General features: G+C 44.1%; 76 protein-coding genes (1 of these 76 only partly in view). 41 read left to right on the top strand and 35 right to left on the bottom strand.

Features of this window, described 5'->3' with window-relative positions; genetic code table 11:
• Together L3V37_RS13170 and L3V37_RS13165 are read left to right on the top strand one after the other, a co-directional pair.
• On the top strand, positions 1-943 hold a 943-nt coding region (locus L3V37_RS13170; protein WP_237306443.1), incomplete at its 5' end, for a flagellin.
• Positions 944-1,059: 116 nt separating this feature from the next.
• On the top strand, positions 1,060-2,184 hold the full coding sequence (locus tag L3V37_RS13165; protein ID WP_237306442.1) for a flagellin: 1,125 nt from the start codon (positions 1,060-1,062) through the stop codon (positions 2,182-2,184).
• Positions 2,185-2,278: 94 nt separating this feature from the next.
• Here L3V37_RS13165 and crr read toward each other — a convergent pair whose 3' ends face one another.
• From crr to cysZ, 5 genes are all read right to left on the bottom strand, one after another.
• A complete protein-coding gene (gene crr / locus L3V37_RS13160) occupies positions 2,279-2,788 on the bottom strand; it encodes a PTS glucose transporter subunit IIA (RefSeq protein ID WP_005382041.1) in 510 nt (169 codons plus the stop codon).
• Between the two features lie 121 nt (positions 2,789-2,909).
• Positions 2,910-4,634 (bottom strand): phosphoenolpyruvate-protein phosphotransferase PtsI, encoded by a 1,725-nt coding sequence (ptsI, locus tag L3V37_RS13155; RefSeq protein ID WP_005389298.1) that lies wholly within the window; start codon positions 4,632-4,634, stop codon positions 2,910-2,912.
• A gap of 140 nt (positions 4,635-4,774) precedes the next feature.
• Positions 4,775-5,032, bottom strand: a complete 258-nt coding sequence (locus L3V37_RS13150; RefSeq protein ID WP_005382043.1) for an HPr family phosphocarrier protein — start codon at positions 5,030-5,032, stop codon at positions 4,775-4,777.
• Positions 5,033-5,332: 300 nt separating this feature from the next.
• Positions 5,333-6,301 carry a cysteine synthase A gene (gene cysK / locus L3V37_RS13145; protein ID WP_005382045.1) on the bottom strand — a complete coding sequence of 323 codons (969 nt, stop codon included), beginning with the start codon at positions 6,299-6,301 and terminating at the stop codon, positions 5,333-5,335.
• A gap of 164 nt (positions 6,302-6,465) precedes the next feature.
• The gene (cysZ, locus tag L3V37_RS13140) at positions 6,466-7,209 is read right to left on the bottom strand and encodes a sulfate transporter CysZ (protein ID WP_025998633.1); all 744 of its coding nucleotides are present in this window, start codon (positions 7,207-7,209) and stop codon (positions 6,466-6,468) included.
• Between the two features lie 251 nt (positions 7,210-7,460).
• Here cysZ and zipA point away from each other — a divergent pair, with 251 nt between their 5' ends.
• The 3 genes from zipA (at position 7,461) to L3V37_RS13125 (ending at position 12,440) form a co-directional block, all read left to right on the top strand.
• On the top strand, positions 7,461-8,417 hold the full coding sequence (gene zipA, locus L3V37_RS13135; protein WP_065274252.1) for a cell division protein ZipA: 957 nt from the start codon (positions 7,461-7,463) through the stop codon (positions 8,415-8,417).
• Between the two features lie 90 nt (positions 8,418-8,507).
• Positions 8,508-10,520 (top strand): NAD-dependent DNA ligase LigA, encoded by a 2,013-nt coding sequence (gene ligA, locus L3V37_RS13130; RefSeq protein WP_065274253.1) that lies wholly within the window; start codon positions 8,508-8,510, stop codon positions 10,518-10,520.
• Between the two features lie 510 nt (positions 10,521-11,030).
• Positions 11,031-12,440: a hypothetical protein gene (locus L3V37_RS13125; protein WP_005382055.1), complete on the top strand. Its 1,410-nt coding sequence runs from the start codon at positions 11,031-11,033 to the stop codon at positions 12,438-12,440.
• Positions 12,441-12,480: 40 nt separating this feature from the next.
• On the opposite strand, the gene L3V37_RS13120 is transcribed toward L3V37_RS13125, so the two are convergent.
• From L3V37_RS13120 to L3V37_RS13090, 7 genes are all read right to left on the bottom strand, one after another.
• Positions 12,481-12,663, bottom strand: a complete 183-nt coding sequence (locus L3V37_RS13120) for a hypothetical protein (protein WP_021707681.1) — start codon at positions 12,661-12,663, stop codon at positions 12,481-12,483.
• 113 nt (positions 12,664-12,776) lie between these two features.
• Entirely contained in the window at positions 12,777-12,956 is a 180-nt protein-coding gene (locus tag L3V37_RS13115; protein ID WP_086046573.1) for a hypothetical protein, read from the bottom strand.
• Between the two features lie 324 nt (positions 12,957-13,280).
• Complete coding sequence (locus tag L3V37_RS13110) at positions 13,281-13,742, bottom strand: NfeD family protein (protein ID WP_237306441.1); 462 nt, start codon at positions 13,740-13,742, stop codon at positions 13,281-13,283.
• A 3-nt stretch (positions 13,743-13,745) separates the two neighbouring features.
• Positions 13,746-14,663, bottom strand: a complete 918-nt coding sequence (locus L3V37_RS13105; RefSeq protein ID WP_005382060.1) for an SPFH domain-containing protein — start codon at positions 14,661-14,663, stop codon at positions 13,746-13,748.
• Positions 14,664-14,822: 159 nt separating this feature from the next.
• The gene (locus tag L3V37_RS13100) at positions 14,823-15,677 is read right to left on the bottom strand and encodes a co-chaperone YbbN (RefSeq protein WP_005388628.1); all 855 of its coding nucleotides are present in this window, start codon (positions 15,675-15,677) and stop codon (positions 14,823-14,825) included.
• A gap of 472 nt (positions 15,678-16,149) precedes the next feature.
• Entirely contained in the window at positions 16,150-16,977 is an 828-nt protein-coding gene (locus tag L3V37_RS13095; protein ID WP_025766996.1) for an SDR family oxidoreductase, read from the bottom strand.
• Between the two features lie 44 nt (positions 16,978-17,021).
• Positions 17,022-17,936, bottom strand: coding sequence for a TIGR01777 family oxidoreductase (locus L3V37_RS13090; RefSeq protein ID WP_237306440.1), 915 nt, complete (start codon positions 17,934-17,936; stop codon positions 17,022-17,024).
• A 255-nt stretch (positions 17,937-18,191) separates the two neighbouring features.
• Here L3V37_RS13090 and L3V37_RS13085 point away from each other — a divergent pair, with 255 nt between their 5' ends.
• From L3V37_RS13085 to yfcE, 6 genes are all read left to right on the top strand, one after another.
• On the top strand, positions 18,192-18,926 hold the full coding sequence (locus L3V37_RS13085; RefSeq protein ID WP_237306439.1) for a DUF1538 domain-containing protein: 735 nt from the start codon (positions 18,192-18,194) through the stop codon (positions 18,924-18,926).
• Entirely contained in the window at positions 18,923-19,714 is a 792-nt protein-coding gene (locus L3V37_RS13080) for a DUF1538 domain-containing protein (protein WP_005382078.1), read from the top strand. Before L3V37_RS13085 ends, L3V37_RS13080 begins: the two co-directional genes overlap by 4 nt.
• A complete protein-coding gene (locus tag L3V37_RS13075) occupies positions 19,704-20,054 on the top strand; it encodes a P-II family nitrogen regulator (RefSeq protein WP_005382084.1) in 351 nt (116 codons plus the stop codon). The genes L3V37_RS13080 and L3V37_RS13075 overlap by 11 nt, the downstream gene beginning before the upstream one ends.
• Positions 20,051-20,458 (top strand): CBS domain-containing protein, encoded by a 408-nt coding sequence (locus L3V37_RS13070; protein WP_005382085.1) that lies wholly within the window; start codon positions 20,051-20,053, stop codon positions 20,456-20,458. Before L3V37_RS13075 ends, L3V37_RS13070 begins: the two co-directional genes overlap by 4 nt.
• 149 nt (positions 20,459-20,607) lie before the next feature.
• Entirely contained in the window at positions 20,608-20,817 is a 210-nt protein-coding gene (locus L3V37_RS13065) for a hypothetical protein (RefSeq protein WP_005382086.1), read from the top strand.
• Positions 20,818-20,892: 75 nt separating this feature from the next.
• Complete coding sequence (gene yfcE, locus L3V37_RS13060) at positions 20,893-21,438, top strand: phosphodiesterase (RefSeq protein WP_047102892.1); 546 nt, start codon at positions 20,893-20,895, stop codon at positions 21,436-21,438.
• Between the two features lie 38 nt (positions 21,439-21,476).
• On the opposite strand, the gene L3V37_RS13055 is transcribed toward yfcE, so the two are convergent.
• The 4 genes from L3V37_RS13055 to L3V37_RS13040 are packed head-to-tail and all read right to left on the bottom strand — an operon-like array spanning position 21,477 to position 23,984.
• Positions 21,477-21,755 (bottom strand): SelT/SelW/SelH family protein, encoded by a 279-nt coding sequence (locus tag L3V37_RS13055; RefSeq protein WP_005382088.1) that lies wholly within the window; start codon positions 21,753-21,755, stop codon positions 21,477-21,479.
• 21 nt (positions 21,756-21,776) lie between these two features.
• Positions 21,777-22,532 carry a sulfite exporter TauE/SafE family protein gene (locus L3V37_RS13050; protein ID WP_237306438.1) on the bottom strand — a complete coding sequence of 252 codons (756 nt, stop codon included), beginning with the start codon at positions 22,530-22,532 and terminating at the stop codon, positions 21,777-21,779.
• Between the two features lie 46 nt (positions 22,533-22,578).
• A complete protein-coding gene (toxS, locus tag L3V37_RS13045) occupies positions 22,579-23,094 on the bottom strand; it encodes a transmembrane regulator ToxS (protein ID WP_005382091.1) in 516 nt (171 codons plus the stop codon).
• Between the two features lie 11 nt (positions 23,095-23,105).
• On the bottom strand, positions 23,106-23,984 hold the full coding sequence (locus tag L3V37_RS13040; protein WP_213905421.1) for a transcriptional regulator: 879 nt from the start codon (positions 23,982-23,984) through the stop codon (positions 23,106-23,108).
• A 271-nt stretch (positions 23,985-24,255) separates the two neighbouring features.
• On the opposite strand from L3V37_RS13040, the gene htpG reads away from it, so the two are divergent.
• The 3 genes from htpG (at position 24,256) to hemH (ending at position 28,255) form a co-directional block, all read left to right on the top strand.
• Positions 24,256-26,160, top strand: a complete 1,905-nt coding sequence (gene htpG / locus L3V37_RS13035) for a molecular chaperone HtpG (protein WP_017819957.1) — start codon at positions 24,256-24,258, stop codon at positions 26,158-26,160.
• A 320-nt stretch (positions 26,161-26,480) separates the two neighbouring features.
• On the top strand, positions 26,481-27,125 hold the full coding sequence (gene adk, locus L3V37_RS13030; RefSeq protein WP_005382094.1) for an adenylate kinase: 645 nt from the start codon (positions 26,481-26,483) through the stop codon (positions 27,123-27,125).
• 167 nt (positions 27,126-27,292) lie between these two features.
• Positions 27,293-28,255 (top strand): ferrochelatase, encoded by a 963-nt coding sequence (hemH, locus tag L3V37_RS13025; protein WP_237306437.1) that lies wholly within the window; start codon positions 27,293-27,295, stop codon positions 28,253-28,255.
• Positions 28,256-28,304: 49 nt separating this feature from the next.
• Here the strand turns inward: hemH and L3V37_RS13020 are convergent, their stop codons facing one another.
• Positions 28,305-29,693 carry a peptide MFS transporter gene (locus L3V37_RS13020; RefSeq protein WP_005382097.1) on the bottom strand — a complete coding sequence of 463 codons (1,389 nt, stop codon included), beginning with the start codon at positions 29,691-29,693 and terminating at the stop codon, positions 28,305-28,307.
• A gap of 334 nt (positions 29,694-30,027) precedes the next feature.
• Here L3V37_RS13020 and rfaH point away from each other — a divergent pair, with 334 nt between their 5' ends.
• The gene (gene rfaH, locus L3V37_RS13015; RefSeq protein ID WP_237306436.1) at positions 30,028-30,528 is read left to right on the top strand and encodes a transcription/translation regulatory transformer protein RfaH; all 501 of its coding nucleotides are present in this window, start codon (positions 30,028-30,030) and stop codon (positions 30,526-30,528) included.
• A gap of 129 nt (positions 30,529-30,657) precedes the next feature.
• Here the strand turns inward: rfaH and asnB are convergent, their stop codons facing one another.
• From asnB to nagA, 4 genes are all read right to left on the bottom strand, one after another.
• Positions 30,658-32,322 carry an asparagine synthase B gene (asnB, locus tag L3V37_RS13010; protein WP_237306435.1) on the bottom strand — a complete coding sequence of 555 codons (1,665 nt, stop codon included), beginning with the start codon at positions 32,320-32,322 and terminating at the stop codon, positions 30,658-30,660.
• A gap of 230 nt (positions 32,323-32,552) precedes the next feature.
• On the bottom strand, positions 32,553-34,142 hold the full coding sequence (locus L3V37_RS13005; protein ID WP_005384981.1) for a cation:proton antiporter family protein: 1,590 nt from the start codon (positions 34,140-34,142) through the stop codon (positions 32,553-32,555).
• 81 nt (positions 34,143-34,223) lie between these two features.
• On the bottom strand, positions 34,224-35,438 hold the full coding sequence (locus L3V37_RS13000; RefSeq protein WP_005382105.1) for an ROK family protein: 1,215 nt from the start codon (positions 35,436-35,438) through the stop codon (positions 34,224-34,226).
• A 2-nt stretch (positions 35,439-35,440) separates the two neighbouring features.
• Positions 35,441-36,577, bottom strand: a complete 1,137-nt coding sequence (gene nagA / locus L3V37_RS12995; RefSeq protein WP_130546541.1) for an N-acetylglucosamine-6-phosphate deacetylase — start codon at positions 36,575-36,577, stop codon at positions 35,441-35,443.
• A gap of 490 nt (positions 36,578-37,067) precedes the next feature.
• Here nagA and nagE point away from each other — a divergent pair, with 490 nt between their 5' ends.
• Entirely contained in the window at positions 37,068-38,561 is a 1,494-nt protein-coding gene (nagE, locus tag L3V37_RS12990) for an N-acetylglucosamine-specific PTS transporter subunit IIBC (protein WP_005384985.1), read from the top strand.
• A 276-nt stretch (positions 38,562-38,837) separates the two neighbouring features.
• Positions 38,838-40,508: a glutamine--tRNA ligase gene (gene glnS, locus L3V37_RS12985; protein WP_005382124.1), complete on the top strand. Its 1,671-nt coding sequence runs from the start codon at positions 38,838-38,840 to the stop codon at positions 40,506-40,508.
• Positions 40,509-40,730: 222 nt separating this feature from the next.
• On the opposite strand, the gene fcrX is transcribed toward glnS, so the two are convergent.
• Positions 40,731-41,180, bottom strand: coding sequence for a ferric iron uptake transcriptional regulator FcrX (gene fcrX / locus L3V37_RS12980; protein ID WP_005382141.1), 450 nt, complete (start codon positions 41,178-41,180; stop codon positions 40,731-40,733).
• Positions 41,181-41,380: 200 nt separating this feature from the next.
• Here fcrX and L3V37_RS12975 point away from each other — a divergent pair, with 200 nt between their 5' ends.
• Positions 41,381-41,884 (top strand): DUF4442 domain-containing protein, encoded by a 504-nt coding sequence (locus tag L3V37_RS12975; RefSeq protein WP_005382144.1) that lies wholly within the window; start codon positions 41,381-41,383, stop codon positions 41,882-41,884.
• Positions 41,885-41,936: 52 nt separating this feature from the next.
• Here L3V37_RS12975 and fldA read toward each other — a convergent pair whose 3' ends face one another.
• From fldA to L3V37_RS12960, 3 genes are all read right to left on the bottom strand, one after another.
• Complete coding sequence (gene fldA / locus L3V37_RS12970; RefSeq protein WP_005382146.1) at positions 41,937-42,470, bottom strand: flavodoxin FldA; 534 nt, start codon at positions 42,468-42,470, stop codon at positions 41,937-41,939.
• 48 nt (positions 42,471-42,518) lie between these two features.
• On the bottom strand, positions 42,519-42,740 hold the full coding sequence (locus L3V37_RS12965; RefSeq protein WP_005393038.1) for a DUF2788 domain-containing protein: 222 nt from the start codon (positions 42,738-42,740) through the stop codon (positions 42,519-42,521).
• A 112-nt stretch (positions 42,741-42,852) separates the two neighbouring features.
• Complete coding sequence (locus L3V37_RS12960; RefSeq protein ID WP_130546542.1) at positions 42,853-43,620, bottom strand: alpha/beta fold hydrolase; 768 nt, start codon at positions 43,618-43,620, stop codon at positions 42,853-42,855.
• Between the two features lie 92 nt (positions 43,621-43,712).
• Here L3V37_RS12960 and seqA point away from each other — a divergent pair, with 92 nt between their 5' ends.
• Both seqA and pgm read left to right on the top strand, forming a co-directional pair.
• Complete coding sequence (gene seqA, locus L3V37_RS12955) at positions 43,713-44,255, top strand: replication initiation negative regulator SeqA (RefSeq protein WP_005382149.1); 543 nt, start codon at positions 43,713-43,715, stop codon at positions 44,253-44,255.
• A 92-nt stretch (positions 44,256-44,347) separates the two neighbouring features.
• Positions 44,348-45,994 (top strand): phosphoglucomutase (alpha-D-glucose-1,6-bisphosphate-dependent), encoded by a 1,647-nt coding sequence (gene pgm / locus L3V37_RS12950; RefSeq protein ID WP_130546543.1) that lies wholly within the window; start codon positions 44,348-44,350, stop codon positions 45,992-45,994.
• A gap of 61 nt (positions 45,995-46,055) precedes the next feature.
• Here pgm and L3V37_RS12945 read toward each other — a convergent pair whose 3' ends face one another.
• On the bottom strand, positions 46,056-46,829 hold the full coding sequence (locus tag L3V37_RS12945; RefSeq protein ID WP_130546544.1) for a DUF1853 family protein: 774 nt from the start codon (positions 46,827-46,829) through the stop codon (positions 46,056-46,058).
• 231 nt (positions 46,830-47,060) lie between these two features.
• On the opposite strand from L3V37_RS12945, the gene L3V37_RS12940 reads away from it, so the two are divergent.
• Positions 47,061-47,819 (top strand): Nif3-like dinuclear metal center hexameric protein, encoded by a 759-nt coding sequence (locus L3V37_RS12940; RefSeq protein WP_130546545.1) that lies wholly within the window; start codon positions 47,061-47,063, stop codon positions 47,817-47,819.
• Positions 47,820-47,911: 92 nt separating this feature from the next.
• On the opposite strand, the gene L3V37_RS12935 is transcribed toward L3V37_RS12940, so the two are convergent.
• A complete protein-coding gene (locus L3V37_RS12935; RefSeq protein WP_005382163.1) occupies positions 47,912-49,201 on the bottom strand; it encodes a citrate synthase in 1,290 nt (429 codons plus the stop codon).
• 396 nt (positions 49,202-49,597) lie between these two features.
• Here L3V37_RS12935 and sdhC point away from each other — a divergent pair, with 396 nt between their 5' ends.
• From sdhC to sucD, 8 genes are all read left to right on the top strand, one after another.
• A complete protein-coding gene (gene sdhC / locus L3V37_RS12930; protein ID WP_017634811.1) occupies positions 49,598-49,990 on the top strand; it encodes a succinate dehydrogenase cytochrome b556 subunit in 393 nt (130 codons plus the stop codon).
• Positions 49,984-50,328 carry a succinate dehydrogenase, hydrophobic membrane anchor protein gene (gene sdhD / locus L3V37_RS12925; protein ID WP_005382169.1) on the top strand — a complete coding sequence of 115 codons (345 nt, stop codon included), beginning with the start codon at positions 49,984-49,986 and terminating at the stop codon, positions 50,326-50,328. Before sdhC ends, sdhD begins: the two co-directional genes overlap by 7 nt.
• The gene (gene sdhA / locus L3V37_RS12920) at positions 50,329-52,095 is read left to right on the top strand and encodes a succinate dehydrogenase flavoprotein subunit (protein ID WP_237306434.1); all 1,767 of its coding nucleotides are present in this window, start codon (positions 50,329-50,331) and stop codon (positions 52,093-52,095) included.
• Positions 52,096-52,110: 15 nt separating this feature from the next.
• Positions 52,111-52,821 (top strand): succinate dehydrogenase iron-sulfur subunit, encoded by a 711-nt coding sequence (locus L3V37_RS12915; RefSeq protein ID WP_005382174.1) that lies wholly within the window; start codon positions 52,111-52,113, stop codon positions 52,819-52,821.
• A 171-nt stretch (positions 52,822-52,992) separates the two neighbouring features.
• The gene (gene sucA, locus L3V37_RS12910; protein ID WP_237306433.1) at positions 52,993-55,818 is read left to right on the top strand and encodes a 2-oxoglutarate dehydrogenase E1 component; all 2,826 of its coding nucleotides are present in this window, start codon (positions 52,993-52,995) and stop codon (positions 55,816-55,818) included.
• 28 nt (positions 55,819-55,846) lie between these two features.
• Positions 55,847-57,055, top strand: coding sequence for a 2-oxoglutarate dehydrogenase complex dihydrolipoyllysine-residue succinyltransferase (gene odhB, locus L3V37_RS12905; RefSeq protein WP_005382177.1), 1,209 nt, complete (start codon positions 55,847-55,849; stop codon positions 57,053-57,055).
• Between the two features lie 213 nt (positions 57,056-57,268).
• Positions 57,269-58,435 carry an ADP-forming succinate--CoA ligase subunit beta gene (sucC, locus tag L3V37_RS12900; protein WP_005382179.1) on the top strand — a complete coding sequence of 389 codons (1,167 nt, stop codon included), beginning with the start codon at positions 57,269-57,271 and terminating at the stop codon, positions 58,433-58,435.
• Positions 58,435-59,307 (top strand): succinate--CoA ligase subunit alpha, encoded by an 873-nt coding sequence (gene sucD, locus L3V37_RS12895; protein WP_005382181.1) that lies wholly within the window; start codon positions 58,435-58,437, stop codon positions 59,305-59,307. Before sucC ends, sucD begins: the two co-directional genes overlap by 1 nt.
• A 119-nt stretch (positions 59,308-59,426) precedes the next feature.
• Here sucD and znuB read toward each other — a convergent pair whose 3' ends face one another.
• Positions 59,427-60,212, bottom strand: a complete 786-nt coding sequence (gene znuB / locus L3V37_RS12890; RefSeq protein ID WP_005382183.1) for a zinc ABC transporter permease subunit ZnuB — start codon at positions 60,210-60,212, stop codon at positions 59,427-59,429.
• Positions 60,205-60,993 carry a zinc ABC transporter ATP-binding protein ZnuC gene (gene znuC / locus L3V37_RS12885; protein WP_005382185.1) on the bottom strand — a complete coding sequence of 263 codons (789 nt, stop codon included), beginning with the start codon at positions 60,991-60,993 and terminating at the stop codon, positions 60,205-60,207. The genes znuB and znuC overlap by 8 nt, the downstream gene beginning before the upstream one ends.
• Positions 60,994-61,071: 78 nt before the next feature.
• Between znuC and znuA the strand changes: the two genes are divergently transcribed.
• The 5 genes from znuA (at position 61,072) to L3V37_RS12860 (ending at position 69,103) form a co-directional block, all read left to right on the top strand.
• The gene (gene znuA, locus L3V37_RS12880; protein ID WP_065274261.1) at positions 61,072-61,959 is read left to right on the top strand and encodes a zinc ABC transporter substrate-binding protein ZnuA; all 888 of its coding nucleotides are present in this window, start codon (positions 61,072-61,074) and stop codon (positions 61,957-61,959) included.
• 202 nt (positions 61,960-62,161) lie between these two features.
• A complete protein-coding gene (locus L3V37_RS12875) occupies positions 62,162-65,539 on the top strand; it encodes an AraC family transcriptional regulator (protein ID WP_237306432.1) in 3,378 nt (1,125 codons plus the stop codon).
• Positions 65,540-66,372: 833 nt separating this feature from the next.
• On the top strand, positions 66,373-66,600 hold the full coding sequence (locus tag L3V37_RS12870) for a FeoA family protein (RefSeq protein WP_005382190.1): 228 nt from the start codon (positions 66,373-66,375) through the stop codon (positions 66,598-66,600).
• Positions 66,600-68,876, top strand: coding sequence for a Fe(2+) transporter permease subunit FeoB (gene feoB, locus L3V37_RS12865; protein WP_132936498.1), 2,277 nt, complete (start codon positions 66,600-66,602; stop codon positions 68,874-68,876). Before L3V37_RS12870 ends, feoB begins: the two co-directional genes overlap by 1 nt.
• Entirely contained in the window at positions 68,873-69,103 is a 231-nt protein-coding gene (locus tag L3V37_RS12860; protein WP_005382192.1) for a FeoC-like transcriptional regulator, read from the top strand. Before feoB ends, L3V37_RS12860 begins: the two co-directional genes overlap by 4 nt.
• Before the next feature lie 108 nt (positions 69,104-69,211).
• Here L3V37_RS12860 and L3V37_RS12855 read toward each other — a convergent pair whose 3' ends face one another.
• The 3 genes from L3V37_RS12855 to argS all read right to left on the bottom strand — a co-directional run bounded on the left by L3V37_RS12855 (position 69,212) and on the right by argS (position 72,150).
• The gene (locus tag L3V37_RS12855) at positions 69,212-69,733 is read right to left on the bottom strand and encodes a YqhA family protein (protein WP_042523163.1); all 522 of its coding nucleotides are present in this window, start codon (positions 69,731-69,733) and stop codon (positions 69,212-69,214) included.
• Between the two features lie 150 nt (positions 69,734-69,883).
• Positions 69,884-70,312: an HIT domain-containing protein gene (locus L3V37_RS12850; protein ID WP_005382194.1), complete on the bottom strand. Its 429-nt coding sequence runs from the start codon at positions 70,310-70,312 to the stop codon at positions 69,884-69,886.
• Between the two features lie 104 nt (positions 70,313-70,416).
• Positions 70,417-72,150, bottom strand: a complete 1,734-nt coding sequence (gene argS, locus L3V37_RS12845; RefSeq protein WP_005388349.1) for an arginine--tRNA ligase — start codon at positions 72,148-72,150, stop codon at positions 70,417-70,419.
• A 220-nt stretch (positions 72,151-72,370) separates the two neighbouring features.
• Here argS and L3V37_RS12840 point away from each other — a divergent pair, with 220 nt between their 5' ends.
• Positions 72,371-72,967 (top strand): VOC family protein, encoded by a 597-nt coding sequence (locus L3V37_RS12840; RefSeq protein WP_104974367.1) that lies wholly within the window; start codon positions 72,371-72,373, stop codon positions 72,965-72,967.
• A 71-nt stretch (positions 72,968-73,038) separates the two neighbouring features.
• On the opposite strand, the gene L3V37_RS12835 is transcribed toward L3V37_RS12840, so the two are convergent.
• The 3 genes from L3V37_RS12835 to purU all read right to left on the bottom strand — a co-directional run bounded on the left by L3V37_RS12835 (position 73,039) and on the right by purU (position 76,065).
• Complete coding sequence (locus L3V37_RS12835; RefSeq protein WP_237306431.1) at positions 73,039-73,407, bottom strand: hypothetical protein; 369 nt, start codon at positions 73,405-73,407, stop codon at positions 73,039-73,041.
• Position 73,408: 1 nt separating this feature from the next.
• Positions 73,409-75,025 carry a trypsin-like serine protease gene (locus L3V37_RS12830; RefSeq protein ID WP_237306430.1) on the bottom strand — a complete coding sequence of 539 codons (1,617 nt, stop codon included), beginning with the start codon at positions 75,023-75,025 and terminating at the stop codon, positions 73,409-73,411.
• Between the two features lie 206 nt (positions 75,026-75,231).
• The gene (gene purU, locus L3V37_RS12825; RefSeq protein WP_005382206.1) at positions 75,232-76,065 is read right to left on the bottom strand and encodes a formyltetrahydrofolate deformylase; all 834 of its coding nucleotides are present in this window, start codon (positions 76,063-76,065) and stop codon (positions 75,232-75,234) included.
• Between the two features lie 218 nt (positions 76,066-76,283).
• Here purU and L3V37_RS12820 point away from each other — a divergent pair, with 218 nt between their 5' ends.
• From L3V37_RS12820 to fadD, 6 genes are all read left to right on the top strand, one after another.
• Positions 76,284-78,224: an ATP-dependent DNA helicase gene (locus tag L3V37_RS12820; protein WP_213915652.1), complete on the top strand. Its 1,941-nt coding sequence runs from the start codon at positions 76,284-76,286 to the stop codon at positions 78,222-78,224.
• Positions 78,225-78,253: 29 nt separating this feature from the next.
• Positions 78,254-78,955 (top strand): tRNA (adenosine(37)-N6)-threonylcarbamoyltransferase complex dimerization subunit type 1 TsaB, encoded by a 702-nt coding sequence (gene tsaB, locus L3V37_RS12815; protein WP_237306429.1) that lies wholly within the window; start codon positions 78,254-78,256, stop codon positions 78,953-78,955.
• Between the two features lie 60 nt (positions 78,956-79,015).
• Positions 79,016-79,321: a chromosome partitioning protein ParA gene (locus L3V37_RS12810; protein WP_237306428.1), complete on the top strand. Its 306-nt coding sequence runs from the start codon at positions 79,016-79,018 to the stop codon at positions 79,319-79,321.
• Between the two features lie 41 nt (positions 79,322-79,362).
• Entirely contained in the window at positions 79,363-79,920 is a 558-nt protein-coding gene (locus L3V37_RS12805; protein WP_205460858.1) for a Slp family lipoprotein, read from the top strand.
• Positions 79,921-79,926: 6 nt separating this feature from the next.
• Positions 79,927-80,781: an alpha/beta fold hydrolase gene (locus L3V37_RS12800; protein WP_005382215.1), complete on the top strand. Its 855-nt coding sequence runs from the start codon at positions 79,927-79,929 to the stop codon at positions 80,779-80,781.
• 106 nt (positions 80,782-80,887) lie between these two features.
• Positions 80,888-81,358: the 5' end (the start) of a long-chain-fatty-acid--CoA ligase FadD gene (gene fadD / locus L3V37_RS12795; RefSeq protein WP_005382216.1), read on the top strand. The gene runs 1,221 nt beyond the window's last position; the window shows 471 of its 1,692 coding nt (coding positions 1-471); its start codon is at positions 80,888-80,890; its stop codon lies beyond the right edge, outside the window.

The following is an 81,358-nucleotide window of genomic DNA, read 5'->3' as shown; positions in this document are numbered from 1 at the left end:
GGTTCGCAACGCGAACGACGGTATCTCGATTGCACAAACTGCTGAAGGTGCAATGAACGAGACCACTAACATTCTTCAACGTATGCGTGATTTGTCTCTACAATCAGCAAACGGCTCAAACTCGAAATCAGAGCGTGTGGCGATTCAAGAAGAAGTGACCGCGCTCAACGACGAACTAAACCGTATCGCAGAAACCACTTCTTTCGGTGGTAACAAGCTACTAAACGGCACACACGGTGCGAAATCGTTCCAAATCGGTGCGGATAACGGTGAAGCAGTGATGCTTGAGCTAAAAGACATGCGCTCAGACAACAAAATGATGGGCGGTGTGAGCTACCAAGCTGAAAGTGGTAAAGGTAAAGACTGGAACGTTGCTGAAGGTAAGAACGACCTAAAAATCAACCTAACGGACAGCTACGGCCAAGAGCAAGAAATCAACATCAGCGCAAAGGCGGGTGACGATATCGAAGAGCTTGCGACTTACATTAACGGCCAAACTGACCTAGTGAAAGCCTCAGTAGACCAAGACGGTAAACTGCAAATCTTCGCTGGCAACAACAAAGTTGAGGGCGAGGTCGAGTTTTCAGGCGGTCTATCTGGTGAACTAGGCTTAGGCGAAGGCAAAAAAGTAACAGTAGATACTATCGACGTAACCTCAGTTGGTGGCGCACAAGAATCTGTTGCTATCATCGATGCGGCACTGAAATACGTAGACAGCCACCGCGCAGAGCTAGGTGCATTCCAGAACCGTTTCAACCACGCAATCAGCAACTTGGACAACATTAACGAGAACGTGAATGCGTCGAAGAGCCGTATCAAAGATACAGATTTCGCGAAAGAAACGACGGCAATGACCAAATCACAAATTCTATCGCAAGCGTCAAGCTCAATCCTTGCGCAAGCGAAACAAGCGCCTAACTCAGCGCTAAGTCTGCTAGGTTAATCAATTTAACAAAGCAAGAAACCAAAGCCAGGCTCATCCCTGGCTTTTTGCTTATTGGCTATAACGATTCAGATGTGTCCTGACAGTATGTTCGATAAGGCATTCATATCGATTAGATGATCTCTTTAAATTCCAATGTTTCTGCGATGGTGGCGCAGAGACACCTGAGTCAAGCAGCTGCGCAAAATGTTGAGTCACAACGCAACCTAACTTCGGGGTTTCGAATCAACTCGGCGAGCGATGATGCGGCAGGTTTACAGATATCGAATACTCTCCATGTACAAACGAGAGGGCTTGATGTCGCCTTAAGAAATGCGCACGACGCTTTTTCTGTTGCTCAAACAGCGGAGGGAGCATTGCACGAAAGCAGTGACATATTGCAACGCTTACGCTCTCTGGGGCTTCAAGCAGCAAACGGCAGTTATGACTCAAGTGATCGGCAAAGTATTCAATATGAGGTCGTAGCGCTGCAAGATGAGCTTGATCGTGTCGCGATTACGACAACATTTGGGGATAAAAACCTGTTTGATGGATCTTACGGTTCACAAAGTTTCCATATTGGCGCGAACGCTAATTCAATCTCTTTGACGTTACGTAACATGCGTAGCCACATCCCAGAGATGGGAGGGCAGCATTATGTTGGTGATGCGGTCGATAAAGATTGGCGAGTCACTAAAGATAACCAAACTCTCAAAGTCGAATACCAAGACAGTAAAGGGCAAACCCAAACGGAATCCATTGGACTCAAATTGGGTGACCGTATAGAACAGGTCGCCACTTACATCAATGCTCAACAATCGATAGTGAATGCTTCAGTAACGGAAAGCAACGAACTGCAATTCTTCGCTTCTACGATGAAGGCGCCAGAGGGTGTGGTTCTCGATGGGAGTTTAGCGGATGAGCTTGATGTGAGCGCTGGTCAATTAGTCACAATGGATGACATCGATATGTCGACGGCAGGTAAGGCGCAGCTTTCAATTGGGGTGATTGATGCAGCAATTAAGTATGTTGATTCGCACCGGAGTGAAATTGGCAGCTTTCAGAACCGTGTAAACGGCTCGATGGATAACTTAAATACTGTGAATCGGAGTGTTACAGAATCCAAGAGTCGAATAAGAGATACAGACTTCGCAAGAGAATCTACGGAAATGGTGCGTTCTCAAGTGCTCCAAGATGCGACAACTGCATTACTCGCTCAAGCGAAGCAAAGGCCGAGCTCAGCACTAGGCTTGCTCAGTTGAACGTGTTTCAGCGATGCACATCGCTCAGAAAAAAGTCAGATAATAAAAAACGCTGCCATTGGCAGCGTTTTTTTCGTGTTCGATTAAGTAAAAATTACTTAGTTACACGTAGAACTGGAGTTTCACCAACAGTTACAGAACCAGAAAGCTTGTTTAGCTCTTTGATTTCGTCCATGTTAGAGATAACAACTGGAGTTAGCGTTGACTTCGCTTTCTCTTCTAGAAGAGCTAGATCGAATTCAATTACAGTGTCGCCAGCTTTAACAGTTTGACCTTCTTCAGCGATACGCGTGAAGCCTTCGCCTTTTAGTTCAACTGTGTCGATACCGAAGTGAACGAAAAGCTCAACACCGTCGTCAGACTCGATAGAGAACGCGTGGTTAGTTTCGAAGATCTTACCGATAGTACCGTTTACAGGAGCTACCATTTTGTTGCCTGCTGGCTTGATAGCAATACCGTCACCAACGATTTTCTCAGCGAAAACAACATCTGGCACGTCTTCGATGTTTACAATCTCACCAGAAAGTGGCGCGATGATTTCGATAGCACCAGCGTCAGCGCTGTCATCAGATACAAGCTTCTTAAGTTTGTCAAACAGACCCATTGTGTCATGCTCCTAAGGTTTGGTTTTATTCTGTCGAATTATAGTATACCAATATAGCTCATTAGACGACTTTTTTCGCCGTCTAATGGCCATTAAGTATTGAATTACTTGGTACTACCGATTACTGAGCTTTCTCAGCAATAAACTTTTCTACCACGGCTTCGATTTCTTCTGCTGTCGGTAGAGAAAGGGCTTCTTCAGCCATTGCTTTCACTTCTGCGAAGTTAGAGTTACGAACTACTTTCTTCACTTTAGGGATTGAAATGCCGCTCATTGAGAACTCGTCCAGACCCATACCTAGAAGTAGAAGTGTTGCACGCTCGTCACCTGCAAGTTCACCACACATACCAGTCCATTTACCTTCTGCGTGAGAAGCGTCGATAACTTGCTTGATCACAGTAAGTACAGCTGGTGATAGTGGGTTGTATAGGTGAGAAATCATCTCGTTACCACGGTCAACCGCTAGCGTGTACTGAGTTAGGTCGTTTGTACCGATAGAGAAGAAAGACACTTCCTTCGCTAAGTGGTGTGCGATCGCAGCAGCAGCAGGAGTTTCAACCATAACACCGATTTCGATGTTTTCGTCGAACGCGTGGCCTTCAGCGCGTAGCTCTTCTTTGTACTCTTCGATCGCTTTCTTAAGCTCACGGATTTCTTCGACAGAGATGATCATTGGGAACATGATACGCAGTTTGCCGTGTGCAGAAGCACGTAGAATGCCACGTAGCTGATCACGAAGGATTTCACGACGATCTAGACTGATACGTACAGCGCGCCAGCCTAGGAATGGGTTCATCTCTTTTGGAAGATCCATGTATGGGAGATCTTTATCGCCGCCGATATCCATAGTACGGATGATCACAGCTTGACCGTTCATTGCTTCCGCAACTTCTTTGTACGCTTGGTACTGTTCTTCTTCAGTTGGTAGCGCAGTACGGTCCATAAATAGGAATTCAGTACGGTACAGACCAACACCTTCACCGCCGTTACGAAGGATACCGTCACAGTCTTTCACTGTACCGATGTTACCGCAAACTTCTACACGGTGACCGTCAGTCGTTTCTGCGTGTAGGTCTTTCAGTTTCGCTAGCTCTTCTTTTTCAGCTAGGAATGCTGCTTTAACCGCTTTCGCTTCTTCTAGCTCAGCTTCTGATGGGTTAACAACAATCTTGTTGTTCATTGCGTCAAGAATCAGCATGTCGCCATTCTTAACTTTCTTCGTGATGTCGTTAGTACCAACGATAGCTGGAAGCTCAAGTGAGCGAGCCATGATTGAAGTGTGAGATGTACGACCACCAATGTCACAAGCAAAACCAAGCACGTAGTCTAGGTTAATTTGTGCAGTTTCAGATGGCGTTAGGTCGTAAGCAACAAGAATTACTTCTTCGTTGATATCGCTAAGCGAAACAATGTTGATGCCTAGTGCGTTCTTAACAAAACGAGAACCGATATCGCGGATGTCAGTTGCACGCTCTTTTAAGTATTCGTCGTCTAGAGACTCAAGAGCACATGCTTGCTCTTCGATCACTGAGTGGATAGCGTGATCAGCAGTCATCTTGTCGTTTTTGATAAGTGCTAGGATTTCCTCTTCTAGCTCTTCGTCTTCAAGAAGCATGATGTGACCTTCAAAGATCGCTTCTTTTTCTTCGCCAAACGTTTCAAGCGCTTTTTGCTTGATAGTTTCTAGCTGAGCTGCAGATTTGTTACGAGCGTCAAAGAAACGCTGAACTTCAGCTTCTACTTGATCGTCAGAAATAGTGTTTGTGTTTAGGACAATTTCATCTTCTTGAAGTAGTAGTGCTTTACCGATTGCAATACCAGGAGATGCTAGGATGCCTGAAATCATAGCCTTACCTTAAGTTTGGTCAACTTTATAAAACGGGAGAATAATGGGTGCGCTAACGAATAGTTTTAGCTTAGTTTTGAGCCTATTTCCAACGAAGCCATTTTGCTTTCACAAAATGGCTTCTGGAGTAGGAGACCGGATTAGTGTAGTTGGTCCATTAGAGCAACTAGGTGGTCAACTGCTTGCTGAGCTTGTGGGCCTTCAGCAGAAATAGTAACTTGAGTACCTTTTACTAGGCCTAGTGTTTGTAGTTTGAACAGGCTCTTAGCGCTAGCGCTTTTACCGTTAGAAGTCACAGTGATGTCTGCGTCGAATGCTTTTGCTTCTTTAACAAACTGTGCAGCTGGACGAGTGTGAAGGCCGTTTTCTGCTGTGATTTCTACTTGCTTCTCGTACATGTGATATACCCCAATAAATGTATTTTTTTGTTAGTTTGTGACCAGATTTTAGCTTAACTGCTTTACATCTTGTGCGCTAGCACGGGAAGAGTTCAAAGCGCGTCAGTTCTGATACTAGTCAAAAGTTTGGTAACTACGCAACTGTTTGCGTGCGTAATCACTTTGAAACCTTTTTGTGTTCTGCTTCTTTATTTTGAAGCTAGAAATAAAACACCCTGATATTACCAAAGGTAGGGCAGGGATCAACAAAAAAGCCCCTAAACGGGGCTTTTTTAAACTAAAAATTGATTTGAACACATATTATTGTTGGTTCTCTTTTTCGGTAAAGATACCTGCAAAGAGTGCTGTACTTAGGTAACGCTCACCGGAACTTGGCAAGACAGTTACAATTGTTTTTCCTTCAAATTCAGGTAGTTCCGCAAGTCGGTTCGCTGCAACAACCGCTGCGCCAGATGAGATACCAGCTAGGATACCTTCCTCTTCCATTAGGCGACGAGCCATCTCAATCGCTTCTTCTGAGGTAACTTGCTCAACACGGTCAATAATGTCTAAATCGAGGTTACCAGGGATGAAACCAGCACCGATACCTTGAATTTTGTGTGGGGCAGGTTGGATTTCTTCGCCAGCAAGTGCTTGTGCAATAACCGGAGACTCTGCTGGCTCAACTGCAACAGAAGTGATGGCTTTGCCTTTTTCACCTTTGATGTAACGGCTAGTACCTGTAATAGTACCGCCCGTACCAACACCAGCAACGAATACGTCGATTTCACCGTCTGTCGCTTCCCAAATCTCAGGGCCCGTAGTCTTTTCGTGGATTTCTGGGTTCGCTGGGTTGTCAAATTGTTGAAGAAGTAGGTACTTCTCAGGGTTGCTTGCTACGATTTCTTCTGCTTTAGCAATCGCCCCTTTCATGCCTTTCGCCGCTTCAGTCAGCTCAAGGTTCGCGCCTAGTGCTTTTAGTAGCTTACGGCGTTCTAGGCTCATTGATTCAGGCATGGTCAATGTTAGCTTGTAACCGCGAGCAGCCGCTACGAATGCTAGAGCAACACCAGTGTTACCACTGGTAGGTTCTACAAGCTCTACACCTGGCTTAAGAAGGCCCGCTTTCTCTGCTTCCCAAATCATGTTTGCACCGATACGGCACTTAACACTGAAGCTAGGGTTACGCGCTTCAATTTTTGCGAGAACTTTGCCTTTACTTACTTTGTTTAGACGAACGAGAGGTGTATTACCAATAGTAAGAGAGTTATCTTCGTAGATTTTGCTCATAGTGATGTTCCTTCATTACACGTTGTGTGAATATGGATAGAAGAATATGCGGTATGAAAAAAAGGGAAAAGGATTAAAAAGTTATATCTTATTAGGTTGGCCCAGAACTTGATAAAAGAAAAGGGAAAAGCTGGCGCTGATCCCTTTCCTTAATCTCTAATCGACTATCGTTGGTGCTTAAACTCCGCGACCCACATCGCGGTTGCACCACATATTGCTACAGGCATGACAATGAGGTTCAAAATTGGAATCGTTGTAAATACTGAAACCAACACACCAAAGCCATAGGCTTTACCTTGCTTTTGTTTCAATTTGTAACGCATGTCGTTAAATGGGATTTTATGGTTATCAAACGGGTAATCACAATATTGAATCGCGAGCATCCAGGCGGTAAAGATAAACCATAAAAATGGGCCTACTGTTTGTCCAAGGGCAGGGATGAGCAATAATAGGAATAGGCCTATTGCTTTAGGTAATATGTAAAGGAGCTTTCTCCACTCACGAGCTAAAACGCGAGGAACATCTTTCAGGACGGCAGTGAAACCATCATCATTTACTTTTTGTCCCGTTAAGTACTCTTCCACTTTTTCAGCCAAGAGGCCATTGAATGGCGCGGCGATAAAGTTCGCGAGCGTGCTGAAAAAATAGGAGAAGGTAGCGAGTATCGTCAGAGCGAGTAAAGGCCAAAGAATGTAAGTTAACCAGGATAAAAACTCAGGCAGCTGCCCAATCCAGCCTTCTATCCATATATTAAGGTTTGAAAATAGATAGAAGATGGCACCACCTACAAGCAAGATATTTGCAAGTAGAGGTAAGATGACAAAGCGCCTGATTTTAGGGGCAAGTGCCAATTGTATCCCGTATAGAAAATAACCGAACCCGGTTCTCTGCTGATTGTTTTGCTTCATGTCTATTTTGGCTTCGTGTAAATGAAAACTCATTGTACCTGTGAGGACTTTTCTTTCAATGCCCTGACAAATGACGTCTTGTTAAGTGGAATCGTGGCAAGAATCACAACAAAAAACGGAACTTCTTGCATTAAGTTGTTCTAAATCTACATATAGTTTTGGTAAAGTAAACGTATCATTCAGATTTATTGCACTTGGGTTGCTGCTCAAGGAACTGCGAGTAGTAAAAACAAGTATATTGAGAGTAAATAATGCAGGAATTGCGATTCGTACTCATTGTTGTTGGCGCATTAGCCATCGCGGCATTACTGTTTCATGGTTTATGGAGCAGTAAAAAAGAAGGCAAAGCAAAGTTTGGTAACAAGCCACTTGGTAAGCTGGATGTTGACCAAGAAGACAAAAATGATCTTGTTGAGAAAGAACGAGACTTCGCTCCCGCTCCTGAAGATGACTTTGAGATCATTCGCAAAGATCGCAAAGAACCAGATTTTGGGATGGCGAATTCTTTCGACAACAAGTTTGAATCTGACCCGTTATTCGGTGGCCCATCTGAAGTCAAACAGACGCAGCAGGAGCCGGATGACATCCCTTCATTTGTTGCAGAAAAAGATAAAGAAGAGGACGTTGAGCCTGTTGTTCAAGCAACAGTAGCTGAAGAGCCATTCCAGCCCGCTGTGGAAGAAGACGCTATTCCCGCCGCGTTTGATATTACGGAGAAAGAACAGCAAGTCGAAACGGTTAGTGAGCCTGTCGTTGCAGAGCCTAAGGAAGAGCCAAAGCCAGAACCTGAAATGCAAGTGATTGTATTGAATGTGCACTGTGCTGGTGAAGAGCCATTTGTTGGTACTGCTTTATTTGAAAGTATGCAACAAAACGGTCTAATTTATGGCGAGATGGATATTTTCCACCGTCATGTCGACTTGTCCGGTAACGGCAAAGTGCTGTTTAGCGTCGCTAATATGATGCACCCTGGTACGTTTGAACATGCTGATCCTGCTGAGTTTACAACGAAGGGTATTTCATTCTTCATGACATTGCCTTGTTATGGCGAGGCTGAACAGAACTTCAACTTAATGCTCCGAACTGCGCAGCAAATTGCTGATGATTTAGGTGGTAACGTACTTGATGACCAGCGCAACTTAATGACGCCAGATCGTTTAGCATCTTATCGACGTCAAATAGTTGAGTTTAATGCCGCTAACGCATAATCTTAACAGCAAATAATAATAGGGCTCCGGATGGAGCCCTTTTTCTTGGATTTCCCAACCTCACCGATTGAAAATACACGGGGCTTTACTATGTCTGAATCAGTACTTCAGCGACTAGAAGAACTAAAAGAGTCGTTGCATTACCACGCTGTGCGTTACTACGTGGAAGATAACCCAGAGATCCCTGATGCCGAGTACGACCGTTTAATGCGAGAGTTACTGGATATTGAATCTGAGAACCCTGACTTAATAACCGTAGACTCGCCAAGCCAACGTGTCGGTGGACAGCCTCTCTCTGCGTTTAGCCAAGTGACACATGAAGTACCGATGCTTTCGCTTGATAACGCGTTTGATGATAGTGAACTCGATAGTTTCCACAAGCGCGCACAAGAGCGCGTGGGCAGCCAGAGTGTGAAAGAATACTGTTGTGAGCCTAAATTGGATGGACTCGCCGTAAGTTTGTTATATGAGAATGGCGTGTTAGTTCAGGCGGCCACTCGAGGCGATGGTACTACGGGTGAAAACATCACAGAGAATGTGCGTACGATTAAAGCTATTCCTTTAAAACTCAGGGGTAATGACTGGCCAAATCGTCTTGAAGTTCGTGGTGAAGTCTTTATGCCGAAAGCTGGGTTTGAAAAGCTCAATGAATTAGCAAGGAAGAAAGGCGAGAAAATCTTTGTGAATCCACGTAACGCTGCGGCAGGTAGCTTACGACAATTGGATTCACGTATTACGGCTTCTCGTCCGCTTAGCTTCTATGCATACAGTGTAGGCGTGGTGCAAGGCGCAGAATTGGCAGCAAGTCATTACGAACGCTTTTTGCAAATCAAATCTTGGGGACTGCCAATGTGTCCGGAAACTAAGCGAGTTGAAAGCTTGGCGGATGTAAAAGCTTACTACCAAGATATATTGCAGCGTCGTGATGCCCTCCCTTATGAGATCGATGGTGTCGTTATTAAAATTGACGATATTGCCGTGCAAGAGCGTCTGGGGTTTGTTGCTCGCGCTCCACGTTGGGCGATTGCCTACAAATTTCCAGCACAGGAAGAAATGACGACACTGAATGAAGTGGAGTTCCAAGTCGGTCGCACTGGTGCGATTACACCTGTTGCTAAGCTAGAGCCTGTATTTGTTGGCGGGGTAACGGTAAGTAATGCGACGCTTCATAACGCAGATGAGATAGAACGTCTGCAGGTCAAGATTGGTGATCACGTTGTGATCCGCCGTGCTGGCGATGTTATTCCGCAAGTCGTATCTGTCATCAAAGAGCGTCGACCAGAAACAGCTCGAGATATTGTTTTCCCAACTCAGTGTCCTGTTTGTGGTTCGCATGTTGAGCGGATCGAAGGAGAAGCGGTAACACGTTGTATGGGGGGCTTAGTTTGCCAAGCCCAACGCAAACAAGCGCTAAAACACTTTGTTTCTCGTAAAGCGTTAGACGTTGACGGTTTAGGCGATAAAGTGATCGAGCAGCTTGTTGATCGTGAGATGGTGAAAACTCCTGCTGACTTATTTAAGTTATCAGCGGGGATTTTAACCGTACTAGATCGCATGGGGCCAAAGTCTGCGCAGAATATTGTGAATGCGTTAGAAAAATCCAAAGAAACAACTTTACCTCGGTTTTTGTATTCACTGGGGATCCGTGAAGTTGGCGAGGCAACCGCAGCAAACTTAGCAATGCACTTTAAAACGTTGGGAGCGATCCAAAATGCTACCGAAGAGCAGTTGATTGAAGTGCAAGACATCGGTGCTGTGGTTGCTCAACATATTACGACTTTCTTTAGTGAAGAACAGAACCAAGCGGTGGTTAAAGATTTGCTTGAACAAGGAATTCATTGGCCAGAGATTAATACTACTGAGCAGGTGGGGGAATTACCATTAGAAGGTAAAACAGTAGTATTAACGGGAACACTTTCTCAACTGGGGCGTACAGAAGCCAAAGAAGCCCTCCAAGCACTGGGGGCTAAAGTGACGGGTAGTGTTTCTAAGAAAACCGATATTTTGTTTGCTGGTGAAAATGCAGGTTCGAAGCTCGCAAAGGCACAAGAACTGGGTATCGAAATTAAAACAGAACAAGACTTACTCGAACTGATGAATTAAGTCTTCTCAAAAAAGCTAAAAAATAACTAAAAGCCCCGTATGGTAAGCATGCGGGGCTTTTTCTTGTTCACAATTAAGTGTTTTTTTATTGAGTAATTGATGCCTTTGTTCTTTTCAGTGATCAAGATCGAACCTTGGGTTATTGGTTTTTTTGGCTTTTTTAGTCTGCGAGTGACTTCAAGTTGATACTTTTAAGTTCAATTTAAGTGTTTGATTTTAAATAATAATTTATTGTGTTGTGTTGATGTTGTTAAAAATAAGATCTGGATCAATAAGTTATATGGAACTTTGGAGTGGCTCATATTTTTTTAGAAAAAAAATAAGTTCCATTTGGATGTTTTTAGCTGCGAAGTTAGTCTTAATCACGTGGATACACGGTGTGTATGCAGGAACTAAAAAAAGCCAAATTAGAAATAATGAGGTTTGATCAGGAATTTACTTCTCTCCTTCGGCGGCCAACTAAAGGTGAGATAGAAAAATACAGCTATATCCATTTTTAGGAGTTTTTCCATGGACAAATTTTTTAAGGTTTCAGCGTTAACCGCAGCAATGTTTGGTGTTGTTGCTGTCGCTCCAGCTACAGCGTCTACTGAAAGTGCAGCAGGTGGCGAGTACGTAGAGAAAGTGAACGAATTTATGCAAGACTCAAGTCTGAATGCATTATTCATAGTTGATACTCGTTCACGAACTCGTACAACAGGTAAGCCCGGCGGTGAAAATGGTGACCGTTGGAGTCGTCTAAACTACTCTTCTTACAACGCAATTTTAGACTTCACTTCTGGCTACCACGATGGTTGGGTGGGCGCAGATGTTGCGGCTTACTACTCTGGCGATCTTTACAACGATAGTCTTTACAATTCAAACGAAGGCTACCTATGTAACGAAATCTCAACTTGTAACAACCTAGACTGGGGTGCAGGTGATGGTCAGCAGCTTAAAGTTTACAAAGCAGCGCTGAAATTCAAAGCAAACGAAAACTTTAATGCTCGTTTCGGTATGTTACAGGCTGGTGGTAACGGTACAATCGGTAACGTTTGGAGCTTTGTACCTGGTACTTACCGTGGTTTCGAACTGAACGCTAAACTTGGTGATTTCAACCTAAGCTACTTTGGCGCAGACCAATTTACAGCACCTTGGCTGCTTCACGAAGATGATTACGCACCAGCGCTTTGGTCTGACACGTCATGGAGCTACCTACACTCTCTAGGTCTAAATGGTAACCTAACTGACAGCCTGTTTATGCAACTTGGTTTGGGTCAAGCTACTGGCGTTCAATATGCAAATGGTGTTGACTGGGGTGCAGGTCAAGTAACTAGCTACCACAACGAAACTGACAACACTTCTTACAAGGCTTACTTGAAGTACACTGTTAGTGACCGTACAACTCTAGCATTTGATTTCTACGGTGTTGACGATGATGTGAAATACGATGGTCTAGGTTTCCACACTGGTCTATCTTTGAATCAATCTTTCGGCAAGCTAGCTTGGATGTCTGAGTTGCGCTACACAGACACAGATAACCGTGCGGACTTCGTTCCTCGTACTATTCATACATATGGTATGAACAATGGTACTTGGTCTCAGTGGTGGGACGCGCTGTCTGACTGGAACAAAGCGGGTGAGCTAGCATGGTACAACCGTCTATCTTACAACCAAGGTAACGGCTGGAACTACTACTTAGGCTTTGGTTACGGTACTGGCGCTGACTCTGCAGCAAGCGGAGCATCAGGTGACTGGGATTACGAAAGCGAATACGCAGTTAACGCAACAGTATCTTACTCACTACAGAGTGGCGCGCTTAAAGGTTCTACCATTCGTTTACACGGTACAATCCTAGAACGTGATGAGTACGCAGGTGCTGGCGATGCGGATGAAACAGACTTACGTCTACAAGTTCTTATCCCTTACAGCTTCCACTAATACTTAATGAGATAATAAAAGGAGCCGCTAGGCTCCTTTTCTATTTCACTTCTCGGCCGTCGTATATTTTGCAATATAACGGTGGCAACATATGTACATTACCGTTTGGCAACTCACACTTTATCTCTGGGCCTAACGTACGACCACCGGATGCACCATTAGCATGAGTGGTTAACGGAATTATGGCAAAAGATATTACTAATAGACCAGATAAAAATCTCATAATCATCACCTTAATATAAACTTTAAATATCTACGTACTTGTATAAACCGTGACTACGCAGAAAGGCAAGGTTGAATAGGGCTCTTATATCAAACTAAGCTCTTACTTCTTTACTATTCCCATTCCCCACCTCTAAATCGACACATTTCACTTGGAATATTCGTAACGTCGCCACTTGGCATCTTACATTCGACTATAGGTCCCAAATTAGTTGTACCGCCGTTTCCGTTGTTGTAGGCAAAGGAAGAAAAAGAAAAAATACCGCACATCATTAAAAAGAGAAGCTTATTCATAGTACATCCTCTTACTTACCAAATAAAAAGCACTCAACTTAAATGCTTATGCGTTAAGTATGTATCCGAGGATAAAAAGATCAAAAAATAATTCAATAAAGTTTTATTTTTTAAAATAAATTTAGATCGATAATTTACCTAGATATGTTTCTATCTTATTGATTGTCGTGTGTTGAATAATTAAATAATAGGAAATGGTAGGTAGGGTATTAATAATATTACTAATACTTATTTTTTTCTCGATTTTAATTAAGGTAATGAAATGAAAGCAGTTGTTTAGATTAAAGTAATGGAGCATGATTTGCCCCATTACTTTGGCATAAATTAATTAGAATCAGGCTCAATGATTAAAATAATACCTTCAACATCGGTGATTCTTACGCGGGTACCGGCTGGAAGTGCTTGATCCGATTGTGCGGACCATGTGGTATCGGCTACCTTGATGCGATTGAGTCCGACGGAAAAGTCTTCTTCAAGGATAAGAGTACGCCCAATTAACTGCTTGTACTTTTGGTTCAGATCTCTTTCTTGGTCTTCTTGCTTGTCTTTAGACCATTGTCGTCGCCACCAAAGCCAGGTGGTGATTAAGCTGAAGCTTGCAAAGCAAAGCCATTGCAATTGCCAGCTCATTGGCAAAACGGTCATGATGGCTCCAACGATAAGTGCAGACATCCCGAGCCAGAGAAAATACCCTGCGGTACCAAGTAGCTCAACTGCTAAAAGAGCAAAGCCAAACGCTAGCCAATGCCAGAAAGAGATACCTTCCAACAAACTAAAAAAGCCCATAAATTATTCTTTATCTTGCTGTTTAAACATTTCTGCTATCCCTGCAACCGAGCCCATTAGTCCGGTTGCTTCTAATGGAAGCATAATGATTTTACCATTTTCGGCTTGACCAATGCTCTTGATCGCTTCGGTATAACCCTGTGCAATGAAGTAATTGACGGCTTGCATGTCACCTTTTGCAATGGCTTCGGAAACCATGTAAGTCGCTTTTGCTTCTGCTTGCGCGGCACGCTCACGTGCTTCTGCATGGAGAATAGCAGACTGCTTTTCGCCTTCAGCTTTTAATATCTCTGATTGTTTATGACCTTCGGCCTTTAATATCTCAGCTTGGCGAACCCCTTCTGCTTCAAGAATTTCCGCACGCTTATTACGCTCGGCTTTCATTTGCGCATTCATTGCAGCGGTCAGATCGGCTGGTGGCTGGACATCTTTAATCTCAATTCGTGTGACTTTTACGCCCCAAGGGTTTGTTGCTTGGTCAACAATCGCCAACAGCTTAGAGTTGATCATGTCGCGTTGGCTCAGCATTTCGTCCAGTTCCATTGAACCTAAAACGGTACGAATGTTGGTAAGGGTCAAGTTTCTAATAGCGTGTTCTAAATCGTTGACTTCATAAGCCGCTTTGGCAGCATCGATCACTTGAACAAATCCGACAGCGTCAATAACCACGTTAGCGTTATCTTTTGAAATGACCTCTTGCGCAGGAATATCGAGAACGCGCTCCATCATATTTACTTTTTGACCAACTTTATCAACGAATGGAATGATCAAGTTTAAACCCGGCTTTAATGTGTGGGTGTAGCGTCCGAAGCGTTCAACTGTCCAGTTGTTTCCTTGCGGAACCGTTTTAATGGCTGAAGATAAGATAACAACAGCAAGAACGACGAAAATACCGATGGTGATCAGTGAATCAATTGGCATGAGTTATTCCCTTAAGTGCATAATGTTCGATCCATTTTTACCTATTTATAGACAATAGACAATTGAAGTTCTGAGACCTTTGAGAGGTTATTGGTTTTTTATATGACAAAGGCCGGAAATCCCGGCCTTTGTTGTCTTATTCCTAGAAGAATGCGGCGCTTAGTACAAAATTGAGTAAAGCTGGCGACGATATTTGCTTGCTAATGCGTTACCTTGACCTAGCGCACTGAGAATATCCATAAAAGTCTTCTTCACGTCACCGTCTTGGGCGCCCAAGTCTTTTTTAAGAATATTCCACAGCAGTTCCAACGCTTCTTCATCCCGACCAACTTGGTTGTATTGTACCGCCAATTCACAAGCGAGTTCGAAGTTTGCCATGTCTGCTGCGTATGCTTGTTCTAGTCGCTGTAACTCAGGGCTATCTGCAGCCTGCAAATGCAGCTCGAGCTTGGCTATTAGGCTCTTGTAGTAGTTATCTTGATACTCGAGAGGGATAGCGTTCAGTAGTTCTTGGGCAATATCAAATTGTTTGGTTTCTAGCAAACAATCAGCCATCGCGAGTTTCACATCACCACGCTCTTGCAGCTCTGGCGGCAAAGTGTGGATGATGCTCAAAGCCTGAGCATGCTCACCTTGCTGAAGAAGTTCACTGACTTGTTTTAATAGTTGTTCATCTGGGCTTGGCAAATGCTTTTGTAGCATGGTAGCAATGGCATCAATTGGTTGGGGGCCTCCCAGACCATCGACGGCTTGACCATTTATAAACAGCGCGATAGTTGGCAATACTTGCACGCCAAATTGAGACGCTAAAGCGGGCTGATCTTCACAATTTAGTAGAGCAAGCGTAAATGCACCGTTGTACTGTTGAGCAAGAGATTGCAACTCAGGGAGTATCTGTGCGCTTTCTGGCTGAGCGTTGGCCCAAAAGTGGATCAAAACGGGCGTGTTCATTGATCCTTCAAGCGTTTCGCGAAAGTTCTGTTCTGTTATCTCAACGATAAATGGGGATTGCATCAGAGTATCCTTGCCTTGTGTCTTGTCGTTGATATTAGATATGGAGTTGATTTAGGTGAAATTCAAGCGACATTCACCATCAATAATGAATCATTCTATTTTGAGAAAACGTGAGGTAATAGAGTGAGGTTATTGCTGCTCAGGTGTTAGATAAAAAGAAAACGCTGCCGAAGCAGCGCAATTCTAATGCTATTTGTTAGTGCGGTATCAAAATAGGATGAACATGGTCAACACTACACCCACACTAAGCCAGTTAAGCTGATTTAATGTCATTGTTGCCTCGCAGTAGTATAAACATTGCTACAAAACGTAATGGGTGGCGATACCAAATCTAAGCAACTCAATCACTTTGGGCGAAAGAATCCCCGCTGAATTGCGTAGAAATTGATTCGTTTAGTTGAGGTTTTTTTAACCTACATGTTCATAATGACATCACATTGTTACGGTGAAATTACATTTCGACAAAACTTTTTTATGCAGCCTGTCGCAAAATTTTATCAAGTACACGGGTTGGTAATAGTCTTTTCAAGACTGCGAATAATTTAGTCGGTGTAGTAATTCGATAACGAATTTTCGGTGAAACGCTAGTTAATGCATGAAGAACTGGTGCGATGCAAGACTCTGCAGGCAAAACAAATCGATTATTAGACTTGTCGTTGTTGAGTCGCTCTCTTTGTCCTTCATAAGCATGACGATGGGGGCTAGATTCAATATCAACCCACTTCTCAAAGGCTCGTAATGCATTGTTTCTAAATTGAGTTTCGATCGGTCCTGGTTCTATCAATGCCACTTTGATATTCGTATCCGCAAGCTCTAGCCTGAGCGTATCTGTCCAGCCTTCTAAGGCAAATTTTGATGCATTATAGGCACCACGGTATTTCATTGCGGCAAAACCAAGAACAGAGCTGTTTTGTATGATGCGTCCTTCGCCTTGCTGGCGCATATGGGGAAGCACTTCTCTGACCAACTGGTGCCAACCAAAAAAGTTGGTCTGAAATTGATCTTGAAGAGCCTCGGTGGGTAAGTCTTCCAGTGCTCCGGGCTGACCATAGGCACCATTATTGAACACTGCGTAAAGCTTACCTTCTGCTAACTCTAGCGCTTGCTTCACGCCCGAAGAAATGCTTTCTGGGCTATTTAGGTCTAGATTGATGCAGGTTAGCCCTTCATTAATTAGGCGCTGGACATCTTGTTCTTTCCTACAAGATGCAATGACATTAAATCCCTTGTTTTGTAGGGCGTGAGCGCACACGTAACCGATGCCGGTTGAACAACCCGTAATAAGAATCGACTTTTTCATAATTTAATTTAAGACTCAGAAACCTTGATTAGAGCCATCATTCATCAGCTCCGTTCATGAAGCAAGTGCTTGAGTGCTGGCTCTATTCTGGAGTAGCTAAATTTAAAGCCCAGTTCGGTGAGTTTTTTGGGTTTGGCTCTCATGCTATCGAACAATAAGCAGGAAGATTCTCCCATTAGGAGTTCCATCGCCCATTTAGGCGTGAACAAGATATGCGGACGTTTTAGCGTTTTAGCTAGTGTGCCGCTGAATATACGATTAGTCACAGGATGGGGGGCGCACATATTGAATGCACCGTGGGCATGTGGTGTTTCAAGCAAGTACATGATGGCGCGGACCATATCTAGGATGTGAATCCAAGGCATGTACTGATTACCGTTCCCAAGTGGGCCGCCTACGCCAAGCTTGTAAGGTAATAGCATCTTTGCCAACGCACCACCATTAAGGCCGAGTACCACGCCAGTTCTCATTAGACAAACCCGAGTTTGCTCCGACTCTGCGCGCTTGGCTATTTGCTCCCACTTTGCACAAACCTCGTGAGGAAAGTCGCCGCTATTAACATGTAAGCACTCATCAAACGGATGGTCTTGTTGATCACCATAGTAGCCAACTGCCGAGCCACTAATAAAAACAGAGGGAGGTTCGGTACTTGCGTGGATCAGCTCAACAATTTGCTCGGTAATTTTCCAACGACTTTTGCAGATTTTTTCTTTTTGCTCGCTGGTCCACCTTTTATCCGCAATAGGCTCACCTGCAAGATTAATGACGGCATCAACGTGATTGAGATCGGCGAACGACTCGAGCGAGTCAAGGTATTCGATATTACCCAGATCAGCATGCTGTAGGCGTTGTTTTGCTCGTTCTGGAGAGCGTGTAAGTAGCATAACTTGGTGAGTTGATAGCAGCTTGAGCAACTCCGAGCCAATAAACCCAGTGCCACCTGTGAGTAATATCTTCATGTTATCTCTTTGAATGTACACGTATTAGAACATTATAGTCGTTTTGTGCTTAGCTTGATCATCTCAACACCATTATTTCTGGGATAGTGACAAGCTGGCAGAGATACTATTAACTTCACATATTAGAAAATATGTAACTAAATGTTATAGATGGCGCTAGTGCATTCACGGTAGAAGAGTGAAATCTATGCCAGACTAGAAGTTATCGCTCATTGGAACGAGCGTAATCAGTTTGCACAATCAAGGAGGATAGGCATGGAAGCATTTGTTGCGCTTTTTCGAGCGCTCCTCAATAGTGCTCGTGACTTATTACCCATCATCATTGTTATCACTTTTTTCCAATTAGTCGTTTTGCAAGAGCCGCTGCCCAACCTGGTCTCCATTCTTTTTGGCTTGTTGCTTGTCGTTTTAGGATTAACCTTTTTTATCTTTGGCCTAGAACTTGGTCTTTTTCCTATCGGAGAGAGTATGGCTCAAGCTTTTGCAAAAAAAGGCAGCGTGTTTTGGTTATTAGTCTTTGCGTTTTGTTTGGGGTTTGGCACCACGATAGCTGAACCTGCATTAACCGCGGTAGCGGAAGAAGCCTCAGAAGTTGCGGCAGAGGGCGGAATGATCGCTAACTCAGAGCAGTCCATGCAGGATTACGGAGAAGGACTTCGAGTAACAGTAGCTCTCTCAGTGGGGATAGCCATCGTTATCGGCGTTTTGCGTATCTTAAAAGGGTGGCCGATTCATTACATGATCATTGGTGGCTATGTAGGCGTTGTAATACTGACGTGGTTTGCACCTGAAGCCATTATTGGCGTCGCTTACGATTCCGGAGGTGTAACCACGTCCACCATAACAGTACCTTTGGTCACTGCACTGGGCGTCGGCTTAGCGTCTGCTATTAAAGGGCGTAACCCTATGGTGGATGGCTTTGGTCTAATCGCTTTTGCCTCGCTGTTACCGATGATGTTTGTGATGGTTTACGGAATGGTCGTAACATGATTTCAATTGATCATTTCCTAGATACTTTATTATCGACCGTTAGAGACGTCGTTCCCATCGCCAGCATTATTTTTGGTTTTCAGTTAGCCGTGTTAAGGCGTCCTGTTAGCAACCTTAAGAAAGTTTTGCTTGGGTTCGTTTATGTGATTTTCGGGCTAGCTCTTTTTTTACTTGGATTAGAAATGGCGTTGTTTCCACTTGGGGAGACGATGGCTGTGCAATTAACGGCGCCGGAGTTTTTACAAGAGTTCAAAGTATCTGTAGGGAAAGCCTTAATGTGGGTCGACTATTATTGGGTTTACACCTTCGCCTTTTTTATAGGCTTTAGTACCACGATTGCAGAGCCTTCTTTAATCGCTGTAGCGATAAAAGCAAACCAAGTCTCTGGAGGCAGTATCAGTATTAACGGCTTGCGCGTAGCCGTTGCGTTTGGGGTGGCAATTGGTATTGCATTAGGGAGTTACCGGATTGTCGTGGGCGATCCCATTCATTATTACATCATCGCGGGTTACATCGTCGTTGTGATTCAAACGTTTTACGCTCCTAAGCTTATTGTTCCACTCGCCTACGATTCTGGAGGCGTAACAACTTCTACCGTCACTGTCCCACTTGTAACTGCATTAGGGTTAGGGCTTGCTTCGACCGTCCCTGGAAGAAACCCAATGATTGATGGCTTTGGCTTGATCGCGTTTGCCAGTCTATTTCCTATGATCTCTGTGATGGGCTATGCGCAAATAACCCAGTGGCTGAATAAAAACGTCTCGGAGGAAGAAGAAAATGCGCTTTAAATTGATACTTGCGTTTGTTGAAGACAGCAAAACAGACAAGGTGTTGGACGCTGCACGCGATGCTGGTGCGACCGGTGCAACAGTGATTAACAATGCTCGCGGGCAAGGTTTAAATCAAAAGCGAACGTTTTTTGGTTTAACGCTAGAAGTGCAAAAAGATGTGCTGCTGTTTGTGGTCGAGGAACATCTCTCTCGACACATATTAGAAACCATTAATGAGGTTGGTGAATTCGACAGAGAGTCGGGGCAGGGGATTGCTATTCAGATCGATATTGAAGATGCAGTCGGTGTCGCGCATCAAGTCGAGACATTGACCAAAGTAGTCGAGGATGAATTATGAGTGATCAAACGATAATTAGAGTTCGAGATGTTATGGCGGCAACGTATGTGATGGTTGATGGACTGATGACCGTATACGAAGGCATAACGCTAGCGAAAAAATACCAAGTCAAAGCGCTGGTGGTGAAAAAGCGAGATGATAATGATGAATATGGCATTGTGTTGATGAATGATATCGCCAAAAAGGTGCTGGCGAATAATCGTTCTCCTCAGCGCACAAATATTTATGAAATCATGACCAAGCCCGCTTTGTGTGTCGAACCAGATATGAACGTAAAATATTGTGCCCGTTTGTTTGAGCGATTTGGCATAAGCAGAGCGCCGGTCATTGAAAGTGGCGAAGTCATTGGGATGGTGAGTTATAACAATATTGTCATCAATGGTATGGTGCGAGAAGAAGTGTAATAGGTTGATATAAATGAAAAATCAACGAATTTTTTCTCAAGTCAGCGACTGTTACAAAGAACTAAAATATTTAATATATGTTAGGTTGCATATGTGTTGATTCACCATTATTCTTTGCGCCCTAAGCCTAATGTCGAGGAATCTGTATCATGCCTTTAGTCTCTTGCCCCGTGTGTGAGAAACAAATCTCAAAACGCGCTCATGCATGTCCAGGATGCGGAGAGCCCGATCCGCTGCACCATCTAGCCAAATCAAAATTTATGTCGATGGTGTTTTGGATACTGGTGTTGGTTGGAACAGCGTATGCAGCATGGTTCTATGTTTTGCCTATGGTCATTGAATCATTGCGCTATCAGTAGTATTCAAACCGTCGTAGGTTGAGCTGCTAAAAAAATGCCGTAGAATGACCTCATACTTTTTGAGGAGACGATGTCGTGAAACTATTTTTTGCCTCAGACCTGCATGGCTCTTTGCCAGCAACTAAAGAAACCATTGATCTATTTTTGGCCTCTGGTGCGCACCACCTGATTTTGCTAGGAGATACGCTAAACCATGGGCCGCGAAACCCTATTCCAGAAGGCTACAACCCTCCACAGGTAGCAGACTTATTGAACCAATACAGTGATCAAATTATTTCTGTACGTGGCAACTGTGATAGTGAAGTGGACCAAATGCTATTGAAGTTTCCAATGATGATGGATTACTCATGGGTGCTACTTGAATCTGGCAAGAGAATCTTTTTGACTCATGGCCACTTGTACAACTCTGAAAAACGGCCGCCACTACGTGAAGGTGATATCATCGCCCACGGTCATACACATGTTCCCGTCGCAGAGATGCAAGATGGAGCCATTATATTCAACCCAGGCTCGATGACATTCCCACGTAATGGCTTACCGAGAAGCTTTGGTACTCTAGAAGGCAATAAGCTAACGGTAAAAACACCAGAAGGCGAAGTATTAGCACAAACCATGATTTAACGGTTTTACTAAGTAAAAAATAGGGAGCGAATTGCTCCCTATTTTGTGTCTGAATGTCCTAAATCGCGTTCTGGGTCGATAATGTCTCTAACGCGCTGTTTTAGCACCTTGGCTTCAGGAAAGCCGCTGTCTTTTTTCCGTTCCCAAATTTGCTGGCCATTACAGAAAATTTCGAAGCGACCACCTGTGTCTGGGTGTAAGCTGATTGTTTCTATTTCTTCACTAAAAGTATGCAGTAATTCTTGCGATAGCCAAGTTGAACGCAACATCCAGTTGCACTGGCGGCAGTAATAAATATCAATGATTGCTTTATCCATGAAACTTTCCTTTTAATCTTTTTAAACCAGCAACTTGATGCCCACCGCAAACGTGAGAATTTCGAATGCAACTTTAATCACTCTGTTACTGTATCGAGTCGCGGCCCATGCGCCTAAACTGCCGCCTAGAAAAGAGCTTAACAATAAAACAGGTAACCAAGCCCAGTGAATAGGCGCCCCTGCCTGTACGACGGCAATGCCTCCAATGCCATTCCAAAACAGGCCGACACAAATCATGGTGTAAGCAACGGCTTGTTTGTAGTCGTAACCAAACCAGCGCACCAAAAATAGTGTCACGAGCAAACCAGAACCTGCGGTAAGAGATCCGTTAATGATGCCGATAAACAGTAAGCCAATTCCACCAATAACCCAACCAATAGGATGACGGTTGCGTATTACTTCAGCTTGGCCTAGCGATGTCTTAAGTCGCGAGTAGATACCCAGCGCTAGGATCATCGTACCGAGCATCTTTTCCGCGATACCATCAGGGATCTGTACAATTAAGTTAGCCCCTAAAATCACGCCAATACTACCGGACAAGATAAGGTAGAGCGCGATTTTCCATTTAATAGTGCCTGATCTTAAATGCGTGCTTGCTGCGCCTAAGCCTAAAGCGACCGAAGCCACTTTATGTGTGCCTAGCGCAACGGAGAACGGCAAGCCGAGAAAGATGAGTAAAGGGAATTGAAGCAAGCCTGCTCCGCCACCAGAAAGTGAAGCCAGCGTGTTGGCGATTAGTGAACCGAAAAAGAGAGTAGTGGTATCTAGCCAATCCATAAGTAAAACAAAGGGGGCGTCTTGCCCCCTTATCATCCAATCAAAATTAGTTTTTAAACAGTACCGAAGAACCGTGGTTCAAGCTAGTGAGCAATAGTGTTTTTTCGTTCACGACGTCAATACGACGACTTTGCTCCGCATCTAGCTTAAAAATTTGAGTAATCAAACGTAGCTGTGCTTCGGAAAAGTCTTTTGATTGAGAAGATGAAATATCTTTAAACTCCGAAGGCGAGACCAACAAATAGTTGTCACTTACTTCCCAGCGGCCTTTTTCCGAGATATTTATCGTTGATTCTGCGGTTGAACCTTGAGCGAATAGTTTTATATTTGCTACGCGAATATAGTCACCATTAGGGAGATATTTCACGTTTGATTCAACATTAACTCGGCGTAGTGGGCCGACAGTATCGTCAGGCAAGCTGTCTGTAATGACTGTCACCATGGTCGACTGCCATTCGTTTGCTGTGAGGAGCTGCTCCACTTTTAGGTCACTTCCCCAATACAACCAACTACTGAAAAGAACGGATACGGCCAAAACCGCAGATGCTAATTTAATCTTCATATTGGCCTCCTTTATTTGCAGATGTCTGTTGGATCGTTTTGACCTGCGAAAATACGCAGTGTTACGTTCTCGTAAGAGTGGTTACTGTCATGAATGTAGTTCAGAATCAGCTGGTTATTTTGTCCACCAGTGGCAATCACTTCCACTGGCAACGAGTCTTCTGCATGGTGCTTCACGTAGCGCTCAATGCATTGCTCTATTGAGGGCAACCAGTTGTTGATTTGAGGGTGATTTACAGGTGTCATCACCGGTACATTTTGATACTCACCAATCTGACGGAATTGTGATTCCGCTGGGTTCGTGAATAACAATACGCAAACAGGAAGCAGCAGAGACAAAAAGATAATGATACGCGGTAGCCAGTTAATCGTGTTAGATGCTGGCTTCGGCTGAGTTTTAGTCGGCTCTACTTGAGGCTCAAGATCAGCAGTAGTATCGGTCACTACCTCTGTTGGTGGTATATCGCTCGCTTCTAACTCCACTGCTGGCGCTTCGTGTTCAGAAGCGGTTTCTTCAACGTCAGTGTTAGAGTCAGTAGAAAATGGGCTCAAGCGTTCCACTGAACAAATGAGTTGGTAGCCACGTTTAGGTACCGTTTTAACAAACTCTGGAGATTTTGTTGAATCCTTCAACATCTTACGCAGAGTAGAAATCGCTTGAGTCAGGCTTGAGTCATCCACCTCAAAACCTTGCTCACGCCAAACAAACTCGTGAAGCTCGTTACGGGTTAAAACTTCGTTTGGTCTCTCTGCCAACATCAGAAGTATACGGCTTTCGTTGCTTCCTAATCGTACAACGTCGTTGCCGTTTTGTTGGTCAGCGAGCGAATTACTATTTGGATCAAAGGTGAACCTTTGAGCAAGTAGAAATTTGGTGCCAATGTTAGTCATTTAGTTCTTCTTAGATGGATGATGTTGTAATTATGGTGATTTATGTCACAAAATTACCGGGGCGCTTGGAGTGCGCACGACATTTTAGATGCTTTTAGACGGGTAGGATAATTAAAATTTTCTAAAAAAACACCGTTTTTAGCAATATTGACCTTGAATTTACATTTGTCAGCCACATGTTAAATGACATCTCGGTAAGGTGATTTCAAGGGGAAAGTCACAAACTTGTCCCTATGAAAAAGCCAATTAGTTTAGATGTTATGGAGCACACATGAGCGAAACCGTATCTCAAAATAAAGAAACTCGTGGTTTTCAATCAGAAGTAAAACAACTACTGCATTTAATGATCCATTCTCTTTATTCAAATAAAGAGATCTTTTTGCGCGAGCTGATCTCTAACGCATCAGATGCATCAGACAAACTGCGCTTTCAGGCGTTATCTAACCCAGATCTATACGAAGGTAATGCAGACCTTTGCGTGAAACTGTCGTTTGATGAAAGCGCAAATACCTTAACCATTTCTGATAACGGTATCGGTATGAGCCGTGATGATGTGATTGAGCACTTAGGAACAATCGCAAAATCTGGAACAGCCGAGTTTTTCTCAAAGCTATCTGAAGAGCAGAGCAAAGACTCTCAGCTTATTGGTCAGTTTGGTGTTGGTTTCTACTCGGCATTTATCGTTGCTGACGCCGTTACCGTGCGCACTCGCGCTGCGGGTCTAGCCGCTGATGAAGCGGTACAATGGCACTCAGCGGGTGAAGGTGAGTACACCATCGAAAACATTACCAAAGAGTCACGTGGTACCGACATCATTCTTCATATGCGTGAAGAGGGTAAAGAGTTTTTGAATGAGTGGCGTCTACGTGACGTTATCAGTAAGTACTCTGATCACATCGGCATTCCTGTTTCAATCCAAACTGTCGTTCGTGATGACGAAGGCAAGGAAACAGATGAGAAAAAGTGGGAGCAAATCAACAAAGCCCAAGCACTGTGGACGCGTAACAAATCTGATATTTCAGAAGAAGAGTATCAAGAGTTCTACAAGCACGTATCACATGACTTTGCCGATCCCTTGGTCTGGAGTCATAACCGTGTAGAAGGTAAAAACGACTACACGAGCTTACTATACATCCCATCGAAAGCACCTTGGGATATGATGAACCGCGACCACAAATCAGGCTTGAAACTGTACGTACAGCGCGTATTCATTATGGACGATGCAGAGCAATTTATGCCGTCATACTTACGCTTCGTACGTGGTTTAATAGACTCAAACGATTTACCGCTAAACGTATCGCGTGAGATTTTACAAGACAATAAAGTGACTCAGTCTCTACGTAATGCTTGTACTAAGCGCGTGCTAACGATGCTCGAGCGTATGGCCAAGAATGACGAAGAGAAATACCAATCATTCTGGAAAGAGTTTGGTCTTGTGATGAAAGAGGGCCCTGCGGAGGACTTTGCAAACAAAGAGAAAGTTGCAGGTTTATTGCGCTTTGCTTCAACTGAAGTGGATTCTTCTGAGCAAACTGTGGGCTTGGCGTCTTACGTTGAGCGCATGAAAGAAGGTCAAGATAAGATCTACTACTTGACGGCAGACAGCTATGCAGCTGCGAAAAACAGCCCTCACTTAGAACAGTTCAAAGCGAAAGGCATTGAAGTTATCTTGATGTACGACCGCATTGATGAGTGGCTGATGAACTACTTAACTGAGTTTGATGGTAAACAGTTCCAGTCAATCACTAAGGCTGGGCTTGATCTAAGTCAGTTTGAAGATGAAGCAGAAAAAGAGAAGCAAAAAGAAACCGAAGAAGAGTTTAAGTCGGTTGTAGAGCGCACGAAGTCTTACCTAGGCGATCGTGTGAAAGAAGTTCGTACGACCTTCAAACTCGCATCCACGCCTGCTGTTGTGGTAACGGACGATTACGAAATGGGCACTCAAATGGCGAAGCTTCTTGCGGCAGCTGGTCAAGCTGTGCCGGAAGTGAAATACATCTTTGAGCTAAACCCTGAGCACGAATTGGTTAAGCGTATGGCTGACGAAGCCGATGAAGAAGCGTTTGGTCGCTGGGTTGAAGTTCTGCTTGGTCAGGCAATGCTAGCGGAGCGAGGCTCTATTGAGGATCCAACAGAGTTCTTAGGAGCCGTTAATCAACTTTTGACTAAGGTGTAATAACCTCTGCAAATCAAAAAGCTCGCATTTCGCGAGCTTTTTGTTTGTTGTCGCAAAATTTTGCATCTCAAGTGCTGAGTTAATAATCAATAGGGCGTGAAAGAGGGTACTGTTAACATTCTTTAGTCTTAATACACTCTTTGCTCAGAGAACCTGTGATAGAATCTGCGACTTGAATGTGAGTAATAAGGCGTGTATTTTTGCTCGCCTATATACGTTATACCGAAACTTATCGTTGCAGGTGCTTCTCAGGTTTGATGTCTAAGAGGTCAGCTATTGTGAGCTTCGGTATAAATCTTAAATATTAAAGAGGATAAATCATGCGCATCATTCTTCTAGGTGCTCCAGGTGCAGGTAAAGGCACACAAGCAAACTTCATCATGGAAAAATACGGTATTCCACAAATCTCTACTGGTGATATGCTTCGTGCTGCTATCAAAGCAGGTACAGAGCTTGGTAAACAAGCTAAAGCTGTTATTGACGCTGGTCAGCTAGTTTCTGATGAAATCATCCTTGGTCTTATCAAAGAGCGTATCGCTCAAGAAGACTGTGCAAACGGTTTCCTACTAGATGGTTTCCCACGTACTATCCCTCAAGCTGACGGCCTAAAAGAAATGGGCGTAGACGTAGACTACGTTATCGAATTTGACGTTGCAGACGATGTGATTGTTGAGCGTATGGCTGGTCGTCGTGCTCACCTTCCTTCTGGTCGTACTTACCACGTGGTTTACAACCCGCCTAAAGTGGAAGGTAAAGATGATGTAACTGGTGAAGATCTTGTTGTTCGTGATGACGACAAAGAAGAAACAGTACGTGCTCGTCTAGGTGTTTACCACGAGCAAACTGCACCGCTAATCAACTACTACGGCAAAGAAGCTGAAGCAGGCAAGACTAAGTACCTTAAGTTTGATGGTACTAAGCAAGTAGCTGAAGTTAGTGCGGATATCGAGAAAGCACTATCTTAATTTGCTGAAGTCAAAAATTTAATATTTTGATATATTGAAAGCGGCCCAAGTGGTCGCTTTTTTTAGTTGACTCGTAAACATATATCTAATTAACTTCAGCTCGGCTATTCGTTACTTCGAGGTTACTTAAATATATGAACCAAGCCGTTTACCATGAATAGGATGTTATGAAAGAGAATAATAAACAGGGTGTACTCCTAGTTAACCTGGGAACTCCTGACGCACCAACCGCTCCTGCCGTAAAGCGCTTTTTAAGTCAGTTTCTTCATGATCACCGAGTGGTAGACATGACTCGATGGCTTTGGTGTCCACTATTGCATGGCGTTATCCTTCCTATCCGAGCTCCTAAAGTTGCCAAACTCTATCAATCAGTATGGATGGAAGAGGGCTCGCCGTTGATGGTGTACTCTAAACGCCAAACTGAAAAGTTAGCACAAAAGCTTGATATACCTGTAGAGCTTGGTATGACGTATGGTAACCCAAGTTTACAATCAGGCTTTGAAGCCCTATTGGCGCAAGGCGTTGATGAAGTCATTGTTTTACCGTTGTATCCGCAATACTCGGGCACAACAACGGCAGCGGTTTCTGACGGAATCACTAAAGCATTTAAAAACCTGCCTGTGATGCCAGGCTTTAGCTTTATTCGTGATTATTACAATCACCCGAAATATATTGAAGCGTTAGCGCATTCAGTTCGTGAACATTGGCAAAAGAATGGTCAGGGAGATTACCTGCTGTGTTCTTATCATGGTATTCCAAAACGCTATGCTGACAATGGTGATGTTTACCCACAGCATTGTGAAGAGACGACTCGCTTGCTTGGGGAAGCGTTAGGTTTAAGCGAACAACAAATTGGCATGACGTATCAGTCCCGATTTGGGAGAGAAGAGTGGCTTCAACCTTATACCGATAAGACCCTAGAAGCACTTCCTGCAAAGGGTGTGAAAAATATTAATGTTGTGACCCCTGCATTTTCGTCAGATTGTTTAGAGACGTTGGAAGAGATCTCGGAAGAGTGTAAAGAGATTTTCCTTGAAGCTGGTGGCGAAAACTTTATCTACATCCCTTGTTTGAACGATAGTGAACTTCATATCGAGATGATGGTTGAGTTAGTTCAATCTAAACTTTAGATACAAAAAAGGGTCGCAATAGCGACCCTTTCTACGTTTAGTTGAGCGATCAAGCAACTTGTACTTGCTGCTCTTCTACTTGCTCTGCCGTACTGTGCGTATTTTCAGCGCCATGCATCCAGCGAACGAGTGTATTAGAGAATAGGAGCAAAATTACGCCACTTACGGTTGCGCTGACCGCAATACCACTAAAGATAGCCATAGCGCCTAACTCGCCTACGTGAGAGCCCACATAGCCCGCAACATAGTTAGCAATCGCATTACAGCCAAACCATGCACCCATCATAAGTGAAGCTAAGCGAAGCGGTGCTAATTTAGTCACCAATGAAAGACCAATTGGTGATAAACACAGCTCGCCTAATGTGTGGAAGAAGAAAGCGCCGACCAACCATAACATCGATGTTTTTACTGTTGTATCTCCACCTTGTTCTAGCACTGCGCCAACCATACAAAGGAAACCAATCGCCAAGAAAAATAGTGCCATCGCAAATTTCACTGGCGAAGTAGGTTCACGTTTACCCAGTTTTACCCAAAGGACAGCCAGAACTGGCGCTAGAGTAATAATGAAAAATGGGTTTAGTGATTGGAACCACGCAGCAGGAACTTCGAAACCACCAATCATGCGATCAGTATATTGTTGAGTGTAGATGTTCATCAGACCACCAGCTTGTTCAAAGCCTGCCCAGAAGACAATAGTGAATAAGCTCATGACCAGAATTACTTTTAGTCGATTCACTTCTTCTTTGGTGAGTGGTTGCTTCGTGGTGGCGTTTTTGTTGTTTAGATCTCGTTTCGCCGCCGGTTCGCGGCCAATATCACCAAGCCATGATTGAGCCAGTACCATTTGCATCACTAGGCTAACCAGCATACCCACACCAGCGGCAACAAAGCCTGCTTTCCAACCGTAAGAGGTTGTCACAGAGCCAGAAACGACGCCGGCAAGTAATGCACCTAAGTTGATACCCATATAAAAGATAGTGAATGCGCCATCACGACGGTTGTCACCTTCTTGATAAAGGTCGCCAACCATGGTTGAGATATTTGGCTTAAAGAGACCGTTACCAGTGATAAGTAGGCCAAGACCTAAATAGAAACTGTGTAGCGAACCAATACCTAAAGCATCAGCAGGAAGTGCAAGAGTAAACTGGCCGATGGCCATTAACGCGCCACCAAGCAAAATTGAGCGACGTTGACCTAAATAGTTATCTGCTAGGTAACCACCGATAAGAGGCGTGATATACACAAGCCCTGTGTATATGCCGTATAGGTCTAATGCGTCTTTGGTTGACCAGCCAAGGCCACCATTCATTGTTGTATCAGTAAGGTAAAGCACGAGAATGGCACGCATTGCGTAGTAAGAAAAGCGTTCCCACAGTTCAGTGCCGAACAATAAGAACAGGCCACGTGGATGACCAAAATATTGATGTTGGTTTGACATAAGCTCTTCTAATAATAGTTATTACATTTTTTAACGACTTCTACGTATACAATGCAATTCAACGAGTGACAAATAATAAAATTTTGCCATTCGACTATTTTTGTTTGTTAAGTGGCTGTTTTTGATTGAATTTGCAGATTATATGATGGTGTATTGGTTGTGTTACAAACTTAATTTCCATTTTTGCATATGGACTTCTTTATCGTAAGTTGCTGAAAAAATGTCGTTAATGCGAGCGATGTATAATCATACTTTTATAGATAAACTGAATATCAATGACTCAACTTTGGCTTAATGCTAGGATAAAAACAAAATAGAATTGGCTAGTAAAAAGATGAAACGTTGGTATCTACTTTATTGTAAACGTGGGGAGCAGGTTAGGGCGAAACAACACCTTAAAAATCAAGGTGTAGAGTGCTTTTATCCAACTGTAGAAGTTGAGAAGATTTTGCGCGGGAAAAGACAAAAAGTCGAGGAACCGCTGTTTCCTTGTTACGTATTCGCTTACTTTGATTATGAGCAAGGGCCAAACTTCACCTCAGTCCGCTCTACTCGAGGTGTTGTTGACTTTGTGCGTTTTGGTGCTCAACCGAAAGAAGTTCAAGGTGACTTGGTCTTCGAATTGATGCAGCTAGAAAAGTGTTGTAATGACAATACCGTTTCTGAATGCATGCCAAAACCAGGCGATCAAATTAGAGTTAAAAGCGGTCAATTTGCGGGCATAGATGCCATCTTCCAAGAACAAGATGGTGAGAAACGCTCAATTATGCTAGTTCAGATGATCACCAAGCGTGTGCCTGTCAGCATAGACAATAGTGATTTAGATTTAAAATAGCCTAATTCCATCAAACATAAAAAGAGGTGCAAAAGCACCTCTTTTTGATCGTATCTAATTGATCGTATCTAATTTTTTGTCTGTTTTAAAAGGGTTGGACGAACCAACCCTTATCTTTATCGTAGAGAATTAGTATGAATCGTTGTGAACGGTCTGTACTGCACGACCTGATGGGTCAACACAGTTTTGGAACGATTCATCCCATTCAATCGCCTTCGCTGAAGAACACGCTACTGAAGGGCCTCCTGGTACACACTCTGCTGCTGATGGAAGTGGGAATAATTCTTCAAAGATTTCACGGTACACGTAGCCTTCTTTTGTCGTTGGCGTGTTGTATGGGAATCGATATTGAGCTGTTTCCATCTGCTGGTCTGTCACTTTCTGTTCCGCTACTTCTTTCAGCGTATCGATCCAGCTGTAGCCAACGCCATCAGAGAATTGCTCTTTTTGACGCCATGCGATCGATTCTGGCAGGTAGTGCTCGAAGCACTCACGAAGGATGTGTTTCTCCATTTTACCGTTGCCACACATCTTGTCTGCTGGGTTCAAGCGCATTGCTACATCTATGAACTCTTTATCTAGGAAAGGTACGCGTCCTTCAACTCCCCATGCTGCCAGCGACTTGTTAGCACGAGCACAGTCGAACATGTTCAGAGCAAGCAGTTTACGCACTGTCTCCTCGTGGAACTCTTTCGCGTTTGGCGCTTTGTGGAAGTAAAGGTAGCCACCAAAGATTTCGTCAGCGCCCTCACCAGACAATACCATCTTGATACCCATCGCTTTGATCTTACGACCCATTAAGAACATAGGTGTTGATGCGCGGATAGTCGTCACGTCATACGTTTCAATGTGGTAAATCACGTCACGAATCGCGTCTAAACCTTCTTGAATCGTGTACGTCATTTCGTGGTGAACGGTACCAATTTGGTCGGCAACTTCGCGAGCTGCTTTCAGGTCAGGCGCGCCTTCTAGGCCAACAGCAAAAGAGTGCAGTTGAGGCCACCAAGCTTCAGACTTTTCATCATCTTCAATACGCATCGCTGCAAAGCGTTTTGCTACCGCAGATGTAATAGAAGAATCTAGACCACCTGAAAGAAGCACACCGTAAGGCACGTCAGTCATTAGTTGGCGTTTAACAGCTGCTTCTAGCGATTCAGTCAATTCTTCTTTGCTAGTGCTGTTACCTTGTACTGCTGCGTACTCGTTCCAGTCACGAACATAGTAACGTGTTGGCTCAGTATCTTTAGAGCTGTAGTAGCTACCAGGAGGGAATTCACTTACTGTTTTACATACTGGAACAAGAGCCTTCATCTCTGATGCCACATAGTAGTTGCCATGCTCATCGTGACCTTGATAAAGAGGGATAATACCAATATGGTCACGGCCGACTAAATACTCATCTTTTTCTTCGTCGTAGAGCACAAAAGCGAAAATACCGTTTAGTTCTTCAAGGAGATCTGCACCCATATCTTGGTAAAGTGCAAGAATGACTTCACAGTCTGAATCGGTTTGAAATTCGTACTTTCCTTCGTAACGAGCACGAATTTCTTTATGGTTGTAGATTTCACCATTGACGGCAAGGATGAGCTTCTTATCAGGGCTGTATAGCGGCTGTGCACCACTATTTAGACCAACAATCGCCAAGCGCTCGTGCGCTAAAATAGCACGCTCTGAAGAGTAAATCCCAGACCAGTCTGGGCCACGGTGACGAAGTTTTTTCGACATCTCTAATGCGATAGGGCGCAATGCGGCTGCATCGCTTTTAATGTCTAAAATGCCAAATACTGAACACATACTACATCCTTACTAAACTAAACAATTTCTAATCGGTATGGTTTAAATTTGCCATTACTAATAAAAAAAGCAACGTTTTGTGATTAAAAAAATGATAAAAGGCCTTGTTGTATGGAAAATATTTAACTCAACCGTTGTTTTGGTGAATGAGATCAAGGTTTGGTATAAAAACTATACAAAAAAGGCTTTCTATCAATAGAAAGCCTTCCGAAAAATATCAGTGCTGTTGCTTATTTAATTGGTGTGAATTTAGGTTGAAGTTGTTTACAGACGTGTCGAGCAAAACCGCTACCAGCTTCACTATAAATATTGAATGCTGCGTCAACGCCATTTTCAAGTAAGCCTTCCAATTGATCTGGGTATTCGGCGATAGCGGCAATTTGCCCCTTATATTTTCTGCGTTTAAGCTGCTCAAGTGCTGTTTGGTTACCTTGATGATGTGGCATTGCAAGCAGAACCAGTTTTACATGACCTGTATCTAAAATTCGCTCCCAGAAATCCGGGTCGGTGGCATCACCAGAAATCACATTTCTTCCTTCTGAACGATGATGATGTGCAGCGTCTTCACGAATTTCTATACCCAATGAAATTTTGCCATAGCGTGAACGTAGCTCATCATAAGCGCCCGTTCCAATACGCCCCATACCTAAGATCAATACTTGGGCATGACCTGGGTTGATGAGTTGGTCGCGTTGATTGAGCTTTTCTACCGCTGTCTCTTGCAGCCACTTACCTGAATGTTGATAAATTTTATGGCTAAGGCGGTTAAGTGGCGCGGAAATTACAAAGGATACCGACACCGCAACCGCAATCGCAGCAAGCATATCACTTGGCATCCAGCCCATTTTATAGGCCAACCCAGCAACAATAAGACCAAACTCACTGTAGTTAAATAGTGATAAAGAGGCGAGCAAAGAGGTACGTACTCGAAACTTAAAATGATTAATAGTGACGAAGTACAAGAGTCCTTTGATTGGTAGCAGTAAGATAAATAGCAGGGCGAGAACGACGCCATTCACGCTCAATGAGGCGGATAAACCAATGTTCAAAAAGAAGCAGACTAAAAAGAGCTCCTTCATATTGAATAATGACTTGGATAGTTCTGAGGCTTTTGGGTGACCTGCGAGTAGCATGCCTAAAATTAGCGCGCCCAAGTCTGGTTTCATCCCGACCAACTCGAATAGCCCAGCACCGACAACAAGCGCGAAGAAAATACCGAATAGCACCAGCATTTCGCCGTGGCCAACTTTATCGAGCAGCTTATAGAATAGGGGACGAAGGAAAGGCAGTGCGAACAAACCGATGGCATACCATTCTGGGACTTTTCCGGTTGAAGCAGTCAGGAATACTACGGCAAAAATGTCTTGCATAACCAAGATACCGATCGCGAGTGTGCCGTAGGTCGCGTTCATTTCGCCTTTTTCTTGCAATGCTTTTACGGCAAAAACGGTACTAGAGAACGATAGTGCAAAAGCTAAAAGCAGGATTTGGCTGCCGTCCATACTGGCTAGCGAAGTCAAGCCCAGTAGTTTTAAGCCGGATAACGCTAGGGCAAAAAAAGCGGTAGAGAGTATGTTGTGGGCGGTTGCCCCTCCCCATATTTCTTTGGACAGCAGGGTTTTTACATCGAGTTTGAGTCCAATAGTAAACAGAAGAAGAGTAACACCAAGATCTGCGAGAGTGACGATAACGTCATTGCTTTGGTAACCAAATGCATGCAAGCCAAATCCAGCTAGTAGAAAACCAACGAGGGGAGGGAGGCTGCATTTAAGCGCAATAAAACCAGCTAAAAAAGCGGCTGTAATTAGAATAATTTCCATACTGTTGAGCTGTATTCCTGATATACAAAAACGGGCTGTGAAAACACAGCCCGAGATTGTAACTCAATTGGTTGTATAAACTTAGTCTTCCAGTAACTTTTGTAACAAAACTCCGTTCAGCATAGCGCGTTTAATCATCGCAAATGCGCCCATCGTTGGCTGCTTATCAATGTGAGAAGCCACGATAGGGAGGTCGTTATGGAAAGTTTTAAGAGATTGATTCTCTACGTTGCGTTGAATTGCAGGGAAAACAATATCTTGTGCTGCAGTAATATCGCCAGCAATTACAATTTTCTGTGGATTAAATAAGTTAACCGTAATCGCAATCGCTTTACCTAGCTGGTTGCCCACTCGCACTAAACTCTGTTTCGCAAGTTCATCACCATTCATTGCGTGCTGACATACCGCTTCAATTGTGATGTTTTCAAGGTCGGTTAAGCTTGATTCGTATCCTTGAGTAATCAATTGCTTCACTCGTTGAATAATCGCTGGGTTTGCAGCTACGGTTTCTAAACAGCCAAAGTTTCCACATTGGCATTGCTCACCAAGCGGGTCAATTTGGATATGACCAATTTCACCGACGTTGCGGTTAAAACCAAGAAAAACCTGGCCGTTAACGATAATACCTGCGCCAGTACCGCGGTGGACGCTAACCAAAATAGAATCCTGGCAGTCTTGGCTTGCTCCAAAGTAGTGCTCAGCCAACGCCATGCCACGTACGTCGTTGCCAACAAAGCAAGCTGTATTAAACTTCTCTCCAACAATTTCACCGAGAGCAAGATTATCGATATCGGTATTAGGCATGTATTCGACCACGCCAGTTGTTGGGTTAACAAGGCCCGGTAAAGTGATGCCGATAGCGATGAGTTGATCAATTTTGTCTTCGCATCGGCTTACGAAATCTTTTAATAAATCGATAAGCCCTGCGATTAAGTCTGCTTGGTTAGTGTAGTGCAGTTCATGCTGATCTTCTGCCAGCGCGGTGCCACCTAAATCGTATAAACTGAACTGTACGTAATCTCGACCTAAGCGAACGGCAATCGAATGAAAAGGTTTGACTTCAGTAGTCAAAGAGATCGCACGACGACCACCAGTTGAAGCTTGTTGGGCGACCTCCTTAATAAGGCCGCGCTCTAAAAGTTGGCGGGTTATTTTGGTAACACTAGCAGGCGCGAGCTGACTCACGTCCGCGACTTGAATACGGGAGATAGGACCTTGCTGATCAATCAGCCTATATACCGCAGCGCTGTTAAGCTGTTTTACTAAATCTACATTACCAATCTGTCCGCCATTCATGCTTAATTTTGCTCGTATTGTCCGTTAACAACCGTCGCTTTTACTTTAAAGTCACGATCGAAAATAGTCAGGTTTGCAACCATCCCTTTTCGAACTCGGCCAAGGCGATCCTCAACACCAATTGCTGTTGCTGGGTATAACGTGGCCATTCGTAGAGCTTCGTCTAAAGCGATCCCCGCGTGCTCAACTGAATTCTGAACTGCTTCAATCATTGTCAAAGCTGAGCCGCCTAGCGTGCCATTTTCATCAACACACTTACCATCTCGGTAATATACTTTCTTACCGACAAAAATAAAGTGATCAATGTTAGCACCTGCTGGAGCTGTGGCATCCGTCACCAAAACAAGCTTTTCACCTTTGATTTTATGAGCAATTCGGATGTTTGCGTAGTCGACGTGAAAACCATCAGCAATAATGCCAGCGTATACGTCAGGAGTATCGTAAATTGCACCAACAACTCCTGGTTCACGACCAACCATTGGTGTCATTGCATTAAAGAGGTGTGTAGCAAAAGTAATGCCTGCTTCAAAGCTTTTACGTGCTTCGGCGTAGGTTGCATTTGTGTGGCCAATTGAAACCACGATGCCAGCAACCTTTAATCGCGCAATATGCTCTGGGTCGTTATGCTCAGGTGCTAGTGTTACTTTCGCTACGATATCGGCGTTTGCGCAGATAAGGTCGATCATGCTTTCGTCTGATGGGCGAATAAAATCGACGTTATGGATGCCTTTTTTCGCGACGTTAAGGTAAGGACCTTCGAGGTGTAAACCAAGCGATTGATTTTGATACTTGTTGTGGTACTCACGAGCTGCGGCAATTGCAGTTCGCATATCTTCATCAGATGACGTAATGAGTGTTGGCAGGAAGCTAGTACAGCCAGATTTGAGGTTTGCCTGGTGCATGATTTGCATGGTTTCAGGGGTAATTGCATCGTTTAGCATTACACCGCCACAACCGTTTAACTGCAGATCGATAAAGCCTGGACTTAGATTAGCGCCTGCAAGGTCTTTTACTTCGATGCTTTGAGGTAGCTCAGAAACCGGTACAATAGATTGAATAAGATCATTTTCGATGATGACCGCATGATCGGTAAGAACATCACTACCGGTATAAATTTTACAGTTACTTAGCGCGTACATAGTCAGCTAGTCCTTATAGATGAGAATTCAATTTCTATATCGTTATCTAAGTAGAGACTGCTTCAGTCATATGGGTACTTAGTTTGTATCACTGAATTAGATAACGAGTCACATACAGCAAGTCGCGTTTTATCGATGTTATTGTCATAGTAACTAACTGAAAAGTAATAATTGTATGGTTTTTTTATGATTCTTTTTCAGAGCAAAGTTACAGTGATTTACCCGCCTAGATACCAAAATAACACTGATTCTGCCTTGCATAAAGTGCGAGAATATTATCTTTAAAACGCCATTTTTTCGTATAATAAAATAAGTTTTATGATCTCGCTAGCAAAAACCTTCCGAAAGGGCAAATTGTGGTGATTATGATCACAAACGGTGAGCTTTTAATTTGCGGAGCAAAATTAATATCATAAACTTAGGATGACTAAATTGGACGGCTGAAATAAGTCATTCAACATAACATCTAATCCTATAGGGGGAACTTAAGGTGAACATTCTCGGATACTTCCAGAAGGTGGGTAAGGCGCTTATGGTGCCGGTTGCCACACTTCCTGCAGCAGCAATACTCATGGGTATTGGCTACTGGATCGACCCAAATGGCTGGGGCGCAAACAGTGCACTTGCTGCATTTCTTATTAAAGCTGGTGCAGCGATCATTGACAACATGTCAGTATTGTTCGCTGTTGGTGTTGCTTACGGAATGTCTAAAGACAAAGATGGCGCCGCTGCACTTTCAGGCTTCGTGGGCTTCTTAGTTGTCACAACGCTTTTGGCCCCTGGTGCAGTATCACAAATTCAAGGCATTGACCCAAGTGAAGTACCTGCTGCATTTGGTAAAATCAATAACCAGTTCGTAGGTATCTTGGTTGGTATTGTTTCTGCTGAGTTGTACAACCGTTTTTCTCACGTAGAGCTGCACAAAGCACTGGCGTTTTTCTCTGGCAAGCGTCTTGTACCGATCCTAACGTCTTTTGCTGGTATCGTTATTGCGTTCATCCTGATGTACGTTTGGCCATCAGTTTACGGCGGTCTGGTCAGTTTTGGTGAAAGCATTCAAGGTATGGGTGAAGCAGGTGCAGGTGTTTACGCATTCTTCAACCGTCTTCTAATTCCTGTTGGTCTGCACCATGCACTAAACTCAGTGTTCTGGTTTGATGTTGCTGGTATTAATGACATTCCAAACTTCCTTGGCGGTGCGAAATCATTAGCTGAAGGCACGGCAACGGTAGGTGTTACGGGGATGTACCAAGCGGGCTTCTTCCCAATCATGATGTTTGGTTTACCAGGCGCTGCTCTAGCGATGTACCATACTGCGAAATCAAAGAATAAAGAGAAAGTGGCATCTATCATGATTGCAGCTGCGTTTGCTTCATTCTTTACAGGTGTAACAGAACCACTTGAATTTGCATTCATGTTCCTTGCTCCAGGACTGTACGTTCTTCACGCAGCGCTGACTGGTCTATCAGTTTATATCGCGGCATCAATGCAGTGGATTGCAGGTTTCGGTTTCTCTGCTGGTTTAGTCGACTTAGTATTGTCGACTCGTAACCCGCTAGCGGTAAACTGGTACATGCTCATTGTACAAGGTCTTGGTTTCTTTGCGGTTTACTACTTCGTGTTCCGTACCGTGATTGTTAAGTTTGGCCTTAAAACACCGGGACGTGAAGATGATGAAGAAGCTTCATCTAACGTGGCTGGATCAAGCAATTCTTCAGAGCTTGCTCGTCAGTACTTGAAAGCACTTGGCGGTCATGACAACCTAAGTTCTATCGATGCCTGTATTACTCGTTTGCGCCTTTCTGTGAAAGATATGAGCGTTATCAATGAGAAAACTCTGAAAGATCTTGGAGCTATGGGAGTTGTGAAGCTAGGTACAAACAACCTACAAGTTATCCTTGGTCCACTAGCAGAGATTGTTGCTGGTGAGATGAAGAATGTATCTAAAGATGAAGACTTAAGTGGTGTTCAGCTACCAGCTTAACTGTTTAATAGTGGTGTGATTGTTTGTTATTGGTATTGCAAACAATTGATACTACAACATCGCAAAAGGCCTCCGCAGGAGGCCTTTTTTCGTTTAGGCCCTTTGAATCTGCTTTGCTTTCACGCTAACTCGATAAATATTGTCGTTTTAGAGCGAGTTCTTGTTGTCTAATTGCTTAGAATTGTGGATCATTAGGAACAATGTACTCTGTGAAACCATACTTGGATACAGGGTTCCGTTTTCTCTGACAATACTAATATTTTTGAGGTGCTATAGATGAGTGAAGCTGATGCTCGTCCATCAAACTTTATTCGCCAGATCATTGATAAAGATCTAGCGGATGGTAAACACACTAGCGTGCATACTCGATTCCCGCCGGAGCCAAATGGCTACCTGCATATCGGTCATGCTAAGTCTATCTGTTTGAACTTCGGTATTGCTCAGGACTACCAGGGTCAATGTAATCTGCGTTTCGACGATACAAACCCTGAAAAAGAAGACATCGAATACGTTGAGTCTATCAAGAAAGATGTAAACTGGTTGGGCTTTGAGTGGAGTGGTGAAGTATGTTACTCATCAAACTACTTCGATAAGCTTTACGAATATGCAATTGAATTGATTAACAAAGGCTTAGCGTACGTAGATGAGCTAAGTCCAGAGCAAATTCGTGAATACCGCGGCACACTTAAGGCGCCAGGTAAACCAAGTCCATACCGTGACCGTTCTGTTGAAGAGAACTTGGCGTTGTTTGAAAAAATGCGCGCTGGTGAATTTGAAGAAGGTAAAGCGTGTCTTCGTGCTAAAATCGACATGGGTTCTTCATTCATGGTCATGCGCGATCCAGTTTTATACCGTGTGCGTTTTGCTACGCACCACCAAACTGGTGATAAGTGGTGCATTTACCCAATGTACGACTTTACGCACTGTATTTCTGATGCACTAGAAGGCATTACGCACTCTATTTGTACGCTTGAATTCATGGATAACCGTCGTCTGTACGATTGGGTTCTAGACAACATCACGATCGAAAGCCGTCCACATCAATACGAGTTCAGTCGTTTAAACCTTGAATACACAGTGATGTCTAAGCGTAAGCTTAACCAGCTAGTTACTGAAAAACTGGTTAATGGTTGGGATGATCCACGTATGCCGACTGTCTCAGGTCTGCGTCGTCGTGGCTTCACACCTGCATCTATTCGTGAGTTTTGTAAGCGTATTGGTGTAACGAAGCAAGAAAATATGATCGAGTTTAGTTCATTAGAATCTTGTATTCGTGATGACCTAAACGAGAACGCTCCGCGTGCAATGGCTGTACTGGATCCTGTTAAAGTTGTTATCGAAAACTTTGAAGCAGGCGCAGTAGAAAACTTGACAGTTGCCAACCACCCAAATAAACCTGAAATGGGTGTGCGTGAAGTGCCATTCACGCGTGAATTGTGGATTGAGCGTGAAGACTTCCGTGAAGAAGCGAACAAAAAGTACAAGCGTTTAGTGCTAGGTAAAGAAGTTCGTTTACGTGGTGCTTACGTGATCAAAGCTGAGCGCGTTGAGAAAGATGCCGAAGGCAACATCACAACGATCTTCTGTTCTTATGATGCAGATACGCTAGGTAAAAACCCAGCAGATGGTCGTAAAGTGAAAGGCGTTATTCATTGGGTGTCAGCTGATAAAGCTCTTCCTGCGGAAATTCGTCTGTACGATCGTTTATTTACGGTGCCAAACCCAGGCGCAGCGGAAGATTTTGCTTCTACTATCAACCCTGAATCATTAGTTGTGATCAATGGCTTCGTCGAGCCTAGCCTAGCTTCTGCAGAAGCAGAAAAAGGTTACCAGTTTGAACGTATGGGTTACTTCTGTGCAGACTCGAAAGACTCTTCAGCAGATAATCTAGTATTCAACCGCACGGTTGGTCTACGTGATACCTGGGCAAAAATTGAGAATCAATAATCTCAATTAATGCTGAGAACGATGAAAAAATGCCAGCAAACGCTGGCATTTTTTATACCTAATCCCACAGAGTGCTATATAGAAGTGCAAAACTGTGGATAAAAAAGATGAGTGTTTAGTAGCTTTTGTTCTGTAACCAAAGTACTGACGTCTAAGGCACTTACTTCTAGAAACAAAAAACGCCAGCATGTGCTGACGTTTACTTTTTAAATTAACAAACCCTTATTTTTTCGGTTTGTGTGCATCTGGATTGTCTTTACAACCACCATCGCTACACTTGCCGTACAAGTATAAGCTGTGGTTTGTTAGTGTGACATTGTACTTAGCTGCAATCTCTTTTTGACGTTCTTCAATAAGATCGTCAGAAAATTCAATTACCTCACCACAGTCTAGGCACACTAGGTGGTCGTGGTGATGTTGAGTCGATAATTCGAAGACTGACTTTCCACCTTCAAAGTGGTGACGAGTTACAATACCAGCATCGTCGAACTGGTTTAGAACTCGGTAAACAGTTGCTAGGCCAATTTCTTCACCTAGATCAATCAACTTTTTGTACAAATCTTCAGCACTGATGTGCTGGCAGTCTGGCTGCTGAAGTACTTCTAGAATTTTTAGCCTCGGAAGGGTTACTTTTAAACCCGCATCCTTCAGCGCCTGATTATTATCTGACATATACTTTCCCGTTGGATCATCTGCAGCGATTTAACAGAATTCAATCTTCCTACCATTATAGGATAAGCGTTCGGAACATTAAACCACGAACTTCAAAGGGTTAATAGAATCTTTTTGTAAATTAGAAACAGGTCCATTATATTACAGCTCTGACCAGTTACAATTGTGTAACATTAAGCTTGGAGAGGGCAGGGATAGCGATGAATAGGCGACTAGCGAAGATATACAAACCAGGAATTGTAAAGTTCGCACTCAATATTTGGCCTCCTTTTTGGGGGGCGGGTATTAAAATCTTACATATTTCTCAAGACTTCCGTACTGTAAAGGTACGTTTAAAGCTTCGCTGGTGGAATAAAAATGCCAATCGCACCCAATATGGCGGCAGTATTTTCTCTTTAACTGATCCTATTTACTCGTTGATGCTGATGGGGATTCTACGAGAGGAATATTATGTGTGGGATAAAGAGGCAAGCATTAACTTTATTAAGCCGGGGCAAAGTGATTTGTTTGCAGAATTTGAGGTCACTGAAGGGATGCTGGAAAACATTTATCAAATGACACGGAATGGAGAAAAGTGTTTTCCTGAGTTTATTACTCATGTAAAAGATAAACAGGGGAATGTGGTTTCAGAGGTTCAACGCAAGCTTTATGTAAGAAAGAAACCTCAGTATCGCGAAGAGGAAGTACTTACCGATGCTGTGTGACAATACATACAAAAAGACCTCCAAGTGGAGGTCTTTGCATCATTCAATTTGATTAGCCTTCTAGCTCAGCTAAACACATCTCTTCATAGATCTGTTTAACCCAGCTTTCAACACGCTCGTCAGTCAATTCTGGTTGGCGGTCTTCATCAATACATAGACCTACGAATTGGCTTTCGTCACCTTCAACAAGTGCTTTAGACGCTTCAAATTCGTAGCCTTCTGTCGAGGTATGGCCAAGAATTGTGCCGCCTTTAGATTCAACGATATCACGGACTGTGCCCATCGCGTCACAGAAGTATTCTGCGTAGTCTTCTTGGTCGCCACAGCCAAAGATAGCCACTAGCTTAGTAGAGAAGTCGATTTGCTCAAGTTCAGGGAAGAAGTCATCCCAATCACATTGTGCTTCGCCGTAGTACCAAGTTGGGATACCTAGAAGAAGAAGATCGAAGTTATCAATGTCTTCTTTGCTGCTTTTCGCGATGTCTTGAACGTGAACTAGATGTTTACCTAGTTGCTTTTGAATCATCTTTGCAACGGCTTCAGTATTACCTGTGTCGCTACCGAAGAAGATACCTACACTTGCCATAGAGTCTATACCTTTACATTGTTTGTTATTGGCGATGCTACTAAGGGTTTAACCTAACCCTGAGCCTTCCCAAGTTAGCTGAATTACACCTTTTGCAATAAAGCCAGCACAGCCTAGGAAAAGGACTAACCACACAATACGACGACCAAAAACAGGTACATTGCCTTGCTTTAGCACATCTTTTATCGCCATCCCGATGAAAAAAAAGATAGCAGCAAAAAGAAGATCGAGCCCAATAGACTCGAGCATATCCATATAGTCGTAAAGCATTTTAGCCCTTCATGCCGAAAAATCTTGGGCGCACTATACCACTGTTAAACGGTAAAGTTAATGCACTACAAGAAGGGTTATTTCAATAATCTAGTGTTGCTTTTCGAATTTGTTAACTCGAAATGTATTTTCGAATGACTCTCATTACTTCTGTCGGTTTCTCGGCGTGTAACCAGTGACCAGTGCCAGCGATAATGTGTGCTTTAGCATGGTTAAATTGTCGCTTCACTGCCGGCTGATGTTCTGGCATTAAGTACTCAGAGTCGCCGCCTTTGATAAATAAAGTTGGGATATCTGTTGGTGTGATTTCTTGCCAGCCAATAATTTGGTCATAATTCTCAAAAAGGCTCGGTACGTTAAACCGCCAATCCATCTTATCGCCATTTTTGTACAGTGATTTAGAGAGAAATTGTCTTACACCATCGAGTTCAATATGTTGAGCTAGGATATCCATGGCTTGCTGTCGATTTGCTGGTTTTTCATTAATAACAGCATGTAAGCCGTTAAAAACATTATCGTGACGGTTCGTAATGTAGGCAACAGGCGCCATGTCGAGAACGACTAACTGCTTGACTACATTTGGAGCAATGTCCACAAGAGCCATCGCGACTTTTCCGCCCATGGAGTGACCAATAACAATAGATGGCTCAACGTTTAAGTGCTGAAGGAGCTGAGCCACATCTTTTGCCATATCGGTATAGTTATGGACTTCGGAGTGGAAAGAGAGGCCGTGATTTCTCAGATCAATACTGATCACCGTGTGATCTTTAATAAGATCGCGGGCGAGTAGACCCAGATTACTTAAACTACCAAACAATCCGTGAATCAAAACAACTGTTTGGCCTTGGCCTTCCTGCTTATAGTTGAGTAATGCTGACATTTTATCTTATTCGTGATGGGTTTAACGTGGAGTATCCGCGTGGATCTCGTTATAATCCCCCAGAGTTTAAACATTGAGAATGTGAAAAGCGAATGAAAACAATTGAGGTTGATGAGGATCTATACCGTTATATAGCTAGTCAAACTAAGCATATCGGTGAAAGCGCCTCGGATATTTTGCGACGCCTTTTAAACCTTGATGGTCAGTTGCAGGAAGCTAAAGCCGCGCCTGTAGTAGAGAAGCCACAAGGGATTGTAGTAAGTAAAGATGCGGGTAAAACGGAATCTGTTGATGTAGTGAAAGAAATGCGTTCGCTGCTTATTTCTGATGAGTTTGCCGGTCTAAAAAAAGCGATTGATCGCTTTATGTTGGTATTATCGACCTTACATAAATTGAATCCAGAAGGTTTCGCCCAGGCTACGAATGTAAAAGGACGCAAACGCGTGTACTTTGCAGATAATGAAGAAACCTTGCTAGCAAACGGTAATACGACCAAGCCAAAAGCCATTCCTGGCACACCGTTTTGGGTTATCACGAATAACAATACAAGTCGTAAAAGACAGATGGTTGAACAAGTGATGGCACACATGGGGTTCCAACCTGACTTAATAGAAAAAGTAACAGGTTCAATCTAAGAAACCTGATAGAAGCCTCATAATGCGTCGCAGTGAGCGGATATTATGAGGCTTTTTTAATTTTATTTATATTGAAAGAAAGGATGTCAAACATGGCTATGCACCCTCGTGCTGGGCAAAAAGCGCAGCAGGAAGATCTTCACAATATCCCAGCACTCGTTGCTAACTACTTCTTACTTCAACCAGACGCGGCAAACGCAGAACACAAAGTTCAATTTGGTACTTCTGGCCACCGCGGTACTGCAGACAAGCACACTTTTAACGAAAACCACATTTTAGCGATCGCTCAAGCGGTAGCAGAAGTTCGTGCTGAGCAAGGCACAATTGGCCCGTTGTTTGTGGGTAAAGACACGCATGCGCTATCTGAGCCTGCTTTTTCAAGTGTGATTGAAGTATTGATTGCAAATGGTGTGAAAGTGATTGTCCAACAAGACAACGGTTACACGCCAACACCGGGTATTTCACACGCGATTCTGACTTACAACATCAAACACGATGAAAAAGCAGACGGTATCGTTATTACCCCATCACATAACCCACCACAAGACGGCGGTATCAAATACAATCCGACACATGGTGGTCCTGCAGAAGCAGAGTTGACTCAAGCTATCGAAGATCGTGCGAACGAACTGATTGCTGAAGGTTTACAAGGTGTGAAACGCCTACCACTAGCAGAAGCAAAAGCATCGGATCTGTTTGTAGAGATGGACTTGGTGAAGCCATACATCGATGACCTGGTGAACGTTATCGATATGGAAGCAATCCAAAAAGCAAACCTGAAGATTGGTGTAGATCCATTGGGTGGCAGCGGCATCGATTACTGGCGTCAAATAGGTCAGGCATACAACCTAGACCTAACGCTAGTAAGTGAAGCGATTGATCCTTCTTTCCAATTCATGTCTCTCGATAAAGACGGCGTTGTACGTATGGACTGTTCTTCTCCTTACGCAATGGCGGGTCTATTGGCATTGAAAGATGAGTACGATCTAGCATTTGGTAACGATCCTGACTACGACCGTCACGGTATCGTTACGCCAAAAGGTTTGATGAACCCGAATCACTTCTTAGCCGTTTGTATCGACTACCTATACCGCCATCGTGAGGCATGGGGTAAAGATGTAGCGGTTGGTAAAACACTAGTATCAAGTGCACTGATTGACCGTGTTGTGGCGGATCTAGGTCGTGAACTATGTGAAGTACCAGTAGGCTTCAAATGGTTTGTAGACGGTCTGTACACTGGTAAGTTTGGTTTCGGCGGCGAAGAAAGTGCTGGTGCGTCATTCCTTCGTAAAGATGGCACGCCTTGGTCAACAGACAAAGATGGCATCTTGCTATGCCTTCTAGCAGCAGAGATCACTGCGGTAACGGGTAAGAACCCTCAAGATTACTATGAAGAGCTAGCGGCGAAGCACGGTGAGTCGAAGTACAACCGTATTCAAGCTGTAGCAAATGGCCCACAAAAAGACGTATTGAAAAAGTTGTCACCAGAAATGGTTGCGGCTGAAACTCTAGCAGGTGATGCGATCACTGCTCGTCTAACGCATGCACCAGGCAATGGTGCTGCGATTGGTGGCCTTAAAGTAACGACAGCTAACGGTTGGTTCGCTGCTCGTCCATCAGGTACAGAAGATATCTACAAGATTTACTGTGAAAGCTTCAAAGGTGAAGAACATCTGAAACAAATCGAAGCTGAAGCACAAGAAATAGTTAATCAAGTATTTGCAGCCGCTGGTTTGTAAAACATCCAATGGTCAATGTATCTAGCAAAGGGTTGATGTGAAAACATCAACCCTTTCATGTTTAAGTGCCCCGAACCGCTTTATCTCCGGGCCATGAATCTGGTACCACAAACCAGAATTGACCGTCTTCCGTTTGTGCGTGTATGAATCGATCTAAAGGCTTTTCAATAGGTTGAGAGAAATCGTCTGTACCGATCGCCCAGCATGGTTTATGTAAATGATAAAGTGGTTTACCAATTAAATCCCATTGACTTTGATAGCACCAGTAACCACTAATCTGACTTGGATTTAATTCATAACCCAAGCACTCCTTAGGAGTTGGCTCTGGAGTAAACGGATTAATATAGAGTCGTCCTTGCATCATTAGGCGCTCTTCTGGAGAGTCGTTTAAAGGAATTATTTTTTGAAATTCCGGGCGAACGCTCATTTTCAGCTGATGCGTGAGCATTCTATCCAATTTTGCATGTAACTGGTCGTGAGCATTCGGGCCATACCAAATGCCGTTGTAAAGAAGATAAAACTTAATCGCCACTTCCCAATGTTCTATCCGATTGGATTCTGTATTCCTCAATACCAAATCGACAGCACCAATGGTCTTACCTTCAGCGTCGTTTAACTGAATTTCTTCGGCAATAATCTGATATCGTCCTGAATTAGAAAGAGCCGCAGTGCATAGGTGCTGATATAAAAAACCCAGTCTCGGATTACCATTGTATTGTTCTGAGCTATTCAAAGGTTTGACCGAGACATCTTCTAAGGTTGCAAACGGAGGGCGTAACTTGAAAAGCGGAGGTGAAGTGGCGATCCATTGGTAAAAGCGTTGCAGTTGGTTCATCCGTATCCCTAAATGTATGGTGAGGCGACAAGCTTTGTTATTGTAACTAAATTTGCTTTTGAGGGTAGGGTGGCTAGCATCGATATTAGGGTTCGAGATACACTTTAAATACCTAAATGATATCAAGGTGCCAGATGTCAAAACGTTGTTGTATCAACTAGGTTGCACTCTTTCGTCTGATTCCATCGAGAGGTTATTTAGGTTTACATGCGCTAGAAATTGGAAGTAATAATGAATAACTTAAAGCTAGAACAGATTCTTAATGACAAACTGTCACCGCAGTTAATTAAAGATTACGCACCAAATGGGTTACAGGTAGAAGGGAAATCAGCGGTAAAGCGTGTTATCACTGGCGTAACCGCCTCTCAAGCCTTAATCGATAAAGCGATTGAGCTTAATGCAGACGCATTGCTTGTTCATCATGGCTATTTTTGGAAAGGTGAGCCTGAGCCAATTCGTGGCATGAAAGGTAAACGAATTCGTAGCCTGATCAAAAATGATATCAACTTATATGGTTATCACCTTCCTCTAGATATTCATCCAGAGCTAGGCAACAACGCTGAATTAGCTCGCTTACTTGAAATCGAAGTAGAAGGTGGGCTTGAAGGGCACCCTCAGTCAGTTGCTATGTTTGGGCGCTTGAAAAAGCCGATGTCTGGTGTTGAATTTGCGAGTAAGATCAACCAAGTTCTTGATAGAGAGCCTCTGCATATCGCCCCAGAGAATACCGATAAGATGATTGAGACAGTCGGCTGGTGCACTGGTGGAGGGCAGGATTTCATTGAACTTGCTGTACAGCACGGGCTGGATGCATTTATCTCTGGAGAAATTTCAGAGCGCACCACTTATACCGCTCGTGAAATGGACATTCATTACTATGCTGCAGGTCATCATGCTACTGAGCGTTATGGTGTTCAGGCTTTAGGCAAATGGCTAGCGGATGAATATGGCCTACATGTGGAGTTTATCGATATTGATAATCCGGTTTAGCGTTCTCCATTAATAACGTTAAACGCAAAAAAGAAAAAAGGGTTGAGACGAAAATCTCAACCCTTTTGTTTTTCTATCTTCGTACTAAAAGATCATTCACGTTCGTGAAGTGGGGAAAACTCACGTTGTGTTTCGCCAGTGTATAGCTGACGAGGACGACCGATGCGGTTCAGTGGATCGCTGTGCATTTCGTTCCAGTGAGCAATCCAGCCGATGGTACGAGAAATCGCGAAGATAACCGTAAACATAGAAACTGGAATACCAATCGCTTTAAGAATGATACCTGAGTAGAAGTCTACGTTCGGGTACAGCTTCTTAGACACGAAGTACTCATCAGAAAGCGCAATGCGCTCAAGTTCCATTGCAACGTCTAGCAGAGGGTCTTGAATGTTTAGCTCTTTGAGAACTTCATGACACGTTTCGCGCATTACTGTCGCACGTGGGTCGTAGTTCTTGTAAACGCGGTGACCAAAGCCCATTAAGCGGAATGGGTCATCTTTGTCTTTCGCGCGGTCTACATATTCAGGGATGTTATCGACGCTGCCAATCTCTTCTAGCATTCTCAAGCAGGCTTCGTTTGCACCACCGTGAGCAGGTCCCCAAAGGGATGCAATACCAGCGGCAATACATGCAAATGGGTTCGCACCAGAAGAGCCAGCTAGACGAACAGTTGATGTCGACGCATTCTGTTCGTGATCCGCGTGTAGAGTGAAAATCTTATCCATCGCACGGGCAACCACAGGATTTACTTCATACTCTTCGCAAGGGTTTGCGAACATCATATGCAAGAAGTTCTCTGCGTAGCTAAGGTCGTTACGAGGGTAAATAAATGGCTGACCGATAGAGTATTTGTAACACATCGCCGCCAGTGTTGGCATTTTTGACAGCAGACGGTACGCTGCAATTTCGCGGTGTTCGTCGTTGTTAATGTCAAGAGAGTCGTGATAGAAGGCTGCAAGTGCTCCAACTACACCACACATTACCGCCATTGGATGAGCATCGCGTCGGAAGCCATGGAAAAAGCTTGCGATTTGCTCGTGTACCATTGTGTGACGAGTAACGGTCGTTTTGAATTGCTCGTATTGTTCTCGGGTAGGGGCTTCACCATAAAGAAGGATGTAACATACTTCTAAGTAATCTGCGTTATTGGCTAATTGATCAATCGGGAAACCGCGGTGCAAAAGAATACCTTTGCCGCCATCGATGTACGTGATTGATGATTCACAAGATGCAGTGGCAAGAAAACCTGGGTCAAAAGTAAAGTAACCATTGGCTCCCAGCTTACGAACGTCAATTACAGGTGTACCTAGCGTACCGTCCATAATTGGCAGTTCGATTGGCGCTTGACCTTCAACATGAAGGGTCGCTTTCTTATCCGCCATAACAATCTCCTTTGTTTATTATTTAATCCGTCCAGGATGTTTATGTGCCATTTTTGTACTGTTGTTAAAGCTTAAAGTCAATTTTTCTCCATCTTTGTGTGCACTTGTTATGATTTTTCTCATGAAAATCGTTAAAAATCTGTTCTATGTAGCATAATTTGTTACACCAATTGTATTAGAATGTTGCTCGCCGTATATTGGCAAAGAAAATTTTAGTTAAATCCTTATAAATTCGGGGCTAGAAACAAAGAGTGAGGTTTGTTGCTGGATTCCGTTTGTTAACAACTTGTTTACAATTATCTGAGTGGTTATTCGCGATATTTGTTAAATAGATGTTAACTTTTGTACGTTTGGAAGCTGAAATTGGTTATAACAATAAATGCTCAATGGAGCTGAGTGAGCAAGCCCGTGAAAGAAAGAAAGTCAAGACCTGTTAATTTAGATTTACAGACCATCCACTTTCCTATCACAGCAATCGCATCCATCCTACACCGTGTGTCTGGGGTAATTACGTTTGTTGCGGTCGGTATATTACTGTGGTTACTATCCATTTCTCTGTCATCCCCAATGGGTTTTATGGAAGCCGCTGACATCGTCGATAGCTTCTTCGTAAAATTCATCCTGTGGGGAATTCTTACTGCACTTGCCTACCACATCGCAGGTGGTATCCGTCACTTATTGATGGATCTAGGTCACTTTGAAGAACTAGATTCAGGCACGATGAGCGCTAAAGTCGCGTTTGGTGCAACAGCAGTATTATCATTATTGGCGGGGATCTTGGTATGGTAAAACACGTATCTTCATTTGGTCGTAATGGTGTACACGATTTCCTACTAATTCGTGCAACTGCAATCATTATGACGCTATACACGATTTATCTGATTAGCTTCTGTGCATTTTCAGATATCTCTTACGCATCTTGGACCCAATTCTTTGGTGGTACCTTCACTAAAGTATTCACCATGTTGGCACTTGTCTCGATCCTGATTCACGCATGGGTTGGTTTGTGGCAGGTATTAACTGATTACATTAAGTGCGCGAAACTACGTGGCGCACTACAACTTGGTGTTATTGCCGTGCTATTCGGCTATGTCTTCTCTGGTCTATTTATTCTGTGGGGTGCGTAAGTGTCTATTCCAGTTCGTGAGTTTGATGCCGTAGTAATCGGCGCTGGTGGTGCAGGTATGCGCGCTGCACTACAAATTTCAGAGCAAGGCCTATCATGTGCTTTGTTGTCAAAAGTATTTCCAACACGTTCTCATACTGTGTCTGCACAGGGCGGCATTACCGTTGCTCTGGGTAACTCGCACAAAGACGATTGGCAATGGCACATGTACGATACCGTTAAAGGTTCCGACTACATCGGTGACCAGAACGCGATTGAATACATGTGTAAAAATGGTCCTGAGTCAGTTATCGAGCTTGAAAAAATGGGTCTGCCATTCTCTCGTTTCGATAACGGTACCATCTACCAACGTCCATTCGGTGGTCAATCTAAAGAGTTTGGTGGTGAGCAGGCTGCTCGTACAGCCGCTGCTGCAGACCGTACTGGTCACGCACTTCTTCACACGCTTTACCAGCAAAACGTAAAACACAAAACAACCATCTTCTCGGAGTGGTACGCTTTGGATCTTGTGAAAAACCAAGACGGCGCAATCATGGGTTGTACTGCGATTTGTATGGAAACGGGTGAAATCTGTTACTTCAAATCAAAAGCAACCATTCTAGCTACAGGTGGTGCAGGTCGTATTTACGCATCGACCACTAACGCGCACATCAACACGGGTGATGGCGTTGGTATGGCACTTCGCGCAGGCGTTCCAATGCAAGACATGGAAATGTGGCAGTTCCACCCAACAGGTATTGCTGGCGCGGGTGTTCTAGTGACGGAAGGTTGTCGTGGTGAAGGTGGTTACCTTCTAAATAAAGATGGTGAACGCTTCATGGAGCGCTACGCACCAAACGCGAAAGACCTTGCTGGTCGTGACGTGGTTGCTCGTTCAATGATGATTGAAATCCGTGAAGGCCGCGGCTGTGATGGTCCTTGGGGTCCACATATCAAGTTGAAACTTGATCACCTTGGTAAAGAAGTACTTGAATCACGTCTACCAGGTATCTGTGAACTGTCTCGTACATTTGCACACGTTGACCCTGTGAAAGAGCCAATTCCAGTAATTCCAACTTGTCACTACATGATGGGTGGTGTACCTACTCAAGTCTCTGGCCAAGCAATTAAGCAGAAGGCCGACGGTAGCGAGATGGAAGTACAAGGCCTTTACGCATGTGGTGAGATTGCTTCTGTATCGGTACACGGTGCTAACCGTCTGGGTGGCAACTCATTACTAGACTTGGTCGTATTTGGTCGTGCCACTGGCTTGCACCTTGGCGAAACGCTAGCAGCGCAAGCAGAAGCTCGTCCTGCAACAGAATCTGATATTGAAGCGTCTCTAGCGCGTACTATGCGTTGGGAAAACAGCACTGGTGGTGAAGATCCAGTTCAGATTCGTAAAGACCTACAAGCATGCATGCAAAACAGCTTCTCGGTATTCCGTGAAGGCGATACGATGGCAACCGGTCTAGAAGAGTTGAAAGTGATTCGCGAACGTTTGAAAGACGCGCATCTAGCGGACAAGTCTTCAGAGTTCAACACGCAGCGTATCGAGTGTCTAGAACTTGATAACCTGATGGAAACCGCGTTTTCAACTGCCGTTGCAGCTAACTACCGTACAGAGAGTCGTGGCGCACATGCTCGTTTCGATTTCCCTGAGCGTGATGATGAGAACTGGCTATGCCACTCTATCTACAATCCGGAAACAGAAGCGATGACTAAGCGTGATGTGAACATGACGCCAACGCATCGTGAAGCTTTCCCGCCGAAAGTACGTACATACTAAAGGGAGGATACGACTATGAAATTAAACTTCTCTTTATACCGTTACAATCCGGATGTGGATACTAAGCCTTACATGAAAGAGTATACCCTTGAGGTAGACGAAGGCTCAGACATGATGGTGCTTGATGCATTGATTCTGCTAAAAGAGCAAGATCCAAGCATCGCGTTCCGTCGCTCATGCCGTGAAGGGGTATGTGGTTCTGATGGTTTGAATATGAATGGTAAAAACGGCCTAGCGTGTATCACACCGTTATCTGCTCTACAAGGCGATAAGATAGTTATTCGTCCACTACCAGGGTTACCTGTCGTGCGCGATCTTATCGTTGACATGACGCAGTTCTATGATAACTATGCGAAAGTTAAACCATTCTTGATTGATGATGGTGCATTACCACCATCACGTGAGAATCTACAATCGCCTGATGACCGTGCGCATTTAGATGGATTGTACGAATGTATCATGTGTGCATGTTGTACAACGTCTTGCCCATCATTCTGGTGGAACCCTGATAAATTCATCGGCCCAGCTGGTCTTCTCGCAGCGTACCGTTGGCTAATTGATAGCCGCGATACGGCAACAGATGAACGTTTGTCTGATCTTGATGATGCATTTAGCGTTTTTCGTTGCCATGGCATCATGAATTGTGTAAGTGTTTGTCCTAAGGGATTAAATCCGACGAAAGCCATCGGTCACATTAAGTCGATGTTGGTTAATCGTTCGGTTTAATTTACTCGCTCTTAGGAATGTCGCAGTGTTGCGGATCACCCGATATGACCGCTTCACTGCTTCAGTAATATTCGAGTAAAGAATACAAAAATTGCCGACCGTATTTTTAGTCGGCTCTTATAGCTCGGCAAAGACCGAAGCAAACGTGAAAACTACTGGTTAAGGGAAAATATGCACAACGGCGTGATGAAGGCATGGCTCGAGTCTTCACACTTGGCTGGCGCCAATGCAACGTATGTAGAGGACCTCTACGAACTGTATCTAAGTGATCCCGATCTGGTAAGTGAGGAGTGGAAACGTGTTTTTGAAGGCTTGCCTAAGCCATCAGAAGAAGTGGCAGAACAACCACATTCACGTGTCCGTGACTACTTCCGACGACTCGCTAGAGAAACAAAGCATTACAATGTCCAAGTTAGTGACCCAGATGTCGATGCAAAACAAGTAAAAGTTCTACAGCTAATCAACGCATACCGTTTCCGCGGGCATGAAGCTGCAGAATTAGACCCACTAGGTCTATGGCAACGCCCAACCGTGGCGGAGTTAGACCCTGCTTTTCATAATCTTACCGAAGATGACTTCGAAGAAACTTTCAACGTAGGTTCTTTTGCTGTTGGGCAAGAAACCATGAAGTTGAAAGATATCTATGAAGCCCTCAACAAAACTTATTGCGGTTCCATCGGTGCTGAATACATGCACATGACTGACACAGAGCAAAAGCGTTGGATTCAGCAGCGCCTTGAGTCTGTCGTAGGCCAGCCATCATTCAACAAAGATGAGAAGCGCACATTCCTAGAAGAGCTAACAGCCGCTGAAGGTTTGGAGCGTTACCTCGGGGCGAAATTCCCAGGTGCAAAACGTTTCTCTTTAGAAGGTGGTGATGCGCTGATTCCGATGACGAAAGAGTTGATCCGTCATGCGGGTACAAGTGGAATGCGTGAAGTGGTTATCGGTATGGCTCACCGCGGTCGTTTGAACATGCTGGTGAACGTACTTGGTAAGAAACCTCAAGACCTGTTTGATGAGTTCGCCGGTAAACACGACGAAACTTGGGGTACGGGTGATGTGAAATATCACCAAGGTTTCTCTGCTGATTTTGCGACTCCAGGCGGTGATGTTCACTTAGCACTTGCATTTAACCCATCGCACCTAGAAATCGTAAACCCGGTAGTCATGGGCTCAGTTCGAGCACGTCAAGACCGCTTGGGTGATAATCAAGGTAGCAAAGTACTTCCTATCACCATCCACGGTGATTCTGCAATCGCTGGTCAGGGAGTGGTTGCCGAAACGTTCAACATGTCTCTTGCTCGTGGGTTCCAAGTTGGTGGTACGGTACGTATCGTCATCAACAACCAAGTAGGCTTTACGACGTCTAATCCTCGTGACACGCGTTCTACGATGTACTGTACCGATATCGCGAAGATGGTGCAGGCGCCAATTTTCCATGTAAATGCAGATGACCCAGAAGCTGTTGCTTTTGTTACTCGCATTGCATTGGATTACCGTAACGAGTTCAAGCGCGATGTCGTGATCGATCTTGTATGTTACCGTCGCCACGGCCACAATGAGGCGGATGAGCCAAATGCGACTCAGCCTTTGATGTACCAGAAAATCAAAAAGCATCCTACACCACGCAAATTGTATGCAGATGTTCTGATCGACAAAAATGAGTCAGATATCGAGACAGCGACTCAGTTAGTCAATGAGTATCGCGATGGATTGGATCGCGGTGAAGTGGTTGTTAAAGAATGGCGTCCAATGGCGTTGCACTCTGTAGACTGGTCCCCTTACTTGGGGCACGAATGGGATATGGAGTGGGATTCAAAATACGACAAGACACGCCTTATTGAGCTAGGCAATCGTCTGTGTCAGTACCCAGAAAGCCATAAACTGCAAAGCCGTGTTAATAAGCTATACAACGATCGTCTAGCAATGATGACCGGTGAAAAAGCTATTGACTGGGGTATGGCTGAAACATTGGCGTATGCTACATTGGTTGACGATGGCAAGCGTATTCGTCTTTCTGGTCAGGACTCGGGTCGTGGTACTTTCTTCCACCGTCACTCGGTTCTTCATAACCAAACCGATGCAAGCACTTACATTCCATTAGCGAATATTCATGACAACCAAGGACCATTCCAAGTCTTTGACTCAGTATTGTCAGAAGAAGCTGTGTTGGCGTTTGAATACGGTTACGCAACAGCCGAACCAGGTGGTTTAACTATCTGGGAAGCACAGTTTGGTGATTTTGCCAACGGTGCACAAGTTGTTATCGACCAGTTTATCTCGTCAGGCGAGCAAAAGTGGGCGCGTTTGTGCGGTCTTACTATGCTTCTACCTCATGGTTATGAAGGTCAAGGTCCTGAGCACTCATCTGCACGTTTAGAGCGTTACCTTCAGCTTTGTGCTGAGCAAAATATGCAGGTTGTGGTTCCTTCAACACCGGCTCAGGTGTACCACATGATTCGTCGTCAGGTTGTACGCCCAATGCGTCGACCTCTCATTGTTATGTCGCCGAAATCTTTGCTGCGCCACCCTCTATGTACTTCAACGATTGAAGACTTGGCGGATGGTACATTCCAATCTGCAATTCCAGAAGTAGATGATTTAGAACCAAGCAAAGTGAAACGTGTCGTGTTCTGTGCTGGTAAGGTTTACTTTGACCTACTAGAGCAGCGCCGTAACAACGAGCAAGACGATGTTGCTATCGTGCGTATTGAACAGCTTTACCCATTCCCAATGGAAGAAGTACAAGCAGCAATTGCTCAATACACTAACGTTGAAGACTTCGTGTGGTGTCAGGAAGAACCTCAGAACCAAGGTGCTTGGTACTGTAGCCAACATAACTTCCGTGCCGCTATTCCTGCAGGTGCAAATCTTAAATACGCAGGTCGCCCAGCTTCTGCTTCGCCAGCAGTTGGCTACATGTCGGTGCACTTGAAACAACAAAAAGCGTTGGTTGAAGACGCTCTGAACGTGAACTCAAAAACTTCGAATTAAGAACTAGAAGTTAAAGGAAGAAACAGATATGACAATTGAAATTCTGGTTCCAGATTTACCTGAATCAGTTGCTGATGCAACCGTAGCGACATGGCACAAACAACCAGGCGACGCAGTAGAGCGTGACGAGGTTTTGGTTGACATCGAAACAGACAAAGTTGTGCTAGAGGTTCCAGCTCCGGAAGCTGGCGTTTTAGAAGCTATTGTTGAAGCAGAAGGTGCGACAGTACTTTCTAAACAAATCATTGCTAAATTGAAGCCAGGCGCAGTTGCAGGTGAACCAACTGCAGACAAAACAGAAGGTACTGAAGCATCTCCTGATAAGCGTCACAAAGCTGCGCTTAGCGAAGAAAGTAATGACGCACTAAGCCCAGCAGTGCGCCGTTTGTTGGCTGAACATGGCTTAGAAGCAAGCCAAGTGAAAGGCACTGGTGTTGGTGGTCGTATTACGCGCGAAGATATTGAAGCGCATCTTGCGAACGCTAAATCTGCGTCAAAAGAAGACTCGCCAGCAGTGGTTGACGTGCCAGCAGCAGCTCGCAGTCAGAAACGTGTTCCAATGACTCGCCTTCGTAAGACAGTTGCTAACCGTCTGCTAGAAGCGAAGAACAACACGGCAATGCTAACGACGTTTAACGAAGTCAACATGAAACCAATCATGGACCTTCGTAAGCAGTACAAAGATCAGTTCGAAGAGCGTCACGGTATTCGTTTGGGCTTCATGTCTTTTTACGTGAAAGCAGTAACAGAAGCGCTTAAGCGTTACCCAGAAGTAAATGCTTCGATTGATGGCGATGACATTGTTTACCACAACTACTTCGACATTAGCATGGCGGTATCAACGCCACGTGGTCTAGTTACACCTGTCCTAAAAGACTGTGACAAGCTTGGTTTCGCTGATGTTGAAAAAGGCATCAAAGAGCTGGCTATTAAAGGTCGTGATGGCAAGCTAACGGTAGACGAGCTAATGGGCGGTAACTTCACTATCACAAACGGTGGTGTGTTCGGTTCACTAATGTCTACACCAATCATCAACCCACCTCAATCAGCGATTCTTGGTATGCATAAGATCCAAGAGCGTCCGATGGCAGTGGATGGCAAAGTTGAAATCTTGCCGATGATGTACCTAGCGTTATCTTACGATCACCGCCTAATTGATGGTCGTGAATCAGTTGGCTTCCTAGTAACGATTAAAGAGTTACTAGAGGACCCAGCACGTCTCCTATTAGACGTTTAATATCGCTAAAACGTCTAGTTATCGTAGGTAGCTAGACGTTAAAAATTTCAATGGCTAGACTAGCTCAACGTTTGGCCTTCATTTTAATCCTTCAGTATGAGAACTCATGATGAAGGATTGATTTGAGAAGACCCTACAGACGTACAAGCAGCCAAGACTGCAGCGTTATGGAAATAATAAATCCCTTAAGGGAAAAACAAACGGAATATCGAAATGAATTTGCATGAATACCAAGCCAAACAGCTGTTTGCAGAATTCGGTTTGCCTGTGCCAGAAGGCTACGCGTGTGATACACCACAAGAAGCTTTTGAAGCCGCAGGCCGTATTAGTACAGCCAAGAAAGTAGTTAAATGTCAGGTTCACGCTGGTGGCCGTGGTAAAGCGGGTGGCGTAGAGCTACACGATACAAAAGAAGGCGTTAAAGAGTTTGCACAGAAGTGGTTAGGTAAAAACCTAGTGACTTACCAAACTGACGCTAACGGTCAGCCAGTAACAAAAATCCTTGTTGAAGAAGCTTCAAATATTGCGAACGAACTATACCTAGGTGCGGTAGTTGACCGTGCTAGCCGTAAGATCGTTTTCATGGCTTCTACCGAAGGTGGTGTGGAAATTGAAAAAGTTGCGGAAGAAACGCCGGAACTCATCCACAAAGCAGCAATTGACCCACTAGTAGGTCCACAAGCTTACCAAGGTCGTGAGCTAGCGTTCAAACTTGGTCTTGAAGGCGACCAAATCAAACAATTCGTTAAGATCTTTATGGGTCTTGGCACTATGTTCTCTCAGTACGATCTTGCTCTGCTAGAGATCAACCCACTTGTGATTACTGGCGAAGGCAACTTGCTATGTCTTGACGGTAAGATCAACATCGACTCAAACGCACTGTATCGTCAGCCTAAGCTTCGTGAAATGCACGATCCTTCACAAGAAGATGAGCGTGAAGCACACGCAGCTCAGTGGGAGCTGAACTACGTAGCACTAGACGGTAACGTTGGCTGTATGGTTAACGGTGCAGGCCTAGCAATGGGTACGATGGATATCGTAAACCTACACGGCGGCAAACCAGCTAACTTCTTAGATGTAGGTGGCGGCGCGACGAAAGAGCGTGTTGCTGAAGCATTCAAGATCATCCTATCTGATGACAATGTGAAAGCGGTACTTGTTAACATCTTCGGTGGTATTGTACGTTGTGACATGATCGCAGAAGGTATTATCGGTGCGGTTAAAGAGGTAGGCGTAAGCGTACCTGTTGTTGTTCGTCTTGAAGGTACTAACGCTGACCTAGGTCGCGAAGTTCTTGCTAATTCTGATGTTGATATCATTGCTGCTGAGTCGCTAACTGATGCTGCTCAGAAAGTTGTTGCTGCTGCGGAGGCTAAATAATGTCTGTATTAATTAACAAAGACACTAAAGTAATCTGTCAGGGGTTCACTGGTGGTCAAGGTACTTTCCACTCAGAGCAAGCTATCGCATACGGTACGCAAATGGTTGGTGGTGTGTCTCCAGGTAAAGGCGGCCAAACTCACCTAGGTCTTCCTGTATTCAACACAGTACGCGAAGCAGTAGAAGCGACTGGCGCAACAGCGACAGTCATCTACGTACCAGCACCTTTCTGTAAAGATGCAATCCTAGAAGCGATTGACGCGGGTATCGAGCTAATCGTAACGATTACTGAAGGTATCCCTACTACAGATATGATCGACGTAAAAGTGAAGCTAGAAGAAACTGGCGTTCGCATGATTGGCCCTAACTGTCCGGGCGTTATCACTCCTGATGAGTGTAAGATCGGTATCATGCCTGGTCACATCCACAAGAAAGGAAAAGTAGGTATTGTATCTCGTAGCGGTACTCTAACTTACGAAGCAGTTAAACAAACCACTGACGAAGGTTTCGGCCAGTCTACTTGTGTTGGTATCGGTGGTGACCCAATCCCGGGTTCAAACTTCATTGATATCCTAAAACTGTTCCAAGAAGACCCTGAGACAGAAGCGATCGTTATGATCGGTGAGATCGGTGGTACTGCAGAAGAAGAAGCAGCAGCATACATTAAAGAAAATGTAACGAAGCCAGTGGTTTCTTACATTGCTGGTGTAACTGCACCTCCTGGTAAGCGTATGGGCCATGCTGGTGCGATTATCTCTGGTGGTAAAGGTACTGCTGAAGACAAATTCGCTGCACTAGAAGCGGCTGGCGTTAAAACTGTGAAATCTCTAGCAGAGATTGGCCAAGGTCTACGTGAAGTGACGGGTTGGTAATCGACCACACTACTTAATAAGTATTAAAAAGCCTGCGATTTCGCAGGCTTTTCTTTTTCCGTTTCCGTGGATTTATGTTTGTTGTTAGCAAGGTCTTTCGCGTTTAATGTTCAATGCGATTATGCTTTGCTTTTAATCAGCTGGCTCAGCATAAATAAGGATGTTGCGCTGATCACTACGGAAGGGCCGGCCGGTGTATCGAAGTGCCATGATAGGCTAAGCCCCATCAGTACTGCCACAGAGCCAATAATGGATGCGAACAATGCCATTTGCTCTGGTGATGAAGAGACTTTACGTGCTGTTGCGGCTGGGATAATTAGGAGCGAAGTCATGATCAACGCGCCAACGAACTTCATACCTACTGCGATTACTACACCCACCATTAGCATTAACACCAATCTAACTAAGTCTGTATTCACGCCCTCAACAGCGGCAAGTTCTTCACTAACAGTGCTAGAAAGCAGTGGGCGCCAGAAGACGTACAAACACGCACTTACCGCAACAACACCTGCGTAAATAAACATCAGGTCTTGTGGAGAGACGGCAAGTAAGTCCCCAAATAGGTAGCTCATTAAATCGACGCGCACGTTTTCCAAAAAGCTAACCGATACTAAACCGATAGAGAGTGCACTGTGTGCCAAGATACCTAACAACGTGTCTGTAGCCACAAGTTGTTGCTTTTGCAGAGTGACAAGCAAAACGGCCAGAGCTAAACAGCAGACGAGTAGCGCAAGGTAGAGATTTACGTTGAGCAAGAAGCCCAGCGCTAAGCCCATTAACGATGCATGAGCTAGGGTATCTCCGAAGTAAGCCATTTTACGCCAAACGACAAATGACCCAAGTGGACCGGCAATGATCGCGATACCAATACCAGCAAGAATAGAAGGTAGGAGAAACTCAATCATGATGGTGATGTCCGTGTTTATGGTGGGAGCATGATGTCGCATCACCGCTTACTGGCGTTCCGGATAAATCGTGATGATGGTGCTCATGGTCGTGATGATAAAACGCGAGAGACTCTCTCGCTGCATTGCCAAATAGTGCGATGTAAGAAGGGTGCTGAGTAATAGTGGCAGGTGAACCTGAGCAGCAAACATGGTGATGCAGACAAATAACATCGTCCGTTTTCGCCATCACTAAATGTAAGTCATGCGATACCATAAATACGCCACAATCAAAGCGGTGACGAATGCTCTCAATTAAGTCATAGAGATCGATTTGACCTTGGATATCCACCCCCTGAGCTGGTTCGTCTAATACCAATAGCTGAGGACGTTGAAGCAGAGCGCGAGCCAGTAACACTCGTTGGTTTTCACCACCGGATAAGCGATGCATATTACTATTAAGTAAATGTTCAGCGCCAACAAGCCGTAATGCATCAATGCACTCCTGCTTACTGTATTTTCCTGCTAAATTTAGAAAGCGGGTTACATTCAATGGAAGGGAGTCATTGAGCTTCAACTTTTGAGGAACGTAACCAATTTTCAGTTTTCTTTGTCGGTTCAACTTGCCGCTAGTTGGCTTTTGAAGACCTAAGATAACTTTGACTAACGTTGATTTTCCCGCTCCATTGGGACCAATTAGGGTAGTTATTTTGCCCTTTTCTAATTCCATACTAATGTTATCGAGAACTCTGCGGCCATCGAACTCGACGCATAACTGCTCAAGATGGACTAAGGAAGACATGAATGAAACTCATTTGCAAATCAATAATGTTATAATGTAACATTATCTCACTTTCCACGCCATATCCCAAGTAAAACTATGAAAAGAGCATTAATTCTTGCTGCCTCAGCAATGTTAACACTGCCAGCACAGGCGGTAACGGTACTGACGAGTATCAAACCTATTCAGTTGTTAGTAACAGAGCTTACTCAAGGAGTAACTTCACCAGACGTGTTATTGCAGTCTAACACATCACCCCATGACTACGCTTTGCGTCCATCGGATGTTAAAAAGGTCGCTTCGGCTGATTTGGTTATCTGGTACGGACATGATCTTGAACCGTTTCTAGAGAAAGTTGTTTCGGATAGATCGAATACTTTGACTATTAGTCAAATTCCAAATCTAGAATTGCGTGAATTTGATAGTGAGCACAACCATGACCATGATGGGCACGATCATGGCTCACATGATCCGCACTTTTGGCTAGGTGTAAGCCAAGCACAACAAGTGGCCAAGGCTGTTGTGAATCAACTTGTATCACTTGATCCGGAAAATGCAGCTCAATATCAAGCGAACCTCAAAAAGTTTGAACTCGAGCTAAAAGACACTGACCAACAGATAAAGCAGAAGCTGGCACCAGTAAAAAACAAAGGTTACTTTGTATTCCATGATGCTTACGGTTATTTCGAAGATCGTTATGAACTAAATCAAATGGGGCATTTTACTGTGAGCCCGGAACGCAAGCCAGGAGCGAAGACCTTAATTCAAATTCGTCAAAAGCTAAGTGGTGGAGATGTGGCTTGTGTATTTTCTGAACCTCAGTTTACCCCGGCTGTCGTTCAGAGCGTAATGAGAGGCAGTGATGTCACTAAAGGCGAGCTTGACCCGTTAGGGAGTACAATTGAAGCAAAACCTGGCAGTTACTTTACTTTTCTCAACAATATGGCGAATAGTTTTGAGCAATGCTTGAACAAAAAGTCAGATTAAGTGCTGTCGTAATGTAGGAGTAGTCTTTTTAACGTGATCCAGTAGTAAGAATTACAACCTTTGGTAAGGCGAGCCTTTTCTCAGAAAGTAATTGAGATATCATTACCAATAATTATCAGCTCAAAATAACCGTATCAATCCATGTTTTACAAACGATGAACGGTCACTTTCAGAGCACAAATTGATACAAAAGGTTTTCGTCTTGCTACGCCAATTAGCCCTTGCTCTGTTGGGCTTTGTCTTATCCTACCAAGCATTTGCGCTTCATAATGCAAATGCAATCTTTTACCCTTTGCCAACTCAGGCAAAGGGTACTTTTATCGCGGCTAAAAAGTTGTTCTTGGGTGAAAAGGGCGGTTTGTGGATTCATGACGTACACGGACGAGTCCTGTTTTACGATGGTCAAACTATATTGCCTAAATCAGGTAGCTTCCTACAAACGTCGGCTAAGCAGTTGGCTTATCATAAAGGTGCTTTTTGGACCTTTATTGAAAATGAGGTCTATCGAACTTATCCAAATCAGGAACGACGTTTAGTCTTTAGTTTAAATCCAGGCTCACAAATAAGAAAAATAGGGTCTTCAAAGAACTATATTTGGGTGAGTGATGGCTCGCATTTCTATACCTACAATATCGACACTAGCGAGTTAAACTCTTTCTCTCTATTGCAGCTCTATCAACATAGTAATAATAGCTACGTTTACATTAATGATGCGGTGCTAGTTGAAACGAAGTGGGCACTAGCAACGACTTCCGGCTTCTATCTTTCTGAAGGTGATAAGTTTGACCATGTCGCTGCCTCAGGTCAAAGCTACATTGAGAAAGTCTATTATTCACACACGCGAAGAGAAATTTTGATAGGTACATTGCGTGGCGCTTTAATTTTCAACATTTACCAGCCTGATAAAGAAGTGATTAGAATTGGCGGCTCACATGTTTTGACATTCGCAGAGACAAATAAAGAGTATTGGGTGGGGACAGAGCATGGCCTTTATTTGTACTCATTTTTTTCAGGTGAGGTCACCGAAGTCGCGCCTGCAAGTTTTCTTGAGTTAGAGTTAGATAACACGAAGATTTATTCGTTGTTGAGCGACAATATGGGAGGGATGTGGATTGCGACTAACCAAGGTATTCGTTATTACTCGCTATTTAGTAAAAAATTTGAACGAGTGACCTTTAGTAGTTATGACTCACACACCCTATCAGGACGAATTCGGCAAACTATTGAAGGTCCTGATGGTGCGCTTTGGTTTGCTGATGACCGAAAGATTTATCGTTCAGGAAAGAGTGGGATTAACCAAGTCTTAGAGTTGGAGTCGCAGATCAATGAATTTGCGTTTCAAAACGGCATGCTTTGGCTTGCAACCTCAAAAGGGCTGGAAATATTTGATCTAAATGGTCTCAACAAGATTACATTTCCTTATTTACAGGTTATGGCCGGACATGCCGTAGAGCATGTGACCGTTGATGGTGATGACCGTCTTTGGGTATCAAGCGGATATCATCTTTACAATGTTGATACTGCTGCACAAAGCGTACGAAACTTTGGAAGTGAGTGGCTAGTAAGTCAGTATTTGCCTGCTAAGGTTACGCGCCTATATGATACTGAAGATGCCCTATTAATAGGCACCGATCATGGCGTATACCAATACAGTAATGACAACATCCAGTTTATCCGTTTTTCAGAAAAGTTTGGTGAATCATTAGACATGACCACGGCGGTTGATGGCAGCCAGTGGTTTGCTTCATCTTATGGTGTGTTTAAAACAGATACACGAAGCGATGAAAAACGTGTTGTTGAAATGAGTGAGCCCAACGCCAGACCTGCTTGCTTGATCAGAGACAGGCAAGGTGTATGGTTAGCTTCCTCTGTTGGTTTAAGCTATTACCACCTTTCGGGTGAGTTAGTGAAACATTACTCATCGTCATCAGGCTTAATGAACAATGAGTTCCTCCCTGGTATTTGTAGCGTTATACAGCAGACAGAAATTGGTGAGCGAGAGCTTGTTCTGGGGTCGAAGTACGGACTCGTAAAAGCAGAAGCATCCAAGCTGCTTGTATCTAATCCCCCAGAGTCTAAGTTTATTGTTAGCCAAGTTGTGCTTGAAAATGAAGTTCTGCAAGTTGGTAGTGCCGATCTGAATGGGCTCACACTGCCATATGGATCTTCGCTGAGTTTTTTATTCGGTGTGATGCCAAAACCAGACAGTCAAAATTTGTACTATAGATTGAACAACGATGACCCATGGCAAACGTTAGAGGGGGGCCAACTGACACTCGAGCACCTTAGTTCCGGTGAATATCACTTGCAGGTCAGTAATGAGTCTCAAGTTGCCACTGGAGTCGTTGGTTTAGAATCTCACTTTATCGTCCTTCATCCTTGGTATCTATCGCGATTTGCTATTTTAGGCTTTGTCGTAGCTAGTATTGCGGTCGTCGCATTACTTGTTTTCTGGCGCTCTCGCTACGTTGTACAGGCTAACCGTGATCTAGCAGCTCAAGTGACTCTCAAAACGAATCAGTTAAGACATCAGAGTAGAGTGTTGCTTACGAGCAACCAGCAATTACGTAAACAGATTCAAGTTAGAAACCTACTCGTAGACCATGTAGCTCTATCCATAAAATCAAGCGTCGACTTTATTGTGGCGAAACTACCTATGCCTCTGGATACTGCGACGGAGGATCATTTGGCTAAAACGAATTGGCAGTTAAATGAACTCAAAAGTGTTCCAAGTGATGTAAGTGGTGGGAGCCAGAACTACAACTTGAGTCAGATAACTCAGTCAGTGGTTGATGTATGGCAAGATGACTTTGCAAAAGCGGGTATTTTGGTAGAGCTAGAAGATGAGAGCAAGCAGAGCCGGGTTGCTCTGGAAAGCTTTAATCTTGATGTTATTTTCAATAGCATTTTTGCCAATATCATCAAGCGCTCTTTCCGAGGTCAAACGGTTAGAATTATGCTAGAAGAGGGGCATGATATTGTGTCATTGAGCTTTCTTGATTACGGGACGCAATTACCTAATAAAGTCGCGACTGGGTTTCCATCTAACTTAAATCACTCTGAGTTGAGTATTGACCACCTTGCCCAATTAGTGACAACGAGTGGTGGTTATTTGGCTGTCTTCTCTTCTGATGCTCAAAACAAAGTCGAGATTACATGGCCATCTGCGAAGGAAAGGAGTTATCTGGATGAACCGCAGCAAGAACTCAATCCTGTAACTATTGCAGAAGATCAAGTCACACCAGAGAAAGAGTGGTTGCAAAAAGTCTATCAATTAGTGGCAGAGCATTACCATGATCCTGAATTTGGCACTGCGTCAGCCGCTAAAATGCTGTATATGTCTGAACGCTCTTTGCAGAGACGTTTTAAATCTGCCTCGTCAAGAACGTTAAAAGACTATGTCACAGAGGTTCGTTTGGAAACGGCGTGTGAACAGTTATTGGCGGGTGAGAAAATCAGTGAAGTCGCCTTTAACTGTGGCTTTAATGATCCATCTTACTTTAGCCAAAAGTTTAAGTTGCATTTTGGTTTGCCCCCTTCCAAGTTTGCTTTGACTCAAGAAAGCCAAGAAATTAACTAGAAAACCTTCATTATACGCTCCCTAGTTAATAGTTAAGATGCTGGGGAGCTGCATACAGTGCTCTATTATTGCTGCAGTTGCTAACGCAGTAAGTTTCATTGTTTCTTCATCACATCTAGCCTACAAGTCCATTCTCAACACGTAAGCACGATCACGTTCTATCTGTTAGTCGCGATGTTCATAGCAATAAGCATAAATGGCTTCAAGAGAATGATTTACTGATAGTTGCAACAAATAAATGACAGTTGTATTGCTGTATCAAAAGAGCGTGGTTCATTTGGGGGAGTGATGGCATGCGACATTCGTGAAAACGAAAACTGTGTTGAAAAGATGAATAAGGTAAAGAAGTTTTGAAAGAGGTGAAAAAAAATATCGTGGTATAGCCGGGGGGACTATACCACGGGTGTCAAGGACACCTTCGCTTGCTGCCGGAGTGACATGTTGCCATGCCACCTCTGGAATTTATTAGAGAGGTTGCCCTCTCGATGGAGTAACTATACGAGAGGTTACTTATTTTTCTTATAAAAATAACGCCATGTTTATATGAGAAAAGCGACAATGTTTGGTTTTTTACTTAAACCATTGTTTTAATTTGAATTTTTTGTTTTCTGTCTTGGTTTGTGACATTTTTGTTTCGTTAGGTGTCATTTTTAATTGTTAATTTTGACGTAAATAACGAGAGGAAATTTACGAAGTTAACGTTTGAAAGCGTGAAAACATTTACGGAATCTTTGATTTCACACAAGGATTGAAGGGGTATAGGGGAGTAATATTGGCAACCTAAACTTATTAAATAATAATATTTCTCATTAGCAATACTCTTAAGGGCCACTATGAAGTTATCAGAGATTAATCCTGGCGATACGGTGACGATTCGGTTGTTAGATGGTCTTTCATCAGATATCAGAAAGAAACTCATGGTAATGGGGCTGCTTCCCAATACAGAAGTCAAAGTGATTCGACGTGCGCCAATGGGCGATCCTTTACAAGTCGAAGTCCGTGGTGTATCTGTCGCATTGCGAGAAACAATTGCTCAGAAAATTGAAGTGGAGCGAGTGTAATGCAATATCAAGTGCTAACCGTAGGTAACCCTAATAGTGGTAAAACGACGCTATTTAATGGTTTAACTGGCGCAAAACAGCAAGTTGGTAACTGGGCAGGCGTCACGGTTGAAAAGAAAACGGGACAATTCAAGCATGCTGGGGATGAGTTTTTGCTCACTGACCTTCCGGGTATTTACTCATTAGACAGTGGTAATGATAGTAATAGTATTGATGAATCCATCGCATCGCGTGCGGTTCTAACTCATCCTGCTGATCTCATTATTAACGTGGTGGATGCTACAAGTTTAGAGCGCAGCTTATATATGACGCTGCAACTTCGCGAACTTGGTCGCCCTATGATTGTTGTCCTCAACAAGATGGATGCGCTAAAGCGTGAACGTCAGATGATTAACGTTGCAGAGCTTGAGAAAACGTTAGGTTGTCCGGTTGTCAGTTTATCTGCAACCAATAAAACTCAAGTGGCAGAGTTTAAAGAAAAGCTTCATAAATCCATCGTTCAAGGAGTGCCACTTAAGGAATTGTCTTTGCATTACGGTGAGAAGATGGAGTCGGCAATTCAAACGGTTTCCGCACTTTTTAACGACCAAACCGTCGCTCATCGTGCACTAGCGATTCGTGCGCTTGAAAAAGACACAATGGTGCTCAATAGTCTTTCTGATATTGATAGAAGCAAAGTATTGGAAGTCATTACGACGTTAGATTTGGATATCGATTTGCATGTCGCGGATACTAAGTACACGCATCTGCATGAACAGTGTAAAAAAGTTCGCCGAAGCGAAGGCAAGTTAAGTCGTAGTGTGACTGAAAGACTCGACCAGTTTATTTTGAACAAGTGGATTGGAATTCCTTTCTTCTTTGTTGTTATGTACCTGATGTTTATGTTCTCGATTAACATCGGTAGTGCATTTATCGACTTTTTTGACATTGGTGTGGGCGCATTGTTGGTTGATGGTGGTCACCACTTGTTAGACGGTCATTTGCCTGTGTGGTTAGTGACGGTTCTTGCTGATGGTATCGGTGGTGGTATCCAGACGGTTGCAACCTTCATTCCGGTTATCGCGTGTTTGTACCTGTTCCTAGCGGTACTTGAGAGCTCAGGTTACATGGCTCGCGCAGCATTCGTACTAGATAAAGTGATGCAGAAGATCGGTCTACCGGGCAAAGCATTTGTACCGTTGGTTCTTGGTTTTGGCTGTAACGTTCCGTCAATCATGGCAACTCGCACTCTAGACCAAGAACGTGAGCGTAAACTGGCTGCATCTATGGCGCCATTTATGTCATGCGGTGCTCGTCTGCCTGTATACGCACTATTCGCTGCAGCATTCTTCCCTGGTTCTGGTCAGAACATTGTATTCGCACTTTACCTACTTGGTATTGTAGCAGCGATCTTCACAGGTCTTTTCCTTAAGCACACGCTTTACCCAGGTAGCAGTGACAGCCTAGTAATGGAAATGCCTGATTACGAACTTCCGACGCTACAAAACGTGGTGATCAAAACTTGGCAAAAGCTAAAGCGCTTTGTACTTGGTGCAGGTAAAACCATCGTTATCGTTGTTGCTATTCTGAGTTTCTTCAACTCATTGGGTACTGATGGCAGTTTTGGTAACGAAGACAGCGAAAACTCTGTGCTTTCTAAAGCAGCGCAAGTAGTGACTCCAGTATTCTCACCAATCGGTGTTCAAGAAGACAACTGGCCAGCGACGGTAGGTATCATTACTGGTATCTTCGCAAAAGAGGCGGTAGTTGGTACTTTGAACAGTCTATACACTACGCCAAGCGACGGTGAAGACGCAGAATTTGATCTAATGGGCAGCCTAGAAGAGGCAGTAATGAGTATCCCTGAAAACCTAGCCGGTTTGAGCTACTCAGATCCACTAGGCATTGAAGTGGGTGACTTAACTGACTCAAATGCCGTTGCCGAAGAACAAGAAGTCGATGCTTCTATCTTCGGTAACATTAAATCTCAGTTTGCTTCTGGCAATGCCGCATTTGCTTACCTAATCTTTATCCTACTGTACACACCTTGTGTGGCGGCGATGGGGGCTTACGTACGTGAGTTTGGTCATAAGTTCGCACGCTTTATTGCGGTTTGGACAATGGGCTTGGCTTACCTATGTGCGACGTTCTACAACCAATTGACGCATTTCGCAGATAGCCCAGTAACAAGTGGTATTTGGATGGCTGTGATCGTAGCTATCTTCTTTGGCACATACCGTGTGTTCAAACAAGTTGGTAAGAAACAAAACGGTGCATTAGAGGCGCAAATAGCATGATTTTAAAAGAGCTTTATCAATACATTGCAGACAAAGGAACCGTCTCCCAGTCAGATCTGGCTAAACAGTTTGGGATGAGTGAAGATGGCGCCGACGCGATGTTAAACGTGTGGATTAAGAAGGGCAAAATTAGCCGCCTAGTCGACACTAATAAAGCTCATGACGTGACTCGTGTTCGCTACTCAGTGACTAAACAAGATGGTTTGTCTCTGACAGTCACCATGTAGCGACTATCAAAATTAGTCACCTAAAAATTATCACGTAAAAACGACAAAGCCGCATCAGCAATGATGCGGCTTTTCTTTTGCTGGTTATTGTTTGTGAATACAGCGAAATTAATGCTCTTCAGAGTGTTTAGTCGCGCCTAACCCTAGGAACTTCAAACCAAGACTTAAAACTAAAATCGAAATAGGTAATGTTAAGATCGTCCAATCTAAGCTGTCGAAGTTAATCAGCACGAGCTCTAAGAATTTCACAAACAAGATCACGATGATGACTTCAGCCAAAATGTTTTTTAGATGGCCGATGTTTGGGGTTCTGATCCAATGCAAAACCGACTGCTCTTGTGTTTTCGCTTTAGCTTTGTTGGAAATAAATAGTGTGTAGATGCCGTGAGCAAAGATGAACAAAACTAGTGCGACAAGAAACGTATCCAGTGACTTGATCAAATAAGCGATCGCGATGTCTGCTTTATCTAAATGTGCGAGTGCTTCTGGAGGTGTTTGATTAAGAATGAAGACCGCAAATGCTGAATAGGTTTTTGCTGCACCCATAAGAAAAAGCAAGAATGAAGCAGCCATAGAACAGATGATGGCGATCCAGCTGACGTATCGGAATGTGTTGAAGACTTGTTTCATGATGACCCTCTCTAACTGAGCTGGTAGTCTAAACAAGTTTTATTTTAGTGATAATCCCAGAAAAATGAGAAAGATTGTTACAAATACGTATTAATCTTTCTCTGTCTGTTTCAGCCGTATTCAAAGGCGAATTATTTTCGCTTGCAGTGCTTATGCTTTTTGGAAAATAGAGCTCAGTGACAGCACATTTTTAATGCGACCAAGCAATTCGTTTTGCTCTTCTTCTGTACGGAATTCACCTTTGGTGTTCCCCCAAACCGGTCCCGGCCATGCTACGTCATCTTTGAAGCGAGCAATATGGTGAATGTGCAGCTGTGGCACCATATTACCTAGTGCGCCAAGGTTTAGCTTGTCTGGACGGAATGTTGCTTCCAGTGCTTGGCTTACCGCTTGAGACTCTAGCAAAAACTGTTGCTGTTCTTGCATTGGCAAGTGGTGAAGCTCTTTTAGGTTTGCACGTTTAGGTACCAAAATAACCCATGGCACGGCATTGTCTTTATGCAGAAGTGCCACACACAGTGGGAAGTGACCGATAACGGTAGTGTCTTTTGCCAATTGAGGGTGCAGTTCAAAACTCATTATATTATCCGATTTGAATTGAATGACATCAGTATACGCCAGATAAAACAAAAGGTTGACGCTTTCACGCCAACCTTTCTAAATCGTCTCGATTCTAGAATCGCTTACATACGCTCTAGAGTATCGATACCTAGTAGAGACAGACCTTGCTTGATGGTCTTCGCTGTTAGCGCTGCTAGTTTCAGACGGCTTTGTTTCACAGCTTCGTCTTCAGCAACTAGGATAGGGCACGCTTCGTAGAAACTAGAGAACTGACCTGCTAGTTCGAATAGGTAGCTACACATGATGTGCGGTTGGCCTTCGCGAGCGACAGATTGAACCGCTTCTTCGAACTGCATAAGTTTAGCAATAAGTGCTTTCTCTTTCTCATCAGTGATTTTGATGTCACCTTGGAGAGCGTCCATAGCAACACCAGCTTTAGCGAAAATAGAAGCTACGCGAGTGTATGCATATTGCATGTATGGTGCTGTGTTACCTTCAAACGCTAACATGTTGTCCCAATCGAACACGTAGTCAGTCGTACGGTGTTTAGATAAGTCAGAGTATTTAACCGCTGCCATTGCAACTGTTTTAGAGATCTTCTCTTTTTCTTCCGCATCTAGTTCAGGGTTTTTAGATTCGATCAGTTGTGCTGCACGAACTTCTGCTTCATCTAGAAGGTCGGCAAGACGAACGGTACCACCCGCACGAGTCTTGAATGGCTTACCATCTTTACCAAGCATCATGCCGAACGCGTGGTGCTCAAGAGATACTGACTCAGGTACGTAGCCTGCTTTACGAACAATTGTCCAAGCTTGCATTAGGTGCTGGTGTTGACGTGAGTCGATGAAGTAAAGCACACGGTCTGCGCTTAGCTCTTCATAACGATATTTTGCACATGCGATGTCTGTTGTTGTGTATAGGAAACCGCCATCGCGTTTTTGAACGATAACGCCCATTGGTTCGCCATCTTTGTTCTTGTATTCATCTAGGAATACAACTTGCGCGCCATCATCTTCAACGGCAAGACCTTGTTCTTTTAGGTCTGCAACGATCTTAGGAAGCATGTCGTTGTACATGCTCTCGCCCATTACGTCGTCACGAGTCAGTGACACGTTTAGACGGTCGTAGTTGCGCTGGTTTTGGATCATGGTTACATCAACGAGTTTTTTCCACATTTCTGCACAGTACTCGTCACCGCTTTGCAGTTTCACAACGTAGTTTCGCGCCTTTACTGCGAAGTCTTCATCTTCATCGTACAGCTTTTTCGATTCGCGGTAGAAGCCTTCAAGGTCCGCAAGTTCCATAGAAACTTCGCCAGACTCTTGTTGTACACGTTCAAGGTTTGCGATAAGCATACCGAACTGAGTACCCCAGTCGCCGATGTGGTTCGCACGGATCACTTTGTGACCTAGGAACTCAAGAGTACGTACTACCGCATCACCGATGATGGTTGAACGTAGGTGACCAACGTGCATTTCTTTAGCAACGTTTGGTGCAGAGTAGTCAGCAACGATAGTTTGAGCTTCGTCTGCCGCAACGCCAAGACGTGAGTCAGCCAGTGCTGCTTCCGCTTGTTTTGCTAGGAACTCTTCGCTTAGGAAAATGTTGATGAAACCAGGACCAGCGATTTCTGTCTTGCTCGCAATACCATCTAGGTCTAGAACATCCAGTACTTTCTGTGCAAATTCTCGTGGGTTAGTACCCAGTTTTTTAGCAACGCCCATTACGCCGTTTGCTTGGTAGTCACCAAATTGTGGCTTTGCTGATTGGCGTACTGCCGCAGGACTGCCTGCAGGTGCGCCAGCGGCTTCTAGAGCCTGAGATACTTTGTCATTAATAAGTGCTTGGATATTCACACGCGTTTCCTTCAATTCAAGGACAAAGAACTCGGCAAAGTAAGTACCGAGTTCTGTTGGAGTTCACAAAAATGGGGCTAATGATAACAACTTTATTGCTTTTCATACAGAGAGGAATTGGCGAAATTTTTACTTTTTCGATTGAATGGAAATGTGGCTTAGTTTGCGTTTACTATTGCGCTCAAAGTAATGAGATAAATCGCCCCATAAGAGAGCCATAATGACGACTCAACTAGTTGAAAAGCGCCTAACGCCTGAATTGATGATCCAAGATCTGGACGCATTTATGGCGAAGATTGAAGAGCTTGCAACCCTGTTAAAACTGGATCTGAGCTTTGCTCAAGCTGACCATATTGCGCTGCGAATTAATGATACTGAAACAGCAAAAGCCGCGCATGAAGCATGGAATCAATACGGTAAGGTGATTTCACAAGCGAAAATCAACGGTCGTCCAATCATCGTTATCGAATTCGACAAAGCGTTGGAAAGCCGTGGTTGGAAGATTGAGTGTCTGGAGCTGCCATACCCTGCGGAAGGCAAAATCTACCCAATTGAAAGCTGGGAACATGTGGAGTTTGTGATTCCGTCTCATGCCGAAACCGCAGATGAGTTTCTTGCTGATTTGAAACACACTTACCCAGCGTTTGGCGCGCGTTTTAATGAGTTGGAAGAGCTGGGTGTAAAGAGCAAATTGTCGAGCCCGAAAGGGGAAGGCGAACGCTTGAACAACCCAACCGTGGCGTTTAAGTACCAAGGCATTTGTATCAAGCTGCACCCGCATTCACTTAAGCGTATTGTGGAGTCTGAGCAGGCGTAAAACGCTAGAGTGACATTTCTGAGTTGCGAGAGGCAAAAAGGGAGCCGAGGCTCCCTTTCGTAAGCGAATCACTATTTAGCCAGTGACTTGCTTTTTGGGTTGGTAATGGAAAGTTTTTTGCCTTTCAACTCTTTATTTAGAGTGAGTGTGAAAGTCTTTGGAAACGGCATTCGTTTACAATGATCCACTTTGTTCCTGACGATTGTGAGCAGGGCTTCCGTTGAAGAGTTTTGCTCTATTTTTAAGCTAAAATCATCGTTCTTACTGCAGCCATTAGACTCGGCGATAAATGAAATTTGACTATCGCTAGTTCGATATGCTTCAACCATGATGGCTTGATGTTCAGACTCTAGACCTTGCTGCGTTTCTGTATTTGCCGAGCAAGCGACTAAACTGATGGAGCTCAAGCCAAGCAGCATTGTTTTGAGTACATATTGCATCTTATTGTCCTTTTTTGCGACGCAGGAAAGGACCTGCGGCCAGCAACATTAATAGGCTAATTGAGAAGCTGCCGCCTGAACTTGATGTTTTGGTTACGCTGCTCTCGCTAGTGTTATCTGAACTAACTGACATCTTGATATTGCGAATATACGCTTGCGCGTTGTAACCACCGCTAAACTCGTAATTTTTCAGATAAGCAAAAGTAACCGTGTTTGACTTCCTGTAAAAATCGATAGAAAGTTCACTGTAATCAATAAGCTGGCGGGTGTAGTCATACTCTTGGCCATTGACAAAAACGACAAAATAATCGAAACCATCGGATAGGACTTTAAAATCCATGGATAGTTTGCCTTTTGGCAAATCGGTTAAATGCAAGATGGATGCACCAGTAGACATTCCCATTTCTGCTGACTGAAGTTCACCATTTTCAGCCGTCCAAGCGTTTTGACCGGTATAAACATTTGCGTCTGCTAGCGGAATGGCATTACGCACTGATCTGCTTGCTTTATCTACACCTGAATACTCGAAAGTTGTTGTGAGTCTGGACAGTTTCGGATGATCGGTAAAGAGCTCTATCGTTGTTTCTGATCCCGAATAGCTAGGTTGGTAGCCGACGGTAATTTGACAGCTTTGCGAAGGCTTTAAGGTACCAGTACAAGTGCTTTTCTCGATGGTACTTCCGTATGATATTGTGCTTTGGTAGATGTTGAATGGGATAGTATCGTCATTACGAATAGTAAAGGTCTCTTGCTGCGCTTTTCGCTCAACGAAACGAAGATCTCGGTACTTAGTGAAGCTGATAGTATTGCGATGGCTATCTATCCATCCATTGTGTTGAAAATGAGCGACGTTGGCGTAAACACCATAAGCGTTTGGTTGAGCACATCCATCCCCCCAGCTGACCACGCCTAGCAATTTGTTGATACCGTTATCATCAACGATGAGTGGACCGCCGCTATCTCCTTGGCAGCTATCTTTACCTCCCCAATAGTATCCGGCGCAAATACCGTCATCTGATACATTAGAGTAGTTTCCTGGTAGGTTTTGGCAGGTAGCTCGATCTACGTATTCCAAATCTACTTGTTGTAAAACGGTTGGGTATATTCGGTCTGTCGTGGACGTATTTCCCCATCCAGCCACGTGCAACTTGTCTCCTACGCGTACGCTATCTAAAAGTTCTGGCGTTGCCAGGTCAATAGTTGCGCTATCGATATTGCGTTCTAATTCAATAAGAGCGATGTCATTGTTCGTTGTTATGTTGTTATATTCATCATGTGAATAGATATTTTTAATGGCGATGCGCTGTGCTTGAGACTCTCTGTTTTTGTCATAAAGACCAAGAACGATATCCAGATCGTCCGCATTAAGACCTTCCACACAGTGCGCAGCAGTTAATACGTATTTTCCACCTAGGAAACTGCCACCACAAAAGTGACCAATAGATGTAGGTTGTCCTTTACGTACCAGTGAAGCAATAAATTTCCAGTCGGAAGTGTTGGCAGGTTCGCCGCCGATAATGCGAGTGGATACATCATTCTGAACAGGCTCAAGAGTATCTGCGATTGTGGTTGCTGGTAAAGTCAGCCCAATCAGAAAAGCCACTAACGTTTTTTTCATTTTAATTCCGTAATATTAACGTGGTTTATTATAAGGAGGGCAAATGATAAACGGAATCATTCTCTCAGTAAATAGTTGTGGAGAAATGAAAAATTATAACGTATCGGTTTAACTTTGATGGTTAGAATTGGAGGGGGGATCTTCTGAAAAGATGAAACCCGCCAAGTTGGACGGGTTTCACTATCGTTGTAACTAGTACGGAGGGATTACAGGATCACTGTCTTATTCCCATAAACAAAGACGTGGTCATTGATCACTTTATTCAAAGCCTTACTCAATACGTTCTTCTCTACATCGCGTCCTGCTTGCGCCATATCTTGGGCATTGAATGTATGGTCGACAGGAATTACGTCTTGCTTGATGATCGGCCCTTCATCTAAATCATTAGTCACGAAGTGTGCTGTTGCACCGATGATTTTCACACCGCGATCGTAAGCTTGTTGATATGGCTTCGCGCCAATAAAAGCAGGTAAGAAGCTGTGATGAATATTAATGATTTTGTGGTGATATTTCTCAACAAACGTCGGCGTTAATACGCGCATGTATTTAGCTAGCACCAAAAAGTCAGCATCGTATTGATCGATCACTTCTAGCATCTTCTGCTCGTGTTCTTCACGGCTAAGGTTTTCATGGGTCACATGGTGGTAAGGAATGTCGAAGCGTTCAGTGAGAGTTTGCAGTTTGTCGTAATTCCCCACCACAGCGGCGATCTCAACATCTAGGCTTCCATCGTAGGTTTTCATCAGAATATCGCCTAAACAATGCGCTTCTTTTGTGACGAGAATGACGATGCGCTTACGGCGAGAGCCAACCAATTTACGCTTAGCACCTTGCGGGAGAGCTTGGTCCAAGTCGGCAAGAAACGTTTGATCGTTGAAGTACCCCTCCAACTCCGTTCTCATGAAAAAGTGGCCACTGGTATTATCAACAAATTCGTTATTGTGAACGATGTTGAGTTGGTGCTTGTAACAGATATTAGTAATTTTCGAGATGAGACCCGGGGCGTCAGAACAGTGGGTCAACAGTGTTTTCTTTTCCATAAATCAGGTACTTCCATGCATTAATATTTTAGCGTACGAATTTGTTATTATTCCCTGGCGGGTGTAACTGTACTGCCATGTTTCACCATAAATAATCTATTCTTACGTTGGTTTCAACAAAATATCCTTGTGTCGCCGCAAGCTGGTCAGATTGTGGGCTGATGTCACTCCTATTCCTCTGATATACTCTCGATAATTTTTCAAACTCAATACCAAGCATGATCGCAAAAACTTTTTCCTCTGATGGCGCGTTAGGTAAGGCCATTCCTGGCTTTCAAGCTCGTCAGCCACAAATCGATATGGCGGAAGCCGTCAGCAGTGCGATCAAAGATCAAACCCAGTTGGTGGTGGAGGCAGGAACCGGAACCGGTAAGACCTTCGCATACCTAGTCCCCGCGCTGTTGAGCGGTAAAAAAGTGATCATCAGTACAGGCTCGAAAAACTTGCAAGAGCAGTTGTACCATCGTGACTTACCGCTCATGGTCAATGCGCTTGGTTTTTATGGCCAAGTGGCGTTATTAAAAGGGCGTTCTAATTATCTGTGTTTGGATCGTTTGAGCCGCCAAGTGGTCGAAAGCCACACTAATGAATCTGACCCGACGTTATTAACTCAACTGGTTAAAGTGCGTGCTTGGTCATCAGAAACCAAAACAGGTGACCTTGGTGATTGTGATGATCTGCCAGAAGACAGCATGATCATTCCGACTATCACCTCAACCAATGATAACTGTTTAGGTAAAGAGTGTCCGAGCTACACCGATTGCTTTGTATTGAAAGCGCGTAAGCGAGCCATGGATTCCGACATTGTTGTAGTGAACCATCACTTGTTTCTTGCTGATTTAGCGATCAAAGAAACAGGATTCGGTGAACTGATTCCAGAAGCCGATGTGTTTATTTTTGATGAAGCTCATCAGTTGCCAGATATTGCGAGCGAATATTTCGGCCAGTCAGTTTCAAGCCGCCAAATTCACGATCTTGCCAAAGACATTGAAATAGCCTACCGCACCGAAGCCAAAGATATGCGTCAATTGCAAAAAGTGGGCGACAAACTCATGCAAAGCGCAATGGACATGCGGATTGTATTGGGTGAGCCAGGCTTTCGTGGCAACTGGCGTGAGGCGTTGCAATCAGGTTCTATTAAGCGAGAATTATTGCGCTTAACTGACAGCCTCGAATTGGCGATTGATGTACTCAAAATAGCTTTAGGGCGCAGTCAATTACTGGATACCGCTTTTGAACGAGCCAATTTGATCAAAGGCCGCATCGACCGCGTCTGTGATGTCGATATTACCGGTTACTCATACTGGTACGATACCTCGCCTCGTCATTTCGCTCTGCACATTACGCCTCTTTCTGTCGCGGACAAGTTCCATGAGCAAATAGAGATTAAACAAGGCGCGTGGATTTTCACGTCAGCAACCCTAGCTGTATCGGGCGACTTCAAGCACTTTACTGAGCGCCTTGGCCTCAAGCCTACAAAGCAATTTTCTCTGCCGTCCCCCTTTGATTATCAAAAACAAGCGCGCCTTTGTGTGCCAAGGTATTTGCCAGAGCCAAACAGTAACGGCTTAGCGGATAAGTTAGTCCGAATGCTTGCTCCGGTGATTGAAGAAAATGATGGTCGCTGCTTCTTTTTATGTACCTCGCACAGCATGATGCGTGAACTAGGTGAGAAGTTCCGAGAAGTACTTGAGCTGCCTGTGTTAATGCAAGGGGAGATGAGTAAGCAGAAAACCTTGGCGGAGTTTATGGAACTGGGTAACGCTTTACTCGTGGCGACGGGCGCTTTCTGGGAAGGGATTGATGTTAGAGGTGATGCGCTGAGCTGTGTTATTATCGACAAATTACCGTTTACCGCCCCTGACGATCCGTTACTCAAAGCCCGTATCGAGGATTGTCGATTACGTGGCGGTGAACCATTTGCTGAAGTACAAATCCCGGATGCAGTGATTACGTTAAAGCAGGGAGTAGGGCGATTAATTCGAGATCAGAAGGATCACGGTGCGTTGATCATTTGTGATAATCGCCTCGTCACGCGAGACTATGGTGGTATTTTCCTCGGAAGCCTACCACCTATCCCAAGGACGCGAGACTTAGATGGAATCAAAGCATTCCTGAAAGCAGAACAATCTGTCACAGACGCAAGTGCTGAGGCATAACCCAATAAATGAAAGTTGTAGAGAGTTAAATGAGCGCAAAAATTCTTGCTATCGATACAGCGACTGAAAACTGTTCAGTTGCGTTGTTGGCTAATGATCAAGTGATTTCACGTAGCGCGGTTGCACCACGCGATCACACCAAAAAAGTACTGCCAATGGTTGATGAAGTACTCAAAGAAGCTGGCCTGACTCTACAAGAGCTGGATGCGTTAGCGTTTGGACGTGGTCCAGGTAGCTTTACTGGCGTTCGTATCGGTATTGGTATCGCACAAGGTTTGGCGTTCGGTGCTGACTTACCTATGATCGGCGTTTCAACGCTGGCTGCAATGGCTCAAGGTAGCTATCGCTTACATGGTGTGACCGATGTCGCTGTGGCCATTGATGCACGTATGGGTGAAGTTTACTGGGCACGTTACACTCGCCAAGCAAACGGTGAGTGGGCAGAGATGGATGCAGAGTGCGTAATTCCACCAGCACGTCTCGTTGAAGAAGCACAAGCAGACGACAAAACGTGGACGACAGCAGGTACTGGTTGGGATGCTTACCAAGAAGTAATAGCAGGCCTACCGTTTAATTTGACGCATGGTGACGTTCTGTACCCTGATTCACAAGACATCGTGATTCTTGCTGAACAAGAATTTAAAAAGGGTAATACCGTGCCGGTCGAAGATTCGAGCCCTGTTTATTTACGTGATAATGTGACATGGAAAAAACTTCCTGGTCGCGAATAGTCCGTTTTTCATTAACCTGACAAAAAGCAGGGCGTTTGCCCTGTATTTTTATGGAGTGCTATGGCGTCGATTAATGGCTTGCCTCCTTCTTTGATTCCCGTTGCAAATCGCACTAATAAAGCCAGTCAAAAGAAGCAGGTAAATAAATCACAAACAAAGCAGCCTGTAGGTCAGCCTTCAAAGGTTGCTAACGCCGTGGCGCACTCCATAAAACACGTGGATGAGTCCCAAATTCACCGAGCTCAAGTGCAATATGACCTTCCTGAAGGGGGCGCACGTAAAGCAATGGAGCAGTACATGGATGTCATGAATCGAGCTAAAAAAGAGGAACTGGCTCAATTACTTGGTGTCGATATTTACGTGTGAGATCTCCCCAGCTTGGGGTTACTAATATTGAAAGGTGGTTTATGAAGGTTTTTGGACGGTTTTTTCTCGCATTATTTGCTACGGTTGGTTTGTCTGCGTGTAGCTCGTTGCCAGAGGAGCTAACTGCAAGCACAGAATTGGTCGTTACAGACTATAAAGCTTTTGCTGAGTCTCAGGGGCAAGTGAGTGAAGATGTTCGCCTTGGTGGAATCATCGCTAAAGTGGATAACTTTAAAGATAAAACGCGTCTAGAGATTGTAAACCTTCCAATCAGTAAGTCTGGTAAACCTGATATTGATGAAGAGCCTACGGGGCGTTTTGTCGCCTATTTTGATGGCTATTTAGAGCCTGTCGCCTTTAGTGAAGGCCGTTTGGTGACGGTTGTAGGCAAAGGAACAGGGGAAGAAGAAGGAAAGATCGGTGAGCACGGTTACATCTTCCCGGTAATTAAGGGGGAAGGGTACCGTTTATGGAAAATTGAAGAACGTGTACGCATGTATGACTCGCCAACCTACTTTTACCCATGTTACTCGATTAACTGCCGCATGTGGCGTAATGATTTCCCACAAGACGGTAAAGTGATAAAACAGGTCAAATAATCTGCGATGCATGAGCGTCAATTCGAGCTTCCTGCCGGCAAAATGGCAGCCCTTGAGATAGGGAACGAGAAAACGGCTGACTTGTCAGTCGTTTTTCTTCATGGGTGGTTAGATAATGCGGGCAGCTTTAAAGCGCTCATGGAGCAGTTGAATCAACTTAATCCTCACTTACACCTCCTCGCCATCGATCATTTTGGTCACGGTTTATCGAGTCATAAATCTCACGATAATTATTACCCCTTTCACGACTATATTGCCGATTTGTATCAGTTTTTGGACGAATTATCACCAAACAGACTGATATTAGTAGGGCATTCACTTGGTGCTTTAATCGCAAGTTGCTATAGTGCAGCGTTTCCAGAGCAGGTCGAAGCTCTTGTGCAAATTGAGGGAGCAGGACCTCTTCATGAGGATCCTACTAACAGTTTGCCTCGTCTTCGCGATGGCGTTTTAAGTCGAATAAGACAGCAAAACAAGCCAGAGCGAGCCATTGCCTCCTTCGATCTGGCGTTAAAATTACGCATGCAAGCCAACCAATTAACCGCTGAGCAGCTTCTACCGATAGTCGAGCGTGGAACAGAGCAGCGAGGAGATAAATGGTATTGGCGGCATGACGCCAAGTTAAAATGTGCGTCGCTTTACCGAATGGCGCAAGCGCATGCTAACTCGATTACCAGCCAAATACGTTGTCCTCATTTGATTGTATTAGGCGATCAAGGATTTCAGAATTTACCATCTAACCAAGCTGATTGGGGAGAGAACCCACCGCAAGTGGTGTCTGTCAAGGGTGGTCATCACTGTCATTTAGAGCAAATACTCGAGGTCGCAACGCGAATTCTTGGTGTAGTTAACAAAATTTAAACAAGTGTTTGAGAGTTGCGTGCTCAAGCACGTTCGCTGTGCTGTAATAGCTTTCAAAATAAAAAGGACGCTATTTTTTAGCCAGTTATAAACGAGGAGTAACATCGTGGATAAACCATGGCTTTCACGTTATCCAAGTGACGTACCTGAAACCATTAATCCAGAGCAATATGAGTCTTTGGTAGAAATGTTTGAACAGTCTGTACAAAAATATGCAGACCAACCAGCATTCATGAACATGGGCTCGGTTATGACCTTCCGTAAATTGGAAGAGCGTAGTCGCGCATTCGCAGCGTATCTGCAAAACGAGTTAAAACTGCAAAAGGGTGACCGCGTTGCTCTGATGATGCCAAACTTACTGCAATACCCAGTAGCATTATTTGGTATTTTGCGTGCAGGTTGTATCGCCGTAAACGTTAACCCACTTTACACTCCTCGTGAACTTGAACACCAATTGAATGACTCAGGTGCGACGACGATTGTGATTGTGTCTAACTTTGCGAACACGCTAGAACAAATCGTCGATAAAACACCAGTCAAACACGTAGTGTTAACCAGTCTTGGTCAAATGCTGCCA

Source organism: Vibrio sp. D54 (genome assembly GCF_021728075.1).
In the GTDB taxonomy this organism is placed as follows: Bacteria; Pseudomonadota; Gammaproteobacteria; order Enterobacterales; family Vibrionaceae; genus Vibrio; species Vibrio alginolyticus.
The sequence above is the reverse complement of the archived record's forward strand: the minus strand, read 5'-3'. Positions and strand labels throughout refer to the sequence as shown.

What these genes read in the sequence shown, in the direction of transcription:
- L3V37_RS13165 (WP_237306442.1), top strand. Translation starts at nt 1,060, where the DNA reads ATGATCTCTTTAAATTCCAATGTTTCTGCGATGGTGGCGCAGAGACAC.
- crr (WP_005382041.1), bottom strand. Translation starts at nt 2,788, where the DNA reads ATGGGTCTGTTTGACAAACTTAAGAAGCTTGTATCTGATGACAGCGCT.
- ptsI (WP_005389298.1), bottom strand. Translation starts at nt 4,634, where the DNA reads ATGATTTCAGGCATCCTAGCATCTCCTGGTATTGCAATCGGTAAAGCA.
- L3V37_RS13150 (WP_005382043.1), bottom strand. Translation starts at nt 5,032, where the DNA reads ATGTACGAGAAGCAAGTAGAAATCACAGCAGAAAACGGCCTTCACACT.
- cysK (WP_005382045.1), bottom strand. Translation starts at nt 6,301, where the DNA reads ATGAGCAAAATCTACGAAGATAACTCTCTTACTATTGGTAATACACCT.
- cysZ (WP_025998633.1), bottom strand. Translation starts at nt 7,209, where the DNA reads ATGAAGCAAAACAATCAGCAGAGAACCGGGTTCGGTTATTTTCTATAC.
- zipA (WP_065274252.1), top strand. Translation starts at nt 7,461, where the DNA reads ATGCAGGAATTGCGATTCGTACTCATTGTTGTTGGCGCATTAGCCATC.
- ligA (WP_065274253.1), top strand. Translation starts at nt 8,508, where the DNA reads ATGTCTGAATCAGTACTTCAGCGACTAGAAGAACTAAAAGAGTCGTTG.
- L3V37_RS13125 (WP_005382055.1), top strand. Translation starts at nt 11,031, where the DNA reads ATGGACAAATTTTTTAAGGTTTCAGCGTTAACCGCAGCAATGTTTGGT.
- L3V37_RS13120 (WP_021707681.1), bottom strand. Translation starts at nt 12,663, where the DNA reads ATGAGATTTTTATCTGGTCTATTAGTAATATCTTTTGCCATAATTCCG.
- L3V37_RS13115 (WP_086046573.1), bottom strand. Translation starts at nt 12,956, where the DNA reads ATGAATAAGCTTCTCTTTTTAATGATGTGCGGTATTTTTTCTTTTTCT.
- L3V37_RS13110 (WP_237306441.1), bottom strand. Translation starts at nt 13,742, where the DNA reads ATGGGCTTTTTTAGTTTGTTGGAAGGTATCTCTTTCTGGCATTGGCTA.
- L3V37_RS13105 (WP_005382060.1), bottom strand. Translation starts at nt 14,663, where the DNA reads ATGCCAATTGATTCACTGATCACCATCGGTATTTTCGTCGTTCTTGCT.
- L3V37_RS13100 (WP_005388628.1), bottom strand. Translation starts at nt 15,677, where the DNA reads ATGCAATCCCCATTTATCGTTGAGATAACAGAACAGAACTTTCGCGAA.
- L3V37_RS13095 (WP_025766996.1), bottom strand. Translation starts at nt 16,977, where the DNA reads ATGAAAAAGTCGATTCTTATTACGGGTTGTTCAACCGGCATCGGTTAC.
- L3V37_RS13090 (WP_237306440.1), bottom strand. Translation starts at nt 17,936, where the DNA reads ATGAAGATATTACTCACAGGTGGCACTGGGTTTATTGGCTCGGAGTTG.
- L3V37_RS13085 (WP_237306439.1), top strand. Translation starts at nt 18,192, where the DNA reads ATGGAAGCATTTGTTGCGCTTTTTCGAGCGCTCCTCAATAGTGCTCGT.
- L3V37_RS13080 (WP_005382078.1), top strand. Translation starts at nt 18,923, where the DNA reads ATGATTTCAATTGATCATTTCCTAGATACTTTATTATCGACCGTTAGA.
- L3V37_RS13075 (WP_005382084.1), top strand. Translation starts at nt 19,704, where the DNA reads ATGCGCTTTAAATTGATACTTGCGTTTGTTGAAGACAGCAAAACAGAC.
- L3V37_RS13070 (WP_005382085.1), top strand. Translation starts at nt 20,051, where the DNA reads ATGAGTGATCAAACGATAATTAGAGTTCGAGATGTTATGGCGGCAACG.
- L3V37_RS13065 (WP_005382086.1), top strand. Translation starts at nt 20,608, where the DNA reads ATGCCTTTAGTCTCTTGCCCCGTGTGTGAGAAACAAATCTCAAAACGC.
- L3V37_RS13055 (WP_005382088.1), bottom strand. Translation starts at nt 21,755, where the DNA reads ATGGATAAAGCAATCATTGATATTTATTACTGCCGCCAGTGCAACTGG.
- L3V37_RS13050 (WP_237306438.1), bottom strand. Translation starts at nt 22,532, where the DNA reads ATGGATTGGCTAGATACCACTACTCTCTTTTTCGGTTCACTAATCGCC.
- toxS (WP_005382091.1), bottom strand. Translation starts at nt 23,094, where the DNA reads ATGAAGATTAAATTAGCATCTGCGGTTTTGGCCGTATCCGTTCTTTTC.
- L3V37_RS13040 (WP_213905421.1), bottom strand. Translation starts at nt 23,984, where the DNA reads ATGACTAACATTGGCACCAAATTTCTACTTGCTCAAAGGTTCACCTTT.
- htpG (WP_017819957.1), top strand. Translation starts at nt 24,256, where the DNA reads ATGAGCGAAACCGTATCTCAAAATAAAGAAACTCGTGGTTTTCAATCA.
- adk (WP_005382094.1), top strand. Translation starts at nt 26,481, where the DNA reads ATGCGCATCATTCTTCTAGGTGCTCCAGGTGCAGGTAAAGGCACACAA.
- hemH (WP_237306437.1), top strand. Translation starts at nt 27,293, where the DNA reads ATGAAAGAGAATAATAAACAGGGTGTACTCCTAGTTAACCTGGGAACT.
- L3V37_RS13020 (WP_005382097.1), bottom strand. Translation starts at nt 29,693, where the DNA reads ATGTCAAACCAACATCAATATTTTGGTCATCCACGTGGCCTGTTCTTA.
- rfaH (WP_237306436.1), top strand. Translation starts at nt 30,028, where the DNA reads ATGAAACGTTGGTATCTACTTTATTGTAAACGTGGGGAGCAGGTTAGG.
- asnB (WP_237306435.1), bottom strand. Translation starts at nt 32,322, where the DNA reads ATGTGTTCAGTATTTGGCATTTTAGACATTAAAAGCGATGCAGCCGCA.
- L3V37_RS13005 (WP_005384981.1), bottom strand. Translation starts at nt 34,142, where the DNA reads ATGGAAATTATTCTAATTACAGCCGCTTTTTTAGCTGGTTTTATTGCG.
- L3V37_RS13000 (WP_005382105.1), bottom strand. Translation starts at nt 35,438, where the DNA reads ATGAATGGCGGACAGATTGGTAATGTAGATTTAGTAAAACAGCTTAAC.
- nagA (WP_130546541.1), bottom strand. Translation starts at nt 36,577, where the DNA reads ATGTACGCGCTAAGTAACTGTAAAATTTATACCGGTAGTGATGTTCTT.
- glnS (WP_005382124.1), top strand. Translation starts at nt 38,838, where the DNA reads ATGAGTGAAGCTGATGCTCGTCCATCAAACTTTATTCGCCAGATCATT.
- fcrX (WP_005382141.1), bottom strand. Translation starts at nt 41,180, where the DNA reads ATGTCAGATAATAATCAGGCGCTGAAGGATGCGGGTTTAAAAGTAACC.
- L3V37_RS12975 (WP_005382144.1), top strand. Translation starts at nt 41,381, where the DNA reads ATGAATAGGCGACTAGCGAAGATATACAAACCAGGAATTGTAAAGTTC.
- fldA (WP_005382146.1), bottom strand. Translation starts at nt 42,470, where the DNA reads ATGGCAAGTGTAGGTATCTTCTTCGGTAGCGACACAGGTAATACTGAA.
- L3V37_RS12965 (WP_005393038.1), bottom strand. Translation starts at nt 42,740, where the DNA reads ATGCTTTACGACTATATGGATATGCTCGAGTCTATTGGGCTCGATCTT.
- L3V37_RS12960 (WP_130546542.1), bottom strand. Translation starts at nt 43,620, where the DNA reads ATGTCAGCATTACTCAACTATAAGCAGGAAGGCCAAGGCCAAACAGTT.
- seqA (WP_005382149.1), top strand. Translation starts at nt 43,713, where the DNA reads ATGAAAACAATTGAGGTTGATGAGGATCTATACCGTTATATAGCTAGT.
- pgm (WP_130546543.1), top strand. Translation starts at nt 44,348, where the DNA reads ATGGCTATGCACCCTCGTGCTGGGCAAAAAGCGCAGCAGGAAGATCTT.
- L3V37_RS12945 (WP_130546544.1), bottom strand. Translation starts at nt 46,829, where the DNA reads ATGAACCAACTGCAACGCTTTTACCAATGGATCGCCACTTCACCTCCG.
- L3V37_RS12940 (WP_130546545.1), top strand. Translation starts at nt 47,061, where the DNA reads ATGAATAACTTAAAGCTAGAACAGATTCTTAATGACAAACTGTCACCG.
- L3V37_RS12935 (WP_005382163.1), bottom strand. Translation starts at nt 49,201, where the DNA reads ATGGCGGATAAGAAAGCGACCCTTCATGTTGAAGGTCAAGCGCCAATC.
- sdhD (WP_005382169.1), top strand. Translation starts at nt 49,984, where the DNA reads ATGGTAAAACACGTATCTTCATTTGGTCGTAATGGTGTACACGATTTC.
- L3V37_RS12915 (WP_005382174.1), top strand. Translation starts at nt 52,111, where the DNA reads ATGAAATTAAACTTCTCTTTATACCGTTACAATCCGGATGTGGATACT.
- sucA (WP_237306433.1), top strand. Translation starts at nt 52,993, where the DNA reads ATGCACAACGGCGTGATGAAGGCATGGCTCGAGTCTTCACACTTGGCT.
- odhB (WP_005382177.1), top strand. Translation starts at nt 55,847, where the DNA reads ATGACAATTGAAATTCTGGTTCCAGATTTACCTGAATCAGTTGCTGAT.
- sucC (WP_005382179.1), top strand. Translation starts at nt 57,269, where the DNA reads ATGAATTTGCATGAATACCAAGCCAAACAGCTGTTTGCAGAATTCGGT.
- sucD (WP_005382181.1), top strand. Translation starts at nt 58,435, where the DNA reads ATGTCTGTATTAATTAACAAAGACACTAAAGTAATCTGTCAGGGGTTC.
- znuB (WP_005382183.1), bottom strand. Translation starts at nt 60,212, where the DNA reads ATGATTGAGTTTCTCCTACCTTCTATTCTTGCTGGTATTGGTATCGCG.
- znuC (WP_005382185.1), bottom strand. Translation starts at nt 60,993, where the DNA reads ATGTCTTCCTTAGTCCATCTTGAGCAGTTATGCGTCGAGTTCGATGGC.
- znuA (WP_065274261.1), top strand. Translation starts at nt 61,072, where the DNA reads ATGAAAAGAGCATTAATTCTTGCTGCCTCAGCAATGTTAACACTGCCA.
- L3V37_RS12870 (WP_005382190.1), top strand. Translation starts at nt 66,373, where the DNA reads ATGAAGTTATCAGAGATTAATCCTGGCGATACGGTGACGATTCGGTTG.
- feoB (WP_132936498.1), top strand. Translation starts at nt 66,600, where the DNA reads ATGCAATATCAAGTGCTAACCGTAGGTAACCCTAATAGTGGTAAAACG.
- L3V37_RS12860 (WP_005382192.1), top strand. Translation starts at nt 68,873, where the DNA reads ATGATTTTAAAAGAGCTTTATCAATACATTGCAGACAAAGGAACCGTC.
- L3V37_RS12855 (WP_042523163.1), bottom strand. Translation starts at nt 69,733, where the DNA reads ATGAAACAAGTCTTCAACACATTCCGATACGTCAGCTGGATCGCCATC.
- L3V37_RS12850 (WP_005382194.1), bottom strand. Translation starts at nt 70,312, where the DNA reads ATGAGTTTTGAACTGCACCCTCAATTGGCAAAAGACACTACCGTTATC.
- L3V37_RS12840 (WP_104974367.1), top strand. Translation starts at nt 72,371, where the DNA reads ATGACGACTCAACTAGTTGAAAAGCGCCTAACGCCTGAATTGATGATC.
- L3V37_RS12835 (WP_237306431.1), bottom strand. Translation starts at nt 73,407, where the DNA reads ATGCAATATGTACTCAAAACAATGCTGCTTGGCTTGAGCTCCATCAGT.
- L3V37_RS12830 (WP_237306430.1), bottom strand. Translation starts at nt 75,025, where the DNA reads ATGAAAAAAACGTTAGTGGCTTTTCTGATTGGGCTGACTTTACCAGCA.
- purU (WP_005382206.1), bottom strand. Translation starts at nt 76,065, where the DNA reads ATGGAAAAGAAAACACTGTTGACCCACTGTTCTGACGCCCCGGGTCTC.
- L3V37_RS12820 (WP_213915652.1), top strand. Translation starts at nt 76,284, where the DNA reads ATGATCGCAAAAACTTTTTCCTCTGATGGCGCGTTAGGTAAGGCCATT.
- tsaB (WP_237306429.1), top strand. Translation starts at nt 78,254, where the DNA reads ATGAGCGCAAAAATTCTTGCTATCGATACAGCGACTGAAAACTGTTCA.
- L3V37_RS12810 (WP_237306428.1), top strand. Translation starts at nt 79,016, where the DNA reads ATGGCGTCGATTAATGGCTTGCCTCCTTCTTTGATTCCCGTTGCAAAT.
- L3V37_RS12805 (WP_205460858.1), top strand. Translation starts at nt 79,363, where the DNA reads ATGAAGGTTTTTGGACGGTTTTTTCTCGCATTATTTGCTACGGTTGGT.
- L3V37_RS12800 (WP_005382215.1), top strand. Translation starts at nt 79,927, where the DNA reads ATGCATGAGCGTCAATTCGAGCTTCCTGCCGGCAAAATGGCAGCCCTT.